This window comes from Citrobacter sp. Ce129, assembly GCF_030334545.1.
GTDB lineage: Bacteria > Pseudomonadota > Gammaproteobacteria > Enterobacterales > Enterobacteriaceae > Citrobacter > Citrobacter europaeus.
On the sequence record NZ_JAOWDS010000065.1, the window covers coordinates 517721 to 633063 of the forward strand.

Sequence of the window (115343 nt, forward strand, 5' to 3'; positions counted from 1 at the left end):
CGCCCCATCCTGACAGGAGAAAACCATGAGTAAAATTGGCATTAACGGTTTTGGTCGTATCGGTCGTCTGGTATTGCGTCGGCTACTGGAAGTCAAAAGCAGCGTGGAGGTTGTCGCCATTAATGACCTCACCTCGCCCAAAATTCTCGCCTATCTGTTAAAACACGATTCAAACTACGGGCCGTTTCCCTGGAGCGTCGACTTTACCGAAGACGCGCTGATTGTCGATGGCAAAAAGATCGCCGTTTACGCGGAGAAAGAGGCCAAAAACATTCCGTGGAAAACCACGGGCGCTGAGATAATCATCGAATGCACCGGTTTTTATACCTCGACAGAAAAAGCCAACGCGCACCTGGATGCTGGGGCCAAAAAAGTACTGATATCCGCCCCTGCCGGCGATATGAAGACGATCGTCTTTAACGTCAACGACGACACTATGGAGGCGAACGATCGGATTATTTCAGTGGCGTCGTGCACCACCAACTGCCTGGCGCCGATGGCGAAAGCGCTGCACGACAGCTTCGGTATTCAGCTTGGCACCATGACCACCATTCACGCCTACACGGGGACACAGTCGCTGGTTGATGGCCCACGCGGGAAAGATCTACGCGCCTCACGCGCGGCGGCGGAGAACATCATTCCCCATACCACCGGAGCCGCCAAAGCTATTGGCCTGGTCATTCCGGCATTGAGCGGAAAATTAAAAGGCCACGCCCAGCGCGTACCGGTGAAAACCGGATCCGTCACCGAGCTGGTATCCGTGTTGGGTAAAAAAGTCACCGCTGAAGAGGTTAACAACGCGCTGAAAAAAGCCACGCAAAATAATGAATCATTTGGTTATACCGACGAAGAAATTGTCTCATCAGATGTCATTGGCTCGCATTTCGGTTCGGTATTTGATGCAACGCAAACCGAAATTACCGAAGTGGGCGATCTGCAACTGGTGAAAACCGTCGCCTGGTATGATAACGAATACGGTTTTGTCACCCAACTTATTCGTACGCTGGATAAGTTCATCAAGATCTAGCTGAATAGTTACACCCGGCTACTCAATTCTGCATTGAGTAGCCGTTATTTAGTCATTAGTATTGTGACGGTTTGCCTTTTCTCTGTCATTATTGTGTTTCGCTACATAAGTAAAAAAAATCCACGCCATAAATACATTCACATCCAAAATGTTAAAATATGTAAATTTGATATTTAATTTTACTTAATTGCTAGTATCGCCCTCCTCAATATATTATGAATTCGGTTTATATATTGATTTCATACATAAACCATTAAGATATCCAGAGATTATCTCAGCGATAACATTTGTTAAGGATTAACAATTGAAAAAGACACTTCTTTTTACTGCGCTATCACTGTGCACAGCATCTGCATTTGCCGCAGATCAGACCGTATTGCAAGTCCAGGGCGTGTTAACAAACTCTGCCTGCACGCCAGAAATTGGCGGTGGAACAACTATCGACTACGGCACAATTCACTTGAGTGCGCTTTCAGCAGTAGACAATAATCAGTTGGGCGCTAAAGAAACCAATCTGGTCATTAACTGCCCGGTGCCAACGCAACTGGGTTTTCAGGTTACCGACGACCGTACTGACAGCGTGGCGGGTATTATGATTGAAAACGCGGCAACGGATGGTGGGGTAATTGGTGCCTCAGATCTCGTGTTTGGCGTAGGTAAAACGACCAACGGCGTCAATATTGGCAACTATAGCATCCGTGCGGCATCGGAAACGGTCACTGCTGACGGAGCCTCCGCAACGCTGCTCGTTCGTTACGGCCATGGGGGCGTTAATACATGGAGAAGCATGATGGCGTCGTTGAGTTACAAAACAACGTTCGCGCATAACGCATATGAATACACCGTTGGCAAGTTTGGTACCATAGAACCACTGGCATTCACCACGGTGACTATACCCCTGGTTACCACGCTAGCGATTCAAAATACAACAACGCTGGCAATTACTGACGATACCAATATGGATGGTCAGGCGACGTTTACCATGTTTTATCTGTAATTACGTTATTTAACTAATTCATCTGAGCATAAATCTTAAATAACGTCTGTATTTTAATGTTAAGGATTAACAAATGAAAAAACTGCTTCTTGCGACGGCACTTTCCCTGTGCGTGACTTCCGCTTTTGCGGCAGACCCGACTGCCGTATTGAAGGTCAAGGGTTTACTGACCAACGCAGCCTGCATGCCCACGCTGAGCAATAGCGGTGTCGTTAACTATGGCACTATTCGCCTGGGATCTCTGTCTGCATCGGATGTCAATCAGTTGGGTCAGAAAGATATTGATCTGACCATTACTTGCGCCTCCGCCACCAAAGTGTCCTGGAATATGGTCGATGACCGCGCGGACACGCGTGCGGATATCACGGTGAATGACGCTACCTTTACCGGCGGCACCTATCTCGGCAGTGCGCAGAGCTACGGCGTAGGGTTAACCGGCGGCAACGTTAAAATTGGCGCTTACACCCTGTTTGTTAAAACCAGCGGCGTCGTTGCTGATACCAACACGGTTGATACGATTTATCAGCAAAATAAAACCGGTGACTGGACGAAAAGCGCTGATGGCGCGACCCAGGGTAGCAACGTACGTGACATCACCGTTGCAACTGCGGGTACCACCGAGCCGCTGGCGTTCCTGAGCGCAACATTCCCGCTGGTCACATCTCTGGCAATTCAGGATACCGCGACCCTCGCAATTACTGACGATACCAACCTCAATGGTCAGGTAACCATCAGCCTGCGTTATCTGTAATTTAGCCTGGCGATCGCACCGAGAGTAAACGGGTCCCGTTTACTCTTTTTTCAGGCATCACGCTAAACATGGAATGTTATTTTTATCAAGGAGATACTATTTATGTTATTCAAAAACACCACGCTCAACACTGTTCTGTCGAGTGCTTTATTAATATCGCAGGCACCGGCCTTCGCGGCTGGCATGGTCCCCGAAACCAGCCTGCTGGTGATCGACGAAGCCACCCACAGCGGAACCATAAATATCAAGAACACGGACGACCATCCGTCACTGCTGTATACCAATGTCATTGATATAAAGGACGATCAGGGGTTAAAACTTATTGTGACGCAACCTGTTGTTCGTCTTGAACCACAACAAACACAGCAACTGCGTTTTATTTTGCAAAGCAATGAACCGCTGGATGTTGAACATTATAAGCGCGTCACATTTGAAGGAATACCGCCGAAAAGCGATGATAACCGGATTAAAATCGGCATCAATATTCGCCAGGATATTCCCGTACTGATTCGCCCGGCCAGGCTTGCGGTTGTTACCGATGCGTGGAAATATCTGGAATGGAGTCAGTCTGGTAAAACAGTCACTTTATCCAACCCCAGTAAATATGTAGTCAGACTGGCGCAAAATGCCGTTTTCTTACCATCAAAAACGACGACTGACATTGGCAAAACACATATTCTGCCGGGCGAGTCCATCACCCTGTCGCTGAATAAAGACACTGGTGGTGATAAACAAGTCAAATTTTTCCCTGCCAGTCGCTATGGAGTAGAAGTTCCAAGTTTTATTGCTGAATTAAACCACAAATAATAAGAGAGTACGACTTTGTATAATAAAAGCCGTCTGGCGCTTTCTATTCAGATAATTATGGCTGGCGCATTTCCTCTGCTGCTGTTTAGTTCAGCCGACCTCTGCGCTCGCGAGGTCACTTTTGACACGGACATAATTAAAAATCGTGGCCTGAGCCAGGATCTTAATCGTTACTTCGCCAAATCCCCACGTTTTTTACCGGGAACACATTCCGTTCAGGTAAAAATAAATAATAAAACGCGCGGCACCGCTGCCGTACGTTTTGGGGAAGACGGCACACTCTGTATTGATAAAGATTTTCTGGACTTTGCCGGGCTGATGCCTGTTCCACTCAAGGCAGATGAACAATGTCATGATATTCGTGATGATTATCCCCAGGCCATTGTTAATGCCCTGCCCGGTGAAAATACGGTAGCGCTTTATCTGCCAGAAACAGCGCTGGATAATTTTGCGGCTGACAGTAAAAACTTTCAGCATGGCGGCACGGCCGGTTTACTGAACTATTCATTATTCAGCACCCGAAATGAATTTCAGGGGGGCGACAGCCGCCAGTATTCCCAGGCAAGCCTGGAAGGCGGCTTTAACGTTGCCGGCTGGGCATTGCGTAGTCGCTATATTCTTGCCGATGATGACGGCACAAAAAGCACTGACAGTATTTATACTTTTGCCGAGCATGTGTTTACCGAACAAAAACAGACTCTCCAGGTCGGCGAAATCAACGCCAACTCCGATGTGCTGAGCGGTGTCTCCGTTACCGGCGTGCAGTTAATGCCCACCAACGGTCTGCTGGGAAGCCGTTCTGGGGTGAATGTCTCAGGTATTGCCAGAAGCGCCCAGGCGCGCGTTGAAGTCCGTCAGAGCGGTCAGCTGATTTACAATACGCTGGTAAACGCAGGCCCCTTCACTCTTGAAGATGTTCCCATCGCGCGTAACAACGTCGCGCTGGACGTGACCGTGTTCGAAACCGATGGCTCCAGCAGCCGTTTTATTGTTCCGGCGTCTGCCGTAAGAACGCAGCAGCTGTCGCGACCACAGGGACTGACGGTATCTGCCGGTCGCGTCCGGGATATTGACGGTGATTATGATAACCCGTGGGTTGTCAGCCTGTCCGACGGGTGGCGAATAATGCAAAACGCCAACTTACTCGCCTCCGGTATGCTGGCTGAAGATTACCAGGCCGCGGGTGTCCGCTCAGAATATATGCTCAATGAGAGCTTCAGCGTCTCCGCAAGCGCCGCCGCGAGCCAGGAGCAATTTGGTGAGGACAGCCACGGGTTTAAAAGCGAGCTGCAAAGCGACCTCAGGCTGACGGAAGGTGTTGGCTTATCGGTGAGTGCCGCCCATTACAACAACGGGTATCGGGAGTTGTCCGATGCGCTGAATGAAGATTATCAGCCATATGATAATATGTACTCGGGAACGCTAAGCTGGGGCTCTTCCCTGGCTGGCGCTTTTAGCGCAGGTTTTAACTATAACCAGAGGGCTGGCGACGCTGAAGACAGCCGCTATTTGTTGCTCTCCTGGGGGAAAACCTTTAAATACGCTTCCGTCACCGTCAACTGGCAGAGCGCTGTCGGGAATGTCGATGACGATCAGGACAACGAATTGCTGTACGTTAACCTCAGCATTCCACTCGGTAGCGGACAAAGCATCAGCACTTACATGCGTAAAGAAGATGACCGCACAACCTACGGCGTACAAAACGCCGGTCAGTTAACGGAAAATACGAATTACTCGATCTCCGCTGATCGGGACGATGAGGACCGGACTAACAGCTTCAATGGCAATCTGAACACTAACCTGCATTATACCCAACTGGGACTTGGTGTGGGTAACAGCAGCGACCATCAGCGCAACTACAACGCTACATTATCAGGCGGCATCGTCGCGCATAAAAATGGGGTGACGTTCTCTCCCTATTCTATCCGGGATACCTTTGCCATTGCCCGGCTAAATGAGCATACAAGCGGCGTTGAAATTGAAACACCGCAAGGCACGATTTGGACTGATTTCTGGGGACAAGCCGTGGTGCCCGGCCTGACCGAATGGCGTAATTCGCGCCTGGAGATTAATGCCAACAAGCTGCCGCAAAGTATGACGCTGGCAAATGGAACCAAATACATTGCTGCTGCACATGCTTCGGTAAGTGAGGTCAGTTTCAAAGTGCTGAACAGCCGTCGCGTGATGCTGCGCGTTAAAAACCCGGACGGTACACCGCTGGCTAAGGGCCTCTCTATTGTTGATGGAAAAGAAAATTACATCGTAACCAGCGTGGATGATGGACATGTATTTCTGACGGATGCAGATCAGCTTGACGCACTGTATGCCATGGATAACAACGATCGCAAACTATGCAAGATTGATTTCACTCTGAATCCAACACGAGATGAACAGGCATTTTATGAAGAAGCCAACGGAGTGTGCCAGTGATGATTCAAACCGCCTTTAGCGCGTCAGTACGATTAACCGCTTTAACTTTGATAACATTGTTGGCGTCATCACTTGCCTATGCCGGTGAGGATGAATGTCAGATTACACTTTCAAGTACTGAAGTTAACTACGCCCGGATCCAGCGTGAGAGCATCGTAAGTTCACAGCAAAACTGGCATAAGCTGGAAGAGCGTGAAGTAAACGTGAATATCTACTGCCCAGAGAAACAGCGCGTGGCCGTACTGTTAAACGGCTCTGCAGGTGAGAAAGGTCGTTTCAAATTTGGCGATCAGGGAGGCGTAGGCGTAAAAGTCGGTAATATGATCGTGGATGGCAAAAGCTACACGGTTGGCAAAACAACCGATCAGGTGAATTTCTCACCTGCAAGCGGTACGACAAATCCTCTTTATATTCACAATAACGAGGCCGTCATCGCCGTTGAAAATAACGAGGTGCCTCTGGGTCAGCAGGTCAGCTTTACGGTAACCTTATTTCCTGTACTGAAGGACAGCGCCTTTAGCAACATATCCGATCAAACGACGCTGGAATCTGACATAACCTGGCGTTTACTCACAAAATCATAAAGCAAATGCGTAAAGCAGTCGTGACCGCCTGTCGTATCACTGCTTTACGCCCTGCCATCTTTTATGATGTTCCTTTGCGGTTGTAAGGAACACATAGCATGAATCTGCCCCATTCAGAATTGACTCAAATGATGGCGCACGCCGTTAGCCTTTCTTCCACGTTTACCCTCTGGCCACAGGGTGAAGCCCCCGGAGCAAAAAACAGCGATGCGGTATTTACGCCTGAACCCCGACATACCGGAACGTCTGATTACGATCGCGCGGTCACCGGCATTCGCGCCCCGGAAATTACCGTTTACGCCCCTGCCAAACCTAACGGCACAGGGATCCTTGTTACTCCTGGCGGCTCTTATCGTCGCGTGGTGATGGATAAAGAAGGCAGCGCACTGGCACCATTCTTTAACGCCCGCGGTTATACCCTGTTTGTGATGACCTACCGCATGCCGGGCGATGGGCACGAAGAAGGCGCCAATGCACCGCTGGCCGATGCCCAACGCGCCATGCGCTACATTCGCGCCAACGCCCATGAATGGAAAATTAACCCTGACCGTATCGGAGTGCTGGGCTTCTCCTCCGGTGGTCACGTAGCCGCCAGTCTGGGAACCCGGTTTGCCGAGTCGGTTTATACGCCAATGGATGACGTAGACGAGCAACCTGCGCGCCCTGCCTTCATGGCGCTGGTGTACCCGGTTGTCACCCTGCGCGAAGACATCGGTCACCCTGGATCTCGTCTGGAGCTGGTTGGCGCTATGCCCGCAAAGGAAGACCTGCAGCGCTATTCTCTTGAAGAACGAGCGGATAACACAACGCCGCCGACGTTCCTGCTACACGCCATTGACGATCCAGCGGTGAAGGTGGAAAACAGCCTGGTCTTCTTTAATGCGCTACGTGAGCTGGGGGTTTCGGTCGAAATGCATCTGTTTGAACGCGGTAAGCACGGATTTGGTATTCGCGATGCGCAGGGGTTACCGCTGGCCATCTGGCCGGAAATGATGATGAACTGGATCGCCACCAAAGTGTGAGAATTGCGCCGGGTGGCGTACAGGCTCACCCGGCGAGAAACTTAGGACTGCAAATACACCACCTGCGTTTGCAGGTATTCGTTCAGACCGTGTTTACCGTCGGCCCCGCCAATCCCGGACTTGCGCCAGCCAGCGTGAAAGCCTTGCATCGCCTCGAAGTTTTCACGGTTAATATAGGTTTCGCCAAACTTCAGCCCTTTAATGGCTTTCATCGCCGTATTCAGATTCTGCGTATAGATCGATGAGGTCAGACCGTAGTCGCTGTCATTAGCCATCGTCAGCGCCTGATCCAGCGTATCAAACGCCACCACCGGCAGCACCGGACCAAACGTCTCCTCGTGCATAATCGCCATCTCCTGGCGCACGTCTAACAGCAACGTCGGCGGGTAGTAATAACCTTTGCCGGCAACGGCCTTACCGCCCAACACCAAACGGGCGCCTTCCTGCACCGCCCGTGCGACTTTCTGATCGACACGCTCCAGCGCAGCGGCATTGATCAGCGGTCCCATCGCGATGTCGTTGCGTTCCGCCGGATTGCCGAACTGTACGGCTTTCATCGCCTCGCCCAGACGATTGACGAACTGATCATAAATACCTTTCTGAACGTACACGCGCTCGGCACAGTTGCACACCTGCCCGGTGTTAATCACCCGTGAGTCGACAATGGCCTTCACCGCCAGCTCGAGATCCGCATCATCCATCACAATCGCCGGAGCTTTACCACCAAGTTCCAGACACACTTTAGTGATATTTTTCGCCGCTGCAGCCATGATTTTCTCCCCCGCGCCGACGCTACCGGTCATGCTCACCATGGCGACCTTCGGGTTTCCGGCCAGCTCCTGACCGACCGTTTCACCGCGCCCCAGGACCAGATTAAATACCCCGCGCGGCAAGCCGATATCATCAACAATTTTGGCAAAGGCGATGGCGTTATTCGGGGTGAATTCACTCGGTTTAATGACAATGGTATTCCCCGTCAGTAATGCGGGAGCCAGTTTGCGGGCAATCAGGAAAAACGGGAAGTTCCACGGCAGAATGCCCGTAGTCACGCCCAAAGCGCGCTTAAACAGCAAGATATTCTCGCCCGGACGATCGCTTTGCAGGATCTCGCCTTCATAGCGACGCGCCCACTCCGCCATGTAATCGATATAGTCGGCGGTAAACGAGACTTCGACGTCTGCCAGTTGCTGTATTTTTCCGCCCTCCGCCACAATCAGCGCGCTGATTTCACTGGCTCGCTGGCGAATACCCGCAGAAATTTTGCGTAACCAGTTCGCCCGTTCAATGGCGGGCAGCGCTTCCCATTGCGGCTGGGCGCGTTCCGCCGCATCGATAGCTTTACGCGCATCTTCGGCGCGGCCATCGGGAATACGCGAGATCACCTCTTCCGTGGCCGGATTGACGACATCAATCCAGGCGTCATCGTGCCAGGTCACAAACTGCCCATCGATATACATAGGATGTTGTACGGGTACTGACATGCGGCTCTCCTGTGATTGAATTGTTTTTAACAAGTAAAACTATTGTTAATTAATATCAATCATGCCTGTCACATTATGGGCTGGAGTGGCTGTTCTGTGAGCGGCTTCATAAAAGCGTCTGGCAAAGTAAGAATAAAGAGAAAAACCAGGTGGGATTTCTGCCCGTTTGCAGCAAAACGCTTACAAACGGGCAGCAGGAATTACAGAGAACGGCTTTCCAGTAAGTCAGTCAGCGCGGTATCATTTTGCAACTGCTGCCAGGCTTGCTCAACGTTCTGAGGAATATCAACATGGGCAATAAAATCGCGGCCGCAAGGCCCGTAGCCGGTGGCATCATCACGCAAGCGCGGAAGCTCACCGGTAATGAGAGAAAGATAGCGATCTACCGACCACAAACCTTCTGCTGCTGGCACAAAATCCACGCCGTCTTGCCGTTGGGCCAGCTCAGGGATGAATCCAGGGAAACTCAGCCAGCGCGGCGCATGCGGCTCATCGCGGGTCACGCGCTGAAACGTTGCCATCGTGCGACGTTGCATAGTCGGATCCTGCACCACAATGACGGTATGAATACTTTCTGTCGCCTGATTCAGTAATGCACAGCTAAATCGGGCATTCTCGCCGCAGTTTGTTGACTGGTCTTCCACCCAAATCTTCTCTCCCGGGATTTGCCAGAACTGATGAGCGATATCAGCAAGGATCGCCGCTTCCGCACGTCCGGTGGTACGAATGATGTTGTAACGAGGATGCTCTGCAATCGCGTCATACAGAAATCGTGTGGAGTGGCCGATACCACCGCTAATCAACAAGGGAACCTGTTGCTCTTTGGCGATCCGGCAGGCGGCGTCGATAGTCGGAATAACCGCATTCCCTGCCAGAATCACGCAATCTGACTGAACGGTGATATTCCCCGTAAAATCATTCTGCGCCAACCATCGCCCTACGGTATTTATAGCCGCGAGGGTGGTTGCGGCAAGTATCGGAAACTGACTCATACTTATAACTCCTGGCGTTTATTCTTTACCGGATACAGATGCCGGATGGCGGCTACGCCTTATCCGGCCTACAGTCCAGCACCGTATTACCCTGTAATCTGCTCCATCGCCTGCAAAATACGTTTATCGGAGATGGGATACGGCGTACCAAGCTGCTGGGCAAAATAGCTGACGCGTAGCTCTTCTATCATCCAGCGGATCTCTTTGACATCGTCATCTTCACGCCGCGCGGGAGGCAGTTTATTGAGCCACTGCTTCCAGGCCTGCTGCACGCTATCTACTTTCAGCATTTGCGCACGGTCACGATGTGGGTCGATAGCCAGTTTCTCCAGGCGTTTTTCGATAGCCTGCAAATAGCGCAACGTATCGCCGAGACGTTTGAAACCATTGCCGGTAACAAATCCACGGTACACCAGCCCGCCCATCTGCGCTTTGATATCCGCAAGCCCCAGCGCCATGGTCATATCCACGCGCCCTTTCAGACGTTTGTTGATATTAAATACCGCGGTCAGGATCTGCTCGACCTGCTTAGCAATATCCACCACCGTATCGTTCAGTTCAGCCCTCACTTTCTCATGCAGCGCGGTGAAGCCTTCTTCGGTCCACACCGGACCGCCGTTGGCGTCAATTAACTGATCCACACCGCAGGAGATACAGTCGTCAATCAAATCCAGCACTTTACCGTACGGGTTAAAGTACAATCCCAGCTTGGCTTTGTTGGGCAGTTTTTCATGCAAATATTTGATCGGTGATGGAATATTCAGCAACAACAGGCGGCGTAAACCACACCACATCGCCTGCTGTTGCTCCAGTGGGTTATCAAACAGTTTGATGGCGACGCTGTCACGCTCATCCACCAGCGCTGGCCACGCTTTGACCTTATAGTTACCGCGTTTTTGTTCGTAACTTTCCGGAAGCTGACCGAAGCTCCAAATGTGCAACCCGCTTTGTTCGATACCGTCATCCGCCACCGCAGACAATGTTTCCTGAACTTTACCCTTCAGCGCATCCTTCAAATCTTGCAGCGAACGCCCTTCCTGCAGCTTCTTATTTTTATCATCCACGACCCGGAAGGTGATTTTCAGGTGATCGGGCACCTGATCCCAGTGCCAGTCTTCACGGTCAACGGTAACGCCGGTCATGCGGCGCAGTTCACGCTCCAGCGCGTCCAGCAGCGGCAGTTCCAGCGGCGTGACGCGACCTAAAAACGCTTCGGCATAGTTCGGCGCAGGCACAAAGTTGCGTCGTACCGGTTTCGGCAGCGACTTAATCAGGGCGATCACCAGTTCGCGGCGTAGCCCCGGAATTTGCCATTCAAAACCGCTTTCGTCGATCTGATTGAGCAGCGGCAGCGGAATATGCACAGTCACACCGTCCGCATCAGCTCCCGGTTCGAACTGATAGCTCAGGCGAAGTTTGAGGTTACCCTGATGCCAGAAGTTCGGGTAATCCAGCTTACTGATTTTTTCCGCGCCCTCTTTGATAAGCATGCTCTTTTCAAAGTTGAGCAGATCCGGCGTTTCACGGCTGACCTTTTTCCACCAGCTGTCAAAGTGACGAGCGGAGACCACATCATGACTGATGCGCTGGTCGTAAAACTCAAATAGCGTCTCATCATCGACCAGAATGTCGCGACGGCGCGATTTGTGCTCTAACTCTTCCACCTCCGCCCGTAGCTTCAGGTTATCGCGGAAAAACGCATGGCGCGTTTGCCAGTCACCTTCCACCAGCGCATGGCGGATGAACAACTCACGCGACAGTGCGGGATCGATCTGGCTGTAGTTCACCTTACGGGCCGCCACAATCGGTAAACCATAGACGGTGACCTTTTCTGTTGCCATCACCGCGCCCTGCGCACGTTCCCAGTGAGGTTCACTGTATGAACGTTTGATCAGATGCTGGGCAACCGGTTCAACCCACTCAGGATCGATGCGTGCGGCAATACGTCCCCACAGGCGACTGGTTTCCACCAGCTCCGCTACCATCGTCCACTTCGGCGGTTTTTTAAATAGACCGGAGCCCGGAAAGATCGAGAAGCGGGCGTTACGCGCACCGGTAAACTCCTGTTTATCGGTATCTTTCATCCCGATATGCGACAGTAAACCGGTCAGCAGCGCGACGTGGATTTCCCGGTATTCAGCTGGTTCGCTGTTAACCGGGATCCCTAACTCTTTCACTACCTGACGCAGCTGGGTGTAAATATCCTGCCATTCACGCACGCGCAGGTAGTTCAGAAAATCAAGTTTGCACTGGCGACGGAACTGGTTTGACGACAGCGCTTTTTGCTGCTCGCCGAGATAGTTCCACAGGTTCACAAATGCGAGGAAATCAGACTCTTTGTCATGGAAACGGCGATGCTTCTCGTCGGAAGCCTGCTGCTTGTCCATCGGACGCTCGCGCGGATCCTGAATAGACAGCGCCGATGTAATGATCATCGCCTCACGCACACAGCCATGTTTTTGCGCTTCCAGCACCATGCGCGCCAGACGCGGATCCACCGGCAGTTGCGACAGCTGACGGCCCAACGGCGTTAACTTATAAGCGGTTGCCTGTTCGTCGGTGGTTATCGCCCCCAGCTCTTCGAGCAGGCGTACGCCGTCCTGAATATTGCGTTTATCCGGTGCCTCAACAAACGGAAACGCCGCGATATCGCCCAACCCCAACGCCGTCATCTGCAAAATAACGGACGCCAGGTTAGTACGTAGGATCTCCGGATCGGTAAACTCAGGGCGAGACAGGAAATCATCTTCGGAATACAGACGAATACAGATCCCTTCCGAAACACGACCGCAGCGGCCTTTACGCTGGTTAGCGGAAGCCTGTGACACCGGTTCTATCGGTAAGCGCTGGACTTTGGTGCGGTAACTGTAACGACTAATACGCGCAGTGCCCGGGTCAATCACATACTTGATGCCCGGTACGGTCAGCGACGTTTCCGCCACGTTGGTCGCCAGCACGATACGGCGACCGCTGTGCGACTGGAACACGCGGTTCTGCTCGCTATTGGAGAGACGCGCATACAGCGGCAGCACTTCGGTGTGGCGTAAATCCAGCTTATTCAGGGCATCGGCGGTGTCGCGGATTTCGCGCTCGCCGCTCATAAAGATCAGAATGTCGCCCTGACTTTCACGGCCTAATTCCTCTACAGCATCAAAAATAGCCTGCAGTTGGTCACGTTCGGTATCATCTGCATCTTCAACAATCGGACGATAGCGAACTTCCACCGGATACGTTCGACCGGAGACTTCGATAATCGGCGCATTATTGAAATGCTTTGAAAAACGCTCCGGGTCGATAGTCGCCGAAGTGATGATAATTTTTAGATCCGGACGGCGCGGCAGAAGCTCTTTCAGATAGCCGAGCAGAAAGTCGATATTCAGGCTGCGTTCATGCGCTTCATCGATGATGATAGTGTCGTACTGCATCAACAGCCGATCCTGCTGGATTTCCGCCAGCAAGATACCGTCCGTCATCAGCTTCACCATCGTGTTGTCGCTGACATGATCGCTAAAACGGACCTTATAGCCGATACAGCCACCCGGCTCGGTTTGCAGTTCTTCCGCAATACGGTTCGCTACCGTACGCGCCGCCAGACGACGCGGTTGGGTATGGCCGATCAGCCCTTTTATCCCGCGTCCGAGCTCCATACAGATTTTGGGTAACTGGGTGGTTTTACCTGACCCGGTCTCACCGGCAACAATCACCACCTGATGGTCGCGAATTGCCTCCAGAATATCCTGTTTTTTCTGGCTGACTGGCAGGTTTTCCGGATAGCTGATGACCGGACGCGCCGCTTCACGCAGCACAACTTTACCGGCTGCGTGATCAATCTCTTTTGCCATCTCCTGGTAAATGGCCTGTTGTGCATCAGGATTTTTAACCTTCTTAACACCGTGCAGGCGACGGGCAAAACGCTGTCTGTCACGCAGCATCAGTGAATCCAGCTGTTGCTGCAACATGTTGAAGGTTAATTTTTGTTGTTCTGTCATAGCGTTAAAAGGCAGTGCTCTGCCGGGTTAAATCTCTTTTAGATGATAGGTATAGAGTACCACATCGGCGCTTTTCATGTGTTGTTCAATAATTTCGAACATAGGATTCGATATATTGCGCTATCACTGCGACAGGATTGTGAATAAAGTGTCAACAAGCAACGGGGCATAACCCCTTCAAACACATAAAAGGAAACACCCATGAGCAAGGTATTAGTTCTGAAATCCAGTATTCTGGCAGGGTACTCTCAGTCTGGTCAGTTGTCTGATTATTTTGTTGAACAGTGGCGTGAAAAGCACTCCGCTGATGAAATCACCGTCCGCGACCTGGCTGCAAATCCTGTTCCGGTACTGGATGGCGAGCTGGTGGGTGCCCTGCGCCCGAGCGATGCGCCGCTGACCCCGCGTCAACAAGAAGCGCTGGCGTTGTCCGACGAACTGATTGCTGAGCTGAAAGCGCATGATGTAATTGTTATCGCCGCGCCGATGTATAACTTCAACATCCCAACGCAGCTGAAAAACTATTTCGACCTGATTGCCCGTGCTGGCGTAACCTTCCGTTATACCGAGAAAGGTCCGGAAGGTCTGGTAACAGGTAAACGCGCAGTAGTACTGACCAGCCGTGGTGGTATCCATAAAGATACCCCGACCGACCTGATCACGCCGTATCTGAACGTATTCCTGGGCTTTATCGGCATCACCGACGTGAACGTCGTCTTTGCGGAAGGCATTGCGTACGGTCCGGAAGTGGCGACCAAAGCGCAGTCCGATGCGAAAGCCGCTATCGACAGCGTCGTCGCTGCCTGATAATTCACCCTCTCACCATCCGGTGGGAGGGTTTCTCCAGTATTTACTTCTTTACCTGCACCCGAATCTGTTTGCCGTGAATGCGATTAATATCACGCCAGATGGTTGCATAATCCCTGCATTTCGCCAGATTCTCTTCCCAGCAATGCAGCAAAAATTGTTCTGGCTCGGCAACATCCCGGCTTAATAGCTTGAATACCCAACGATTCCAGACATACCACTTGAGAAGCCACATGATCTCACTCCGCATCGCGACCGATATAGAACTATATCAGCCTGAATTTGATGCCGTGTGGCAACTATTGCGATGTTGATGAATAATCCAGATGAATGCTACATCAACAGCATCAGCCAGAAAGCCCACAAAATCGCAATCATGTAGAGCGTATGACGAAACTGTTTCAATGCGCCGGACTGCCGTTCAGCCAGCGTTAACGTTTTCAACCGTTCACGTCGCCAGATAAAACACAGCGCACTTCCGGCCTGCTCGTTGTTTTGCGGATTAATCAGCGAAAAATAGCGTTCGTCGAGCCACAGTCGCCAACAGCCAAACCAGACCGCTGCGCACAGCAATGCCATGACGGCGCGCGGTACCCCTGACGAAGCAACAAACAGCACCCATGCCATCGGCGGGAGGGAAAAAAGCAGCATAAAGCGCCAGCTTGCCAGCGTATGCCGCAGCAGAGCATGCTGAAGCACATCACCATTCGTTACATTGTCACTTTCTGTTGCCATTGTCGCAGCATCTCCAGATGTTTTTCTGTCAGTACCACCTGTGGCCGACTCGCCCGAATCTGCGCCACGGCGTGCTCTACCGTCGCCGCATGGCCATAACGCAACAGCCACGCTGCAACCACCATTGCGCTGCGCGACAGCCCTAAGGCACAGTGCACCAGCACCGTTCCCTGTTCCTCACGCAGAGCCTCCAGAGTGCTAACCGCCTGCTGCAGTTCAGCTTCATGCGGGATCACTAAATCCAGCATCGGTACGCAATGATAAGTACGCGAGGACGTCGCCCGCCCACGTGAAAACTCAAAGGTTAAGTCAAGCACCGCCTTTTGCGCAGGTACCGAGCGCGGAAAACTGCCGAGATATACGCCAGCCACAACCTGACTTACTGCCGGTATACGGCGGGTAAACCAGCGCATCGACAGCCACATTCCCGCACGCCACGGCAATGATAGCCAGTAAACCGCGGGAGACAGTCGCCCCTGCGAATCTTTCGCCGTCACCGCCGCGCCGAATCCCGCGTAACCGCAGCCGACCATCAACAAGGCCATCGCTGGCCATAGCAGCCATGGCGTCAGCAACGCTGCAGTAATAAAACATAATGCCGAGCCCAGCAGGTAACGGCGCATCAGCCTCTGACGGGCTGCATCCGGTCTGCACCAGCGCCAGCGGCATTGTTCCGGTACCATCCAGTCAATCAACATTCCTGCCGCCAGCCCGGTAATAATATCGATAAAGTGATGCTGCCAGGTGGTCAGCACCGATACCGCGATCAGTAAAGACCAGCCATCGCACAGTCTGCGCCAGCCGCCGGACAGATGGCGACTGAAATGCCGCCACAGCAGCCAACAAAGAATGATATGCAGCGACGGCGACTGGTTATAAGGCAGATCGAACTGTTCGAGCTGAGCAAACAGCCAACCCGCCGCGCCCGTCACTTCGGGGCGGGTAAAGGTAAACTGTAACGGGAACAGTAAAAAACCGGCGCAAGCAATCAACGATGCCAGTACCAGCCTGAGCACCAACCGACGCTGCTCGAAACGTGTAGTGCAAACAAACAGGGATAACCCGTAAAACAGATCCAGACTCCAGTACGGGATGATGGTCCACGGAATAAAAGGAATGGCAGATTCCCAGGCAAAAACCATGCTACCAACGTTCTGATAATGAGCATCCTGCCAGGCGGTAAACTGATTCACCTTGCCGTAGGTAAGGAAAAAAAATGGCGCCAGCAGCAGTAACCAGCCTACCGCCTGCACCATAACTTTACGCTGTTCAGGATGCACGGCGTACCGCCATAGAAACGGTGAAAATACCCCACTCATCAATCAGTTGGGTACACTTCTCAAAGCCTGCCTCGCGGACCAGCGCGTCCATTTCACCCTGTGTACGCACGCGCATAACCCATGCTTTGCCGTCTTTATGACTGGTCAGCGACCAGGCTATCGTTTTAAGCTGCGGATGCCACGGCTGCCCGGTGTAAATCAATACGCCCCCCGGCGCTATCGCCTCTGCCAGCCCGGCCAGAGAGTTTTTGACCAGCACATTTTCAGGAAAAAGCTCGTACAAACCAGAGACAATCCCCAGACCAGGACGAGGCTCCAGCGCCGCCAGCTGTTCGCGGTTGAAGGCATCGCCTTGCTCAAAACGCGCAATGTCAGCCATGCCTCTGCTGGCGATCATTTCCCGACCTTTATTCACATTCAATTCACTGTAATCACGCAATAAAATTGAACGTACCGCCTTTTCGCCTTCCAGCGCATCAAGCACATAGCGTCCATGTCCGGCAGCAATATCCACCACATGTACCGGCGTGCCCTGCTCATTCAACTGTGCGACAGCCTTACTAATCAGCATCTGCAAATGAATCTTACGCTGGCGGATCCCCTGCCAGCCGACATTGTTCAGGTAGTTCTTGTCGATTAAACGCCCCAGTGCACCGTTGCCCTGCGGCTGGTTGCGATAGACATAATCCAGTGTGCTACCGGAATCAAAACCGGTTTCAAATCCAAGACGCACGCCTGTTGATTGTGTGCCCAGAAGCTTCATTCCGTAGCGCAGGCCACGGTACGCAATATCGTCGAGAGAATACGGCGCGGGTCCCCCGTTGAGCATCCGCCAGGTATCGGCGCCAGGGCTCCAGCGATCTTCGTTGCTGTAATCAAAACGCTGTGGAGGCATAGCGTAGAGCGTAGAAATGAAATCACGCATTTTATCGAACGCCAGGTGCCGGTCTTTTTCGCCCAGCGTGTCGTGGTAAAACCCCGGCAGCACGTGCAGCTCTTTGAGGGGATTTCGCAGACGCTGATAAAAATCAATTTGCGGCTGGCGATGCACAACGAAATCATCGCCGGAGACCAGCAACTGCACAGGCATCGTAATGGCGGCGGCATCGCTGACAATGCGTTCTGCCGTTTTGTAGAGATCCAGCAAGATATTAACCGCAATAGCCCGGGTTATCTGGGTATCGAGGTTAAAGCTCGCCACACGATCGACGTCATGCGTCAGGTATTTACCCTTAACATAAGAGTTAACGAAAAACAGGCCGCGCAGTCGGTGCATTAACGCCAACCCCTGACGAGCAAACGGTACATACAATTTCACTTTAAAGGCCGGTGATGCCAGTACTAATCCGCGAATAGCGGGAGCATAGTCATGTACCCAGGTCGCGGCCAGTACCGCGCCAACGCTTTGCGCCACCACCACCACATCTTCCATGGCGGCATGACTGTCTGCAGCGGCGAAACGCACAAATTCTTCGACATCCTGTACCGAGCGCGCCAGAGAAGGACTATAGCCGCGCTGGCCCGGAGAGTGACCATGACCACGCGCATCCCAGGCATAAAATGCGGTATCCGGCATCGCCAGCTCGTCCACAATATGCTGTAACCGCCCGGAATGTTCGTGTCCGCGATGGAACATGACGATCACTTTAGGCGCTGAGCCAGGGGCAATTGCCGGCCAGTAGCGATAAAACAGTTCGGTATTGTCACTGGTCACAAAATGACGTTCGTCAGGTACGCGTGTATCACTCATGCGAATGTAATCCTTTAGTTTGTTGCTCCAACAGCAACAGTTGCTGTCTGAGTCCGTCCATGAAGAGGGGTTTATCCCCGTGAAAATACAATGCACTGCCTATGTTGACATCAATAAACAACGGCAGCGGGATACGATTCCCTTTCGCCATGACAGATTCGGTACCACGCAGCCAGACGGGAATAATCGGTACCTCCGGTACGCACTGGCTCAGATGCCACAATCCGGATTTCAGCGACGACAGTTTCCCCGGCTCGCCCCGCGTGCCTTCCGGAAAGAGGATCAGGATCTTGCCGTCGCGTAATGCCTGTTCGCACTGCGCCAGCGGATTGGCTTCTCCGCCCTTTCGCGAAATGGGAATAATGTTGAGAATATTTAGCGCAAACCAGGCCATGGCTTTATTACGCAGGAAATAGTCAGCGGCAGCCACCGGATGAACCGACGCCTGACGGCGCAGCGGAAAGAGCGAAAGCAACGCAAAAACATCCATATGGCTATTGTGATTGGCGACAATAATTGCCGGGCCGCGGGTAGGCAAACGCTCCCGGTGCCTGATACGCAGCCCCAGCCACAGCCAAATCACCGGCCAGACGATGCACAGCGTAAACAGGGTTCGCAGAATTGAGTTCAGCATAAGTTAATAGCAAAAGTAGCGAATGAAATGGAAAAACACCGGCGCGGTAAAGATCAGAGAATCCAGTCGGTCAAGGATCCCGCCATGACCTGGCAGCAATGTTCCGCTGTCCTTCACGCCGATATCGCGCTTGATTGCCGACATCACCACATCGCCACAAAAACCACTGATGCCGATAATAAAGCCCGCCAGCAGCGACAACGGAATGCTTAACGGCGTCATCAGCGGCCCAAGCAGCGCCGCCATCAGCGTGGTGGTCGCTACGCCGCCGACCAGTCCCGCCAGCGTCTTATTAGGGCTGACTCTGGGGATCACTTTGATGCGCCCAATCGATTTGCCCCACAGGTACTGCGCAATATCATTGAATTCCGTTAAGCCAACCAGGAACAGCACCAGCAATGCGCCGGTTTGTTGGCCATCATCAGGCAGAACCAGCAAAAACGCGACATGGCTGAAGGCAAAAACGGTGGTCATCAGGCTCCAGTGATGCTGCGAGGCGTAGCGCAAGAAGCCGTGCGTATCGCCCGCAATCACCATCCGCACGGGTAAGAATAAAAAAGCGTAGACCGGAATAAACACCACAAACATGCCGTACCAGTTAATACCGATCAGCCAGTAGTTGACTGGAATAGCAATGAACATCCACAGCAGCGGCATGCGATCGGTCTGACGCGACGGCGCCAGCGTTAAAAATTCCTTTAACGCCATGAAGCTGACCAGCGCGAAAAAGGTCAGCGCCAACCAGTGCGGACTTAAAATCGCCAGAGAAAACAGGACGATGATTATCCACCAGGTGCGTATACGTAATGTCAGTTCCCGCCAGTCTTTATCCGGTCGTCGCCACACCAGTAATCCATTCACCACTGTTGCAACCAGCAGCAGTGCAAAAATGACCGCGAGTGACTTCTCCAGCATCATCATTGCGCCACCTCTTCGCGTAATGCGCTTCTACAGCGGTTAATCACTGTCCATAGCAGCAGGAGAATAGCAACACTCCACAGCACATTGTTCCACTGTACAAGCTGCGGCCACAGAGTCAGCGCCAGACCCCATGCGCCAAATACCAGCGCCCGGTCACTTTTCCCCAGCGGCCCGGCATAGCTGCGAACGCCATTAATCGTTTGTGCCAGAACGCCGCAAAACTCCGTCATTACCGCACAGAACAGCATCACCATAACCAGCAATCCATTACTGTCAGGAAGCATCATAAACGGCAGATAAAGCGCTATATCTGAAAGAATATCCCCGCTCTCGTTCAGAATGGCCCCAAGGCGTGACTGCTGGTGACATTCACGCGCCAGCATACCGTCGAGGGCATTGAGCGCCATTCGAATAAACAGCACTATGGGCAGGAGAACAAAGTATTCAGGCTGGGGGAAAATCACCAGTACGCCGCCGGTCACAAAAGAGAGCGCCATAGCGGCAAGGGTAACGTGATTCGCTGTGACGCCTTTTTTATGTAGCCAGAACATTAATGGGCGCAGAAGTGCCTGGAAGGCGGGCTTGATCTGATAAAGCGTCATCATCACTCCTTGATAATTTACGGTGTTGACTATAGTGGATTAATTAACAGTACCCGCCTATTACTTTTCTTTGGATTAAACAGAAATCAGATTCTATCTACAACTCCGTTGATTATTTTCTCAGCCACTTGCCATTAATACCCTGCACATACTCTCCTGGTTTCGCGCGAGCAACCAGCTTTTGCCCGGCCATTTTCGCCACTTCATCAGGCGGAATGTTGTTGCTCCTGGCCAGTTGCTGATAGCTGGCGCTGCGCGCTTTGTTAATCTCATTCACCAGCGCCTGCGTTTCTGCGTCGGTTTGCAATGCCACCAGATAACCATTAAGCGTTTCGCCCACCCGGCCCTCGGTTCTGGCTTCACTCAGGGTCAATGCCCACACGTTGCCGCTCAAAAAACTCAACGCCACCAGGATCGCTACAAACTGTTTTTTCATTGTGACCTCAGAACAGATCGCTGCGCGATTTTAATAAGCTCTCAACGTCTTTATCGACTTTGATATGGATCTCATGCTCAATTTTGACGTTCATATTAATCGTGATCGGCTCTTTTGGCGCAGCCACTTCGATTCTTGGGGTACACCCGACCAGCAGAGATGAAGCCAGCAGACCCAGCATGGCAGCTATCGTTTTCATTGTTGTTCCTCACATTCCTTGCCTTCCAGGCAATGGGGTTCCGGCAGCGCTGCATTTTGTTCAAGCCATGCCTGTAAATTGTCGCCAAAACGCAAACTACGCCAGAGCGTAAAGACGTTTTCCTCGTGGGTGTAATTCAAATTTACCGTCCCCACTTTGCCATCCACCCGGCTATTACCAGTCACGTTTGCCTGCATGGTTAAAACGCCGAGGTTATCCAGATTTATTTTCGTCCAGGAATGGCTTATTTCCATATAGCGCAGCCAGTTAATGGCCGCACCCGCCGCCATATTATCTTTGACGACGGCATCTGCGGTATCCTTATCAATACGCAGCGTCATCGGCCCCGGGTTGGTTAACCATCCGTCTTTAATGATCCACTTCTCGTTATCCAGCCATAACGGCAACGCGCCGCTGACCGGGCCAGACATGGCGAATTGCTTGGGGTTAACCGCGCTGATAAGCTCACTCGAGGAGATATTCTGCACCCGCAATAATGCAGGATCGTGTTGCGGCATCCGCAGTTGCTGCATGATGACTTTGCCCCCCAACAGTTCGGCGCTGACATCGCTTAACAGTAACGGATTAGCTTCGCTCCAGGGATACGCCCCCTGCAGATCGGCGGCGATATTTTTCACCGTCACCTGATTAACCACTTCCGCAATACGCAGTGAAATAGGCCCACGCGTACCCAACTGCCATGCGCCTTCGCTAAACCGGAAAGGCAGCACAAAATCGACACCATTAATTTGGTTATCGGGCATCCAGGCGCTACCGCCTTTTAATACCCCATGACCACCGGCTTCAAAGCCCTGTTCCGGGGCAGCTGAAAACGCTACCTGCGCATACAGTTCCCCTTCACGTAGCTTCATTTTCCAGTCAGGTGGGATGAGCGGTTGAAAGACGGTGAGCGATTGTTTTGGCCACCAGGCCTGTCCGCGCAGTCGGATCCCGTCCCAACGACCATTTAGCTGTACAGGGCCAATCGCCCCCGCGTGAAGCTGGCCTTTATACTGGAAAATCGTCGGGTCGGTGCCTTCCACACTGAACTTCAGGGTTGACGGTGGTAACACACTTCCCCCGGTGAAAGTGGTGTTCCCTGCGTCCAGCGACAGCGCACCGCTAAACGTCGGTTTGTTGGCATCCCGCCCCCAGACAATGGGTTCGTCCATCACCAGGCGCGGGTTATCCACCTGCATGGTGCCGTATTGCAGATGATCAAACCCGGTGGAGAGATCAAAAAGCTTCAGGGTATTGTCATGCCATTCCCCCTTACCCGCCACGTCCCAACGCGCATGCATCGGCGTAAAGCTGCCTTTGCCCCAATATCGCCACTGCCAGCGACCCGCGTCGGGGAGAAAATCATTTGCCAGACCATCCAGATGCAATTCAAAACCGCCCATCTGGTTTTCATGCGCGCGCAATATAGCCTGCAGACGGCCATCCACGCCGCGTTGCGTTACCTTTACGCCCGCCAAAGGCCAGCGAATTTCGTCAATATCCAGCGAGTCGATCACCCGTCCGCGTGAACGCAGCAGCGCCCCTGGCTCAAAAACAAGTTGCGGGTCGTTCAGGCTGCCAGTCAGTCTGGCGGGTAACCTGGCGTAGAAGATGAGATCGCCCTGTTTCGCCTCGCCGATCAACTGCAACGGCATATCGCTACTATCCACACCCAACTTGCCCGGCCCCAGCGTTAATACGGCGTTTCCTTTACCCGCATCGCCTTGAGTAAGTATGTTCAGACGTCCGCTCACCACGGCATTTTCCAGCCCGGCCCGCCAGTTTTCAACTTTCATGCCCAGCCGTCCGCTTAGCGGAAATCCCTGATAAAGCCAGTTCCAGCGACCGTCGCTAATGGTTAATTGCTGACGGGTTATTTCCCACGGAAGATCAAGCAGCGGATCGGCATTATTTCGCGCCATGACGATCAGTTGTCCGCTGTTTTCTTGCCATTCAAGTTCGGCATCCACAAGCGTTGGCTCCTGCGGCAAGCTCAGAGTAGCAACCGCATGACCGCTCACCGGTAATCCATCGGGAACCAGCGGCATGGTAAATTCACCGACCAGTTTTATCGGCGGCTGCCCTTCAAATGCGGCGATATCCAGCTCATTTACCGTGAGATTTTGCCCATGCAGGCTCCCCTGGAATTTAACCTTTTCACCCTGGTAGCGCAGTTGCTGGCTAGAGGGAGTTAGCGAGAGCGACAGTTTTCCCTGCCATTCCTGCCAGGGAGAGAGAATGACTTTGTCGATGTTAATCCAGGTATTGGGCAGCATAGATTGCCATTCTGCCAACGTTTTGGGCGCTACCGGGGATGATTCTGTCTGCGGCAACCTGGCCAGGCAAGCTGAATCCAGCTCCACAGCCCCGACATTGAGCAACCAACGACTGGGATGGGAAAGATCCGCCTGAGTAATGCGCGCTAGCGGGCAATCATCGACCAGATAGCGGAGTTCCGGAATATGCAGCCCATGCCGTGTCAGCCGTGGACTCTCATCCAGCGCGATGCGCGTGCCAACCGGTAACCAGATGCCGACCAGCGTAGGAACCCACAGGCCAAGCGTCATTACCAGCGTCAGCGGCACGAGAATAAATAATAAGAGGAGTGCCAGAACGGCTTTATATTTACCCTTCATGGGTAGTTAATATCCTGATTTAGCGAAAATTTAAGCCGGTTTAGGCCAGTATTGTGGCATGTTTAACAGGATATGCCCACATTAAGAATAAATTCCCATGAAGTATACGCAGAGTTAATGAATGAAAGAGAACCAGAAAAACATTATTTAATTCAATGAGATAAATTATTATATTATATGGCACGCTGTTACACGTGCCGTCGGGAATAGTAAGATTCAGACTCAATGAGGCCTCAGTTGTCCATCGCTATGTTTAGGTCCTATACGACCTGCTTCGATCAGAATTTCCTCGATAAGTTCTTCGAGGCACTCCCTACCGTGATGATCGCAGACCAGATGTACCTGCCGGGAAATCTCATCAGGTTTCATACCATCGCATAATGCCGCCTTGAGCATTAAGGTGGCCCATCGTTTTGCTTCAGAGTGAGTTAACATGACCCCTCCCGATATTTGCTACCTGTATAAGCGTAGCCTTCCGGATGTGATTCGGCTGGCTTTTTATCTGCGGCGATATCTGGGGGTTGAGTTGGATGGAAAAATATCCGGTTGTTGAAATTGAGTAACCTGCCCACACTAACAACAGATGCGCTGAAATTATTCATTACGCCTATGACTATCAATAACTTTTTAGATTTTGTAAAATAATTTGAATTGGATTAATGTGACCTCAAAATCACTGGAGAAAGTCTTATGAAACTCGCCATCTATAGTACAAAACAGTACGACAAGAAGTATCTGCAGCAGGTTAACGAGGCTTTTGGTTTTGAACTTGAATTCTTTGACTTTCTGTTGACGGAAAAAACAGCGAAGACTGCCCATGGCTGTGAAGCCGTATGCATTTTCGTCAACGACGATGGCAGTCGCCCTGTTCTGGAAGAGCTGAAAAAGCATGGCGTGAAATATATCGCGCTGCGTTGCGCCGGGTTTAATAACGTCGATCTCGACGCGGCAAAAGAGCTGGGTCTGCAGGTCGTACGTGTACCGGCCTATTCACCTGAAGCCGTCGCTGAGCATGCGATTGGCATGATGATGACGCTGAATCGCCGTATTCACCGCGCCTATCAGCGTACCCGTGATGCCAACTTCTCTCTTGAGGGCCTGACCGGCTTTACCATGTATGGCAAAACAGCCGGGGTGATCGGTACCGGTAAAATCGGGATTGCTGCGCTGCGTATCCTGAAAGGTTTTGGTATGCGTCTGCTGGCGTTCGATCCTTACCCGAGCGCTGCTGCGCTGGAGTTAGGCGTTGAATATGTCGATCTTAAAACTCTGTTCGCAGAGTCCGATGTCATCTCCCTGCACTGTCCGTTAACGCCGGAGAATTATCATCTGCTCAATCACGAAGCCTTTGAGCAAATGAAAAATGGCGTGATGGTGATTAACACCAGCCGCGGCGCATTGATCGATTCGCAAGCCGCTATCGATGCGCTGAAAAACCAGAAAATTGGTTCTCTGGGTATGGACGTGTATGAAAACGAACGCGATCTGTTCTTTGAAGATAAATCCAATGACGTGATTCAGGATGATGTGTTCCGTCGTCTGTCGGCCTGTCATAACGTGCTGTTTACCGGTCATCAGGCCTTCCTGACCGCCGAAGCATTGACCAGTATTTCTGAGACTACGCTGCAAAATCTGGCGCAAATCTCCAAAGGCGAAACCTGTCCAAACGCCCTCTTTTAATCCCAGTGCTCCCCTGACTTTAGGGGGGCATTTTCAGACAATCACCGATGATAAAACATTCAGTATCATTATTATATTGAATGTATCCCGTCACAAACGTAGAGAAATTTAATGAAGAAAGTTGTCACGTTGATTGCGCTCAGCATGCTGATGGCTGGCTGTGTGAGCAATGGAAAAGTTTCCGTCAATCGCGATCAGTTGCAGCATCACCGCTTCGTTTTACAGAGCGTGAATGGTAAGGCCGTCACCGTCGCCAATAACCCGCCCGAATTGAGTTTTGGTGAAAACATGACGGTGTCGGGAAAGATGTGTAATCAATTCCACGGTCAGGGCAAACTGTCCGACGGCGAGTTGAAGGTAAAAGATATGGCGATGACCCGCATGATGTGCGCCGATCCACAGCTTAACGCGCTCGACGGGATCGTCAGCGAAATGTTTAAGCAAGGCGCACAGGTTGATCTGACTGCTGACCAGTTAACGCTGGCGACAGCAGAACAAACGCTGACGTATAAACTCGCGGACTTAATGTAAGAAACGCGCTGGCTTAATAGTTGCCACAGCTTCCGGCGGCAAGCGACTGCTCACTACAGCGTTTGCCGTTGGGTAACGCACACATTCCGATAGCTGAACCATCCAGTTGACGGGCAACGGAGAGCGAACCACCAATCATGGCGCAATTAGCTTCTCCAGAACTGGACATTGCAGCCCTCATCCCCGGTGCGACATGCGCGGCGGTTGCCTGCTGAACAGGTTCACTGCTACAAGCCGATAATAATAACGCGGCACACCCTACCCAAAACGCTGCGCGCATCTTACTCCCCTCTGAATATTAACCAAACGACACAGCCATAAATAATAGGCAGCGGAAACACCGCCGTCGAGAGGCAATATACGCATTTATGCGCGTTGTTTACATTTTCTGGCAATTTTTTGCCTGCTCCTTTGATCAAACCATTCATTCTGTTAATTCCAGGGACACAAAAGCGAAAATCTGTCTGAACGGCTTTTGCTAAAATAGAAAGATAATTACAGGACTCGCCGCTGTTACGCGTGTCCCTCTTTTTGCGCAATGTAAGGGTGTCAGTATGATCACAATTGACGGTAATGGTGCGGTTGCTTCAGTCGCATTTCGTACCAGCGAGGTTATCGCCATCTACCCAATTACGCCAAGTTCGACTATGGCTGAACAGGCAGATGCCTGGGCCGGGAACGGGCTTAAAAACGTGTGGGGGGATACTCCTCGCGTCGTGGAAATGCAGTCGGAAGGCGGTGCGATAGCGACCGTTCATGGCGCATTGCAGACCGGTGCGCTCTCTACGTCGTTCACCTCATCGCAGGGCCTGCTGCTGATGATCCCGACGCTGTACAAACTGGCCGGTCAATTGACCCCGTTTGTACTACACGTTGCGGCGCGTACGATAGCCACTCACGCATTATCGATCTTTGGCGATCATTCTGACGTGATGGCGGTGCGCCAGACGGGATGCGCAATGCTGTGTGCCAGCAGCGTCCAGGAAGCACAGGACTTTGCGCTAATTTCGCAAATGGCCACCCTCAAAAGCCGGGTCCCGTTTATTCATTTCTTTGATGGTTTCCGTACTTCGCATGAAATTAATAAAATAGTGCCGCTGGCCGATGACACGATCCTCGGACTGATGCCGCAGGCGGAAATCGATGCTCACCGTGCCCGCGCACTTAATCCTGAGCATCCGGTTATTCGCGGTACGTCTGCGAACCCTGACACCTACTTCCAGTCACGCGAAGCAACTAACCCGTGGTACAACGCGGTTTACGATCACGTCGAGCAGGCAATGAACGACTTCGCCGCTGCGACGGGTCGCCAGTACCAGCCATTTGAATATTACGGCCATCCGCAGGCAGAACGCGTCATTATTCTGATGGGCTCGGCAATTGGCACCAGTGAAGAAGTCGTTGAAGAGCTGCTGGCGCGCGGCGAGAAAGTGGGCGTTCTGAAAGTGCGTCTTTTCCGCCCATTCTCTGCCAAACATTTACTACGCGCCCTGCCGGAAACGGTACGGAGTATTGCCGTCCTGGATCGCACCAAAGAGCCTGGCGCGCAGGCTGAACCGTTGTATCTGGATGTGATGACCGCGCTGGCGGAAGCCTTTAACTGCGGCGAGCGAGAAACGCTACCGCGCGTGATTGGCGGGCGTTATGGCCTTTCCTCCAAAGAGTTTGGCCCGGACTGCGTCATGGCGGTCTTTAATGAGCTGAGTAACGCCAGGCCGAAGCCTCGCTTTACGGTCGGGATCTATGATGATGTCACTAACCTGTCGCTACCGCTGCCAGAAAACACGCTACCCGGTAGCGCTAAGCTCGAAGCGCTGTTTTACGGGCTGGGCAGCGACGGTAGCGTGTCGGCTACCAAAAACAACATCAAGATTATCGGTAACTCTACGCCGTGGTATGCGCAGGGTTATTTCGTCTATGATTCGAAAAAAGCAGGCGGCCTGACGGTTTCTCACCTGCGCGTCAGTGAGCAACCTATTCGCTCAGCATATCTGGTGTCGCAAGCCGATTTTGTTGGCTGTCACCAGTTGCAATTTATCGATAAGTATCAAATGGCCGAGCGCCTGAAACCAGGCGGTATCTTCCTGCTTAATACCCCGTATAACGTGGATGAAGTCTGGTCGCGTTTGCCGCAGGAAGTTCAGGCTGTACTGAATCAAAAGAAAGCCCGTTTCTACGTCATTAATGCCGCCAAAATTGCCCGCGAGTGCGGCCTGGCTGCGCGTATTAACACCGTTATGCAGATGGCGTTCTTCCATCTGACGCAAATCTTACCCGGCGACAGCGCGTTGATCGAATTGCAGGGTGCGATTGCGAAAAGCTACAGCAGTAAAGGACAGGATCTGGTGGAACGTAACTGGCAGGCGCTGGCCCTGGCGCGTGAATCCGTCGCCGAAGTGGCGCTCCAGCCCGTTGATCCGCATAGCGCCAACCGCCCACCGGTGGTTTCTGATGCCGCACCTGATTTCGTGAAAACCGTCACCGCGGCGATGCTCGCCGGTCTCGGCGATGCCCTCCCCGTTTCAGCACTGCCGCCAGACGGCACCTGGCCGATGGGCACCACGCGTTGGGAAAAACGCAATATTGCAGAAGAGATCCCCATCTGGAAAGAAGAGCTGTGTACTCAGTGTAACCACTGCGTTGCCGCCTGCCCGCACTCGGCTATCCGCGCCAAAGTGGTTTCACCAGAAGCGATGGAAAACGCCCCTGCCAGCCTGCATTCTCTGGATGTGAAATCACGCGATATGCGCGGTCAGAAATATGTCCTGCAGGTTGCGCCAGAGGATTGCACCGGCTGTAACCTGTGCGTTGAAGTGTGCCCGGCGAAAGATCGCCAGAACCCGGAGATCAAGGCCATCAATATGATGTCGCGCCTTGAGCATGTTGAAGAGGAAAAAGTTAACTATGACTACTTCCTCAATCTGCCGGAAATCGATCGCACGAAGCTGGAGCGTATTGATATTCGTACCTCGCAGTTGATCACTCCACTGTTTGAATATTCTGGCGCCTGCTCTGGCTGCGGTGAAACGCCGTATATCAAACTGCTCACGCAGTTGTACGGCGACCGCATGCTGATCGCCAATGCGACCGGATGTTCATCAATTTATGGCGGTAACCTGCCCTCAACGCCGTATACCACCGACGCCAATGGTCGCGGACCTGCATGGGCAAACTCACTGTTTGAGGATAACGCCGAGTTTGGTCTGGGCTTCCGTCTGACGGTGGATCAGCATCGTGTGCGCGTCATGCGTTTGCTGGAACAGTTTGCCGATAGCATTCCGGCTGAACTGAATGACGCCCTGCACGCTGAAGCCACGCCAGAGGTACGTCGTGAGCAAGTTGCAGCACTGCGCCAGCACCTGAAGGATGTCGAAGGCGCACAGCAGTTGTTAACCGATGCCGACGCGCTGATCGAGAAATCTATCTGGTTAATTGGCGGTGATGGCTGGGCTTACGATATTGGTTTTGGCGGCCTGGATCACGTCCTGAGCCTGACCGAGAACGTCAATATTCTGGTGCTGGATACTCAGTGTTACTCCAACACAGGTGGGCAAGCGTCGAAAGCCACACCGCTCGGAGCCGTCACTAAATTTGGTGAGCATGGCAAACGCAAGGCTCGCAAAGATCTTGGCGTCAGCATGATGATGTACGGTCACGTGTATGTTGCACAGATTTCTCTGGGCGCTCAGTTGAACCAGACGGTGAAAGCTATTCAGGAAGCGGAAGCCTATCCCGGGCCGTCACTGATTATCGCCTATAGCCCATGCGAGGAGCACGGTTACGATCTCGCACTAAGCCACGATCAGATGCGTCAGCTCACGGCGACCGGATTCTGGCCGCTGTACCGCTTCGATCCACGTCGCGCAGACGAAGGCAAACTGCCGCTGGCGTTGGACTCTCGCCCACCGTCAGACGCCCTGGCCGAGACTTTGCTTAACGAGCAGCGCTTCCGTCGTCTGAATGCTCAACAGCCAGAAGTGGCTGAACAGCTGTGGAAAGACGCCGCCGCCGATCTGCAAAAGCGTTACGACTTCCTGGCCCAACTGGCAGGAAAAGCGGAAAAGAGCGGTACTGAGTAATACGTTTATCTCAGTATTAACCTGGAACCAAAAAAAAAAGCCCGAACAGTCGTTCGGGCTTGTCAATTTATTCGCTGGCTAATTAATAATAGCTATCAATAGGTCAACGAAAAATAAAACGTGACAATAAAGGCATATAACACGCGCAGAATAGCCCAACACAATTCACTTGTATAATTTTTATTTTATATATTTTCACGCAACACATTCATCGCAATTATCACCATTTCCGTAGAATTATTTATTTAAGGTTTTACTTAAGGCGTAACAATTCATATTTATCTCTTTACGGAACTTCTCCTTTAGCATGCTTTTACTCCCTACATGGGTAGTCACAGGTTAATAAAAAAACTAAAGGATTATTTCAATGAACAGAAAAGTACTGGCTCTCGTAATTCCTGCCCTGCTGGCTGCAGGCGCTGCTCACGCGGCTGAAGTTTATAATAAAGACGGCAACAAATTAGATCTCTATGGCAAAGTAGACGGCCTGCGTTATTTCTCTGATGACGCTAACAGCGATGGCGATCAGACTTATGTTCGTGGCGGTTTCAAAGGCGAAACTCAGATTAACGATATGCTCACCGGTTATGGCCAGTGGGAATATCAGGTTAATGCCAACACCACTGAAGGCAACCGTAACAACAACTTTACTCGTCTGGCATTTGCCGGTCTGAAATTCGGCGACTACGGCTCATTCGACTATGGTCGTAACTATGGCGTACTGTACGACGTTGAAGGCTGGACCGATATGCTGCCAGAATTCGGTGGCGACTCTTACACCAAAGCAGATAACTTCATGACCGGCCGTGCGAACGGCGTAGCAACCTACCGTAACACTGACTTCTTCGGTATGGTGAACGGTCTGAACTTTGCACTGCAATATCAGGGCGCGAACGAACAAGCAGGTGATGAACAAGAAGGCACCGGTAACGGTAGTGACCGCAACGTCCAGAACTCTAACGGTGACGGTTTCGGTATCTCCTCTACCTACGATCTGGGTATGGGCGTAAGCTTCGGTGCGGCGTACACCACTTCTGACCGTACTAACGAGCAGACTACTGCTGGCGGTACAGTTGCTGGCGGCGATAAAGCTGACGCATGGACTACTGGTCTGAAATACGACGCCAACAACATCTACCTGGCAACCATGTATTCCGAAACCCGTAACATGACTCCGTATGGTTCAATGGCGAATACTGATCAGGGCGGTGTTGCAAACAAAACCCAGAACTTTGAAGTGACTGCACAGTACCAGTTCGACTTTGGTCTGCGCCCGGCAGTGTCCTTCCTGATGTCTAAAGGTAAGGACCTGACATACAACGGCAACGCTGGTCAGGATAAAGATCTGGTTAAATATGCTGATATCGGCGCTACCTACTACTTCAACAAAAACATGTCCACCTATGTTGATTACAAAATCAACCTGTTGGACGAAGATGATCAGTTCTACAAAGATACTGGCATCTCTACTGATGACGTAGTCGCAGTAGGTCTGGTTTACCAGTTCTAATCCCTCAGCCCGCTGGCAACAGCGGGCTCTCTTTATGTTCTAACAATTCTGTTTTATTCAGATCAAAACATTATATCTGTTGCGCTAAAACACTTCTCTGATAGATGATATCTTGCATTAAGACCTGTAGTAGAGGATACCTGCAATGAATCATCATCCTGTAAAATCATCCCGTATTGCATCCGTCGGCTATGACGAATCCTCCCGTACGCTAGAAATTCGCTTTCACCAATTGGCGACCCTGCAATATCAGCATGTGCCTGCCCGTATTTTTCGTGATTTCCTCAGCGTCGTTTCTAAAGGTCGATTTTACGATGGAGTAATAAAAGGAAAGTTTCCTGAAATTAAAATAAAGTGATGCCAAAATGTGATCGTTGTCATTGTACATAAAGTGCCATTACGCGGTAAGCTTTAGGAGGATGCTTAAACAGGAGGTTTTATGAACAGAACGATTCTTGTACCCATCGATATTTCAGACTCAGAATTAACTCAACGCGTTATCGCCCATGTTGAAGCAGAGGCAAAAATTGACGATGCACAGGTCCATTTTTTGACCGTCATTCCGTCACTGCCCTATTATGCTTCTCTGGGACTGGCCTACTCGGCAGAGTTACCGGCCATGGAGGATCTGAAAGCCGAAGCGAAATCTCAACTGGAAGAGATTATCAAGAAGTTCAATATCCCAACGGACAGAATGCACGTTCATGTTGCAGAAGGTGCACCGAAAGACAAGATTCTGGAGATCGCTAAAAAATTACCGGCTGATATGGTCATTATTGCCTCACACCGACCCGACATCACCACCTACCTGCTGGGTTCTAACGCCGCAGCCGTAGTGCGTCATGCGGAGTGTTCGGTACTGGTAGTTCGCTAATCTGTCTGGCCCGCACATCGCTGCGGGCTTTTTGTTTCGCCCTCATTTTCCCCACGATTCCTGATCGAAGCATACAAGGCCATTTCAGTATCGCTATGTCGTGACATCATTACGCCCTCTCTTGAAACCCGGATAAAAACAGAGTATAAATACTGTATATACATCCAGCAAAAAGAGCGATAAGCAATGTTCGTGGAACTCGTTTATGACAAAAGGAATTTTGATGGACTGCCCGGTGCAAAAGATATCATTCTGGGCGAGTTAACTAAGAGGGTTCACCGGATCTTCCCCGATACTGATGTTCGGGTTAAACCGATGATGACACTGCCGGCGATCAATACTGACGCCAGCAAGCATGAGAAAGAACAGATAAGCCGAACGGTGCAGGAAATGTTTGAAGAGGCTGATATGTGGCTGGTTTCAGATTAAACGCCTTGAACCGTCATATTGCTTAAGTACAATCCGCTGTGACTGGCAATCATTCAATACTCGCACTATCGGATGTTTGCCAGTTGGCCGCAGCCATGCTCTTGCATACGGTATGGTTGCGGCAGTTCACCACACCCTGTGGTTTTGCTTCCAGACACTACACGTTGATGGTTCAGAAATGAATTATCTGGCAGTGAGCGGTTCCACGAATATCTTCAGCGCTTCAATATCCGCCTTCGGTTGATTAATTACTTCCCGCCCGGGGCCACGCACCTTTATTCAATTATGCGGTTCCCTGTTCATTCTGGTCTGGTCACGGAGAGCAAAAACCTTACTACTCTATGAGTAGCATCAGTGCCAGATGGAACGCAGCTGTAAAACGTGCTGGTATTCGTCGCCGTAATCCGTACCATACGCGACATGCTTTTGCCTGCTGGCTGTTATCGGCTAGAGCAAACCCATCATTTATAGCTAATCAGATGGGGCATGAAAACGCGCAAATAGTGTCCGAAGTCTACAGTACATGGATTAAAGAAATGAATGGCGATCGGGTTGCAATGTTGAATAACAAACCAGCCCTGTGATGGAAGTTTGTCCCTTATTATGCCCCTTTGGTTTTTGAGAACGGTAAGAATGCAAGATAATCAACAAGCTACAAAGAAAGAACAATACAACCTGAACAAATTACAAAAACGTCTGCGTCGTAACGTCGGCGAAGCCATTGCCGACTTCAATATGATCGAAGACGGCGATCGCATTATGGTGTGTCTTTCCGGCGGGAAAGACAGCTACACGATGCTGGAGATACTGCGTAATTTGCAGCAAAGCGCCCCGATCAGTTTTTCCTTAGTTGCGGTTAACCTCGATCAGAAACAACCCGGCTTCCCGGAGCACATTCTGCCGGAGTATCTGGAAAATCTGGGCGTTGAATATAAGATTGTCGAAGAAAACACCTACGGGATCGTCAAGGATAAAATCCCTGAAGGTAAAACGACCTGCTCACTCTGCTCTCGCCTGCGTCGCGGCATTCTGTATCGCACGGCAACTGAATTAGGCGCCACCAAAATTGCGCTCGGCCACCATCGCGACGACATCCTGCAAACGCTGTTCTTAAACATGTTCTACGGCGGGAAAATGAAAGGTATGCCACCGAAGTTGATGAGCGATGACGGCAAACATATCGTCATCCGTCCGCTGGCTTACTGCCGTGAGAAAGATATCGAGCGTTTCTCTGAAGCAAAGGGTTTCCCGATTATTCCGTGTAACCTGTGCGGCTCACAGCCTAACCTGCAGCGTCAGGTCATCGCCGATATGCTGCGCGACTGGGATAAACGCTATCCTGGCCGGATTGAAACCATGTTCAGCGCGATGCAGAACGTTGTGCCTTCACATCTGAGCGATATCAATCTGTTCGACTTTAAAGGTATTAAGCACGGTTCAGAGGTTGTTGACGGTGGTGACTTAGCGTTCGATCGTGAAGAGATCCCGCTGCAGCCTGCGGGCTGGCAGCCAGAAGAAGAAGATGCTCAACTGGATGAGCTGCGTCTGAACGTGGTGGAAGTGAAGTAAGCGTCTGTCAGGCCTACAATGCGTACAAACGCCTGTAGGCCTGATAAGCGGAGCGCCATCAGGCGCCCCAACGGGCAGTTATTTCAATAACCGAACCCGGCAAGTCTTGCCTTTAATCTTACCGTTTTGCAATTGCTTCCACGCCTTATGCGCTACAGTCTGGCGAACGGCGACATAGACGTGCGCCGGATGAACGGCAATTTTGCCGATGTCGGCGCCATCCAGACCAATATCGCCGGTCAGCGCGCCGAGAACATCGCCGGGACGCATTTTGGCCTTTTTACCGCCATCAATGCATAACGTCGCCATCTCGGCTTCCAGCGGCAGGATTGAGCCGTTAGCCGGCGCAGGCAGCCAGTTCAGCTTCAGTTGCAGCATTTCAGAAAGAATGTTGGCCCGCTGCGCTTCTTCCGGAGCACAGAAGCTAATCGCCAGACCGCTGTTGCCGGCACGCGCAGTACGTCCGATACGATGGACGTGGACTTCCGGATCCCATGCCAGTTCGAAGTTCACCACCAGCTCAAGTGATTTAATATCCAGACCACGCGCGGCCACATCGGTGGCAACCAGTACGCGCGCACTGCCGTTGGCAAAACGTACCAGCGTCTGATCGCGATCGCGCTGCTCAAGATCGCCATGCAGTGAAAGTGCGCTTTGCCCCGCCGCATTCAGTGCGTCACACACGGCCTGACAATCTTTTTTGGTATTACAAAAAACCACGCAAGAGGCAGGCTGATGCTGACTGAGTAATTTTTGCAGTAGTGGAATTTTTCCGTGGCTGGAGGTTTCGAAAAACTGCTGTTCAATCGCCGGCAGCGCATCAACCGTATCAATTTCGATCGTTAATGGATTTCTCTGCACCCGGCCGCTAATGGCGGCAATAGCTTCCGGCCATGTTGCCGAAAACAGTAGGGTCTGACGAGATGCTGGCGCAAAGCGAATAACATCATCAATCGCATCGCTAAAGCCCATATCCAGCATGCGGTCGGCTTCATCCATAACCAGCGTATTCAGGGCGTCTAAAGAAACCGTGCCTTTTTGCAGGTGGTCGAGTAAACGCCCCGGCGTAGCGACGATGATATGTGGCGCGTGCTGCAGGGAGTCGCGCTGTGCGCCAAAGGGTTGCCCACCGCACAACGTTAAGATCTTGGTGTTTGGCAGAAAACGCGCTAAGCGACGCAGCTCACCCGCAACCTGGTCGGCAAGCTCGCGCGTTGGGCACAGTACCAGCGACTGCGTTTGAAATAGCGCGGCATCGATGTGCTGTAGCAATCCAAGACCAAAAGCCGCCGTTTTGCCACTGCCGGTTTTAGCCTGCACGCGAACATCTTTCCCCGCCAGGATTGCCGGTAACGCAGCAGCCTGAACAGGCGTCATTTCAAGATATCCCAGCTCGTTAAGATTCTCGAGTTGGGCAGCAGGTAAAACATTCAGGGTTGAAAAAGCGGTCACAATTTAATCTCGCGGTAAAAACTCACATTCAGCAGGCGCGTATCCTCGCAGATCTGCGCCCGCGATGCGACAATTTAATCGGCTCTTCATCCGGCGGCGGATCCGGCATGGGCTGCGGACGAGGAATGGGATCGGGAATGGGAACCGGGTCAGTCGGTAGCGAATCAGTGTGCGACGTTGCAATCAGACAGGTCATATACCCCTCCAGTCATTCAGGTTGACTCTTTTAGGGTAGACGCTGATTTCATGCAGGCAAAAAAAAGCCGACTAATCTAAGTCGGCGTCGTACGAATCAATTGTGCTATGCAGTAATTCAAAAAAGGAAGTAAGACAATATGGAGCGCAACGCCCATCGCTTGACGTTGCATTCACCTGCGAGAGAGATACTGCCCCGAATAGGTAGATGGTTTATTGACCTCGCTCAAAAACCAGGACGTTTTCATGCCAGAAAGTCACTAAAAAACGTAGTTGTTACAACCATTTACTACGATGCAACCATAAAGTAACACCACCAATCAGGACCACTAACAGAATACAAAAAAGTGAGAAACCAAACGGCCAGCCACCGCCGGGGATACCGCCGAGGTTAACGCCAAACAGCCCGGTTAAAAATGTACTGGGAAGAAAAACCATTGCCATCAATGACATCGTATACGTTCGGCGAGCCAGAGACTCCTGCATCACCTGTGCAATTTCATCCGCCATAATACCGGTCCGGGCAATACAGGCGTCTATTTCATCCAACCCTCTCCCCAGCCTGTCAGCGATATCCTGCATTCGCCGCCGATGGTCGTCAGTCATCCAGGACAACCGTTCGCTCGCCAGACGAGCATAGACATCGCGCTGCGGCGCCATATAACGGCGCATCACAATGAGCTGTTTACGCAGTAATGCCAGGAAACCACGCGGGGGGATCTGCTGATCCAGCAGGTTATCTTCCAGATCGATAATTTTGTCGTGCAGCTGTTCGATAAATTCGCTGGCATGATCGGTTAGCGCATCACAAACATCCACCAGCCAACCACCACAGTCAGCCGGTCCCGTACCTTCCTGGAGATCGCTGACAACATCATCCAGCGCCAGCACTTTACGCTGGCGTGTTGAGACAATCAGACGTTCATCCATATATAAACGCATCGCCACCAGTTGGTCAGGTCGCTCATCGGTGCTACCATTGATACAGCGCAGTGTAATCAACGTACCTTCCCCAACTCTGCTGACGCGTGGGCGTGTGCTTTCGCCTGCCAGCGCATCACGCACATTATTGGGAAGTAAAGGTGTTGTCGCCAGCCATTGCGCGCTTTCAGGATGAGTATAATTAAGATGTAGCCAACAGGGATGCTGACTGTCGATAACATCATTATCTTCCAGTGGTTTCACCCCACCCCGACCATCCAACAGCCAGGCAAACACGGCATCCGGCACATTAACATCCGTTCCCTTAATGGCTTCCACAGCGCCTCCACAAACATTCAGCTTTTTTCGTTAGTCTAGCCGTCAGAATATGTTAAGCAATATCTCATTGTCCCATTGTGCTGAAATGATTCATAAAAATATCTGATAACAAGCAAAGCGCCGACGAATGCGGCGCTGTTTACGAGATTCCCCAGTTAAGCCTGCTGGCGTCTTTCTGACTCAAGAGCATGACTTAAGCGGAATTTATGCGTTCGCGATTGAAGGTCAATCACCTGATTTTTCAGGATACCTGAGGAATCAGAAAGCTCATCAACCATGATGGCATTACTTTGGGTTACGTTTTCCAGTTCGGCCAGAGCATGGGTGATTCTGATAATCCCTTTCTCCTGCTCCTGCGTGGTGGTTAATATCTCGCTCATCAGTTGGTTTAATTGCCCGGCCCCTCCGACAATATCATGCATATTTTTTTCAGCTTCACGCACAACAGCTGCGCCTTGCTGAACATTTTGATGGGTTTGGGCAATCAGTTGCTTAATATTCTTCGCTGCATCTGCGCTGCGGTGCGCAAGCATTCTTACCTCACCGGCAACCACGGAAAAACCTTTACCATGTTCACCAGCCCTCGCCGCTTCTACAGCAGCATTCAGGGCCAGAATATTTGTCTGGAATGCAATACCATCTATTAGCGTAATAATTTCTGTCATCTGTTGTGCGCATTCGGTGATTGATCGCATATTTGTCGCTACCTGCACCATTAATTCGCCACCCTGACGGGCGCATTGCGTGGCAATTGTTGCCTGGGCGCTGGCTATTTGCGTGTTATCAGCATTATTTCGCGTATTAACCGCTATTTCATCCATGTTGGCAGCTGTCTGCATCAATGCTCCGGATTGCTGTTCTGTTTTCACTGAGAGCTCAGCGCTGCGTTCTGCAAGCTGTTCAGAGAGCGCCATCGCCGTTTGCGAGGATGTTCTGATCTCATTAACGAGTGTTGAGATATTACTTGATAAACTATTGATACCAGGAATTAGTCTACCCGCACAGTTATTGCCAAACTCTGGAATACTGATTGCCAGATTTCCGGACGTCACTTCTTCAATGCTTCTTTTAACCGTATTAATCGGCATGACCAGATATTTCGTCATGTACCACCATAAACACAATATAGAAATAATACTTACCGCATTAGTGCCAATAATGATTTCTGGGGTGGCGGAGAAAATTATTTCAACAAGATTGAGTGCAACCGCCGTAATGATCAGAAATAAAATAATAAAGGTTCTGACGCTAATATCATTTAACATTTTAGTCCTGTACACCAAGAAATAACGTGGATGTTATTTTTATAGCATCTGCAATACAGATTTCCATAGCTCGGTGATGAAAGCTTAACTTTCAATGAGAGCCAGAGATCCTTTTACTTAAGACGATAGATTGCACTGTTTATTTAGAATAACTCAGTACCTTATCCCGCAAACAGAGACGATGATGCCCGCTATCAGATTTTTGTGATGGCGAGCACGTGGCGAGCATAAAACACACAGAATCATAATTTTGATGAATGAATATATTAGTAATGGCCTCTTATTTTCAATATCTGGCCCTTACTTCTAATACTCATTGTAAAAACACAAGAACATACCTGATTTTATCAGGTTAACTGGACAAAACCTGCTAGATTTACCATCACGGCTTTTTTTCGATAGGTAGCAAGATGTTGCACGTGTCGTGGGACCCAGTATTGATTGGGATTTCCTTTGTTGTCGCGTTTATTGCCTCCTTTATAGCCCTCGACAGTGCGGGTAAAGTAGCAATCTCCAGCAGACGTGAATCTACCTTCTGGCGACTCTCTGGCGGCGCTACGCTGGGTATGGGGATCTGGTCGATGCATTTTATCGGTATGCTGGCCATGAAAATGAGTATGCCGATCAATTACCACTTAGCACTCACGGCTTTTTCGTTCTTTATTGCGCTCATATCCGCGACTCTCGCTATCAATATCGCTATTTCAGGTCATACGCTATCAACAAAACGGCTGGTCATTGCCACTGGTATATTGAGCGCTGGCGTTGTCACGATGCACTACGTCGGCATGTACGCCATAATCGAACATGTGGCTATCGCATGGGATCGCTCACTGATTTTGCTCTCGGTGATCATTGCCATCGTTGCGTCTGGCGTCGGCTTATGGCTGGCTTTCCATTTACGCCAAAACACCCGTCGCGCGCTGATTAACCGGCTTATTGCCGCCCTTATTATGGCGCTGGCAATAGCCTCGATGCATTACACCGGTATGGGAGCGGCATCCTTCACCCATTTTGGACATACTGCACACGATGGGCTCAGTACCCTCGAACTCTCTGTCTGGGTCTGCGCTGTCACGCTGATTATTTTGGGGATCATGCTGGTGGTTTCGATGGTGGATTCGCAACTGCGCACCTCCCGACTGGCCGACAATCTGCATCAGTTGAATTGCCAGCTTGAACACCAGGTCCACTTCGACGCGCTGACCGGACTTGCCAATCGAACGCATATAGACACCTGCTTACAGGCCTGCCTGCGGCATTCCAAACTGCATCAACAGCATTTCGCGTTGGTGTTCATCGACCTCGATCGCTTCAAAGTCGTTAACGATACCTGGGGACATCACATCGGCGATCAGTTGCTGATTGCCAGTACACAAAGAATCTATAGTTGCCTTGATGACTCAATGACGCTGGCAAGACTGGGAGGAGATGAATTTATCCTGCTGGTTCCGGACTGCAATCAGCAGGCTATCTCTGCCCTGCTGGCGCGGATTGCCGATGCGATCGGCGACCCTTTTACCTTGTTCGGACATACCATTCGGGTTTCGTTAAGCGCGGGGAGTAGTATTTATCCAGAACATGGTTCAACACTGCATGAGCTAAAAGTGAAGGCCGATATGGCGATGTATCATGTCAAACAGGCGGGCAGAAACGGCTGGGCTATTTATAGTCCCGAGATGGAAGCTATCGCGGATACGCCGCCGACATTTCTTCAGGAACTGTCACAAGCGCTTGAACGCGACCAGTTTGAGCTATGGTATCAGCCTAAATATACTGCCGGAGATCATTCTCTGACCGGTTTTGAAGCGCTATTGCGCTGGCAACATCCGGATCGCGGCATGCTGCTCCCAGCTGAATTTCTTCCTGCATTGGAAGAAACGGGCCTGATTATTCCCGTCGGCAAATGGGTTATCCAGCAGGCGTGCATGCAGTTGCATTACTGGAAATTACAAGGAAATACAGAATGGACGCTTGCCGTTAACCTTTCTCCCGCCCAGTTTGAACAGCATGATATTATTGAGGTTGTGTGTAATGCCCTGGCGCAATATCAACTTTCACCGGCCAGCCTTACGCTGGAACTCACTGAAAGCACCGCGCTAAAAAATTTAAAACGCAGTATTGAAATCCTGAATGCTTTTTCTGCTTTGGGGATCACCGTTTCTATTGATGATTTCGGCACTGGTTATTCAAATATATTGATGTTGAAGTCTCTCCCGGCGCGGGAATTAAAAATCGACAGGATATTTGTCAAAGATATTAGCGAGAACAGCAAAAATACAAAAATTGTGTCTACCATTATTGATATAGCTCACTCCATGAATATGCGCGTAGTAGCTGAAGGAATAGAAACCCAGGAGCAGGAAATACTTCTTACCCAAATGGGGTGTAGCATGCTGCAAGGATTCCTGTTTGCAAAACCGCTGCCAGCGCATAAGATTCATGAACTGCTACAACCAGAAAACAGCATCAAACAAAAGCCAGTCGTACAACCCTTGTCTCACCGACAATCAATAACCTTGTGAGACTGCGATATCTAAAATATTCGCCATTAAATGGGCAGCACAGCAGATAAAGATAACGGGATTATCGATGAGCACAACCGAGCTGAATTCACTGGATTTATTAACCTTTCCGGTGTGGATTGTTTCGCCGCATACCGAAGAGCTGGTCTTCGCTAATAACGCTGCACGGGAGCTAATGCAGGATCTCTGTTTTTCCCCACTGCGTAACGGCCTATTTTCAACACATGCGCAAAATGATTTAACTATGTATCTCAGCGACTTGAGAAATCATCACGGTATTGTAGAAATTCTCACGGTTTATCGCGACGGCGAAAAAAACGCAATGGCCTGTCGCCTGTCGATCAGGACGTTGCCAGATGTGGGTGACGTCATCCTTTTTGAAGGCATTGAGACGCCTGCAGCGCAGGGTTTGAAAGCGAGCCGTTCAGCAACTTATCAACGAAAAAAGCAGGGATTTTATGCGCGTTTTTTCCAGACCAACTCCGCGCCAATGTTACTTATCGATCCGTCCCGCGATGGCCTAATCGTTGATGCGAACCTCAGTGCCCTCAATTTTTATGGATACAGCCATGACGTGATGTGTCAGAAACATACCTGGGAAATCAACATGCTGGGGCGCCACATACTGCCGGTAATGCATGAAATCGCCCACCTGCCCGGCGGCCATAAACCTTTGCATTTTGTTCATAAACTGGCAGACGGCAGCTCGCGTCATGTACAAACCTACGCCGGACCGATTGAAATCTACGGTAATAAACTCATGTTGTGCATCATTCATGACATTACCGAACAAAAACGACTGGAGCAGGAGCTTGAGCGAGCAGCACTGCGTGACGCCTTAACGGGATTACTGAACCGCCGACATTTTTATCAGGTAACAGAGCCCGAACCAACGCATGCGATCTCATTGACGCAGGACTACAGCCTGTTGTTGATCGACACCGATCGTTTTAAAAGCATTAACGATCTCTTCGGCCATTTAAAAGGCGATGAGGTGCTTTGCGCTCTGGCACGCACTCTGGAATCGTGTGCGCGAAAAGACGATCTTATTTTTCGCTGGGGTGGTGAAGAATTTGTGCTGCTTCTGCCGCGAACCTCACTGGAGGCCGCACTCAATCTTGCAGAGGTGATCCGCGCAACGGTCGCCAGGGTGACGCTCCCTGGTCTTCCCCGCTTTACCGTCAGTATTGGCGTTGCGCGGCACGAAACAAACGAAAGTATTGATGAATTATTCAAACGCGTGGACGACGCGTTGTACAAAGCCAAGAACGAAGGCAGGAACAGAGTGCTGGCCGCCTGATGAACCAGGTTGCTCAGCGACTGCGTTTAGCGTGACGCTCCCAGTTTTCCTGTTTTGCCTGCGCGGTTTTACGTAATGCGACATAACATGCCCCGCTGCCGCCGTGATGCGGCAAAGCGGTGCAGTATGCCTGTACGTCATCAAATTCCGTCAGCCAACGCGCCACATAGCTGCGCACAATATTGGCATGGGAGTTATCATCACGCCCCTTGCCGTGTATCACCAGCACGTTACGTAACCCATCTTGCTGCGCCTGCAGTATAAAACTGAATAACATCTGACGGCATGTTTCTACGGGCTGACGGATGAGATTAAGGCTCGCCTGCTGCGGGTATTTTCCGCTTCGCAGTTTGTCAGTCACGCCGTGCTGCAAACCTTCGCGACGAAACTCCAGCGGTTCGCTCAACGGGACAATATCGAGAAACCCCGTCGAGAGAAAGTTATCCAGTTGCAACATATCTATACGCGCTGGAGTGCGGATATTGCGCGTTGGCTGCCAGTGTACATCGGCGCAGCCCTTCAGCGGTTGAACATCCCCCATAGCATCAAGAAACAGCGAAGCATCATCAAGGTTCATGTTTCATCCTCCAGCGAATTACGACGAACGTTATCATAACCGCGCACAATTATACCGACAACGGTTTACGATTATTTCCAGTAATTCATCCGCTTCACTCCGCTGAAAAGATCTACTCACGACATGCCGATCTCCGTTTTTAGGGGTATAGCTGCGACGGTCACTGGCGTGATAATGTGTAACCTCGCCTGAACGCTGTAATGAGAGATATGGATGCTTAACTTACTGGAAGACATCATCGACACGCCGCTGGGCCCGCTGTGGGTTATTTGTGATGAGCAATTTCGCCTGCGCGCGGTGGAATGGGATCAGCACCGCGATCGTATGGAACAATTGCTGGATATTCATTACCGCGCGCAAGGTTATCAGCGCATTGCAAACAAAAACCCCGGCGGATTAAGCGATAAGCTTTCGGAGTATTTTGCCGGGAACCTCAGCATTATTGACACGCTGGAAACGGCAACCGCTGGCACGCCTTTCCAGCGTGAAGTCTGGCAAGCATTACGCACTATCCCCTGTGGGCAGGTCATGCACTATGGTCAGTTGGCCGAACAGTTGGGACGCCCCGGCGCTGCAAGAGCCGTCGGTGCAGCTAATGGCTCCAATCCAGTAAGCATTGTGGTCCCCTGTCATCGTGTCATCGGACGTAACGGCACCATGACCGGATATGCCGGTGGCGTACAACGAAAAGAGTGGTTATTGCGCCACGAAGGTTATTTGCTACTCTAGATTCCAGGCAATTAATGCCTTATTCATCACACTTCCGCATAATGCGACCCCAAATTAAGTGTGGTTAATCAAGTAGATACAAACATTCACTCCAGTTATGCCTGAATTATTCTCTATTGGGAGTAGCTCAGGCTTACGTGCTCACCAAAAAGATGTTAAAATTGACAAATATCAATTACGGCTTGAGCAGACCTATGATCCCGGAAAAGCGAATTATACGGCGCATTCAGTCTGGCGGTTGTGCTATCCATTGCCAGGATTGCAGCATCAGCCAGCTTTGCATCCCGTTCACACTTAACGAGCATGAGCTTGACCAGCTCGATAACATCATCGAGCGCAAAAAGCCTATCCAAAAGGGGCAGACGCTCTTTAAAGCAGGTGATGAGCTTAAATCACTCTATGCTATCCGCTCCGGAACGATTAAAAGCTATACCATTACCGAACAAGGCGATGAGCAGATTACTGGCTTCCATCTGGCGGGCGATCTGGTCGGTTTTGACGCGATTGGCAGCGGACATCACCCGAGCTTTGCCCAGGCGCTGGAAACCTCAATGGTATGCGAAATTCCTTTCGAAACCCTTGATGACCTGTCCGGCAAAATGCCAAATCTGCGTCAGCAGATGATGCGTCTGATGAGTGGCGAAATCAAAGGCGACCAGGACATGATCCTGCTGTTGTCGAAGAAAAATGCAGAAGAGCGCCTGGCGGCCTTTATCTACAATTTGTCTCGTCGCTTTGCCCAGCGTGGATTCTCGCCTCGTGAATTCCGCCTGACCATGACCCGTGGCGACATCGGTAACTACCTCGGTCTGACGGTCGAAACCATCAGCCGCCTGCTGGGTCGTTTCCAGAAAAGCGGTATGCTGGCAGTGAAAGGTAAATACATCACTATTGAGAATAGCGACGCGCTGGCAGTTCTTGCTGGCCACACGCGTAACGTTGCGTAATCTTTCCGCAAGCATCTCTGTTATCCTTCTGTCAAATCGCTAAATTTTCCCGATTTATTGATCTGGCAGGAGGTTATCCCCTGTTTCAATCCACATTATTGGGTTACTCTTTTAATTACAAACTGCAGTGACAGTTGTAAGGAGACCCTGTATGGCTATGTATAAAAATATGCTGGTCGTCATCGACCCGAACCAGGACGATCAACCAGCATTACGGCGAGCTGTTTATTTGCATCAACGGATTGGTGGCAAAATTAAAGCCTTTTTGCCGATCTATGACTTTTCCTACGAGATGACTACCCTGCTGTCGCCCGATGAGCGTACGGCAATGCGTCAGGGGGTCATCAGTCAACGAACAGCATGGATCCGTGAACAAGCGAAATACTATATCGAAGCAGGGATCCCCCTTGAAATTAAAGTGGTATGGCACAACCGTCCCTTTGAAGCCATCATCCAGGAAGTCATTAGCGCTCAACATGACCTGGTCCTCAAGATGGCGCACCAACACGACCGCCTCGAAGCCGTAATTTTCACCCCCACCGACTGGCATTTATTGCGGAAATGCCCAAGTCCGGTATGGATGGTCAAAGACCAGCCGTGGCCTGAAGGTGGCAAAGCGCTGGTTGCGGTTAACCTCGCCAGTGAAGAGCCTTATCACAATGCGCTCAATGAAAAACTGGTCAAAGAAACGATCCAACTGGCAGAACAGGTTAACCATACTGAAGTGCATTTAGTTGGCGCCTATCCTGTTACGCCAATCAACATCGCAATTGAACTGCCTGAATTTGACCCCAGCGTTTATAACGATGCGATCCGTGGACAGCATCTGCTGGCCATGAAGGCGTTACGCCAGAAATTCAGTATCGATGAGAAAGTGACGCACGTTGAAAAAGGATTGCCTGAAGAGGTCATTCCCGATTTAGCCGAGCACTTGCAGGCGGGTATTGTGGTACTGGGGACCGTTGGTCGTACCGGGATTTCTGCCGCGTTTCTTGGTAACACCGCAGAACAGGTTATCGATCATCTACGCTGCGACCTGCTGGTCATCAAGCCGGATGAATATCAGACGCCCGTTGAACTGGACGACGAAGAAGACGATTAACCGCTCAACTCAATGCCGGATGGCGACCTCATCCGGCATAACAAACGTTTAGTGCTGTTCCTCACCGCCGAGGAAATAGATACCCAGCGGGATAGCCAACAGAATCGTAAATACCATACTGTAGACACAAATCATTGCAGATTGAATGGCGTACATTGAAGCGGTCCAGTCGGATAGCGGAATGTCATACTGTTCAATAACGCCACCGATCGTCGCTCGCGTCACGACCGACGCTGCGATAATAAACACCCCAAGCAGGCACAACAGAAACTTCCGTCCCTTCGCTGTCTTCAGCTTAGCCATGATCATAGTACTGTCCTTTTGCAGATGAAAACCTTGTTACTTTGCGCTAACAATACCATGACATCAACTGACTGTCTGCTACATAAACTGCTCACAAAGGTGATGCCTGCGCTATTTCCCGGAAAATAGCGCTAATTGCATTATATATCTCTCCTGATGATTAATGATCTGACCGCCTGAACTGAGTAAAATATTCGATGATGAGGATGTCAGATGATATTTAACTACCACGGAGCTACCTGGAAGAATCATGATCGCTGAACTGTTTATAAATAATGCGTTTAATTTGACGGTAATTCTCAGCAGCTGCGCAGCGCTGGTCCTGATGAGCGTCTGGTATCATCGTGGAGAGCGGCGCTGTAAAGGATTCATATTTCACGCAGCGCAATTTTTTGTCTATGCCATTATCATCGGGACGTTTGGCAGTATTGCTAATAACGTTATCGAAAGCTACAGCCTGAAATTTATCTCCCCCAGCGTGGTCGACTTTATCTGCACCTCGTTGATTGCGCTAATCCTGACTATCAAACTTTTTCTGGTGATTAATCAGTTTGAAAAGACGCAGATCAATAAAGGCAGAGATATCACCAGCGCGAGGATCCTGTCGCGAATTATCAAGATCACCATCATCGTTGCCATCATTTTGCTGTATGGCGAGCATTTCGGCATGAGCTTATCCGGCCTGTTAACCTTTGGCGGCATCGGCGGTATCGCTGTCGGTATGGCGGGCAAAGACATTCTGAGCAACTTTTTCTCAGGAATTATGCTCTATTTTGACAGACCGTTTAGCATCGGCGACTGGATCCGTTCTCCAGACCGCAATATTGAAGGCACGGTTACGGAAATCGGCTGGCGAATGACCAAAATAAACACCTTCGATCATCGTCCGTTGTATGTCCCAAACTCGATTTTCTCCTCCATCAGCGTAGAAAATCCAGGCAGGATGACGAACCGCCGCATCAAAACGGTGATCGGGTTACGATATGAAGATGCCGATAAAGTCGCTGCTGTTGTCGAATCGCTCAGACAAATGCTGCAAAATCATCCGGGAATAGACCAGAAACAAACCCTGCTGGTTTATTTCAATGAATTTGCCGATTCATCGCTGAATATCATGGTGTATTGCTTCACGAAAACCACCGTCTGGAAGGAATGGCTCGCGGTACAGCAAGACGTTTATTTGAAAATTATTTCGATTGTCCAGTCAAACGGCGCCGACTTTGCTTTCCCCAGCCAGACACTGTATATGGATAATCCTGAAGCATCGTCCTCGACACACTAACAAAAGAAAAGACGCGGAAATCCGCGTCTTTATTTGTATTTATTTCAATGAAGCAATATCAATTACAAAGCGGTATTTGACATCGCTTTTCAACATCCGTTGCCAGGCATGGTTAATATCTTGAATATTGATCACTTCAACATCGGCTGTAATACCGTGCTGGCCGCAGAAATCCAGCATCTCCTGGGTTTCAGCAATACCGCCGATAACCGATCCCGCTACAGACCGTCGTCCGAGGATTAACGGTACCGAGTTCACGAAGGGATCCAATGCCCCCAGATAACCCACCAGCACCAGCGTACCGCTTAGCGCCAGCGTTGGAATATACGGATTCAGGTCATGTACATACGGGACAGTATCAATAATCAGATCAAACTGATTCGCTGAGGCTTTCATCTGCTCGCTGTCAGTCGAAAGTACAACATGGCGGGCCCCCAGACGCCGGGCATCGGCTTCTTTACCCGGCGAGCGCGTAAACAGCGTGACTTCAGCACCCAGCGCATTAGCCAGTTTGATCGCCATATGCCCAAGGCCTCCCAGCCCGACAACCGCGACTTTACTCCCCTCCCCAACCTGCCAGTGACGCAGCGGCGACCAGGTGGTGATCCCGGCACATAGCAGCGGTGCGGCACCGCGTAAATCGATCCCTTCAGGAACCTTCACAACAAACTTGTCAGTCACGACAATCTTGTCAGAATAACCGCCGAAAGTGGGTAAACCGTCGTGACGATCGGTATCGTTATACGTCAGCGTGTTGCCTTCTTCGCAATACTGCTCTAATCCCTGTTCACAGGCGCTACAATGTTGACATGAATCGACCATACAGCCGACCCCGGCGAGATCGCCCACTTTAAATTTCGTTACCGACTTACCAACATGTATCACGCGGCCAATGATTTCATGGCCTGGTACCATCGGATATTTAGCGCCACCCCAGTCGTTGTAGGCGTTATGGATATCCGAGTGGCAAACACCGCTGTATAAGATGTCGATAACCACATCATCTTCACGCGGATCGCGACGAACAAAACTGTGTGGGACTAAATCTTCTTTCACCGCCAGCGCGGCATAACCCTTCACGTTCATGACCATGTAGATTTCCTCAGGGATTGGGTATTACCAGAACCAGCATAGTTCAGGGCAACAGGTTGTACTCAGCGTCGCTCACCGGTTCCAGCCACTCATTCGATGCGCCAGGCGCCGGGATTTCAACCGCGATATGGGCAAACCAGCTGTCACGCGCGGCGCCGTGCCAATGTTTCATGCCTGCCGGGATGTGTACGACGTCACCGGTTTTCAGCTCACGCGCCGGTTGACTCCATGCCTGATACCAGCCTCTTCCACCAGTCACCAGCAATATTTGTCCCCCTTGATGATGGATATGCCAGAAGTTACGGCAACCCGGCTCAAATGCTACGTTGCCAATTACCACACCTTCCCTGGAGAGCATGGTCAGATAGCTGTCGCCAGTGAAATACTTCGCATACGCTTCATTTTTCTCCCCTCGCGGAAAGACGCTGTTGCCATCAAATTGGTGATTCATAATCTCCGCATCAGCGCTGGACACGGTATTCAGTTGATTTTGCATTTCGACTCTCCAAAACGGTGGCGGCATGCGCCACCGGATGCTGAAAACTATAAAAATTATAGAGACTCGACAGGCTGGTGATTAGAGGTGGAAAGAAGGACAAACTTATGAATCATACTCATTAATAATAAGCGTACGATTTATCTCCTGGCGCTTGCGTTAAGCTCTACGCCACAATTTCAATCAGGTTACCGTCCGGATCGCGTATTACCGCTTCGTAATAGCCATCACCTGTGGTGCGTGGGCCAGAAACTAATACACCCTGTTCTTTTGCACGCATCGCCATAGCATCAACATTTTCGCTACCGCCAACGGAAATGGCGAGATGCACCCACCCTGAGGTGTTATTGTCCGGAGTATGTTTTGTCAGCCCGGGCTTAGTCATTAACTCAATCGCGATATCTTCACCCATTCTGACAAAATAGGATTCAAATCCAGGATTGGTTTTACTGCAGTATTTTTCGTTGACCCTTGCGTCAAAAAACGTAACCCAGAACTGAGCTTGCTGCTCGAGATCCAATGTCCATAACGCGATATGCGCAACCTTCATAGCTGACCTCTACTTGCTGTAACCAAAAAAATAGGTTCCCCACAGGGATGTTGACATCGCGAACCATAATGCACGATCATGCTTGTTGTTGCTCGATTTTTATTTTCTCTGGAGTGTTTATGCTCGATTACGCAGCGTTCCCGGAACAACGCCAGGCGCTTATCTATCAGATCCTGCAGGAAAACGGCAGAGTCATCTGTTCCGAACTTGCCAGCAGGTTAGGTGTTTCTGAACATACAATCCGCCGTGATCTGCATGAACTGAGTAAAGATGGCGTGTGCAAAAAGGTCTATGGCGGCGCGGTCATTGCACTCCCTGAGTCCGAAGACATCACCGTGCGCAAGAATATTAATGTGGCGAAAAAGAGCAACATCGCGCAGAGATGTGCCCGGTTGGTCAAATCGGGAAGCTGCATTTTTATTGACACCGGCAGTACCAACCTGGCGATGGCAGAAGCCCTGCCCGCCGAGCTGGCGTTAACCGTAGTGACAAACTCACCGGAGATTGCTGCCGCTTTGCTAAAAAAGCCGTTGTTTGAGGTCATTATGCTGGGCGGCGCGGTACAGCGATCTTCGGGAGGGTGTGTGGGCGCCCCGGCCATCTCACAGGTGCAGGGTATTTTATTCGATCAGGGATTTATTGGCGGCTGCGCGATGTCGCCCGAGTCCGGATTAACGGGATTTGATTACGCGGATTGTGAGTTCAAAAAAGCGGTGATCAAGCAGTGTAATGAAACTATCGTCGCGCTGACGGCGGAGAAAATCCCGGCAGTTGCCCGTTATATCGTCACTGAAAGCAGCAATATTGATGTAATTGTCGTCGAGGAAAATATCAGCAAAGAGTATGCCACGGCTTTCCAGGCGCACGACATCCGGATTTATACCGTGTAGCGGCGGCGCTACGTCCCTTTCAATATGGCCGTATGGCTCATCGAAATCTCACTGTGCTGAACGACGCCCCTGGCGTCAGCGCGGTGATTGATGACAGACAATCCAGACGAATTTTTTGCTCATTTTCATGCAGCTCCACCAGCAGAAATTCTTCTTTATCGGCGGTGGTACAGGTTGTCAGCGCTTTGGCATCAAAACATGTGCTATCCGTTAACTCAATGCGCAACAAATAGTGGTACATACAGGCGATTTCCAGGTAATCATGAAGATCGCAATCTATCGGATGATACTTTTCCATTGCTTTCATAACCCCACCTTCGTCACAGCCTTATTTGTTCGGGAAATAGCCAGTACCACTTCCCGAACGAGCGAGCTATTTCAGTGCTTCACAATATACATTGTGCGACTGTATGCGACATCTTCAGGGTTAGTAATCGGATATCCTTTCAACCACGGTTTAATTAAACGTCCGTTGGTATACTGATAAATCGGCGCAATAGGTGCCTGTTCCATCAGAATTTTCTCCGCGGCATTATAATCGACATTGCGCGCTTTCTGCGTATTCTCCAGAGTAGCCTGGGTCAACACTTTGTCGTAAGCAGGATTATTAAAGCGGGAGATATTACCCGTATGGGTCGAGGTTAATAGCGACAGGAATGTAGATGGCTCATTGTAATCACCTACCCAGGAAGCGCGGATCACATCAAAATTACCGGTATTACGGCTATCGATGTAGGTTTTCCACTCCTGGTTTTGCAGTTTTACGTCAACGCCGAGATTTTTCTTCCACATCGACGCGACAGCAATAGCGATCTTCTGATGGTTTTCAGAGGTGTTGTACAGCAGCGTCAGTTTAAGCGGTTTCTGTGGACCATAGCCCGCCGCACGCAGCAGCGTTTTCGCCTGCGCATTCAGTTCTTCCTGACTCATTTGCTCAAACGGTGAAGGTTCCGGCACAAATCCTGCCGTGACATCCGGCGTAAAATGCCATGCGGGCTTTTCACCGGTTCCCAGAACTTTCTCCGCCATCAGACGACGATCGATAGTCATGCTAAGCGCCAGACGCACGCGTGAATCTGCCGTCGGTCCCTTCTGGGTATTGAAGGCATAATAGTAAGTACCAAGCTGCGGCGGGGTGTAAACCTGGCCCGGGATATCCTTCAACAATTTCTGATACATGTTTTTCGGGAAGGACTCGGTAATATCGATATCACCAGCAAGGTAGCGCTTGGTTGCTGCCGATTCCTGGTTAATTGGCAGGAAGGTCACTTTTTGCAGCACCGTTTTGGCGTTGTCCCAATAATGCGTATTCGGCACAACTTCCAGTTTTTCGTTGACGACGCGATCTTTGAGCACATAGGCGCCGTTACCGATCAGGTTGCCCGGTTTGGTCCACTCTTTACCGCTCTCAACGTTAGCTTTTTGTACCGGATAAAACGCGAAACTCGCCGTCAGATTGGCAAACCAGGGCAGCGGTTTATCCAGTTGGACTTTTAATGTACGCGCATCAACCGCGCTAACGCCGAGCTTATCCGGAGAGGCTTTCCCATCGATGATCGCCTGCGCGTTGCTAATTCCCGCCAGCGCAGCAAACCAGGCAAACGGCGACAGCGTTTTCGGATCAACCAGACGCTGCCAGCTATAGACAAAATCCTGGGCCGTTACCGGCGTACCATCGGCCCATTGCGCATTGTCACGCAGCGTAAAGGTCCAGATACGGTTATCGTTGCTTTTCCATTGGGTGGCGACGCCGGGCACAATCTCGCCCTTCTCATTCTGGTTGACCAGCCCTTCAAATAAATCACGAATAACCTGAATTTCAGGAAGCCCGACGGCCTTTGCCGGATCCAGCGACGCAGGTTCGTCTTTGATATGACGCACCAGTTCTTGCTTTTCTGCCAGTACCGTTCCGCTGGGAACATCAGCAGCCCAGGATAATGAAATGCTGCTTACCAACAGCGCACAACAGGTTACTGAAACAGAATGCTGCATAAAATACCCTCAATTCCGGCTACTAAGTGAATGTGTAATTATTTGTATCGCCAGCAGGAAATGCAATTAACTTCCGACAAGAAAGTGATATTACACCTGAAAAGATAAGTGTGTGAAAACGATTTGATTATCCATACATTTTGCACAACACTGCGAGTAATAACCCATGCATTCAGAGATGACTATGACCGTTACCCGCCCCCGTGCCGAGCGCGGCGCATTTCCACCTGGGACCGAACATTACGGACGTTCATTGTTAGGCGCGCCGTTAATCTGGTTTCCCGCATTGGCAGCCGATCGTGAAAGCGGCCTGATACTGGCAGGAACGCACGGCGACGAAAACGCATCGGTCGTCACTCTCTCCTGCGCATTGCGTACGCTTAACCCTTCCTTGCGTCGTCACCATGTGGTGCTGGCCGTTAACCCTGACGGTTGCCAGCTCGGACTACGCGCAAATGCCAACGGCGTGGATCTAAACCGTAACTTTCCCGCCGCAAACTGGAAAGCGGGCGAAACGGTGTATCGCTGGAACAGCAGCGCAGAAGAACGCGATGTGGTGTTGCTGACCGGCGAAAGTCCGGGCTCAGAACCGGAAACCCAGGCGCTATGCCAACTTATTCACCGAATTCATCCGGCGTGGGTAGTCTCTTTTCACGATCCGCTGGCCTGTATTGAAGATCCCAGGCGCAGCGAATTAGGCGCGTGGCTGGCGCAGTCGTTTGAATTGCCCCTCGTTACCAGCGTAGGTTATGAAACGCCCGGCTCTTTTGGAAGCTGGTGCGCAGATCTGAACTTACACTGCATAACCGCCGAATTCCCCCCCATTTCATCAGATGAAGCGAGCGAGAAATACCTGCTGGCCATGTCCAATCTCCTGCGCTGGCACCCTAGAGATGAAGGTGTCCGGTCGTAAAATACAGTGCCGGCTCCGCGTCGCTGGCAAGCCAGGTAGGACCATCAAGATCGGCAAAGCTAACCTGCGGCGTAAGGGGTAACGCCGCGCCGATCGCCCGGGAGGTGCACAGCATACAGCCCAGCATGAGCGCAAATCCCTGCTCGCGAGCTTCATTTGCCAGCGCCAGCGCTTCCGTCAGGCCGCCTGTTTTATCCAGTTTGATATTCACCATTTCATAGCGCCCGTGCAGCGCTTTCAGGCTGCTGCGGGTATGACAGCTTTCATCCGCGCAGATCGGCAGCGGATGCACAAAATTCTCCAGCGCGGCATCGTCCTGCGCCGGCAGCGGCTGCTCCAGCATCGCCACACCTAAATCAGCCAGGAGCTGACAGCGTGCCGCCAGGCCTTCTGCCCGCCAGGATTCATTGGCGTCGACAATAATCGTGGCATCAGGGACCGCGGCACGGATAGCGACCATCCGTTCGCTGATTAATCGCGCATCCAGTTTAACCTTTAATAGTTTCGCGCCATTTTCCCACAACGCAGCCGCGCTCGCCGCCATTTGTTCCGGCGAGCCAATCACCACGGTTTGCGCCGTCGTTACCACTTCCGCCAGCTCACTTCCCACCAATTCCGCCAACGGCTGCTGCTGTTGGCGCGCACTCAGATCCCACAATGCGCAGTCCACGGCATTACGCGCAGCCCCCGCTGGCAGCAGCTTTTGCAGCTCTTCACGGGTCAGTCCGTTTTCCAGTTGTGGCGCAATGCTCATAATTTGCGCCAGCACAGAAGCATCGCTTTCACCGTAGCGCGGGTACGGTGTGCACTCGCCGATACCGGTGACGCCGTTTTCTGTGACTTCAACTACCACCACATGCGCTTCGGTTCTGCTCCCACGGGCGATAACAAAGGGAGTGTGCAGCGGCCAGGCTTCCTCATACACCTTAACTGTTCTCATCTGTTTTCCTTAATGCAGTACCTGAAGCGGATATCCGCAAATAGCGTTTGCCGTGTTAACTACTGATGGCATAAACTAGCCCTGACGTTAACTATATGTAAACAGGAAGATAACCATGTCACAAACCGTTCATTTCCAGGGCAACCCGGTAGCCGTTGCCGGCTCTATTCCTCAGGCTGGAAGCAAAGCTCAGGCTTTTACCCTTGTGGCTAAAGACCTGTCTGACGTTACGCTGGGCCAGTTCGCAGGCAAGCGCAAAGTGCTGAATATTTTCCCAAGCATCGATACCGGCGTTTGTGCGGCATCGGTACGTAAGTTTAACCAACTGGCGACAGAAATCGACAATACCGTCGTACTGTGCATTTCGGCCGACCTGCCATTCGCCCACTCTCGTTTTTGCGGCGCGGAAGGTCTGAGCAACGTTATCACGCTGTCCACCCTGCGCAACGCAGAATTCCTGAAAAACTACGGTGTTGAAATCGCTGAAGGCCCGCTGAAAGGCCTGGCCGCACGTGCCGTGGTCGTTATCGATGAAAATGACAACGTTGTTTTCAGCCAACTGGTCAATGAAATCACCAACGAACCAGACTACACAGCGGCGCTGGACGTACTGAAAGCGTAAGCTGCGTCTGCATACAAAAATGCCTCCGAATGGAGGCATTTTTATTTACGGCATTACTCTTCGCTTTTTTTCTGTTGGCTCAAACCATACTCACGCAATTTGTTGGCAATCGCGGTATGCGAAACGCCGAGGCGCTTGGCCAGTTTGCGCGTACTGGGATAATTCATATAAAGCTGCGTCAGCACTGAGCGTTCAAAGCGGCTGGTAATTTCATCCAGCGACCCTTCCATCACCTCTTCTCCGACCGCAACCGTTGCCGCATCGTAATCCGGCAGTAAAATATCCTGCGGCCGCAGCTCATAACCTTCAAGCTGGGTCAGTGCCCGGTAGATGGCATTTTTAAGCTGACGCACGTTACCCGGCCAGCCGTAACGGGTTAACACCGTGCTGAGGTCAGCGGACAGCTTCGGACGTGGCACGCCCTGCTCATCGGCGAAGCGCGCCACAAACAGTTCGGTAAGCGGCATAATATCCTGCGGGCAATCGCGCAGCGGCGGCAGGTTTAACGTCAGTACATTCAGACGATAATAGAGGTCTTCACGGAAAAGTCCTTTTTGTACCAGCTCAACAAGATTCTTTTGCGTCGCGCAAATCACGCGGACATCAACGTTAACCTCGTGATCTTCTCCCACCCGACGGAACGTGCCGTCATTGAGAAAACGCAGCAATTTGGTCTGCATTCGCGGCGACATTTCGCCAATTTCATCTAACAGAACCGAACCGCCATTCGCCTGCTCAAAGAAGCCTTTTTTGCCTTCCGGTGCATGGCCAAACAGTTCGCTTTCGACCGCATCTTCAGGAATTGACGCGCAGTTGAGCGCCAGATACGGTTTCGACGCACGCGGACTGGCCAGGTGGCATGCATGAGCAAAGAGATCTTTGCCGGTGCCGGTATTACCGGTAATCAGCAGCGGCGCGCTCAGCGTCGCCAGCTTACGCGCCTGTTCCACCACGTGTTTCATTTTGGCGCTGACGGCAATAATCTGGCTAAACGCGCTCAGATCCTGGGTCGTCATATTTTGCAGTTGACGTCCCATCCGCAGGGTGGAACGTAGCATGACAACAGCACCGGTCAGCATCTGCTCCTGATTTTCACCCTGCAAATGGACAGGCGTAATTTCCATCAGGAAGTTCTGGCCGTTAATAACGACATGCTCGCTATGAGAATCCTGTGGATTGCTTTCGAGCCAACGCTGGAAGTTAAACCCGTTGATTAACTGGGCGGCGGTATGATTGCGCATCCGATCCTGAGTGTGCGCGAAAAGCTGACAACTCGCAGGGTTCGCCATCTCGATTTTGCTTTTCATGTCCAGAGAAAGGACCGGTTCTGGCAATGCCTCAAGCAGCGCGCTCAGCGCAAGATGTTCACGCTCGGAGGGCATCCAGGGCACGGTACGCACATCCGTAACCCCTGAGATACGGCGGATTTCAGCCATCAGGCTGCTGAAGTTAGTGAACTCCAGTTCCGCAAAATTGAGGTAAATTCGCCCGATGGGGTCAATCTCGATACCGCGTAAATCAATGCTTCTGAGTACCAATAAATCGAGCAATTCGCGGGTCAGACCAAGTCGGTCTTCACAAAAGACTTCCAAACGCATAGGAACCTTCACCTGGACAAGGGATTATGTGTTAAATGATAAGACAGTATTTCGTTTGCAGGAAGAACTCTGTCAACAAATATTGACAGCTCGTTGGAAAATTGGGCGCCGGGCGTAAAGTTAAACAACTGGCGCCCAATTTTAGTTAACTTTCGCGTGGAGATTTGTTCTTTTGTAAGGTCTCTTTCACCTGACCAATCAATTGACGGCGAAAATCGCCCAGTCGCGGCTTATCGTCATCTATCCACGGCAGCGGTCGGCACAGTTCCATGGCTTTAATGCCCAGTCGCGCCGTTAATAACCCCGCGCCAATGCCCTGTGCGGCACGCGTTGACAAGCGGGCGGCTAAATCCTGCGACATCCAGTCCATTCCTACTTCCCGCACCAGCTCACTGGCCCCGGCAAAAGCGATATTCAGCAGCACCAGTCGGAACAAGCGCAGGCGGCTGTAATAACCAAGTTCAATGCCATAAAGCGATGCAATACGATTGATCAGCCGCAGATTGCGCCAGGCGATAAACGCCATATCCACCAGCGCCAGCGGGCTGACGGCAATCATCAGTGTGGACTCTGCCGCTGAACGGCTAATCTCACGTCGGGCCTGCGCATCCAGCACTGGCTGCACAAGATGGGCATACAGGCTGACCACTTCGCGATCGTTCTGCGTTTCATGAATTGAGGCATACCAGCGCTGTAGCGCCGGATGGGACTGATCGATACCCGCCTGCTGCGCCAGCTTTTCACAAAATGCACGACCTTTTCCGGTTCCATGGCTGTGGAGCAGATCTCGTGCTTCGTCACGCTCGTGCGCGCGCTGGCGCAAGCGCCATAACCGACGCCACTCGGTCGCAACCGATCCAACACCGGCACCGATAATCAATGCGCCAGCGGCACATCCTCCCAGCGCGACCCAGTCCTGAGTCTGCCAGGCGTTCATGGTCCACTGCACGCCCTGCGCGACGACGCTCACGCCAAACAGCGCCAGGCCCCCCATCACCATCTTACGCCACAGACTGCGTTTAGGGCGTAAGGCCGCATCAATGACGGCCTCAGCCTGACCTTCGTCTTCCAGTGGTTCATCCACTTTCGCCGGAGAAAAAGTCTGTGCCTCCGTCTCATTGAACATCTGCTGCGCTTTAAACGCCGCGTTTTGCTCCACCTCCAGCGGACCTGAGAAATCGATACGCGGTTTTAACGGCTCGCTCATCGCAATTTATCTCCTATTAAAAACTCCAGCGCGGCATCAAGACGAATATGCGGTAAGGGTTTATCGACATCCATAACCTGCGGGCGAAACGCCTCAAACTGGAAGCCCTGGCTGTCCCAGAATGCCTGTCCGGGTAAACGCGCGGGTACTTCCCCCGGATAAACGGTTAGCGGTTCGCCATCGCTCAGCCGATTACCACGCAGCGCCGGGATCTTCTCGCCCTTCACATCGATCAAACCGCTGGTGGTTGCCTGTACCGATGCCAGTCCCAGACAATCCATGCTGATACCTTCGAACGCGGCGTTTTGCCAGGCGTCCTGGATCAGCTGCTGCAATAACGACACCATATTGGCGTGCTGATCCACCGTGACGTGATCGGCTTTGGTAGCGGCAAACAGCAGCTTGTCGATCACTGGAGAAAACAGCCGACGAAACAGCGTGCGCTGTCCGTAATGGAAGCTCTGCATCAGTTGGGTGAGCGCCAGACGCATGTCGTTAAACGCCTGTGGCCCGCTGTTGAGCGGTTGCAGGCAGTCGACCAGCACAATCTGGCGGTCAAAGCGCAGGAAGTGATTCTTATAAAATCCCTTCACGACTTTTTCACAGTAATAGTTAAACCTGTCGCGCAGCATGCCCGCGTTGGTGTGTTTGTCTGCCTGGGCCAGCTTCGATTCACCATAAGCATCAACGTCCGGCCACGGGAAGAACTGTAACGCAGGCGCGCCCGCCATATCCCCGGGCAGGACAAAACGGCCCGGCTGAATAAAATGCAGCCCCTGCTGCTTGCACTGATGCAGATACTCCGTCCAGGCGGCAGCGATTTCCGCCAGACGGTTTTCATCAGCAGACGCCAGCGGATCCAGCCCCTGGCATAACTGACGCCATCTTGCCGACCATTCGCCCCGCTGCCCTTGCAATAACCCGGTCATTTGCCGCGACCAGCTCAGATAATCCTGGGCCAGCATCGGTAAATCGAGCAGCCACTCTCCCGGATAATCGACGATCTCCAGGTACAGCGTGGAGGTGTCTTTAAAATGGCGCAATAAAGAGTCATTGGATTTGTAGCGCAGCGCGAGGCGTATTTCACTCACACCGCGCGTAGGCGTCGGCCAGGTCGGCGGTGAGCCATACAACTGCGCCAGTCCCTCATCATAGGTAAAGCGCGGAATGCCAAAATCGCGTTGTGGAACCCGTTTAACGCCGAGCAAACGCTCTTCGCGCACGCAACTGAGCAACGGCAGACGCGCACCGGCATGAATATTGAGTAACTGGTTTACCATCGCGGTGATAAACGCCGTCTTACCGCTGCGGCTAAGTCCGGTGACAGCCAGGCGCAAATGCCGGTCTACGCCGCGATTAACCAGCGAATTGAGTTCATTTTTAAGTCGCTTCATCGCCATCCCGTTTTGCTGAAGGAACCGAAGAAATTATAACAAACAGGAAGTAAAGATAGGGGTCAATTCTTACTTATCAACTACCTGAGCTGTATCAGGCGGCATTATTCTTACCGCCTGCTGCAGAATGAATGCGGGCGGTTTATTTATTCTCTACTTTAGGAAGCGCTATCTGATTGATGCCACCTTCGTTGGTCACCTGCGTGTAGCCCATTTCAGTCAACATATCCTTGGCCTGCCCCGATTGACGCCCGGAGTTGCAGTACAGCTTCACAGTGTCGTTCTTATCAGGAACTTCAGCTGCGATACGCGTCTTCATCTCTTTCAACGGTATGTTGACGGCCCCCTGAATATGCTGCTGTTGGTACTGTTCAGGAATACGAACATCAATCCAGTGTTCGGCTGCAAAAACCGGCATGCCAATGACCAGTGCCAACGCTAATACGCCTTTTTTCAACATAATATCTTCCCGACTGATTGTTGGATTTAACCACCACACTATACGCTTGTTCTTAAGAAAATATTGCGACCACATTATCACCGTCTGCAGGTGCGGACGATTGTTCCTCAGGTGACACATACTGCAGTTAGCCTTTTGATTTTTCTACCCGCATTCCGAGATTGTTGTCATTCGCCAATTAACTCCATAATATGTCCGCCATTGACTCTCGGACGGAGCTTGGGATCTATGTCTCCTACCATTTATGATATTGCACGAGCCGCTGGCGTATCAAAATCCACGGTGTCGCGCGTGCTGAATAAGCAAACCAACATCTCGCCGGAAGCGCTTGAAAAGGTGCTGCGCGCTATTGATGAGTTACAGTATCAGCCTAATAAACTTGCTCGCGCGCTCACCTCTTCCGGGTTTGATGCAATAATGGTGATATCTACCCGTTCAGCAAAAACTACCGCCGGTAATCCGTTTTTCTCTGAAGTACTGCATGCCATTACGGCCAAGGCCGAAGAGGTCGGTTTTGATGTCATATTGCAGACGTCGCGAAGCACCGAAGATGATTTACAAAAATGTGAGAGCAAGATTAAGCAGAAATTGATCAAAGGGATCATTATGCTGAGCTCTCCTGCTGATGAATCATTTTTTGCACGTCTGGATAAATACAACGTCCCGGTTGTGGTTATTGGGAAAGTTGAAGGCGGCTACGCCAATGTCTATTCTGTAGACACAGATAACTATCGCGACAGTATTACTCTGACAAATGCGCTGATTGAAAGTGGGCACCGTAATATAGCCTGTTTGCATGCGCCGCTTGACGTTCATGTTTCTATCGATCGCGTGAACGGTTATAAAGCCAGTCTTCAGGCGCATAACATTAATATGCGCGATGAATGGATTATTGACGGTGGTTATACCCATGAAACAGCCCTGCTCGCTTCACGAAAACTACTGAGTCAACAACCGTTACCCGACGCTGTATTTGCTACCGATAGTTTGAAATTAATGAGTTTATATCGCGTGGCGGCTGAGAAGAATATTACTATTCCGCAGCAGCTTGCCGTCGTAGGCTACAGTAATGAGCTGTTATCGTTTATGCTGACACCGGTTCCTGGCGGAATTGATGTACCTACCCAGCAGTTGGGCGAGCAAAGCTGTAATTTATTATTTAACCTGATCGCAGGCGAGAAAGGATTAAAGAATATCACGGTGAGCACACACATATCGCTGGCCGACTCACTGGTGTAAAAACTGGGGCATTAATGCCCCAGTTTCTTTTAGAATGCGTAGTTCACGCCTATACCAGCATAATGGAATCTGTCACTTTCGCCTTCGTCGTGATCTTCCCACTCATAGGCATACTCCAGCGACATTGATAAACCGTTCTGGAAATCATATGCATACAGTAAACCGAGACGATTGAAGTCATGGCCTTCACGTGCAGGGTCATCCTGCCAGTCCCAGTTTGACCAGCGATCAAGCCCCAGACGGGTATACGGCGTCAGGGTGGTATTGCCGAAAGACAGCGGCAAATATGCACGAATTTCCTGGGTTGAGAATTCACCATTATTGCGCGAATCAGCCAGATTAAAACCGCGTTCGAGGTAATAGTTAACCGTTAAACCCACCGTTTCGTTAAACGTATAATTCAGACCGGTCTCACTTTCAACGCGGCTATCAGAGTAGCCGGTGGTGCTCAAATCATTAACGAACTGATACATCGCCAGCCAACCGCTAAAGCGCAGATCGTCGGTCAGTTTAACATCCCAGTCCGGCTGAACTTTCCAGCGCTGCATATTGGCGGTGTCTTTTCCGGGTTCATTGACATAGTGATAACCGTAATTACGGAAACCACCGGTCAGGCCGAAATTAACATCCTCGCTTTCCAGAAATTGATAGCGGACTTCCAGTTCTGGGCGATCAAACCAGGTTCCACATTTCCCCTCGCTGTAATCAACCGGTCCTTCCTGATAATAGGCCAGCGATATTTTCCACGGCCCATTAGACGCATTAAAATAGACGGACGGCTCAGCCAGTCCATCCATATCTTCGCCCTGACCTTCAACATTTTCTATTTCGTACATAGCACCAATATTAAAGTGCCAGTCATTCTTTTCAGCAGCCTGCGCGCAGGCCATTCCTGCGCTCATAATCAGCGCAGTAGCGGACAGTAGGGTTTTCATTATTATTCCTTGTTAAAATACTCGCAAAAATGCCCCAAGGCTTGGGGGATGATTATCCCCCCGGAATTTTATTGAATAGCCACTTCAGTTTCAGCATCAAAGAAATGGCATTTCGCCATATCAAAATGAATAGTGATGTTCTCTCCTGCGTGATAATCATTCACTGCCCCAGCACGGACCACTAACTCATGCCCCCCAACAATGGTATAAAGCATAAATTCAGCGCCGGTTAATTCTGCAACGCTAATTTTTGCCGATACACTATTTTCATTATTAAGCTGCGGATGTATATCTTCAGGACGAATTCCCAGCGTGACCGCCTGATGTTCATAACCCTGCGCTTTTAATTGTGCTAATTTATTTTCTGGAATCGTTAATTTCAGTGTTTCTGTGACAAACTTATCACCGTCAATCGCGCCACGAATAAAGTTCATAGCCGGTGAGCCAATAAATCCGGCGACAAACATATTTGCCGGGTGGTTATAAACCGTTTTCGGTGCACCAACTTGCTGAACAATGCCATCCTTCATAATCACAATACGCGTCGCCATCGTCATGGCTTCGGTTTGATCGTGGGTAACATATATCATGGTGGTATTGAGTTTCTGATGCAGTTTGCTGATTTCTGCCCGCATCTGTACGCGAAGTTTGGCATCGAGATTCGATAAGGGTTCATCCATCAGGAAGACCCCTGCCTCACGAACAATCGCACGCCCCAGCGCCACACGTTGACGCTGTCCACCGGATAACGCGCAGGTTTACGCTGCAGATAATCGCGCAGGCCAAGGATTTGCGCCGCCCAGTTGACACGCTCTTCAATCACGGCAGGGGCAATTTTCTGCATTTTCAGGCCAAACGCCATGTTGTCATAGACTGTCATGTGCGGGTACAACGCGTAGTTCTGAAAAACCATCGCAATGTTGCGCGATTTCGCCGGCACATCGTTCATCCGTTTACCGTCAATCAGCAGATCTCCGCCACTGATCTCCTCCAGACCGGCGATCATGCGCAACGTAGTAGACTTCCCGCAGCCGGAAGGTCCAACAAAAACAATAAACTCTTTGTCTTCGATTTCCAGATTGAAGTCTTTAACGACGTGTACCTGGTTGTCGTAAATTTTTTGAATGTGTTGCAACGAAAGCTGTGCCATGTTGAATCCTTTACTTGTCGTGTTGCCAGAAAGCCGATAAGCACGGCCACGTCAGAAATTCGGTTGCAGGAAGCTGCAAGCCTGCCCCATTCAGCCCTGTACCGATGCCGACAGAAAGCATGCCGCAGGCGTTGATTGCATCAATTCCCGCTTGTGCATCTTCTATGCCAATACACTGCTGCGGGTCAACGCCAAGGCCCGAACACGCGGCCAGGAATATTTCGGGATCTGGTTTCGAGCGGGAAATCAGCGCCGCATCTGCACAGAAATCAAAATAAGAGCTAAGATCAAGCGCTTGTAAAATCGCTGGGGCATTGAGGGACACAGAGGCCAGCCCTACTGGAATTCGCTCTTCCCGCAGCGTCATCAGCAGCTCACGTATTCCCGGCAATACCGAGTTCACCGTCAACTGGCGCAAAGAATGGACATACAGTCTGTTTTTTCTCTCGGCCAATTGTACGCAGGCCTCAGCAGAAAACGCCCCCGCCTTCCCACCATGGCGCAAAATACGCTGTAGCGATTCGCTGCGACTAATCCCTTTCAGGCTGTCATTAAATGCTTCGTCAATCGCAACCCCGATTTCAGCGGCTACCTGCCGCCAGGCGAGAAAATGCAGATGCGCAGTGTCGGTAATCACGCCATCTAAATCAAAAATGATGGCCTGTGGTTTGAGTATCATTCATCGCCCCTTTTTGTGGTAGCGGTCCCATAGCTGGGCGAAATAATGGCGTCATTACTGATTACGGCCTCCCCCTGCACGGAGATTTTTTCGCCATTGACCCAAAGGAAAATTTGCTCAGCACTGCGAATACGGATTTCGGCAGCGTTGATAGTTATCTGCATAGCGGAACCCTGCCAGCGCAGCGGAAAAGACAGCATTTGCCAGTGAGCAGGTAATGCAGGCGCAAGATGTAACTCTCCATGGCGAACGTTCACACCAGCAAATCCCTGAATTGCGCCCAGCCAGATGGCCCCCGTCGCCGCGGCATGAATTCCGTCATCACAACTATGTGGATCATCCCCAAGATCGATAAGCGATCCTTCGCGCCAGAACCGATACCCCTGAGCCGAATCACCGCAACGTGCAGCCACAATCCCATGGATCGCCTTACTCAAAGACGAGTCGTGTATTGTGCGCGGCTCGTAAAAACGCAGGTTAGCCAGACAGGTTTGCGGGCTAAACTGCTCCGGCAACATGTAGGTCAGCATCACTACATCGGCCTGTTTAAGAATTTGCATCTCATTGACTTCTGCACGGGAGTAATCGAGCAAAACGGTCTGCTTGCCCGCTTTGGCTTTGTACTGCGACAGGTCGATAACCGGTTTGTTCAGGAAGGTATCATCCTGAGGAAGCACGCCATCGGGCTGAACTTCCGGTCGCCAGAGATGCTGTAAAAAATGCTCTGCGCGATGAATAAACGTGTCATCGCCGCAGCCCAACCGACGGGCAAAACACAGCGCCTGCTCTACGTTGTACCAGGCCATGTAGTTGGTGAACGCATTGTTGTTCACGTGCTCAGTGTATTCATCCGGGCCAATCACATCGTGGATCTCTAAACGACCGTTGACCATGATCGCTCTGCTTATCCAGAACTTTGCCGTTTCCAGCAGCAGCGTTATACCTTCACGGGACATAAAGTTCATATCCCCGGTGGCATGCCAGTAATTGATTACCGCCCAGGCAACATCCGCCACGAGGTGATGTTCAGCCTGTGCGGAGGCCACTTTTTGCCGCAGCCCGGTACGGATGTTGATCGCCGCGAATTCAGGCGTTTCCTCATCACCGCTGCGAGCGCTTTCCCACGGGAAAAGCGCGCCCTGCCAACCGTTACGGCGGGCTTTCTCACGCGCGCCCGGCAAATTATGCCAGCGATAACGCAGTAGACTTCTCGCGGTTTTCGGTTCGGTAAACAGGTGAAACGGTAACAAAAAGACTTCAGTATCCCAGAAGATGTGCCCTTTATACCCTTCGCCCGTCAGACCTTTGGCCGCAATACTGCTGCGCTCATCGTGGTCTGGGGTCATCACACGCAGATGATAGAGTGCATAGTCCAGCGCCCGCTGATCGCTGATATCCGTGCTGGTAACCTGAACGCGACGAGTTTGCCACCAGGCATGCCAGTTGGCGCTCGACTCAGCCAGCAGTGCGTCATATCCTTGTTGCGCGCATGCTTCCAGGTTACGCAGTGACTGGCGTCCCCAGGTCTCCAGCGACAGGTTACGTTCGCTCGCCCAGTCTACCCAGCTCATTTTCGTCAGCGTGACGCGCTGCCCGGCTTGCGCATGTACGCTGTTGTGTTGTAACAACCGGCGCTCTTTCGCGGTGAAACAACGCTGCGCCGCGCCATCTACATCACAATATGTCGTGATAGCGATGTCATTACGATTGTCCTGGGTGGTGTAAATCCCTTGCATAAGATGCTGACCAAAGACCCGGACCTGCGTTTCGTCCAGATGCTGGCGACCATGATTAGTGATCGTGGCATCAATACCGGTCGAGATACCAATGTTGGCATCGGCATCCAGTGGCGTTACGACAACTTCCATAGCAAACAGCGGCAGTTTATGTGCCGAGACAAATCGCCTGCTCTCAATGGCAAAACGCGCCCCGTCAGACGCACGCCAGGTAAGCGTACGGCGTAATTCTCCGCTGGCAATATCCAGTTCACGATGCCAGCTTTCAATCACACCGCTGCTGAGTGTGAAAATCTCACCATTGAGTGAAATCTCGACGCCCACCACATCAGGCAGATTAACCAGTTCATTAATTTCGCCTTTCCCTGCCCGGTGATACAGTCCTGCAAGGTACATGCCGCGAGTTTGTAAGGTGTAGGCTTCCTCGTGGCTGGCGCGAATGCCCATATAACCGTTGCCGGTCGTCATGAGGGACGCATATTTATTCAGGCTGTGTGGGCAAAAAGCCGGTTCAGTTAGCATTACTGGCTTCGTCATAAGTCTACGTAGGTCCCTGTTTCAGCCGATTGATACAGTGCGGCAACCAATTGTTGAATAACGACGCCTTGTTCTGCGTCAGCAATAGTGACAGGCTCACCCTGGACATGATTCACGAAAGCGTCCATGCTGCGATAATGACGGTTGTCATCAGCCATTTCGCGCGCAAGCAGCACGTCAAGCGCACCATCGCGGTCGGTGTAGACCTGGGCCGGGAATAACGTTGCCCCCGCCAAATCGCCGCAGAAATTAACGTTCATAATCGATTGTTCCGGGATATTCAGCGCGAAAGAGGTTTCCAGGCGCAGGATACCGCCGTTATGAAATTCAATCGTGCCGAACAGGGAATCCTCCACGGTATACGTCGCGGGATCCCATTTCCCAAACTGGCCGCTGTTTTTACGCGTGCCAATGCGTTGATAGCTGTGCGCGTTAACGCGCTTTACCGCCGGGAACCCCAACACATACATGGCGGCATCCAGCATATGAATACCAAGATCAATTAACGGCCCGCCGCCCTGCAGTTCTTTGTTGGTAAACACCCCCCAGCCGGGCACGCCGCAGCGGCGCAAAGCACGGACATTGGTGACATAAATTTCACCCAGCACACCGGCCATAACCTGCTCACGAAGCAGTTGCGTATCCAGTGCGAAACGATGATGAAAATCATAAGCCAGTACTTTTCCCATCCGACGCGCCGTTTGACACATTTCCAGCGCCTCGTCTGGCGTCATCGCCGGAGGTTTCTCGCACATCACATGGCACCCAGCGTTCAATGCCAACATGGTGTGTTCATAATGAAAACGATTGGGCGAGCAAATACTGACGATATCTGGCTTAGCCTCACGTAACATCGTTTGAGGATCGTCCCAAACCTGCGGATTACCGTATTTTTCTGCAAACAGCCGCGCCTGTGACAGGCGGCTGTCGCAGACAGCCACCAGTTCCAGATCGTTACGGGTGCAGTAGTACGAAGCATGAACTTTATCCGCCACCTGCCCGGCGCCGATAATGGCGACGCGTAGCGGGGAGCTTGTCAGTGCACTTTTCACGGAAATCCTCTTAGCAGGTACGCAGCCAGGCCAGTGACTGACGGTACGCTTCCGGCAGATTCTCTGCCCGTACGCGCCCTTCGTACACGACGTAACCCTGATAATTATCTTCACGCAACTGGTCAAACAGCGCAGCGAAATCCAGCGTACCGCTCCCCGGCTGATAACGATGATTATCCGCAATATGGACGTGACCCAGCAGATCGCGGTTGTCGTGCAGCGCCTGTGCCATATCGTCTTCTTCGATATTCATATGGTAAAAATCACCAATGATTTGCACATGCTTCAGGTTGTTTTCCACGATATAGCGACGGGCATCCGCCAGGGTGTTGATCATATGATCCTGATAGCGATTGAGCGGCTCCAGATACACCACCGTCCCCGTACGCTCGGCAACTTTATCAAGATAGATCAATGAATCACTGACGGCCTTACGATCGCCTTCCAGGCTACGCGGGGACGTCATCGGCGGTAAGCGGAAGGTAAACATGCCCCATGCCGCGGGTACAATGATGCCTTGCCCACCGACTTCGGCCAGCGCTTCGAGAATGCGGGTAATCTGCTGTAAACCGTTCAAACGACGCTCTTCGATAAAATCACCGATCCAGCCGTCATATCCGCCGCAGGCGGTCGTGACGGGCAGCCCCGTTTCTTTGATTGCCGCTTTTACTTCTGCAAGATTATTGATCAGCAATTTGCCGTCAATTTCAAAACCATCAAACCCCATTTCTTTGATATAACGGAATTTTTCAAGAATGTTTTCCGGGAAAAAAGCCTGGTTCTGTGTTCCGATTTTCATTTTCTGCATTCCTTAATTAAAACGTCACGCCCATTTTGATGCTCTTTTCCGGATGTCGGTCCACATACTGCATATAGCTTTCCGGGCTGCTGGCAAAAGTTACTACCGGGTCAATAAGTTCTTCACAGTTCAGATAACCGTTCATCAACAGCTCCCAGCAGGTCTCCTCAATACGCTTGCGGCTCCAGCGCGGATAATCTGGATTTGGTTCACTGCAGGCGCGGGAGAAGACAATTTTGGCGTTGTTGAAGTGCGCTTCACGCCCAAGGTTGAACCCTTCGGCAAAAGGTTTCGCGAAAGCGACATAGGAGATGGTTCCACCATAGGCCAGACCACGTAGCGCCGATTGCAACGCATCCGCATAGCCGCTGGTTTCGATGATCACATCCGCGCCCTGCTTGCCGGTCAGCTTCTTAATTTCCATTCCCACATCGGTGCCCAGAGGATTCAGACAGAAATCCGCGCCGTGGCGACGTGCGATATCGCAGCGATGAGCAATCGGATCCACGCCAATAACCACCGAGGCTCCCGCTTTCTTAGCTAACTGGACGGCAATCTGACCAATCGCACCTAAACCCACGATGACTACGAAGTCGCCGACACGCACATTGGCGTCGCGCACACCGCTCATGGCAAATTGTGCCGGGTCATAGCAAACGGCATTTTTCCACGAACTGCCTTCCGGCATTTTGCGTAATTTATAGTTGTTCACCGCATTAAAAATAACCGTTTCAGCCAGAGGACCGTAGCCGCAAACTGAATCGCCAACGGCGTATTCGGTCACATCGCTGCCACACTCAACAATATCGCCTACCACCATGTTGCCAAGCTGGAATTTGCCGAATTCAATCCCGCGCGGCGCCCCTTCCGGACGCGGCATGAACATTTGCCATTCGCCGTTAAAATCTTCGTCAATAAACGGGCTGGCCGCGCGAAAATCGACGACTTCCGTGCCATGTTTCGGCGCACCAAAGCGAACGCGTACTTTAACTTCATTGGCGGATACCGCTCTGTCTTCATATTCCACCAACGCCGCAACGCGCGGTTCTGTGGCAACTAACTTCTTCATTTACAACTCCTTAATTAAACTGGCCGCTTAGCCTTTCACGCCGCCTGCGGTCAAACCACTTTTAATAAAACGTTCGGAAAGCGCATACATAATGACAACCGGCAATGCAGTGACTAACGATGCAGCCATCATGCGTCCCCAGATGTAGTCAGGCGTACTGAACAGCGCGTTCAGACCGACCGGTAAGGTAAAATTGCTGGCGCTGGAAAGGAAAATCGAGGCAAACAGATAGTCATTCCACGCCACCATAAAGCAGTACACAAAGACCGAAACCAGACCAGACATCGCCAACGGAACGGTAATGCGAAAGATGATCTGCAGACGATTCAACCCATCCATCATCGCGGCTTCTTCTATCTCATCCGGAATAGTGTCGAAGTAGCTTTTCAGCATGAACACCGCGGTCGGCAGCGTCTGGGTGACCATGGTGATAATCAACGCCATTTCGGTGTCATAAATACCGAGCGCCGTGATGATTTTGAAAAGCGGTACCACCAGCAGGATCCCTGAAAACATGTACACCGTATAAAAGCTGGCATTGATGGTCATTCGTCCCTTAAAACGCAGGCGGGAAAGCGCATATGCCCCGAGCACGCCCAGAAATACCGCCACCACCGATGACGTGACCGATACCACCAGGCTATTACGGAAGTAGTCAACAAACGGGAAAATCATCGGGTTGAAGATGTCGATGTAATGTTCCAGCGTCCATTGCTGCGGTAACAGCGTCGGATGCAGCGAGATCGCCTCTTTTGCGCTTTTGAATGAGGTCATCAGCATCACAAAAAATGGAAATAGCGTGATGCCCAGAAAGACAATTAATCCACAGTAAAAGCCAATGCGGCCAAGCGTGCGCTTATTTGTTGCCATTGAGGTTCACCCGTTTTCTGGTCAGCAGGATTACAGCGAAAATGATGACGAAGAGGACGACAGAGATCGCGGCCGCTTTGCCTAAGTCATTAAATGCAAACGCCGTTTTATAGAGATAGACCCCGAGAATATCGACTTTAGTGGTCAATAGATAAACACCGGCGAACATGTAGAACATCCAGATCGTACGTAGCGTGACCACGGTCGCCAGCACGGGCATAATCGCCGGCAGCGTGACGATACGAAACCGTTGCCAGGCATTCGCGCCGTCCATTTCTGCCGCCTCATACAACGATTTATCAATAGTCTGTAAAATCGCCAGAAACGAGATAAAGGCGTATGGGAAATAGCGCCAGATGGCGAACAGCACGACCAGCGCGAAGCTGCTGCCGGGATTGTCGAACCACAGCGGCGCCTGATCGTAGAGATGCAACAGATCCACGCCAAGGTAGTTCACAATGCCGTAGCCGTTGTTGAACATGTATTTCCAGGCAAACACCAGCGAAATTGATGGCGTTACGTAAGAGAGGATGACCAGTGAGCGCGCCGTTTTCCGCAGACGAAACTCACGGTTAAAAAACATTGCCACTCCCAGCCCCAGTACCGTGCTCCCTGCCACAACCAGCGCGGTATACCAGACCGTCATCCATAGCGAATGCCAGAATCCAGGATCGGATAAGATTCGGATATAGTTGCTCAGCCCGACAAACGTAGACTCAATTTGCGGATTAAGCGGCAGACGCATAAAGCTGATTTCGATATTAGATATCATCGGCCACGCCACTAAACCGCCCAATAACAGTAAGCTGGGCGCCAGCAGGAGCATGGCAAATGGCATATCAGATCGACCTGAAAAGAACTTATTCATCACGGCTTTCCATTTCCCCATTAGCGCTGTTCAACGAGGTCATCCAGTTTTGTCTGGCTGGCCTTGATAGTCGATGAAAGGTCAGCTTTCCCTACCGTGACGTTGTGCACCATGGTACTCACAACACCCGATCCGGTTACGTCGCCCATGCGGGTAAAGTTCTTATCACCTACAGCGCCAAAGACCTGAATATTCGGCAGTTCGGCAATCAGTTGATCGGGTAATTCACCCAGCGCTTTGATAACGGCGTTATCTTTCCACGTCGGCGTATTCACCACCGCTTTGTTGACCGGCAGCGCAGCCCCTGGCGACATCATGACCCAATCCGCAATGTTGTCGGCCTGCTCCATGAAGGTGACAAATTTCTCTGCGGCTTCTGTCTCTTCGGTTTTTTGACCAGCAGTAATGGTTAGCGACGTCAGCATGCCGTAAACCGCGGAATTTTTTTCCGTCGGTACCATAAAGCCAACATTTTTAGGATCGCCCTCTTTGATCACCGCCGGGAGGATATAGGTGGAATAAATCGCCATTGGCGCCGTGCCGTTCATGAAAGCGTCTTTGACTTCCATGATGTCGTTAGAGCCCGGCATGGTGTTCATGGCAAGTTGGCGGTAATACTGCAGCGCCTGCGCCATCTCAGGGGTGTCGAGCGTAATCTTTCCCTGCGCATCAAAAACGTTGGCCTGGTTAGAGAGCGCGAACTGAGAGAATGACTGTTCGGTCAAAACGCTTTCTGCCGTGGGCAGCGCAATACCGTATTTCTTACTGCCAGGATTGTTGAGCTTCTGGGCCACGTTCAGCAATTGCTGCCAGTCTTTTGGTTCTTCCAGTCCAGCTTTTGCCAGCACATCTTTGCGATACCAGATCCCACCAATCCAGGCGCTGACCGGAACCCCGGTCCATGCACTACCATCTTCAGTGCGCACAATACGCAGGACGCCATCATAAAAAGTCCCTTCACCGACGCCGTTGATGACCTGCGCCACCGCTTTACGATCGATAAGGGATTCTTTATCCATAACTTTCGCGTAGTCATGGCTGGTTTCAATGACTTCAGGCAGTGAACCGCTGCGCGCCAGGGTAATGACCTTGGTGTTGTAAGCATCTTCTTCCACAGGAACCTGTTTGACGCTGATGCCCGGATTTTCTTTTTCAAAACGCTCAATCAGTTTTGCAATAACTGCTTGCCGCTCCTGCTCGACAGAAGAGTGCATAAATTCAATCGCGACAGAGGATTTTTTATCATCCTTACACCCAGAAACCAGGGCGCAGGAAACCAGTGCTGAAATCAGCACAATTTTAGCTTTAAGCATGAAATGTTCCTTTTTATTACTTAACCCACATGACCTGCCAGGCGTACAACGTTAATTCTTTACCTGAAATAGTTTCACCGCTAATCAAATCAAATCCATTTTCAATATCAATGCAAATGGTTTGCGTATGACCGCTGACATTAAATAGCCCAATAATTTCCTCGCCTGTTTCCGCCGTACGTTTAATTTGCATGACAGCTGGTGTAACATTGCAAATTTGAAAATTACTATCAGGGTGGAATGCTTTATTATTACGACGTATTACAATGAGTCGGGATAACTCATGATAAATAGCGTTACGCAAACTGGTTTCATCTGCCAGCTCCGTTTCTATTTGTCTTATCTGATATTTTTTGCGGTTGATCGCACGGTTATAACCTAACGTCTCAACACCTTTATAGTCATTGCGTGATCCAAGGATGCTTTGAATGTAAACCGCCGGCACACCAGGAAAACTCAGCAAAATGGCATGTGCGAGAATAAAGCGAGAAAACCGCTCAGCATCGCTACAATTTCCTGGCGTTAGCGCATCCATATATGTCACGTTAATTTCATACGGACTGCGAGTACCATCAGGATTATTTTTCCAGTTAACCAGCGCGCCTTCCTGTTGTAATTCTGTCACCAGACGCATGATCTCGTCTTCAGGCAACAAACCGCGCAATGGATTGAGACCAATACCGTCATGCGATGCGAGAAAATTAAACCAGGTGGTCTCGCCAGACGGCAGTTCCAGTGATTGCGCCCACTGGCACAATGTCGACGTGTCCTGGCGTTGTACCGCATGCAGCACCAGCGGCGGCAGCGAGAACTGGTACACCATATGCGCTTCATCACGGCCATTACCATAGTAAGACACGTTATCCTTATGTGGGACGTTCGTTTCGGTAATAATCGCTGTGCCAGGCGCCGCACAGTCAGCAATAGCGCGGAATAGTTTGATAAGCTGATGCGTTTTTTCCAGATGAATACAGCTCGTTCCTGGCTCTTTCCACATAAAGCCAACTGCATCCAGGCGGACATAATCTGCGCCCTGCTCAAGATAGCTCAATAGCACATCGACCATCGCCAGTAGTACTACCGGGTTGGCATAATTGAGATCGACCTGGTCGTCGCTGAACGTCGTCCATAAATGGCGTACGGTGTTATCTTTTAGCGTAAACGGCGTCAGTAACGGTAATGCGCGTGGACGTGTGACGTTGCTCAGGTCCGTATCAGGATCCATTGCAATAAAGAAATTTTCATAACCGTCAAGCTGTTGTAAATAATTATTAAACCACTCGCTTTTAGCTGACATATGGTTACAAACAAAATCAAACATCAGTCGACTGGATTCACCTAATTCCTTAATATCATTCCAGTCACCCGTTTCTTCGGCAACCTGATGGTAATTAATCACGGAAAACCCATCATCCGATGACCACGGATAAAACGGCAGCAGATGCACATGAGAAAATGTCGTCTTAAGCCATTCATTATAAAATTGATTAAATGTAGGCAGCGGTTTTTTACCAGCCCCGTGGAATTGATCGGCGTAGGTAATAAGAACGACATCGCCCTCATCCCAATGCGCTTTACGGATCTTTTTAATTAATCCCTGTGACTTCTCTAAACGTGCAAGCAGCGCTTCATAGTGGCATGAAGTAAATGTATCACCATAAACTTCTGTCAGACATTTTTGGATTTTTTGGTTCACCTTCAATTCTCGTGGTAGCGGTCCCATGAATCAAGAGACTACTCTGCGTAAAATAGGCTGTCAATCAGCTGAGGTGGTCTGGAGGGGGGTAAAAAAAGAATTTTGGCAGCCAAAAAATCGTATTTGTGAGCTGCCGCAAATTAACTGAGGGAATGTTGATTAATTGTTGCTTGCTTTTGCTGATTCAGATATCAGGTTTGATTACCAGAATAGCGTTTCGACAATTTTGCTGCAGCCCGACTCAACACCGGCTCCAGAACCAACGCCAGCAGCATTTTTAGCGGGCGTCGGGCGACGGATTTCACCGCCCACCCTGCTACCCCTGCCGGGCCGTAGCGAAGCGCCGTCAAAAGCACCAGCTTACCTGCTATTTTAAAGCCCGGCTTAACCCTTTGCCCGGCACGTTGCCAGCGATTGTTCATGTCTAACCTCACAATTGGCGGAAACGACTACGTAATGAAAAAGTATCAGACGTCACATAACGTTCCATTTCACGCAAACGCTTTTCACTTGCTGCCAGCTCGCGATCGACGGCATCCAACAGCTCGCCGCTAGATGGCTGTTGCTCGCCACAGACCACATTGTCCGGCATCGGGTCTAACACAAACGTCAGCACGATGTAGGCGACGAAGGTGAAAAAGGCCAGGCCAAAAAAGACTGACAACACCACCAGGATCCGTACCAGCTTCACAGGTACATCGAGATAATGCGCAATACCTGCGCAAACCCCCTTCACCATGCCCTGCTGCGGAATACGCCACAGTTTTTTGTTCAGGTTAACGCCTCCCATTAGCGGTCCCTCCAGTTTGGATGTTCAGCATCAAGGATGTCTTCCAGCGCCTGAATGCGCTCGCGCATCCGCTGTGCGTCATCGTTGAGTTCGACCAGACGTTGCTGTTCACTTTGCGACAGTTCGCCACGACTGGAACGGTTGCTGTAATGCAGCCAGAGCCAAATCGGTAAAACGAACAACACAAAGATGGTTAACGGGATAGCCAGAAATAGCGCGCTCATGAGTACTCCTTACAGGTGATGAGCGGCGGCGCGTTCGGGCGCCGCCAGATGTTATTATTGCTTGTCTTGCTGCATTTTGGCTTTAAGTTGCGCCAGCTGCTCGCTGATTTCATCATCTGCTTTCAGGTCAGCAAATTGCTGATCCAGAGACTTTTGTTTACCGAAGTTATGGCTTTCAGCCTCAGCTTCCATATGATCGATACGACGCTCGAAAGATTCAAAGCGCGCCATCGCTTCATCCAGTTTACCGCTGTCCAGTTGACGACGAACATCACGCGAAGAACTCGCTGCCTGATGACGCAGCATCAGCGCCTGCTGACGAGCCCGGGTTTCACTGAGTTTATTTTCCAGCTCACCAATCTCTTTTTTCATACGCGCCAGCGTATCGTCAACCAGCGTCACCTCATGCTCCAGAGAAGCAATCAGGTCAGTCAGTTTCTGTTTTTCGATTAACGCAGAACGCGCCAAATCTTCTTTCTCTTTACGCAGCGCCAGCTCGGCTTTTTCTTGCCACTCTGCCTGTTGCGCGCTGGCCTGTTCAATACGGCGAGATAATTGTTTCTTTTCTGCCAGAGCGCGTGCGGAATTTGAGCGCACCTCAACCAGCGTATCTTCCATTTCCTGGATCATTAACCGCACCAGCTTCTGCGGATCTTCAGCCTTTTCCAGCAACGCATTAATGTTGGCGTTCACGATGTCGGCAAAACGAGAAAAAATACCCATAATGTAATCCTCACTTACTGTTCTGATATCGGGCTATGCCCTGCTGATTTCGTAATGCACTTGGCGTGCCAACTTTTTATCTCATTGATTTTAATAATTATATCTAATTTTACCTGTCGAGATAATTAGGGTAAATTGGTGAATAACACTAACAAATGGTGAATTTCATCATGGCAGAATACAAAGATAATCTTCTGGGTGAAGCAAACAGCTTTATTGAAGTGCTGGAGCAGGTTTCTCATCTGGCGCCACTGGATAAACCTGTGCTGGTTATCGGTGAGCGAGGTACAGGGAAAGAGCTTATTGCCAACCGCTTGCACTACCTCTCTACGCGTTGGCAAGGCCCGTTTATTTCACTTAACTGCGCGGCGCTCAACGAGAACTTACTCGATTCCGAACTGTTTGGTCACGAAGCGGGTGCCTTTACCGGCGCGCAAAAACGCCACCCTGGACGTTTCGAACGCGCCGATGGCGGCACGCTGTTTCTTGACGAGCTGGCGACTGCCCCCATGCTGGTGCAGGAAAAACTGTTGCGCGTCATTGAGTATGGCGAGCTGGAGCGCGTTGGCGGCAGCCAGCCATTGCAGGTTAACGTACGCCTGGTTTGTGCGACTAATGCCGACCTGCCACGTATGGTCAACGAAGGCACTTTCCGCGCAGACCTGCTGGATCGTCTGGCCTTTGACGTAGTGCAACTTCCCCCGTTACGCGAGCGTCAAAGTGACATCATGTTAATGGCCGAACACTTTGCCATTCAGATGTGTCGCGAGATCGGGTTACCGCTGTTCCCGGGTTTTACCGCCGAGGCCAGGGAGACCCTCCTCCACTACCGTTGGCCGGGCAATATTCGTGAACTAAAAAACGTCGTGGAGCGTTCCGTATACCGGCACGGTACCAGCGATTACCCGCTGGATGAGATAATCATCGACCCCTTCCGTCGCCACGTTGCGCAGCCGCAGGTTGAGGAAACAACGCTGGCATCTGCAGCATTACCGCTGGATTTGCGTGAATTCCAGCAGCAACAAGAGAAAGACTTTTTACAAACCAGCTTGCAGCAAGCGAAATTTAATCAGAAAAAGGCCGCTGAACTACTGGGTCTGACTTACCATCAGCTTCGTGCCTTGCTGAAGAAACACCAGATTTAGGACACTTTCGCCGACGTTATACTGGAAGATTTGACGCATAGCGTTAAAACAGATTACCATGATGAAACCACTGTATAAAAAAACAGGCATATCATTATGAGTCTGGCACTAGTTAGCGAAAAAATTGACAGAAACCGCTTCACCGGGGAAAAAGTTGAAAACAGTACTTTTTTTAACTGTGATTTTTCAGGGGCCGATCTTAGCGGCACTGAATTTATCGGCTGTCAGTTTTATGATCGCGAAAGCCAGAAAGGGTGTAATTTTAGTCGCGCAATGCTGAAAGATGCCATTTTTAAAAGTTGCGATTTATCCATGGCGGATTTTCGCAACGTCAGTGCTCTGGGAATTGAAATTCGCCACTGCCGCGCGCAGGGTTCAGATTTTCGCGGCGCGAGTTTTATGAACATGATCACCACGCGGACCTGGTTTTGCAGCGCATACATCACGAATACCAATCTAAGCTACGCCAACTTTTCGAAGGTTGTCCTGGAAAAGTGCGAGCTGTGGGAAAATCGCTGGATGGGAACTCAGGTAGCGGGTGCAACGTTCAGTGGATCAGATCTCTCGGGCGGTGAATTTTCAGCGTTCGACTGGCGGGCCGCAAACTTCACGCACTGTGATTTGACCAATTCAGAACTGGGTGATTTAGATATTCGGGGTGTAGATTTACAAGGCGTCAAATTGGATAGCTATCAGGCAGCGTTGCTGATGGAGCGGCTTGGCATCGCGGTGATTGGTTAACATTCTTGGAGCGGTAAGTACCGCTCCCGCCCTTATACAATAGTGTCCGTCCTTGCCTTAAAAGTCACTTTCGACGTACAGAGCATAAACGTTAGAGGGTTCCGGTCCCCCCATCAGAACACCAGACCTGACCAGACGTATAGCTGTTCTCCTGAGCGGCCAGGGTGACATAAAGCGGCGCGATTTCCACCGGTTGTCCAGGACGTCCCAGCGGCGCATTTGCCCCAAATTTCTCCACCTTTTCCTGCGGTTGACCGCCACAACACTGCAGCACCGTCCAGTATGGACCCGGCGCGACGGCATTAACACGTATCCCTTTCGGGGCCAGCTGTTTCGCCAGCGATTTAGTAAATGCCACGATAGCTGCTTTAGTCTGAGCATAATCAAGCAAGATTTCACTTGGCTCATAAGCCTGTACCGAGGAGGTATTAATTATCACGCTGTCTGGTGAAAGATGGGGGATGGCCGCTTTGGTGATCCAAAACATAGCGTAGACATTGGTCTTAAATGTTGCGTCGAAATCTTCTGTGGTGAGTTCCTCAATTGACTCACAAAATTGCTGACGACCCGCATTATTGACGAGGATATCCAACCCTCCCAGTCCTTTAACCGCCTGTGTTACCAGATGACCGCAAAAAGCCTCATCACGAATATCTCCGGGGATGGCCAAAACATTTCTGCCTGCTTTATTTATCAGGTCGACCACTTCACACGCATCGTCTTCTTCTTCAGGTAAATAGTTGATCGCAACATCAGCGCCTTCACGAGCATAGGCAATAGCAACAGCACGACCAATCCCTGAATCCCCACCGGTAATTAATACCTTGCGCCCATTCAGGCGACCGCTTCCCTGATAGCTGTCTTCTCCATGGTCGGGACGCGGTTGCATTTTCCCCGCCAGCCCTGGAAAGGGCTGCTGCTGCTGTTGAAAAGGCGGCGCCGGAAAACGCGCAGAATTGGTTTTATTGATGGTCTTTTTTTCCTTGTTTAAGCCAGCCATGCAATTACCTCTCTTTATTTATCACAAAGACTAATAAGCGTAGACCAAAATGAATGGCATGACCGATATTACACAGCTGTACTTAATTTTCTCGGAATATTACCCCCCTACTTCCCCCTACCGCTACGCTTATATCCCCACCAACGTTAGATTTAATTTAAACAATGTCATTTGAGACTTTTCCAGTTCGCAGTATTAATAAATGGCAACCACACTTAACATCTCAACCCAGGCAAAAGGGAGAACGTATGAAATTATCCATAACGCCATTATTATGTTGTTTTTTATTGTCGCCAGCGCTTGCTGATGATAACGGCGGGTTGAAAAATGATACAGCTCCACCGCCAGCCCACGCTCTGGATGAAGGTTATCGTGGGACCGAAGATGCAAGAATCATGACTGTCGAACAGGCCAAAACGATGCATGACGGTGCGACCATTTCTCTACGAGGTAATCTCATCGAGGATCAAGGCGGAGACAAATTTATCTTTCGTGATAAAACCGGCAGTATCCAGACTTTAATTCCACACGCGGTTTTCGATGGCCGAACGGTTAAACCCGATCACATGATCAGTATTAACGGTAGCCTCGATGCGAAAATGCAACCACCAGTGGTTCGCGTAAATAAGATACAGAAGTAACGCAATAACCGGGAAGGAAGCCACTCTTCCCGGTCGATTTTCTTTATTCCTACGATTTTGCTAATGCTCACTTCTGCCCGTCATGGTCATTTCCTCCCCTCTTTTCCCTCACGTTTTTCTGTCTGCCAGCGAATCACGCGTTTAAGCGAGTCAGATGGGTCATGAAAATGCTAAGATAGTTAACAGAGTAGATTCAAAGTGGATAGCGGGTATGAATGTTGAACATGTCGCGATGTTGAATTCGCGGTTATCACCCTTGCTGCCCCCAAACACAAACGGTAATGGCAAATGTCATTAAGTATTAGTAAGATAGCCTCTTTATTTATAATCCTTTAAAATTATGCGCCTGGTTTTATCATCTCTGATCGTGATGGCTGGATTTCTGAGTGGTCAGGCTGCTGCCGCGCCTGAACAGGCTTCGCACGCTGATATTCGTGACAGCGGCTTTGTCTATTGCGTCAGCGGGCAGGTCAATACGTTCAATCCGCAAAAAGCGAGCAGCGGCCTCATCGTCGACACGCTGGCGGCCCAATTGTATGACCGACTGCTTGATGTCGACCCGTACACCTATCGACTGGTGCCTGAGCTGGCCGAAAGCTGGGAGGTGCTGGATAACGGCGCAACCTACCGCTTCCACCTGCGTCGTGACGTCCAGTTTCAGAAGACTGCCTGGTTTACCCCCACCCGTAAACTGAATGCGGACGACGTGGTGTTTACCTTCGAGCGCATCTTTGATCGCCAGCATCCGTGGCATAATGTGAACGGCAGTAGTTTCCCCTACTTCGACAGTTTACAGTTCGCCGATAATGTCCAAAGCGTACGCAAGCTGGACAATAACACCGTTGAATTTCGCTTAACCCAGCCCGATGCCTCCTTTATGTGGCACCTTGCCACGCACTATGCTTCAGTGATGTCAGCGGAATATGCGGCTAACCTTGCAAAACAGGATCGCCAGGAACTGCTCGACAGACAACCCGTTGGCACGGGCCCGTACCAGCTTTCGGAGAATCGCGCCGGCCAATATATTCGACTGCAGCGCCATGAAAAATTCTGGCGTGGTACTCCGCTGATGCCGCAGGTGGTTGTGGATCTTGGCTCCGGCGGCACCGGACGCTTATCGAAACTCCTGACCGGCGAGTGCGACGTTCTGGCCTGGCCTGCCGCCAGCCAGCTCAGCATTTTGCGTGATGACCCACGCCTGCGTCTGACACTGCGTCCAGGGATGAACATCGCGTATCTGGCATTCAACACCAATAAACCGCCGCTGGATAACCCTGCCGTGCGGCATGCGCTGGCGCTGGCCATTAATAACCAACGACTGATGCAGTCCATCTACTACGGGACGGCGGAAACCGCAGCATCTATTTTGCCTCGCGCCTCGTGGGCTTATGACAACGAAGCTAAAATTACAGAGTACAACCCGGCAAAATCGCGCGAACAGTTAAAAGCGCTGGGGCTGGAGAATCTGACCTTGCAGCTTTGGGTTCCCACCAGCTCACAGGCCTGGAACCCAAGTCCGCTGAAAACCGCCGAGCTGATTCAGGCAGATATGGCTCAGGTGGGTGTGAAAGTGAAAATCATTCCGGTAGAAGGTCGATTTCAGGAGGCGCGATTAATGGATATGAACCATGATCTGACGTTATCCGGCTGGGCGACGGACAGTAACGATCCTGACAGTTTTTTCCGACCGTTGCTAAGCTGTGCCGCCATCAACTCGCAAACCAACTTCGCCCACTGGTGTAATCCGGAATTTGACAGCGTTCTGCGCAAAGCCCTCTCGTCGCAGCAGCTCTCATCGCGAATTGATGCCTATGACGAAGCGCAAAATATTCTCGCGAAAGAGTTACCAATCCTGCCGCTGGCCTCTTCACTGCGACTGCAGGCTTACCGCTACGATATCAAAGGGCTGGTGCTCAGTCCGTTCGGTAATGCCTCTTTTGCCGGGGTTTCCAGGGAAAAGAAAGATGAGGTGAAAAAACCATGATTATCTTCACCTTGCGCCGTTTTTTATTGCTGCTGATCACCCTGTTCTTTCTGACCTTTATTGGATTCAGTCTGAGCTACTTCACACCTCATGCGCCGTTACAGGGCGCATCACTGTGGAACGCCTGGGTATTCTGGTTCAATGGCCTCATCCACTGGGATTTCGGCGTCTCCAGTATTAATGGCCAATTGATTTCAGAACAGTTGAAGGAGGTGTTCCCGGCGACGATGGAACTGTGCATTCTGGCCTTTGGTTTTGCGCTGATGGTCGGGATCCCCGTTGGTATGTTGGCAGGCATCACGCGGAACAAATGGCAGGACCGCTGCATCAGCGCATTAGCGCTAATGGGTTTTTCGATTCCGGTTTTTTGGCTGGCGCTGTTGCTGACATTGCTCTTCTCACTGACCCTCGGCTGGCTTCCCGTGTCGGGCCGTTTTGATCTGCTCTACGAAGTAAAACCCGTTACCGGTTTTGCCATTATTGATGCGTGGATCTCCGACTCGCCCTGGCGCGATGAAATGCTGGTCAGCGCAATCCGGCACATGGTGCTCCCGGTGTTGACGCTTTCCGTCGCCCCTACCACCGAAGTTATTCGCCTGATGCGTATCAGCACCATCGAGGTCTTTGATCAAAACTACATCAAAGCGGCCGCCACGCGTGGTCTGTCACGCTTAACAATTCTGCGCCGTCACGTCCTGCACAACGCCCTCCCGCCGGTGATCCCGCGCCTGGGTTTACAGTTTTCCACCATGCTGACGCTGGCGATGATCACCGAGATGGTCTTTAGCTGGCCTGGCCTTGGCCGTTGGCTGATTAACGCGATTCGCCAGCAGGATTACGCGGCGATTTCGGCGGGCGTTATGGTGATTGGCTCACTGGTTATCATCGTCAACGTCATCTCTGATATTTTGGGTGCTATGGCTAACCCTCTGAAACATAAGGAATGGTATGCCTTACGATAGCGTCTACAGCGAAAAGCGCCCACCGGGTACGCTGCGCACCGCATGGCGTAATTTTTACGGCGATGCGACGGCGATGATTGGCCTGTATGGTTGCGCGGGATTAGCGATTCTGTGTGTTTTTGGCGGTTGGTTTGCCCCTTATGGCATCGACCAGCAGTTTCTCGGTTATCAGCTTTTACCGCCGTCATGGTCGCGCTATGGCGAAGTCTCATTTTTCCTCGGAACTGACGATCTGGGGCGTGACGTGTTAAGCCGCCTGCTCAGCGGTGCGGCCCCGACCGTTGGCGGCGCGTTTGTCGTCACCCTCGCCGCTACCCTGTGTGGTCTGTTGCTGGGCGTGGTTGCCGGTGCGACGCACGGTTTGCGCTCCGCGGTGCTGAACCACATTCTGGACACTCTGCTCTCGATCCCTTCGCTACTGCTGGCGATTATTGTGGTGGCCTTTGCGGGGCCGCATCTGACCCACGCGATGTTTGCCGTCTGGCTGGCGCTGCTGCCGCGCATGGTACGCTCCGTCTACAGCATGGTGCATGACGAGCTGGAAAAAGAGTACGTTATTGCCGCTCGTCTGGACGGCGCAACCACACTCAATATTCTGTGGTTCGCCGTTCTGCCCAATATTACCGCCGGGCTTATCACCGAAATTACCCGTGCGCTGTCGATGGCGATTCTGGACATTGCCGCGCTGGGTTTTCTCGACCTTGGCGCACAGTTGCCGTCACCAGAATGGGGAGCCATGCTGGGCGACGCGCTGGAGCTGATTTATGTCGCGCCGTGGACGGTGATGCTGCCAGGTGCAGCGATTATGATAAGCGTGCTGCTGGTTAACCTGCTGGGTGATGGCGTGCGCCGCGCAATTATTGCGGGGGTGGAATAATGCCATTACTGGATATCCGTAACCTGACCATTGAATTCAGGACCGGCGACGAGTGGGTAAAGGCGGTTGACCGCGTCAGCATGACCCTCAATGAAGGTGAAATCCGCGGGTTGGTCGGCGAGTCCGGGTCCGGAAAAAGCCTGATCGCCAAGGCCATTTGCGGCGTTGCTAAAGATAACTGGCGCGTAACCGCAGACCGTATGCGCTTTGATGATATCGATCTGCTGCGCCTTTCAGCTCGTGAACGACGCAAGCTGGTCGGTCATAACGTTTCTATGATCTTTCAGGAACCGCAATCGTGTCTCGACCCCTCCGAGCGCATCGGACGTCAGCTAATGCAAAATATTCCGGCATGGACCTACAAGGGCCGCTGGTGGCAGCGCATTGGCTGGCGCAAACGCCGCGCGATTGAACTCCTGCACCGCGTCGGGATAAAAGATCATAAAGATGCCATGCGCAGCTTCCCGTACGAACTCACCGACGGCGAATGCCAGAAGGTGATGATCGCTATCGCCCTGGCTAATCAGCCACGCTTGCTGATTGCCGACGAACCGACGAACGCGATGGAACCCACCACTCAGGCGCAAATTTTCCGCCTGCTGACCCGGCTAAATCAAAACAGCAACACCACCATTTTGCTGATAAGCCATGACCTGCAAATGCTCAGCCAGTGGGCAGACAAAGTTAACGTGATGTACTGCGGGCAAACGGTGGAAACTGCGCCCAGTAAGGACCTGGTGACGATTCCGCATCATCCTTACACTCAGGCGTTGATTCGCGCCATTCCTGATTTTGGTAGCGCAATGCCGCACAAAAGCCGCCTGAATACCATGCCAGGAGCAATTCCATTGCTGGAACAATTACCTATCGGCTGTCGTCTGGGGCCGCGCTGCCCTTATGCTCAGCGCGAATGTATCGAAACCCCAAGACTGACCGGAGCAAAGAATCATCTCTACGCCTGTCATTTCCCGCTGAATATGGAGAGAGAGTGAGATGGTAGAAACCCTGCTCGAAGTTCGTAATCTGAGCAAAACCTTTCGCTACCGGACGGGCTTATTTCGCCGTCAGACCGTTGAAGCCGTTAAGCCCCTGAGCTTTACCCTGCGCGAGCGTCAGACGCTCGCCGTGATAGGCGAAAATGGTTCTGGTAAGTCTACTCTGGCGAAGATGCTGGCCGGTATGATTGAGCCCACCAGCGGTGAGGTACTGATTGACGATCACCCGTTAAAATATGGCGATTACTCATTCCGTAGTCAGCGTATCAGGATGATTTTCCAGGATCCGTCAACGTCACTTAACCCGCGGCAGCGTATCTCACAGATCCTCGATTTCCCGCTACGTCTTAACACCGACCTCGAGCCGGAACAGCGTCGCAAGCAGATCGTCGAGACCATGCGTATGGTGGGTCTGCTGCCTGACCATGTGAGTTATTACCCGCATATGCTGGCCCCGGGACAAAAACAGCGTCTGGGCCTTGCTCGAGCGCTCATTTTACGACCCAAAGTAATTATCGCCGACGAGGCTCTGGCCTCTCTCGACATGTCGATGCGTTCGCAGCTCATCAATCTGATGCTGGAATTGCAGGAAAAACAGGGTATTTCATATATTTATGTGACCCAGCACATTGGCATGATGAAGCATATCAGCGATCAGGTATTAGTCATGCACCAGGGGGAAGTGGTTGAACGTGGCAGCACAGCAGATGTTCTGGCCTCGCCGCTGCATGAGCTTACCCGTCGCCTGATTGCAGGCCATTTCGGCGAAGCGCTTACCGCTGACGCGTGGCGTAAAGATCGCTAGCAGATGCAGCCCTCCTTCAGCGGAGGGCAATTTTGCAATCAGTGGCAAACGCTGGGTAAGAGCAGTGTATCTACCTCGCTAAAAGCAACCGAAGGGAAAAGGGTTCCCTGCATCACCCAAACACCCGCAGCGCCTGCCTCGTCGATAAGACGTGCTGTTTCCACGCCCTCCACTGCAATACGGTCGCAATATTCACGAATGTTTTTCATTAGCACCGGGAACATTGGTTTTTCAACCTGCTCCAGGAAGAAACCACGATCCAGCTTCACAACGTCAAAACGACCGCACACCAGCGGACTGGCACCAATGCTGCCGGAACCCAGATCGCCCAGCCATAATGCGTTTGGGCCGTCGCGAAGTGAATTAATCAGTAGATTATTCAGACACACGGTATTCGTCAGAAAACGTTCTGAAAGTTCCAGTGCAACAAATGGCATTGCATGTAATGCCGATTTGACGATCGGGTCTCCAATCGCCAGTAGCGCCATTTCATCAATAAGGTTCAGAGTACAGAAAAGGTTGTGGCTTTCAAACCAGTCACGTTTTTCGGCAATTAATCGAATTTGCTCGAGCATGAAATGACGTTTTTGTTCGCTATTCCACGCTGAAATGATGAACACCGGATGTAACGGAGAAACCGTATCTGAAGCAAACCGGGCGCTCATCTCAACTCCCAGTAACGTATCAGTTGTGTCTCTCATCGGTTCCGCGATGAAATGATAGTGCATAAGACCACTCCAATTGATCATAACTTCATGATAATGCACTTTTAATCACAATCAATCAATAATATCGATCAATGTATCAATATCGATCGATAAAAACAATATATCATAAAGAACTGAATCTGGTCATATTTTTTGTTTTAAGAAAGTTCCTACCTTGCTATGTTTATAAACATAAGCTAGCAGTTAATAATACCATTGAGATGCCTTTAAAGCCTTGTATTTTCTCCATCCTTCCGCGCTTGTATAATCCTCATATGTCATGGGTAGTGATTGTCACTGCGGGCTGATTACTCTTCTACAAGGAACAAAGAGTGGGATATAATTGCAGCCCCATTTCGGGCAAGCTTGAAATTGTGATCATAACTCATTGATTGCTAAAAATAAGCAATGACCATAAGGATTAAAACTATGGGTTTCCTTTCCGGTAAGCGTATTCTGGTAACGGGTCTTGCCAGCAAACTTTCTATCGCCTGGGGTATCGCTCAGGCAATGCATCGCGAAGGCGCTGAACTGGCTTTCACATACCAGAACGACAAACTAAAAGTCCGCGTGGAAGAATTTGCAGCTCAACTGGGTTCCAGCATCGTACTGCAGTGTGATGTGGCGGAAGACGCCAGCATTGATGCAATGTTTTCGGAACTAAGCAAAGCCTGGCCGAAATTCGATGGTTTCGTTCACTCAATTGGATTCGCGCCCGCTGACCAACTGGATGGCGACTACGTGAATGCAGTCACCCGCGAAGGCTTCAAAATTGCTCATGACATCAGCGCTTACAGCTTTGTAGCGATGGCAAAGGCCTGCCGTTCCATGCTGAATCCAGGCTCTGCGCTGCTGACGCTATCCTATTTAGGCGCTGAGCGCGCCATCCCTAACTACAATGTGATGGGCCTGGCGAAAGCCTCTCTGGAAGCGAACGTTCGCTACATGGCTAATGCGATGGGTCCTGAAGGCGTGCGTGTGAACGCTATTTCCGCAGGTCCTATCCGGACACTTGCCGCTTCCGGCATTAAAGATTTCCGTAAAATGCTGGCGCATTGTGAAGCGGTTACGCCGATTCGACGCACTGTAACCATTGAAGATGTGGGTAACTCCGCGGCATTCCTGTGCTCCGATCTCGCTGCCGGCATCTCTGGTGAAGTCGTTCACGTCGATGGTGGCTTCAGCATCGCGGCTATGAACGAGCTGGAACTGAAATAATCGTAAGTCCCCAATGGGCGGAATTAACCCGCCCATGACTCTTCTCTACCCGCCGCCATATATGCTTTTCTGATATTTATTATCACGTAACAATCTTTCATCCCCTCTTCTGCTTACGTCAGGATATTGCAGCGCAAACGATCCGGCGTAGTGGTATGACGACGTGTCCGGGTCGCCACTTTTTAGACCAAGGACCGCCCATGGAACAACGCCGAATTGAAGGCAAAAGCCACTGGTATCATGAGACGCAATCCAGCACGTATCCGCAAGATGTTTTGCCGCTGGTGCCGGAAGCCGCTCATGTCGACGACAGCTTTTTACTGGATCTGGCGATACCTGATGACGCCCTTTTGCCTTTTCAAACCTGGTTAACTCCTGCCCGTAAACTTGCCCAGATCCTCTTCCCGGCTCATGTAAACCAGGATCAGATGCACACATTCAGCGCCTATGATCGGATGAGTACAGCCTTAACTGTCGCTCAGGTGTATGGCGTCCAGCGATTATGTAATCACTATGCCGCACGTTTAACACCGCTTCCTGGGCCGGACTCCTCACGGGAGAGTAACCATCGACTGGCGCAAATCACCCAATATGCGCGTCAACTTGCCAGCTCTCCTGCCGTGATAGGTGCACGCGATCGCCAGCATCTGGATGCTGTCGGGCTGACCACCAGCGATACCATTTTGATGAATCAAATTATCGGATTCGTCGGTTTTCAGGCCCGTATCGTAGCCCTGTTTCAGGCCTGGTCCGGACATCCGGTACGCCGAATTCCGGGACTGGATATACAGCAATTCGCTCACGCTGCGCCATTTAATGCAACAAACACAACCTGGCACGCTGCGCCATTCCCGATAGAAAAACATCCTGGTCTTGATGAGGCGGCGACCAGACGTTATCCCAATGAACTGCAAGCTCTGGCGCCATTACTGATTCATTCACCGGTCATTTTGGATTTACTTGCGACGCTTATTTCCAGTATCCGGCGCAGCGCTGTACCGGCGCGGGCATTTTCTCTGACGGCGCTAATGACGTCACGGATTAACGGCAGCGTGGCCTGCTTTAATGAACATACTCACACAGCAAATGAATTAGCCGAGGTCATCGCCCTGCTTCGCCTGGATGAGCGTGAATTACAGCGTTGGGAACAACGACATCCGGTTGAGCGCGTCACCCTGCAGGCGGTACAATGGCTAACCCGAGCGCCTGACCGCTTTAGCGCCGCGCTGTTAACTCCCTTGTTCGATCAGGACATCTCCTCTGAACAAGCGATTAACCTGCTGGCCTGGAGCGGATTGTGCGGATGGTTGAATCGCTTGAAAATCGCGCTGGGCGAGACTTGTTAACCGATCCACTTACTGAAAGAGCGCTTGCCGCAACTGATAGAATCGCGTAAAACTGTCAGCCGCTCTTTTAGCCACGAAAATAGACAATTATGCTTCAGGACAACCCGCTGCTAGCGCAGCTTAAACAGCAACTGCATTCCCAGACGCCACGTGCTGAAGGGGTGGTAAAAGCCACGGAAAAAGGCTTTGGCTTCCTGGAAGTCGATGCACAAAAAAGCTATTTCATTCCGCCCCCGCAGATGAAAAAAGTCATGCATGGCGACCGTATAGTAGCGGTTATCCATACAGAAAAAGATCGTGAATCTGCCGAGCCGGAAGAACTGATCGAACCCTTCCTGACGCGCTTCGTGGGTAAAGTTCAGGGCAAAAATGACCGCCTGGCGATTGTGCCAGATCATCCGTTACTGAAAGATGCTATCCCTTGCCGTGCCGCCCGCGGCGTCGAGCATGAATTTAAAGAAGGTGATTGGGCCGTAGCTGAAATGCGCCGCCACCCGCTGAAAGGCGATCGCACCTTCTATGCCGAGTTAACCCAATTTATCACGTTTGCTGATGACCACTTTGTTCCGTGGTGGGTCACGCTGGCACGCCATAATCTCGAAAAGGAAGCACCGGACGGTGTGGCAACTGAGATGCTGGATGAAGGTCTGATTCGTGAGGACTTAACCGCCCTCAACTTTGTCACCATCGACAGCGCCAGTACCGAAGATATGGACGATGCGCTGTATGCTGAAGAACTGGCCGACGGCAAACTGCAATTAACAGTCGCCATTGCCGATCCTACCGCCTGGATTGCAGAAGGCAGCAAACTGGATAAAACGGCAAAAATTCGCGCGTTTACTAACTATCTGCCGGGATTCAATATCCCGATGCTGCCACGTGAACTGTCTGACGATTTGTGCTCTCTGCGTGCAAACGTTGAGCGTCCGGTTCTGGCATGTCGGATGACCATCACCGCGGATGGCGCGATTGAAGACAACATCACGTTCTTCGCAGCAACGATTGAGTCGAAAGCGAAGCTGGTCTACGACAACGTCTCCGACTGGCTGGAAGGCGCAGGCGACTGGCAGCCTGAAAACGACGCGATTGCTGAACAAATCCGCCTGCTGCACCGTATTTGCCTGAGTCGTGGTGAGTGGCGTCATAATCATGCACTGGTGTTTAAAGATCGCCCGGATTACCGTTTCGTTCTGGGTGAAAAAGGCGAAGTGCTGGACATCGTCGCAGAGCCACGCCGCATCGCAAACCGTATCGTGGAAGAATCCATGATTGCGGCGAACATTTGTGCCGCCCGCGTGCTTCGCGACAAGCTGGGCTTCGGTATTTATAACGTCCATATGGGATTTGACCCCGCTAACGCCGACGCTCTGGCCGCGCTGTTGAAAACCCATGGTATGCACGTGGATGCCGAAGAGGTCCTGACGCTGGAAGGTTTCTGCAAACTGCGCCGCGAACTGGATGCGCAGCCTTCTGGTTTCCTCGACAGTCGAATTCGCCGCTTCCAGTCTTACGCTGAAATAAGTATCGAGCCAGGTCCGCACTTTGGGCTGGGTCTGGAGGCTTATGCCACCTGGACATCTCCTATTCGTAAGTATGGCGATATGATCAACCACCGCCTGCTTAAGGCCGTCATCAAAGGTGAAAACATCGCCCGCCCTCAGGATGATACCACCGTGCAAATGGCGGAACGTCGTCGCCTGAACCGGATGGCTGAGCGTGATGTTGGTGACTGGTTATACGCCCGTTTCCTGAGCGACAAAGCCGGGACCGATACCCGCTTTGCCGCCGAGATCATTGACGTCAGCCGTGGCGGCATGCGTGTGCGTTTAATTGATAATGGCGCTGTTGCATTTATTCCTGCCCCGTTCCTGCACGCCGTTCGTGACGAACTGGTATGCAGCCAGGAAAGCGGCACTGTACAAATTAAAGGTGAAGTGGTTTACAAAGTCACGGATGTGATTGACGTAACTATCGCCGAAGTGCGGATGGAAACCCGCAGCGTTATCGCACGTCCCGCCATGTAAAATGTCGTAATCCAGCGACCTTTCTCATTTTGTGAAAGGTCGTTTTCTTTTTTCCGCCCAAATTCCCACCAGGCACTACACTTCTTTCAATCGGTCAAAATTATTTTTTTACTATTTTCAGTTCCGTTTGCTTTGCTTTTTACGGATTCTGGATTACACATAAATATATAAAAAAAACAATACGTTCAGCCATAATCACCCTGAATGAATCATGGCTACCCTTACTTTTGAGGCTCTATGCGCTTTAAACGGGATAGTACACATCATGAAAGACGTCCGGGAGCTGGTTACGTTGTATAGCTATGTGGGCACTCATAACCCCTACTGGCGTTTGTCAGAGGATTGCAACATCCTGCATTTCTCTATCGACGAAACGTCAGGCGCCGATCAGACCATCGAGTTATCACCTGAACAAGCCGATCGCATTCGCGAGATGACGGTGATTACGTCAAGTCTGTTAATGACGTTGCCCATTGAAGATGATGACATACCAGTGCATCTGGTCGGTCGAAAAATCAATAAACGCGAATGGGCCGGAAGCGCATCCGCCTGGGATGACACCCCTTCCGTCGCCCGCGACCTGGCTCACGGGCTCTCTTTTGCCGAACAGGTCGTTTCTGAAGCCAATTCCGTTATTGTCATTCTTGACCGGATGGGCAACATTCAGCGGTTTAATCGCCTGTGTGAAGAGTACACTGGCTTCAAAGAACGTGAAGTTATTGGCCAAAGTGTATTCACATTATTTATGAGTCGACGTGAGGCTGCGGCTTCACGGCGCAATATCGAGGTCTTTTTCCGCGAAGGTAATTCGTATGAGGTTGAGCGCTGGGTGAAAACCTGCAAAGGCCAGCGTCTGTTTCTGTTTCGCAATAAATTTGTGCATAACGGTAGCGGCAAGAACGAAATATTTCTGATCTGTTCCGGGACCGATATCACTGAAGAACGCCGCGCGCAGGAGCGACTACGGGTGTTGGCAAATACCGACTCCATCACAGGCTTACCTAACCGCAACGCAATTCATGAACTGATCGGCAATGCGATTGAGAACGCAGGCGATACGCAGGTCGGGATTGTGTACCTCGATCTGGATAACTTCAAAAAGGTAAACGATGCCTACGGGCATATGTTTGGCGATCAATTATTACAAAGCGTATCGCTGGCAATCCTCAGTTGTCTCGACGACAACCAGATACTGGCGCGGTTTGGCGGCGATGAATTCATTGTCCTGGCCACCGAAACATCCCAGGGCACACTGGAAGCTACCGCATCACGCATTCTGACGCGCCTGCGCCAGCCATTTCGCATCGGCCTGATTGAAATCTATACCGGATGCTCTATTGGTATTTCCCTCGCACCTCAGCATGGTCAGGACTGCGAGAGCGTCATTCGTAATGCGGATACAGCCATGTACACCGCAAAAGAAGGCGGTCGCGGACAGTTTTGTGTTTTCTCTCCGGAAATGAATCAGCGCGTATTTGAATATCTGTGGCTGGATACCAATCTGCGTAAGGCGCTGGAAAACGATCAGTTGGTTATCCATTATCAGCCAAAGATAACCTGGCGCGGTGAAGTGCGTAGTCTGGAGGCGCTGGTACGCTGGCAGTCCCCGGAACGTGGCCTCATTCCCCCACTGGAGTTTATCTCCTACGCCGAAGAATCGGGGCTCATCGTCCCGCTGGGTCGTTGGGTTATTCTCGACGTAGTGCGCCAGGTCGCGAAATGGCGCGCCAAGGGCATAAACCTGCGCGTAGCGGTAAACGTTTCTGCCCGCCAGCTCGCCGACCAGACGCTTTTTACCGCACTGAAGCAGGTACTTCAGGAACTCAACTTTGAGTATTGCCCCATCGATGTTGAATTAACGGAAAGCAGCCTGATTGAAAATGAACAACTGGCGTTGTCCGTTATTCAGCAATTTAGCCAGTTGGGAGCGCAAATCCATTTGGATGATTTTGGTACCGGTTATTCGTCGCTGTCGCAACTGGCCCGCTTCCCGCTGGATGCAATTAAACTGGATCAGACATTTGTCCGAGATGTACACAAGCAATCCATTTCACAGTCGCTGGTGCGAGCCATTGTTGCAGTAGCACAGGCGCTAAACCTGCAGGTGATTGCTGAAGGCGTGGAAAGCGCGAAAGAGGATGCGTTTCTGACCAAAAATGGCGTCAATGAGCGTCAGGGGTTTTTATTCGCTAAACCAATGCCAGCAGCCGCATTTGAACGTTGGTATCGCCGACATCTGAGTAAAAAATTGCGTTAATGTAGAGAAATTATACGTAGTGAATAGCCATAAATGGACATTACATGGAGATCTTATCTGCATGTAATCACAGAATATATAATATTCTCCAATCGTTCAGGTTAATACTATTTTTCCCTTCTCTTTTGCCATGAAATTCTGCATCATGAAATTCAAACTCTATTGCCATTAGGATGATGACCATGTCTGATATCGACGCTCAGCGTCTGGCCGAACGTATTGATACCGTGCTGGATATCCTCGTTGCAGGTGATTACCACTCAGCCATCCATAACCTTGAAATTCTGAAGGCTGAACTGTTAAACACTGTCAAAGAAGATACCGAATCTTTGGCGAAAAAGCCTAAGGCTCCGTGGGAGATCTGATGACATCGCACTTTTGATGTCGCTGCTATCAGCAAACTGCGGATAATGCAGTTTCCGTTTAATTTCCGATACGATATCGCTATAAAATTAATACTATGAATTCCCGACAACAATCTATTTTGCAGATGGTGACCGACAAAGGTCAGATGAGCGTCGCCGATCTGGCAAAACTCACCGGCGTATCAGAAGTGACGATCCGACAGGATCTGAACACGCTGGAAAAACAGAGTTATTTACGCCGAGCGCACGGCTTTGCTGTTTCATTGAACAGCGATGATGTTGAAACACGCATGATGACCAATTTCACCCTGAAGCGTGAGCTGGCTGAATTCGCCGCATCGCTGGTAAGCCCAGGCGAGTCCGTGTTCATTGAAAACGGCAGCAGCAATGCGCTTCTGGCCAGAACATTGGCTGAGCAAAAGGATGTCACCATTATCACTGTGAGCAGCTACATTGCCCATCTGCTGAAAGAAACCTCCTGCGAGGTAATTCTTCTCGGTGGAATTTACCAGAAAAAAAGCGAGAGTATGGTCGGCCCTTTAACTCGCCAGTTTATCCAGCAGGTACACTTCAGCAAGGCCTTTATCGGCATTGATGGCTGGCAAGCAGACACCGGCTTTACCGGACGCGACATGATGCGTTCTGACGTGGTTAACGCGGTGCTGGAAAAAGGCGCAGAAGTCATTGTGCTAACCGATAGCTCAAAATTCGAAGCCATCCACCCTTACACGTTGGGTCCGTTAGAGCGATTCAGCCGTGTAGTAACGGACTCCAGACTCAGTGCCAGCGTGCAAATGCAGCTCGAGCATTCAGGATTGACCGTCAATATCATTGATGCCCACGCATAAAATCTTCAGCAGATGATTTGTCAGCAGGCAAATCATCTCCTCTCTGAGAGTTATCTGACAGTCCAATTAAGACTTTTTACCTGTCGTTAACAGGATAAAGTCGTAAAATTAATGTTAGCGATATAACAGGAACGAACATCCAACTTCAGGATAGTGTTTGTAATGCCTTCGCTACACGGTTTCACGGAAATATCTTCTATAGTCTTAATTTAGCGCTATTCTTAAAGAACACTGGATTCCGTGAATCAATAATTCAGGAGAAAGTATTATGTTAGTAACGAGCAAAAAAATGACCGCCGCCATTCTGGCAATTACTCTGGCAATGTCTCTGAGTGCCTGCTCTAACTGGTCCAAACGAGACCGTAACACCGCTATCGGCGCTGGTGCGGGTGCAGTGGGTGGTGCAGTCCTGACTGATGGCAGCGCGCTGGGTACGCTGGGTGGTGCTGCAGTAGGTGGTATAATTGGCCACCAGGTGGGTAAATAATCTACGGTTGAACGGCTCGATATAATAATACGTTTACTTTTTCAGGTCTGTATTATTAAAAAGCCACGGATTTTTTCCGTGGCTTTTTTTATTAACCGCCTGCCAGTTTAACCTTCATTCCTTTGGCTTCCAGCAACGATTTAATCAGGTCGCGTTTGTCACCCTGTATTTCAATCACACCGTCTTTTACCGCCCCACCGCACCCACACTTTTTCTTCAGTTCAGCGGCTAATTTGGTCAGTTCGGCATCGTCTTGATCAAGACCGGTAATCAGACACACGCCCTTACCTTTGCGGCCACTGGTCTGGCGCTGGATACGCACAATGCCATCGCCTTTTGGACGCTCAGGCGCCGTTTTCGGTTCATCAATACGCCCGGAGTCGGTTGAATAGACCAGACGAGAGTTTGAGTCATTCATTTACGCACCTCGTCAGGGAGGCGTTGATCATCTTCAGCGTCTGCGCGGGATCCGCAGACTGCGTGACCGGACGACCAATCACCATGTAATCCACACCGGCTAACTGCGCCTGCTCCGGCGTCATAATACGACGCTGATCGCCCGCCTCGCTACCTTCCGGACGAATCCCTGGCGTCACCAGCTTAAATGCCTGACCAAACGCCTGCTTGAATCGCACCGCTTCCTGCGCTGAACACACTACCCCGTCCAGACCACAATTTTGAGTTAAGCGCGCCAGTCTCTCAGCATGCTCTGCAGGTGACAACGTCACGCCAAGATCGGCGAGGTCGCTGGCTTCCATACTGGTCAGAACCGTTACCGCAATCAGCAGCGGCGCGTCCTTGCCAAAAGGGAGTAAGGCTTCACGGGCTGCGGTCATCATACGTGCCCCGCCAGAGGCATGAACGTTAACCATCCACACACCAAGATCGGCTGCGGCTGCAACGGCATGCGCGGTGGTATTGGGAATATCATGAAATTTCAAATCAAGAAAGACATCAAAGCCACGCTGTTGTAAATCGCGAACCATCTGAGGTCCAAAAAGCGTGAACATCTCTTTGCCCACTTTCAAACGGCAATCACGAGGATCAATTCTGTCGACAAAAGCTAATGCTTTATCACGATTGGAATAATCGAGAGCGACAACGACAGGAGAATCAGTAACAGCACGAGAAGAAGATGAAGCAGTAAACGTCATGACCAGACCTTCTTGAGGATGGGCGCCTCCGGCGGCGCGAAATGGGTAAACGGCGTGCATTCTACCTGCGGTAATAGAAAATTAACAGGCGCGATTACATTTCTGCCAGGCGAAACTGGCAGCGGAGGTGAAGGATGGATCTATTAAATATAACTAGTATGTTGTAACTAAAGTGAGGTTTTTTTAAAAATTACAGCCCATCAAGTCCGCGAATGGGCTTAATGCTTGACCATGAACGGCAAGATGGGCAATGCCAGTACAGCGTATACGCGGTAAAACCACACTTCTGGCAGCGGTAGCGCGGCTTGCTGCGTACCTGCTCCCCGACCATATCGCGCAGAACCATCAGGCTTTCTTTGGCACGCCCTTCTTCTGCTTCGTTGAGATGGTAATCCATCAGTTTGTGGAACACGCGCATCGTAGGATGGCGTTGCAACTGCCGAGTGATATAAACCTGAGCTGTCTCAGCACCCTCACGCGCTTCAAGAATATCAGCCAGCATCAGTTCGGCGGCGGCGCCAGTATTCTCCTCAACGGCCCGACGCAAAAACTCCACCCACTCATCGTTTTTCCCCAGATGCTGGTAGCAGCTTTGCAGCATTTCCAGCGTTTCACTGACCAGTTCTTTATCCTGGGAAATCACCCGCTGTAGGCTTTCAACTGCCTTTGCGTAATCACCTTTCTCCATATACACGCGCCCCATCATGATGGATACCCGCGCACTGTTTTTATCTGCCGCTGCGCCTTTTTTCAACAGCGTCATGGCGCGATCCAAATCGTCGCTACCCATTTGCTGTAGGGCCAGTTCGCAATAGAAGTGGGCTATCTCATTACGCTGCTTGTCTTTACCAAGCTTCACCAGACGCTCCGCGACATCAATGGCTTTTTGCCATTCGCTGGTGGCCTGATAAATTTGCAACAGCTGCTGTAATGCGCCGACGCGAAAATCAGTTTCATCGGTCAGCTGATTGAACATGTCTTCAGCGCGGTCATACAAACCCGCGGCCATGTAGTCGCGTCCCAGTTGTTGCACGGCCAGTAAACGCTGCTCGTAGGTCAGCGAGGCACTTTCCATTAGCGTTTGATGGATGCGGATTGCGCGATCGACTTCACCGCGAGAGCGAAACAGGTTTCCGAGGGTGAGATGAGCCTCAACGGTGCCTGTGTCCTCTTTTAGCATATCAAGGAACAGATCCACCGCTTTGTCTTGTTGGTTGCTCAGGAGGAAGTTAACCCCGGCGACATAGTCACGGGAAAGACGGTTAGCTTCATCCTGCTTGTTTTGTTGCGCACTTCTGCGACCCATATACCACCCATAGGCAGCGGCTACAGGTAAAAGCAGAAACAACAACTCCAACATAAATAATTATTCCTTCACAACCGACGAATCGGCAGAAACCGCAACGTCGGTCGCAGGCGCAAGCTGGTTTTCCAGTCGTTTGATTTTACGTTCGGCGCGCGCAAGAGACACACGAACCTTCAGCCAGAAAAGGCCGCAAATTAACCAACCAATCGCAAAACCTGCGGCAAACAATACAGCAAGCAGCGTAGAGATACGATACTCACCCTGAGCCAGCAGGTAATTAAACGTAACCTGTTGATCGTTTTGCGCGCCTAATGTCACCGAAATAACAAAAATCGCCAACACCAGTAAGAAAATGAGTAAATATTTCACATTACTTCCCGTTATGTGGTTTGAGCGAATAAATCGTGTCCAACTTACCGCGTTGAGCCCTTTAAATTACCATTTTCACAACGAGTGCGAAACGGAAAAGCGCTTTCCACTTTCTGATTTAAGGGCAAAATTTGAAAAATCAATCATCGCTAGCTTTCTTGTTCTCGCTGCGCAATTTCTTTTTTCTCCTGTACTGGCGGTGTTAATGGCCCGCATACCCGCTGCGCAAGCCACGTCGCCAACGTCACCAGCAGCCACGAAATCAGCGTTGCCACCACCAAATCACGGGGCCAGTGCATGCCTAACAGCAAGCGGCTACCCATAACGCCGGTGGCCCAGGTCAGCAAAAACACAATTGTCAGCGTACGTCTGCGCGGCCATAACAATCCTACTGCCAGTAAAGCCCAACTGGCGGCAAACATCGTATGCCCGGATGGAAAAGCGAACCCCGTTTCTTTTTGCCAGTGCTTGCGTAAAAACGTTGGAATATCCTGCTGTTCTGCCAATTGTTCTTTGACTAAGTGCCCACGATCTTTACGTTTTAAAGTGTAGAACTCATCAACCGAAATATTGTGCGTTTTTTCCAGCCACATGACAAAAGGTCGCGGCTCTTGCACCCTGTCTTTGACCCAGGACTTCACGCCCTGCCCGACTAAAATCGCTGCCGCCAGAATAGCAAACAACATCACTGCGGCTTTCAGACGAAAGCGCAGGCACCACAGAAACCATGCGCAGAGAACAACATGAGTGATAATTCCCCACGGCTGCGTCACCGTTTCCGTTACCCAGTACAAGGACTTTAACCACCAGACATTGTGTCCCGGCTGCCAGCTCCAGCCAGATACCCATACGGCAACCGGCATGATAAGTAGTAGTCCAGCCCCAACTGCGGTGCGCTTTGCAATAGAAAGCATTGCCTCTCCTTTCGTCGATAAGTCTCACAATCATAACTGAAAATTGCGCATGCCGGGAAAATTGACAATTTTGTGCCATTCCAAAAGCGAATCCTTGGTCGCGATTAGGTGAACGTCGTTGCCTTATGGCAAAATAGTGTAATACAGAACAGAAGCCGACAGGCGAAGGCACGACGAGTGCCAGCATAATCTGGAGAATTACATGCAGCTTAAACGTGTGGCAGAAGCCAAACTGCCAACCCCCTGGGGTGATTTCCTGATGGTGGGATTTGAAGAACTGGCAACCGGACACGATCATGTCGCATTGGTTTTTGGCGATATTACAGGCCAAACGCCTGTCCTGGCGCGCGTCCACTCGGAATGTCTGACTGGCGATGCGCTGTTTAGCCTGCGTTGCGATTGCGGTTTCCAGCTCGAAGCGGCCCTCACCCATATTGCTGAAGAAGGGCGAGGGATACTGCTTTATCACCGTCAGGAAGGACGTAACATCGGCCTGCTCAACAAAATCCGCGCTTACGCGTTGCAGGACCAGGGTTATGATACCGTTGAAGCTAATCATCAATTGGGATTTGCGGCAGACGAGCGCGATTTCACGCTGTGTGCGGATATGTTCAAGCTGCTGGGTGTGGATGAAGTTCGTTTGCTGACCAATAATCCGAAGAAAGTAGAAATCCTGACCGAAGCGGGAATCAATATTGTTGAACGTGTGCCGTTGATTGTGGGCCGTAACCCAAACAATGAACATTACCTGGACACCAAAGCCGCCAAGATGGGACATTTGCTGAGCAAATAAGCATTGCCAGTACTGGTAAAAAAGCCTGCTCTCGCAGGCTTTTTGCATTTTAATTCAACATATTACGAATCACGTAATGCAGAATACCATCGTTTTGATAGTACGTTAGCTCCGTTGCGGTATCAATACGACAGCGGCATAGTATCACCTCTTTACGCCCATCCGGGCGTACCATACTCACCTGGACTGTCGCCCCCGGCTTAATGTTTTGTAAGTCCGTGATATCGATCGCTTCCTCACCGGTTAATCCCAGCGTTTTACGCGTGACGCCCTGCGGGAATTCCAGCGGTAAAATCCCCATACCAATCAGGTTAGAGCGGTGAATACGCTCAAAAGACTCAGCGATAACTACGCGAACCCCTAGCAAGCGCGGGCCTTTCGCCGCCCAGTCGCGGCTGGAACCGGAGCCATACTCTTTCCCGGCAATAACTGCCAGAGGTACGTTCTCCTGCTGATATTGCATGGCCGCATCATAGATAGCCACCACTTCAGTTCCCGGCAAATGACGCGTCATGCCGCCTTCCACGCCGGGCACCATCTCATTGCGAATACGAATATTGGCAAAAGTACCACGCATCATCACTTCATGATTCCCGCGTCGTGAACCGTAGGAGTTAAAATCTTTACGTTCAACGCCGTGACTTTGCAGATAACGCCCCGCCGGGCTGTCCGGTTTAATACTGCCGGCAGGAGAAATGTGGTCGGTGGTGACGGAATCCCCGAGCATTGCCAGAATACGCGCGCCGTGAATGTCCTGAACCGGGTCCGGCGTAGCCTGCATACCATCGAAGAATGGGGACAAGCGGATATAGGTCGAGTCAGACTGCCAGCCATAAGTATCAGCCCGATCAACCTGGATTGCTTTCCATTCTGGCGTGCCTTCAAACACTTCAGCATACTCTTTATGGAACATGGCGGTAGAGACCTGCTCTACGGCACGGGCTATTTCCTGGGCTGTCGGCCAGATATCTTTCAGATAAACGGGATCGCCTTTTCTGTCATGGCCTAACGGATCTTTCGTCAGGTTGATATTCATATTTCCCGCCAGCGCGTAAGCCACCACTAGCGGCGGAGACGCCAACCAGTTAGTTTTCACCAGCGGATGGATACGACCTTCGAAGTTACGGTTGCCGGAAAGTACCGCCCCTACCGTCAGATCGCCTTTTTTGATGGCGGTCTCGATAGGATCGGGTAAAGGCCCAGAGTTACCTATACAGGTGGTACAGCCATAACCTACAAGATTGAATCCCAGCTCATCAAGGTACGGTGTGAACCCGGCCTGTGCCAGATAATCAGAGACCACCTTCGATCCAGGCGCCAGCGAGGCTTTTACCCACGGCTGACGTTTCAGACCCAGCGTCACTGCTTTTTTCGCCAGTAGCCCCGCCGCCATCAGTACGCTTGGGTTGGAGGTGTTGGTACAGGAAGTGATAGCGGCTATCACCACCGCACCGTCCGGCAGCTTATACTGCTGGCCGCTCATGGTGTAGTCCACGGGCTGACGGTCTTTCAGCGAGCTATTCACCTCAAGTTCATTACTGGCCGAAAAAGCTTTCGGTACATCAGCCAGCGCCACCCGATCCTGCGGGCGCTTTGGTCCGGCAAGACTTGCCTCCACGCTGCCCATATCCAGCTCCAGCGAACTGGTAAATACGGGTTCATCGCCGGCGTTACGCCACATGCCCTGCGCTTTGGCGTAGGCGCTGACCAGCTCAACCTGCTCCTCACTTCGCCCACTCAGACGCATGTATTCGAGGGTGATGTCATCGATCGGGAAGAAACCGCAGGTTGCGCCGTATTCCGGCGACATATTCGCAATGGTTGCCCGGTCGGCCAGCGGTAAGGTGTCCAGCCCATCACCGTAGAATTCAACAAATTTACCGACCACGCCGTGCTTACGCAGCATCTGGGTGACGGTCAGAACCAGGTCAGTCGCGGTGATACCTTCCCGCAGCTTGCCCACCAGTTTAAAGCCCACAACATCGGGGATAAGCATTGAGACGGGTTGACCCAGCATTGCCGCTTCGGCTTCAATGCCTCCAACGCCCCAGCCCAGTACACCGAGACCATTAATCATCGTCGTATGAGAATCGGTACCGACCAGCGTATCGGGATAAGCCACCCACTCACCGTCCTGTAACTCGCTCCAGACGGCTTTGCCCAGGTATTCAAGGTTAACCTGATGGCAAATCCCCGTCCCCGGCGGCACAACGCTGAAGCGACTAAATGCCTGCTGTCCCCATTTCAGGAACACATAACGCTCATGGTTACGTTCCATTTCCAGACGAACGTTTTCTTCGAAAGCATCATCATCACCGAAACGATCCACCGTTACCGAGTGGTCAATGACCAGATCCACTGGCGAAAGCGGATTCACTTTTGCCGTATCCCCACCCAGACGTTTCACCGCTTCGCGCATGGCGGCCAGATCGACCACCGCCGGCACGCCGGTAAAATCCTGCATCAAAACGCGAGCAGGTCGATAGGCAATTTCACGATCGGCATGGGCGGTTTTCAGCCAATGCGCGAGCGCATGAATATCTTCTTCAGTAACAGAATTTCCGTCCTGCCAACGAAGCAGGTTTTCCAGCAAAACTTTTAGCGACTTAGGTAGGCGGGTGATATCACCCAGTGATTTCGCGGCCAGCGGCAGACTGTAGTAACGGTAGGTTTTATCTTTAACCTGCAATGTGTCCTTACTGGCTTCTCGTAGGGTCGACGACATAGCTCCTCCTTAAATGACAGGGTTGGATCCCCTGATTTTCTTCAGGGTTAGTATTAAAGATAACACAAACAAAATGTAACGCTTTGATAACAACTCAAATTGATAAAAGTGGCAGGTGAAGTCAATGGCGAGAGAAAGGTTAAAGCAATGAAAATTTAAACGGTGAATGTGTAACAGACAACGGCCACTCGATAATACGCGGATTAGCGTGGCTGATGGCGCTTGTTCGGAATTAATTAGTAGAGATACAAGACGGTGGGCTAATAATAGTAATAAAAAACATATCAATTATTGTTTCTGTTCATCATCATCAGCAAACAGATCGATAAAGGCCCGCTGTTCAGGAGAGAGTTTCCAGGTCACAGGAATATTCGGCTTATTCTCTGCGTCGCGTTGACTCTCATGTTCACGAGAGTCAGGAGATGGCGTTGCGGTGGAGCGTTGTTCCGGTGTGGACATCACCTACCCCCACACATTCCAGGCCACGAGCGCGACAATGATCCAGAATATCGCAGAGCCAAGAAACACAGCGAACCAGGCTTTACGTTTCATTGCGGGATCCCGGCGTGCTGGCTGGTTTCCTGAAGGCATCGCTAACCTCATACTATCGAAATCACTTATCATTTAGGCACCAAACAATTGGTACAATTAATCATCAGATAGGAGGAATCCTAATTAAAAAGGTGAAAAAAAGCCAGATAATTTTCGTGCTCGACCTGATAAATAAATTAATAGTTTGATCGGTTATAAATATTTGTGAAGGATTTTTGGCGCGCTTAGTAATTTGAAACTACTTTAGTGAGACTTCACCATAAACAATATACGGTTAATATAGAGATGAAAAATAATGAATAGTTCAGATTCTGTCGTCGGTATCGCTTTATGTTTAAGGATACCGACGAGGTTACAGTCGTTATTATTTCTCAGGTAATTTAATATCTTTAAACATGGCTTCAATATCGTCGTTGGAACGCAGCGCCACCGCCGTATCTACCACATCACGCGTCAGATGCGGTGCGAAACGTTGAATAAAATCATACATGTAACTGCGTAAAAAGGTGCTGCGACGAAAACCAATTTTGGTGGTGCTATGGCTGAAAATGTCATGCGCATCAACGCGAACCAGGTCAGGGTCGGACACAGGATCAACCGCCATACTGGCAATGACCCCCACGCCGAGACCCAAACGGACATAGGTCTTGATGACATCGGCATCGGTCGCGGTAAAAACAATGCGCGGCTCCAGTCCGGCACGATTGAACGCGGTGTCCAGCTCCGAACGTCCGGTAAATCCAAAGGTGTAGGTCACCAGCGGATACTGTGCCAGTTCCTCAATAGATACGGAAGATTTGCCCGCCAACGGATGGTCCGGCGTAACGACAATCGAACGGTTCCAGTGGTAGCAAGGCAGCATCACCAGGTCGTCATACAGGTGCAAAGCTTCCGTCGCGATAGCAAAATCTGCATTCCCTTTCGAGACGGCTTCGGCGATTTGCGTCGGCGATCCTTGATGCATATGCAATGAGACGCGAGGATAACGTTCAATAAAGCCTTTAATCACGTTTGGCAGCGCGTAACGCGCCTGAGTGTGAGTAGTAGCGATATACAATGAGCCTTTGTCCGGCCAGGTATGTTCGCCAGCTACGGACTTAATGGCCTCGACCTTGGACAAAACTTCGCGCGCAATACGAATAACTTCCTGTCCCGCTGGCGTAACCTGGGTCAGGTGCTTACCGCTACGGGCAAAAATCTGGATGCCAAGCTCATCTTCCAGCATGCGAACTTGCTTACTGATACCTGGCTGGGAGGTATAAAGCCCTTCCGCGGTTGAGGAGACATTAAGGTTGTGGTTCACCACCTCAACAATGTAGCGAAGCTGCTGTAATTTCATGTTAAGCCATCCCGATTTGCGCCATCAAATCATCGTTTCAGAGCAGGCTCGTTGGCGCTGCTAATACGATTTAATAATAAAAAGTGTGTTAACTATAACCACTATATCATTTCTATGTGAGCTGTATAGTGATGAAAAAAAATAATACGCCAGAAACAAAAAGGGCCGCTTACGCGACCCTTTGAGGAGAAATTCAGCCAGAATGCTGTTATTTCTTTCCTTCTACCCATTTGCCATCAACGAAGAACGCGGACCAGCCGGTAGCCTTACCGTCTTTCTCAGCGGCAACATATTGCTGCTTAGTTTTACGGCTGAAACGAACCATGGACTTGTTGCCGTCCGGATCGGTCTGCGGCGCATCTGCCAGATAGCGCAGTTTTTCCGGCAGACGATCGCGGAAACGGTACAACTCTTCCACTAACGGCGCACGGGTCTCACGTGATTTCGGGAACGTATTTGCCGCCAGGAAGATACCCGCAGCACCATCACGTAACACGAAATACGCGTCAGATTTTTCACACGGCAGTTCTGGCAACGGAACCGGATCCTCTTTCGGCGGAGCGACTTCACCGTTACGCAGGATCTTACGGGTATTTTTGCACTCGTCGTTGGTACACGCCATGTACTTACCGAAACGTCCCATTTTCAGGTGCATTTCAGAGCCACATTTCTCGCACTCAACGATAGGACCGTCATAACCCTTGATACGGAATTCACCCTCTTCGATCTCATAGCCGTCGCAGGTAGGGTTATTACCACATACATGCAGCTTGCGCTTAGGATCGATAAGGTAGCTGTCCATCGCCGTGCCGCACTTCTGGCAGCGTCGTTTGGCGCGCAGCGCGTTCGTTTCCGCATCGTCGCCTTCCAGCACGTTCAGCACTTCGTTTTCCGGCACCAGGTTAATGGTGGTTTTGCAACGCTCTTTTGGGGAAAGCGCGTAGCCGGAACAACCAAGGAAAACGCCGGTACTGGCGGTACGAATACCCATCTTGCGTCCGCAGGTTGGGCAATCAATGCTGGTCAGCACCATCTGGTTCGGACGCATACCGCCTTCTTCAGGGTCTTTCTCGGCTTTATCCAGTTGCTGAGTAAAATCAGTGAAGAAGTTGTCGAGTACGCCCTTCCATTCGGCTTCGTGATTTGCCACCTGGTCGAGACTGTCTTCCATCTGCGCGGTAAAATCATAGTTCATCAGTTCGCGGAAGTTTTCTTCCAGACGATCGGTGACGATTTCACCCATTTTTTCAGCATAGAAACGACGGTTCTCAACGCGAACATAACCGCGATCCTGAATCGTAGAGATGATCGACGCATACGTGGATGGGCGACCAATGCCACGTTTTTCCAGCTCTTTAACCAGCGAAGCTTCGCTGAAGCGCGCAGGCGGTTTGGTAAAGTGTTGCGCTGGCGTCAGTTCGATAAGCGTCAACGTATCGCCTTTATCTACCGCCGGTAAAATGCGATCTTCATCGCCCTTACGCAGCGCAGGCATTACTTTGGTCCAGCCATCGAAGCGCAGAATACGGCCACGCGCCTTCAGACGGAAATCACCCGCGCCCACGGTCAGCGTGGTGGAGTCATATTTGGCTGGCGTCATCTGACAGGCAACAAACTGGCGCCAGATCAGCTGATACAGTTTCTGCGCATCGGCTTCCATATCTTTCAGCGATTCCGCCTGTACGGCGACATCAGAAGGACGGATAGCTTCGTGCGCTTCCTGCGAATTTTCTTTGCTGGCGTACTGGTTCGCGCTCTCCGGCAGATACTTTTTGCCAAAATTATCGCCGATGTACTCGCGAACCATGTTCACCGCATCCTGACTCAGGTTGGTTGAGTCAGTACGCATATACGTGATGTAGCCCGCTTCATACAAGCGCTGCGCCATCATCATAGTTTTCTTCACGCCGAAGCCCAGACGCGTGCTGGCAGCCTGCTGTAGCGTGGAGGTGATGAACGGCGCGCCCGGCTTGCTGCTGGTCGGCTTATCTTCACGTTCCAGGACGCTGTAGCGCGCTTTTTCCAACAAGCTAACGGCGGCAAGCGTTTGTTCCCGGTTGACCGGGCGGAACGGTTTGTCATTCTGATGCGTTACCTGAAGCGGTAACGCGTCGCCGCCTGGCGTAGTCGTGCTGGCATCAATCTCCCAGAACTCTTCTGGAACGAATGCTTTGATTTCGCGTTCACGCTCAACCACCAGACGCACAGCAACCGACTGTACGCGGCCAGCGGAAAGACCGCGCGCAATTTTTTTCCACAGCAACGGCGACACCATATAGCCCACAACACGGTCCATAAAGCGGCGCGCCTGTTGCGCATTCACACGGTCGATATTCAGTTCGCCCGGTTTTTCAAACGCCTGACGAATAGCGTTTTTGGTAATTTCGTTAAACACCACGCGGCTGTAGCGGGTGTCATCGCCGCCGATCACTTCCCGCAGGTGCCACGCAATGGCTTCCCCTTCGCGGTCAAGGTCGGTTGCGAGATAGATGTGGTCTGCTTTTTCAGCCAGTTGCTTCAGTTCAGAAACAACTTTTTCTTTACCGGGCAGCACTTCATAGCGCGCGTCCCAGTTGTGCCACGGGTCAACACCCATACGGTTGACGAGAGCGCCACGTTCATCCTTTTTGGGCTTTTTAGCCGTTTTGGTGGAGGTTGAGTCGGCGCTCTTTTTAGTTGCTGAGCCACTGGTCGGCAAATCACGGATATGACCGACGCTGGATTTCACCACGTAGTCATTACCCAGATACTTGTTGATCGTTTTGGCTTTTGCCGGGGACTCAACGATGACAAGAGCTTTACCCATATTCACCTTTACCTAATTTGATTCTTCCAGAATGCGTCGCACGTTGATTCACCTTCCACTGGCGACGAGACATCGATATGGTCTCTGCGTCGGCGGATATCAACCCCTTAAACTGATTCGCGCTTGTAATGTAACTCTCATGTTACTGAGTTAACAGGCTTTTTTTCTCACAAACGCTATAGCACGACGGAGTATTGGTCGAATGTCAAGCAAATCTGTTGCCAGATTGACGAAAGCGTCACACTGTACCTGATAAAATGCGTTACGCAACTTTATTAGCATGCAAAAACAAATCTCGCCAGTTGCAATCCCCTCCTAAAGCCTTCATTTAAGTCAGGGAATATTTGCCCACAAGCCGGGCTCGGCGTAGACTAATGTCCTTGTTTAAGGAGTAAATAATGCAAAAAGACACTCAACCCATCGATCGCGAAACACTGCTGATTGAAGCCAACAAAATCATTCGTGAGCATGAGGACACGCTGGCGGGGATTGTCGCCACCGGCGTTACGCAGCGAAATGGCGTGCTGGTTTTCAGCGGAGATTACTTTTTAGACGAGCAAGGGCTACCAACGGCCAAAAGTACGGCGGTGTTTAATATGTTTAAACACCTGGCGCATGTACTTTCTGAAAAGTATCACTTGATCGATTAACGCGAGAAATGATTTGCCGGATGACGATGTTCGCGCCATCCGGCAATGTCAATTTACATCAGCGGCTTTTGACCCCGCTGCCACCAGCGCAGCAGTAAACGATCGGCGCTCTCGGCCGCACTGCCGGTAAAACGGTCCATCAGTTTTTTACGCTGCAGATAACGTACGTTAAACACTTCGCGACCTTCCATCAGGCTGAGAATCACCTCATCGCTGGTATTAATCTCATCCACCAGCCCGTTTGCCAGCGCCTGTTGCCCAAACCAGTGCTCCCCGGTGGCTACCTGCTCAATGTCCAGAGTCGGACGCATGCGCTGCACAAAATCTTTAAACAGGTGATGCGTTTCGTTCAGGTCTTCGCGGAATTTCTGCCGCCCTTCTTCCGTGTTCTCGCCAAGCAGCGTCAGCGTACGCTTATACTGTCCGGCCGTGTGCAGTTCGATATCAATGTCTTTCCCTTTCAGGAAGCGGTTAAAGTTCGGGATCTGTGCCACGACGCCAATAGAGCCGACGATGGCAAACGGCGCAGAGACAATTTTATCCGCCACGCAGGCCATCATATATCCGCCGCTCGCAGCGACTTTATCCACCGTGACGGTCAGTGGGATCTGCTTATCGCGCAGGCGTTGTAACTGCGACGCGGCCAGGCCATAGCCGTGTACCACACCGCCCGGGCTTTCCAGACGAACCACTACCTGATCCTGAGGTTTAACGACCGCCAGCACCGCCGTCACCTCTTCGCGTAATGCGCTAACCTCATGGGCATCCATACTGCCTTTAAAATCAAGTACCCATACACGCGGTTTATCAGATGACGTGCTGTCTCCCTGTTTTGCTTTAGCTTTGGCAGCCTTAGCCTCTTGCTTATGTTTCTTTTTCTGCGCCTTATGCCAGAACTTTTGTTGATGCCCATCCAATAGGGCCAGCGACAGGTCTTCTTTCATCTCTTTATATTGATCGCTGAGATTAATAACCCGCAATTCCCCACGCTGACGTTTGCGTTGTGTCGCGTTGACGATCAGCATAACTATCACCGCAATAGCCACCACGACAGTGACAATTTTTGCCAAAAACAGCCCATATTCAGACAACAATTCCACGAGACCCACCTTGGTTAAACAACGCTACTTTCGCTCAGTGTACAACAGCCTTGTTAACCCGTCTTGTTTCATCCACCCCGCAAGGAATCAGCAAAAAGCATGACAAAGCGTTCATTTTGCGGTGTTATTGCCTTTGGCTGATTGAAAAAGAACAGGGTTTAAGGCATAAAGCCCAAAAGTTATCGCGAACGAGATGGCCAGGCGTCGCCGAGGAGTAGCCGTGCATTATCAACCTAAACAAGACCTTCTACAGGACCGTATTATTCTGGTCACCGGTGCCAGCGACGGCATCGGACGTGAGGCCGCACAAACTTATGCGCGTTACGGCGCGACCGTTATTCTGCTAGGGCGTAATGAAGAAAAGCTGCGTCAGGTTGCCCGCACCATTGCCGATGAAAACGGTACGCAACCACACTGGTTCACGCTGGATCTGCTCACCTGTACTTCTGATGAATGCCACCAGCTCGCTCAGCGTATTGCCGCGCATTTCCCGCGTCTGGATGGCGTACTGCATAATGCTGGTCTGCTCGGCGATATTTGCCCGATGAGTGAGCAAAACCCGCAGGTCTGGCAGGACGTGATGCAGGTAAACGTCAACGCCACCTTTATGCTAACCCAGGCATTGTTGCCGTTGTTGCTCAAATCCGATGCCGGATCGCTGGTCTTTACTTCTTCAAGCGTTGGCCGCCAGGGGCGCGCCAACTGGGGAGCGTATGCTACCTCCAAATTTGCTACCGAAGGAATGATGCAGGTTCTGGCAGATGAATATCAGAACCGTCACCTGCGCGTAAACTGTATCAATCCAGGCGGTACACGTACTGGTATGCGAGCCAGCGCGTTCCCGACGGAAGATCCGAACAAATTGAAAACCCCCGCCGATATTATGCCGCTCTACCTGTGGCTGATGGGCGATGACAGCCGCCGTAAAACCGGTATGACTTTCGATGCCCAACCGGGCCGTAAACCAGGAATTGCCCAATGAGTGAAGAACGCTATCAGCAGCGCCAGCAGCGCGTAAAAGACCGGGTTGACGCCCGTGTTGCCGCAGCGAAGGATGAGCGCGGGATTATTATTGTGTTCACCGGAAATGGTAAGGGTAAAACCACCGCTGCGTTTGGTACCGCCACGCGTGCGGTAGGCCACGGTAAAAAAGTCGGTGTGGTGCAATTTATTAAGGGTACGTGGCCAAACGGCGAACGAAACTTACTCGAACCCCACGGCGTAGAGTTTCAGGTTATGGCGACAGGATTTACCTGGGAAACGCAAAATCGCGAGTCCGACACCGCAGCCTGTATGGCCGTGTGGGAACACGGCAAGCGGATGCTGGCCGACGCTGAACTTGATATGGTGATACTGGACGAGCTGACCTATATGGTGGCATACGACTACCTGCCGCTTGAAGAGGTCATCAATGCCCTAAACGCGCGCCCTGCCCATCAAACGGTCATTATCACCGGTCGTGGATGCCATCGCGATATTCTGGAGTTAGCGGATACGGTCAGCGAACTACGCCCGGTCAAGCACGCGTTTGAAGCGGGTGTGAAAGCCCAAATAGGAATAGATTATTGAGTGTAGGCCGGATAAGGGTTTGCACCACATCCGGCTCCACGCTAACGCCTGATGGCGCTTTGCTTATCAGGCCTGGTCATGATTAACCGTTGTTGCTACGACCGCCCGGACGACGGCTGCTGCCGACCTGTGAATGGCGCTTCACCGCACGACGGATCTGATTCGCCTTCATACGGCGACGATCTTTCTCGACGGCAACTTTAGAGGTCGTTTCCGGCTTCAGTTCTACCAGCTCACGCAGATAGTTGGTCTGGGCAAGATCAAGCTCCGTCCAGCCGCCACGCGGCAGGCCTTTCGGCAGCGGGATATCACCGTAACGGACACGGATAAGACGACTTACCTGCACACCCACGGCTTCCCACAGGCGACGGACCTCACGGTTACGCCCTTCGGTCAACGTAACGTTGTACCACTGGTTGATCCCTTCACCACCGCTGAACTTGATCGTTTTAAATGCCGCAGGACCATCTTCCAGCTGCACGCCACGGCTCAGATCGCGCAGTTTTGCATCATCAACCTGACCAAACACACGTACCGCATATTCACGTTCAACTTCGCGGCTTGGGTGCATCAGACGGTTAGCCAGTTCACCATCGGTGGTAAAGAGCAGTAAACCACAGGTATTCACGTCCAGACGCCCTACGGCAATCCAGCGCGCATCGCGCAGTTTTGGCAGACGATCAAACACGGTTGGACGACCTTCCGGGTCGTTACGGGTACACAGTTCACCTTCGGGCTTGTAATAGGCCAGAACGCGGCAGATTTGCTCCGCAGACTCTTTAACCGAAATCAGATGACCGTCGATACGGATTTTCAGACCCGGAGTGACTTCAACGCGATCGCCGAGCGTGGCAATTTTGCCATCAACGCTCACGCGACCCGCGGCAATTATGGATTCAATTTCACGGCGAGAACCGTGGCCAGCGCGCGCCAGCACTTTTTGTAACTTTTCGCTCATAGAGCTTCCTTTAGATGTCGCCTTCACAGGCGTCGAACAGGAGAATCAACGGCGCCAGTCAGCGCCATTTTAAGGCCGCGTAGTATAGCGGTTCGCGTCCTTATAAGAAAGGTTTAACGTCGCCGACGCCTTCACGCAACACGACCGGAGAATCGTCGGTTAAATCGATGACCGTGGTCGGCTGCTGGCCGAGATATCCGCCGTGGATAATTAAATCCACCTGTTTCTCCAGGCGATCTTTAATTTCTTCCGGATCTGACTCGGTAAATTCGCTGCCCGGCAGCATCAGCGACGTAGAGAGCATTGGCTCGCCCAGCGCTTCCAGCAACGCCAGCGCAATGGGATTCGAGGGTACACGCAGGCCGATGGTCTTACGTTTTTCCTGCAACAGTCGACGTGGCACTTCTTTCGTCCCTTTCAGGATGAAGGTGTAGTTGCCCGGCGTGTTGTTTTTAATTAAACGAAAGGCCACGTTGTCGACAAACGAATAGGTCGACAGTTCAGACAAGTCACGGCACATCAGCGTAAAGTTGTGCCCGTCCGGCAGGTGACGAATGCGACAAATGCGCTCCATCGCGCCTTTATCTTCAATTTTGCAGCCCAACGCATAGCCGGAATCGGTTGGATAGACGATCACCCCACCTTTACGCACGATTTCAACGGCCTGATTGATCAGTCGCTGTTGTGGGTTTTCGGGATGAATATAAAAAAACTGGCTCATACTTTCCTCTCTGTGGTCTCGGGCTGTTCCCAGAGTTGCCAGACGCCTTCTACGCCTGCGGGCAACCAGAGTTTACGCCCCAGCTCAATCCATGGACAGGGTAGATGAAAATCAGACCCTTGCGATGCCCACAGTTGATGCGAACGCGCAAGCGTCGCCAGATGGGTGCGTTCATTGGGAGACTGCTGGCACTGTGCCACTTCCATCGCGTCGCCGCGATGTTCAGCAAAATGCGCAACCAGTCTTTTCAGCCACTTAGCGCTAAGATCGTACCGCCCAGGATGAGCCAGAACTGCCTTACCGCCAGAATGATGAATGACATCAATAGCTTGTTCTATTGTACACCACTGTGGCGGAACGTAACCGGTTTTCCCACGGGCAAGATATTTTTTAAAGACATCCGCCATGGTTGTGGCTTTTCCGCATTCCACCAGAAAACGCGCAAAATGGCCCCGGGTAACCGCCCCGCCATCAGCAAGACGTAACGCCCCTTCCCACGCCCCGGGAATATGCGCTTTATCGAGCCGTTCGGCAATCAGGCGTGCGCGCTGCTGACGACGTTCCGTTTGTTGCGCCAGAAAATCGCGCATCATTGGATGGGCGATATCAATGTTCAGACCCACTATATGGATCTCATGATTTTCCCAGACCGTTGATATTTCGACGCCGGGGATCAAATTTAACGCTAAACCCGAACGTGAAATTTCTTCTCTTGCCGCCGCAATACCCGCCGTGGTGTCATGATCGGTGATCGCCAGTGTACCGACTCGCATCTCTACCGCACGGTGTACTAAGGCTTCTGGCGTTAATCGTCCATCGGAGGCTGTAGTATGACTGTGCAGGTCATAAATCACTGCGTAATTCGTGTCGCTCAAGGCGGCTCCCGTTTCAATAAATGTCTTAACACGCCCATCATAGCGGTTTCGACAAATATACTGAAATCAGGTGTTGACTTTATTCCATCGAACTAGTTAACTAGTACGCAAGTTCACATGAAGAAGGTATCTGAGATGAAAGCAACATTTTTTCTGCACGGTTGGTGGCGCACTTCCTGATTTCGGGCAGTGTCTTACGTCTGCAATATGCAACCAGATACCCGGCCCGCCAAATGAGCGGGCTTTTTTTTGAACAAAATTAATGAGAATAACGATGCAAACTCAAAAACCGACACTCGAACTGCTAGCCTGCGATGCCGCCTACCGTGAAAATCCAACGGCGCTGTTTCACCAGGTGTGTGGCGCACGCCCGGCCACGCTGCTGCTGGAATCTGCCGATATCGACAGCAAAGACGATCTGAAAAGCCTGCTGCTGGTCGACAGCGCATTACGCATTACCGCTCTCGGTGACACTGTCACTATTCAGGCATTATCCGCAAACGGCGCATCGCTGTTGCCCCTGTTGGATGCCGCTCTGCCAGCTGGCGTTGAGAACGAACAACAACCAAATGGCCGTCATCTGCGATTCCCTGCCGTCAGCCCGCTGCTTGATGAAGACGCTCGCTTATGCTCCCTTTCCGTATTTGATGCTTTCCGTTTATTGCAGGAGCTGGTTAATGTTCCTGTGCAAGAACGTGAAGCCATGTTCTTCGGCGGTCTGTTTTCCTACGACCTGGTTGCCGGTTTTGAAGAGTTACCACAACTTGAAGCGGGCAACCGTTGCCCTGACTACTGCTTCTATCTGGCTGAAACGCTAATGGTGATCGACCACCAGAAGAAAAGTACCCGCATTCAGGCCAGCGTATTTACCCCTGACGATGTAGAAAAACAGCGACTCAACGCCCGACTGGCGCAGTTGAGCCAGCAGCTTACCGAGCCTGCGCCGCAACTGCCCGTCACTGAAGTCCCGCAGATGCGCTGTGAATGCAATCAGAGCGATGAAGAATTTGGCGCCGTGGTGCGTGGGATGCAAAAAGCCATTCGCGCGGGCGAAATTTTCCAGGTTGTTCCGTCCCGCCGTTTCTCGCTGCCCTGCCCGTCACCGCTGGCTGCCTACTATGTCCTGAAGAAAAGTAACCCCAGCCCGTACATGTTTTTCATGCAGGACCACGATTTCACGCTGTTTGGCGCCTCCCCGGAAAGCTCACTGAAATACGATGCCACCAGTCGCCAGATTGAAATCTACCCGATTGCCGGAACCCGCCCACGCGGTCGTCGTGCAGACGGTTCGCTTGACCGCGATCTCGACAGCCGTATTGAGCTGGAGATGCGTACCGACCATAAAGAGCTTTCCGAGCACCTGATGCTGGTTGACCTTGCGCGTAACGACCTGGCGCGCATTTGTACGCCGGGCAGCCGCTACGTTGCAGACCTCACCAAAGTGGATCGGTACTCCTTCGTGATGCACCTGGTTTCCCGGGTTGTTGGCGAGCTGCGTAGCGATCTGGATGTGCTGCATGCTTACCGTGCCTGCATGAACATGGGCACGCTTAGCGGCGCGCCGAAGGTTCGCGCCATGCAGCTTATCGCCGAAGCCGAAGGTCGCCGCCGCGGCAGCTATGGCGGCGCGGTAGGTTACTTCACGGCCCATGGCGATCTGGACACCTGTATTGTGATTCGTTCTGCTCTCGTGGAAGACGGTATTGCCACCGTGCAGGCCGGTGCCGGGATTGTGCTGGATTCTGTTCCACAGTCTGAAGCCGATGAGACCCGTAATAAAGCACGAGCGGTTCTGCGTGCTATCGCCACCGCGCACCACGCACAGGAGACTTTCTAATGGCTGACATTCTGCTGCTCGATAATATCGACTCTTTTACTTATAACCTGGCAGATCAGCTGCGCACTAACGGTCACAACGTGGTGATTTACCGCAACCATATTCCGGCCCAGACGTTAATTGACCGCTTAGCAACCATGAAAAACCCGGTGCTGATGCTCTCTCCGGGTCCTGGTGCGCCAAGCGAAGCCGGCTGCATGCCGGAGCTGTTAACCCGCCTGCGCGGCAAACTGCCAATTATCGGCATTTGTCTGGGGCATCAGGCGATTGTTGAAGCCTATGGTGGTTATGTCGGTCAGGCTGGCGAAATCCTGCACGGCAAAGCGTCCAGCATTGAACACGACGGCCAGGCAATGTTCGCCGGTCTGGCAAATCCGCTGCCGGTGGCGCGTTACCATTCGCTGGTTGGCAGTAATGTGCCCGCCGGATTGACCATCAACGCCCACTTTAACGGCATGGTGATGGCGGTGCGTCACGACACCGATCGCGTCTGCGGCTTCCAGTTCCATCCGGAATCCATTCTGACTACCCAGGGCGCGCGTCTGCTGGAGCAAACGCTGGCCTGGGCGCAACAGAAGCTCGAACAGACCAATACGCTGCAACCCATTCTGGAGAAACTGTATCAGGCTCAGACGCTGTCTCAGCAGGAAAGCCACCAGCTGTTTTCTGCTGTGGTACGCGGTGAACTGAAGCCGGAACAACTGGCTGCAGCACTGGTGAGCATGAAAATCCGTGGTGAACACCCGAATGAAATTGCCGGTGCGGCAACCGCGCTACTGGAAAACGCCGCTCCGTTCCCGCGTCCTGATTATCTGTTTGCCGATATTGTCGGTACCGGCGGCGACGGCAGCAACAGTATCAATATTTCTACCGCCAGCGCGTTTGTTGCGGCGGCTTGCGGATTGAAAGTCGCCAAACACGGCAACCGCAGCGTATCCAGCAAATCGGGTTCTTCGGATCTGTTAGCGGCATTTGGTATCAATCTGGATATGAACGCCGATAAATCCCGTCAGGCGCTTGACGACCTCGGGGTGTGCTTCCTGTTTGCGCCGAAATATCACACCGGATTTCGCCATGCCATGCCGGTACGCCAACAGTTGAAAACCCGCACGCTCTTTAACGTGCTCGGCCCACTGATTAACCCGGCGCATCCGCCGCTGGCGCTGATCGGCGTATACAGCCCGGAACTGGTGCTGCCGATTGCCGAAACGCTGCGCGTATTGGGATATCAGCGGGCAGCCGTAGTGCACAGTGGCGGCATGGATGAGGTTTCATTGCATGCGCCGACCATTGTGGCAGAGCTGCACGATGGCGAAATCAAGAGTTATCAACTGACGGCGGAAGACTTTGGCCTGACGCCATACCACCAGGAACAGCTGGCTGGCGGCACGCCGGAAGAAAACCGTGACATTCTTAGTCGCTTGTTACAAGGTAAAGGTGAAGCCGCTCATGAAGCTGCTGTTGCCGCAAATGTCGCCATGTTAATGCGCCTGCACGGTGAAGAAGATTTAAAAGCCAATGCGCAAACCGTGATTAATGTACTGCGCAGCGGTGCGGCCTATGACCGCGTCACTGCACTGGCAGCAAGAGGGTAAATGATGCAAACCGTTTTAGCGAAAATTGTCGCAGACAAGGCGATTTGGGTAGAAGCCCGCAAACAGCAACAACCGCTGGCCAGCTTTCAGAATGATGTTCAACCCAGCTCTCGCGATTTCTACGATGCGCTGCAGGGTGCGCGCACCGCCTTTAT

109 protein-coding genes, 2 pseudogenes and 1 other annotated feature (1 of these 112 cut by a window edge) are annotated in these 115343 nt (G+C 51.3%); of the genes and pseudogenes, 50 read left to right on the forward strand and 61 right to left on the reverse strand.

All coding sequences use genetic code 11. The annotated features are described in order from the left end of the window. Window positions 1-25 precede the first annotated feature (25 nt). From gap to OGV77_RS16380, 7 genes are all read left to right on the forward strand, one after another. Complete coding sequence (gap, locus tag OGV77_RS16350; protein WP_047411076.1) at window positions 26-1027, forward strand: type I glyceraldehyde-3-phosphate dehydrogenase; 1002 nt, start codon at window positions 26-28, stop codon at window positions 1025-1027. A gap of 304 nt (window positions 1028-1331) precedes the next feature. Continuing rightward, a complete protein-coding gene (locus OGV77_RS16355) occupies window positions 1332-2024 on the forward strand; it encodes a DUF1120 domain-containing protein (RefSeq protein ID WP_080625224.1) in 693 nt (230 codons plus the stop codon). Between the two features lie 73 nt (window positions 2025-2097). Then, window positions 2098-2775, forward strand: a complete 678-nt coding sequence (locus OGV77_RS16360) for a DUF1120 domain-containing protein (protein ID WP_087050524.1) — start codon at window positions 2098-2100, stop codon at window positions 2773-2775. A gap of 102 nt (window positions 2776-2877) precedes the next feature. Then, window positions 2878-3582: a fimbria/pilus chaperone family protein gene (locus tag OGV77_RS16365; protein ID WP_080625226.1), complete on the forward strand. Its 705-nt coding sequence runs from the start codon at window positions 2878-2880 to the stop codon at window positions 3580-3582. Window positions 3583-3639: 57 nt separating this feature from the next. After that, the gene (locus tag OGV77_RS16370) at window positions 3640-6012 is read left to right on the forward strand and encodes a fimbrial biogenesis usher protein (protein ID WP_051642763.1); all 2373 of its coding nucleotides are present in this window, start codon (window positions 3640-3642) and stop codon (window positions 6010-6012) included. After that, window positions 6012-6596: a DUF1120 domain-containing protein gene (locus OGV77_RS16375; RefSeq protein WP_087050523.1), complete on the forward strand. Its 585-nt coding sequence runs from the start codon at window positions 6012-6014 to the stop codon at window positions 6594-6596. The genes OGV77_RS16370 and OGV77_RS16375 overlap by 1 nt, the downstream gene beginning before the upstream one ends. Window positions 6597-6694: 98 nt before the next feature. Then, complete coding sequence (locus OGV77_RS16380) at window positions 6695-7618, forward strand: alpha/beta hydrolase (protein WP_087050522.1); 924 nt, start codon at window positions 6695-6697, stop codon at window positions 7616-7618. 41 nt (window positions 7619-7659) lie between these two features. Here OGV77_RS16380 and aldA read toward each other — a convergent pair whose 3' ends face one another. The 3 genes from aldA to hrpA all read right to left on the reverse strand — a co-directional run bounded on the left by aldA (window position 7660) and on the right by hrpA (window position 14080). Next, entirely contained in the window at window positions 7660-9099 is a 1440-nt protein-coding gene (gene aldA, locus OGV77_RS16385; RefSeq protein WP_087050521.1) for an aldehyde dehydrogenase, read from the reverse strand. 200 nt (window positions 9100-9299) lie between these two features. Next, window positions 9300-10097, reverse strand: coding sequence for a YdcF family protein (locus OGV77_RS16390; protein ID WP_170928007.1), 798 nt, complete (start codon window positions 10095-10097; stop codon window positions 9300-9302). Between the two features lie 80 nt (window positions 10098-10177). Beyond that, complete coding sequence (hrpA, locus tag OGV77_RS16395; RefSeq protein ID WP_080625229.1) at window positions 10178-14080, reverse strand: ATP-dependent RNA helicase HrpA; 3903 nt, start codon at window positions 14078-14080, stop codon at window positions 10178-10180. Window positions 14081-14281: 201 nt separating this feature from the next. On the opposite strand from hrpA, the gene azoR reads away from it, so the two are divergent. Next, on the forward strand, window positions 14282-14887 hold the full coding sequence (gene azoR / locus OGV77_RS16400; protein WP_043016220.1) for an FMN-dependent NADH-azoreductase: 606 nt from the start codon (window positions 14282-14284) through the stop codon (window positions 14885-14887). A gap of 43 nt (window positions 14888-14930) precedes the next feature. Here azoR and OGV77_RS16405 read toward each other — a convergent pair whose 3' ends face one another. From OGV77_RS16405 to OGV77_RS16450, 10 genes are all read right to left on the reverse strand, one after another. Then, window positions 14931-15122, reverse strand: coding sequence for a hypothetical protein (locus OGV77_RS16405; RefSeq protein ID WP_003020344.1), 192 nt, complete (start codon window positions 15120-15122; stop codon window positions 14931-14933). 98 nt (window positions 15123-15220) lie between these two features. Further along, window positions 15221-15622: a hypothetical protein gene (locus tag OGV77_RS16410; protein ID WP_075146217.1), complete on the reverse strand. Its 402-nt coding sequence runs from the start codon at window positions 15620-15622 to the stop codon at window positions 15221-15223. Further along, complete coding sequence (locus OGV77_RS16415) at window positions 15598-16902, reverse strand: phosphatase PAP2/dual specificity phosphatase family protein (RefSeq protein ID WP_087050520.1); 1305 nt, start codon at window positions 16900-16902, stop codon at window positions 15598-15600. Before OGV77_RS16415 ends, OGV77_RS16410 begins: the two co-directional genes overlap by 25 nt. Beyond that, entirely contained in the window at window positions 16892-18652 is a 1761-nt protein-coding gene (locus tag OGV77_RS16420) for a bifunctional alpha/beta hydrolase/class I SAM-dependent methyltransferase (RefSeq protein ID WP_087050519.1), read from the reverse strand. Before OGV77_RS16420 ends, OGV77_RS16415 begins: the two co-directional genes overlap by 11 nt. After that, entirely contained in the window at window positions 18645-19286 is a 642-nt protein-coding gene (locus OGV77_RS16425) for a lysophospholipid acyltransferase family protein (protein ID WP_087050518.1), read from the reverse strand. The genes OGV77_RS16420 and OGV77_RS16425 overlap by 8 nt, the downstream gene beginning before the upstream one ends. A gap of 3 nt (window positions 19287-19289) precedes the next feature. Continuing rightward, a complete protein-coding gene (locus OGV77_RS16430; protein WP_075146221.1) occupies window positions 19290-20207 on the reverse strand; it encodes a phosphatidate cytidylyltransferase in 918 nt (305 codons plus the stop codon). Continuing rightward, a complete protein-coding gene (locus tag OGV77_RS16435) occupies window positions 20204-20809 on the reverse strand; it encodes a CDP-alcohol phosphatidyltransferase family protein (RefSeq protein WP_087050517.1) in 606 nt (201 codons plus the stop codon). The genes OGV77_RS16430 and OGV77_RS16435 overlap by 4 nt, the downstream gene beginning before the upstream one ends. 112 nt (window positions 20810-20921) lie before the next feature. Beyond that, window positions 20922-21245 (reverse strand): YdbL family probable chaperone protein, encoded by a 324-nt coding sequence (locus OGV77_RS16440; RefSeq protein WP_047411030.1) that lies wholly within the window; start codon window positions 21243-21245, stop codon window positions 20922-20924. A 7-nt stretch (window positions 21246-21252) separates the two neighbouring features. Further along, on the reverse strand, window positions 21253-21444 hold the full coding sequence (locus OGV77_RS16445; RefSeq protein ID WP_003020350.1) for a YnbE family lipoprotein: 192 nt from the start codon (window positions 21442-21444) through the stop codon (window positions 21253-21255). Next, window positions 21441-24080, reverse strand: coding sequence for a YdbH family protein (locus OGV77_RS16450; protein ID WP_286502887.1), 2640 nt, complete (start codon window positions 24078-24080; stop codon window positions 21441-21443). Before OGV77_RS16450 ends, OGV77_RS16445 begins: the two co-directional genes overlap by 4 nt. A gap of 690 nt (window positions 24081-24770) precedes the next feature. On the opposite strand from OGV77_RS16450, the gene OGV77_RS16455 reads away from it, so the two are divergent. Both OGV77_RS16455 and hslJ read left to right on the forward strand, forming a co-directional pair. Next, on the forward strand, window positions 24771-25760 hold the full coding sequence (locus tag OGV77_RS16455) for a 2-hydroxyacid dehydrogenase (protein ID WP_003833196.1): 990 nt from the start codon (window positions 24771-24773) through the stop codon (window positions 25758-25760). Window positions 25761-25871: 111 nt separating this feature from the next. Beyond that, window positions 25872-26291: a heat shock protein HslJ gene (hslJ, locus tag OGV77_RS16460; protein WP_047411022.1), complete on the forward strand. Its 420-nt coding sequence runs from the start codon at window positions 25872-25874 to the stop codon at window positions 26289-26291. Window positions 26292-26304: 13 nt separating this feature from the next. On the opposite strand, the gene OGV77_RS16465 is transcribed toward hslJ, so the two are convergent. Further along, complete coding sequence (locus tag OGV77_RS16465) at window positions 26305-26571, reverse strand: putative hemolysin (RefSeq protein ID WP_045442854.1); 267 nt, start codon at window positions 26569-26571, stop codon at window positions 26305-26307. Between the two features lie 274 nt (window positions 26572-26845). On the opposite strand from OGV77_RS16465, the gene nifJ reads away from it, so the two are divergent. The 7 genes and pseudogenes from nifJ (at window position 26846) to ttcA (ending at window position 34752) form a co-directional block, all read left to right on the forward strand. After that, window positions 26846-30370, forward strand: a complete 3525-nt coding sequence (gene nifJ / locus OGV77_RS16470) for a pyruvate:ferredoxin (flavodoxin) oxidoreductase (RefSeq protein ID WP_087050515.1) — start codon at window positions 26846-26848, stop codon at window positions 30368-30370. 367 nt (window positions 30371-30737) lie between these two features. Beyond that, window positions 30738-31880, forward strand: coding sequence for a porin OmpC (ompC, locus tag OGV77_RS16475; RefSeq protein ID WP_087050514.1), 1143 nt, complete (start codon window positions 30738-30740; stop codon window positions 31878-31880). Window positions 31881-32025: 145 nt separating this feature from the next. After that, entirely contained in the window at window positions 32026-32238 is a 213-nt protein-coding gene (locus tag OGV77_RS16480; protein WP_043016208.1) for a KTSC domain-containing protein, read from the forward strand. A gap of 81 nt (window positions 32239-32319) precedes the next feature. Then, entirely contained in the window at window positions 32320-32754 is a 435-nt protein-coding gene (gene uspF, locus OGV77_RS16485; protein WP_043016207.1) for a universal stress protein UspF, read from the forward strand. Between the two features lie 186 nt (window positions 32755-32940). Continuing rightward, window positions 32941-33183: a DinI family protein gene (locus OGV77_RS16490; protein WP_087050513.1), complete on the forward strand. Its 243-nt coding sequence runs from the start codon at window positions 32941-32943 to the stop codon at window positions 33181-33183. A gap of 314 nt (window positions 33184-33497) precedes the next feature. Next, window positions 33498-33767: pseudogene (locus OGV77_RS16495) on the forward strand (tyrosine-type recombinase/integrase); the annotation flags it as partial. A 49-nt stretch (window positions 33768-33816) separates the two neighbouring features. Next, window positions 33817-34752, forward strand: coding sequence for a tRNA 2-thiocytidine(32) synthetase TtcA (gene ttcA, locus OGV77_RS16500; protein WP_075146227.1), 936 nt, complete (start codon window positions 33817-33819; stop codon window positions 34750-34752). Between the two features lie 78 nt (window positions 34753-34830). On the opposite strand, the gene dbpA is transcribed toward ttcA, so the two are convergent. The 4 genes from dbpA to OGV77_RS16520 all read right to left on the reverse strand — a co-directional run bounded on the left by dbpA (window position 34831) and on the right by OGV77_RS16520 (window position 38924). Continuing rightward, window positions 34831-36204, reverse strand: coding sequence for an ATP-dependent RNA helicase DbpA (gene dbpA, locus OGV77_RS16505; protein ID WP_043016204.1), 1374 nt, complete (start codon window positions 36202-36204; stop codon window positions 34831-34833). A gap of 28 nt (window positions 36205-36232) precedes the next feature. Next, window positions 36233-36400: a proline-rich small protein YnaL gene (gene ynaL, locus OGV77_RS16510; protein WP_087050510.1), complete on the reverse strand. Its 168-nt coding sequence runs from the start codon at window positions 36398-36400 to the stop codon at window positions 36233-36235. Between the two features lie 275 nt (window positions 36401-36675). Continuing rightward, entirely contained in the window at window positions 36676-37659 is a 984-nt protein-coding gene (zntB, locus tag OGV77_RS16515) for a zinc transporter ZntB (protein ID WP_043016203.1), read from the reverse strand. Between the two features lie 155 nt (window positions 37660-37814). Beyond that, window positions 37815-38924, reverse strand: a complete 1110-nt coding sequence (locus OGV77_RS16520) for a methyl-accepting chemotaxis protein (protein ID WP_087050509.1) — start codon at window positions 38922-38924, stop codon at window positions 37815-37817. A 410-nt stretch (window positions 38925-39334) separates the two neighbouring features. Here OGV77_RS16520 and OGV77_RS16525 point away from each other — a divergent pair, with 410 nt between their 5' ends. Next, a complete protein-coding gene (locus OGV77_RS16525) occupies window positions 39335-41449 on the forward strand; it encodes a putative bifunctional diguanylate cyclase/phosphodiesterase (RefSeq protein WP_087050508.1) in 2115 nt (704 codons plus the stop codon). Window positions 41450-41516: 67 nt separating this feature from the next. Next, window positions 41517-42749, forward strand: a complete 1233-nt coding sequence (locus tag OGV77_RS16530) for a GGDEF domain-containing protein (RefSeq protein WP_080625237.1) — start codon at window positions 41517-41519, stop codon at window positions 42747-42749. Window positions 42750-42762: 13 nt separating this feature from the next. Here the strand turns inward: OGV77_RS16530 and smrA are convergent, their stop codons facing one another. Next, window positions 42763-43326, reverse strand: a complete 564-nt coding sequence (gene smrA, locus OGV77_RS16535; RefSeq protein WP_043016199.1) for a DNA endonuclease SmrA — start codon at window positions 43324-43326, stop codon at window positions 42763-42765. A gap of 213 nt (window positions 43327-43539) precedes the next feature. Between smrA and ogt the strand changes: the two genes are divergently transcribed. The 3 genes from ogt (at window position 43540) to uspE (ending at window position 46104) form a co-directional block, all read left to right on the forward strand. Continuing rightward, window positions 43540-44055 (forward strand): methylated-DNA--[protein]-cysteine S-methyltransferase, encoded by a 516-nt coding sequence (gene ogt, locus OGV77_RS16540; RefSeq protein ID WP_047411005.1) that lies wholly within the window; start codon window positions 43540-43542, stop codon window positions 44053-44055. 194 nt (window positions 44056-44249) lie between these two features. Continuing rightward, on the forward strand, window positions 44250-45002 hold the full coding sequence (gene fnr / locus OGV77_RS16545; RefSeq protein WP_003020397.1) for a fumarate/nitrate reduction transcriptional regulator Fnr: 753 nt from the start codon (window positions 44250-44252) through the stop codon (window positions 45000-45002). A gap of 151 nt (window positions 45003-45153) precedes the next feature. Continuing rightward, window positions 45154-46104, forward strand: a complete 951-nt coding sequence (gene uspE, locus OGV77_RS16550) for a universal stress protein UspE (RefSeq protein ID WP_043016197.1) — start codon at window positions 45154-45156, stop codon at window positions 46102-46104. A gap of 48 nt (window positions 46105-46152) precedes the next feature. Here the strand turns inward: uspE and OGV77_RS16555 are convergent, their stop codons facing one another. Then, window positions 46153-46413, reverse strand: a complete 261-nt coding sequence (locus OGV77_RS16555) for a DUF2534 family protein (RefSeq protein ID WP_003020403.1) — start codon at window positions 46411-46413, stop codon at window positions 46153-46155. 244 nt (window positions 46414-46657) lie between these two features. Between OGV77_RS16555 and OGV77_RS16560 the strand changes: the two genes are divergently transcribed. Further along, a complete protein-coding gene (locus OGV77_RS16560) occupies window positions 46658-47689 on the forward strand; it encodes a mechanosensitive ion channel family protein (protein WP_087050507.1) in 1032 nt (343 codons plus the stop codon). 39 nt (window positions 47690-47728) lie between these two features. Here the strand turns inward: OGV77_RS16560 and OGV77_RS16565 are convergent, their stop codons facing one another. From OGV77_RS16565 to OGV77_RS16575, 3 genes are all read right to left on the reverse strand, one after another. Next, entirely contained in the window at window positions 47729-48781 is a 1053-nt protein-coding gene (locus OGV77_RS16565) for an NAD(P)-dependent alcohol dehydrogenase (RefSeq protein WP_080625238.1), read from the reverse strand. Between the two features lie 43 nt (window positions 48782-48824). Beyond that, entirely contained in the window at window positions 48825-49232 is a 408-nt protein-coding gene (locus tag OGV77_RS16570) for a cupin domain-containing protein (RefSeq protein ID WP_170928006.1), read from the reverse strand. A gap of 211 nt (window positions 49233-49443) precedes the next feature. Beyond that, window positions 49444-49827, reverse strand: coding sequence for a VOC family protein (locus OGV77_RS16575; RefSeq protein ID WP_087050505.1), 384 nt, complete (start codon window positions 49825-49827; stop codon window positions 49444-49446). Window positions 49828-49946: 119 nt separating this feature from the next. Here OGV77_RS16575 and OGV77_RS16580 point away from each other — a divergent pair, with 119 nt between their 5' ends. Then, entirely contained in the window at window positions 49947-50717 is a 771-nt protein-coding gene (locus OGV77_RS16580) for a DeoR/GlpR family DNA-binding transcription regulator (RefSeq protein WP_087050504.1), read from the forward strand. Between the two features lie 37 nt (window positions 50718-50754). Here OGV77_RS16580 and OGV77_RS16585 read toward each other — a convergent pair whose 3' ends face one another. Both OGV77_RS16585 and mppA read right to left on the reverse strand, forming a co-directional pair. After that, complete coding sequence (locus OGV77_RS16585; protein WP_075146233.1) at window positions 50755-51024, reverse strand: Rho-binding antiterminator; 270 nt, start codon at window positions 51022-51024, stop codon at window positions 50755-50757. 71 nt (window positions 51025-51095) lie between these two features. Next, window positions 51096-52709 (reverse strand): murein tripeptide ABC transporter substrate-binding protein MppA, encoded by a 1614-nt coding sequence (mppA, locus tag OGV77_RS16590; protein ID WP_043016190.1) that lies wholly within the window; start codon window positions 52707-52709, stop codon window positions 51096-51098. Window positions 52710-52893: 184 nt separating this feature from the next. On the opposite strand from mppA, the gene mpaA reads away from it, so the two are divergent. Continuing rightward, window positions 52894-53622 (forward strand): murein tripeptide amidase MpaA, encoded by a 729-nt coding sequence (mpaA, locus tag OGV77_RS16595; RefSeq protein ID WP_043016189.1) that lies wholly within the window; start codon window positions 52894-52896, stop codon window positions 53620-53622. On the opposite strand, the gene ycjG is transcribed toward mpaA, so the two are convergent. Further along, complete coding sequence (gene ycjG / locus OGV77_RS16600; RefSeq protein ID WP_087050503.1) at window positions 53597-54562, reverse strand: L-Ala-D/L-Glu epimerase; 966 nt, start codon at window positions 54560-54562, stop codon at window positions 53597-53599. The genes mpaA and ycjG overlap by 26 nt on opposite strands. 115 nt (window positions 54563-54677) lie before the next feature. Between ycjG and tpx the strand changes: the two genes are divergently transcribed. Further along, window positions 54678-55184, forward strand: coding sequence for a thiol peroxidase (gene tpx, locus OGV77_RS16605; RefSeq protein WP_003020437.1), 507 nt, complete (start codon window positions 54678-54680; stop codon window positions 55182-55184). Between the two features lie 53 nt (window positions 55185-55237). On the opposite strand, the gene tyrR is transcribed toward tpx, so the two are convergent. The 4 genes from tyrR to pspE form a co-directional block, all read right to left on the reverse strand. Then, window positions 55238-56782, reverse strand: a complete 1545-nt coding sequence (gene tyrR, locus OGV77_RS16610; RefSeq protein WP_043016187.1) for a transcriptional regulator TyrR — start codon at window positions 56780-56782, stop codon at window positions 55238-55240. Between the two features lie 145 nt (window positions 56783-56927). Next, the gene (locus OGV77_RS16615; RefSeq protein ID WP_087050502.1) at window positions 56928-57989 is read right to left on the reverse strand and encodes a YcjF family protein; all 1062 of its coding nucleotides are present in this window, start codon (window positions 57987-57989) and stop codon (window positions 56928-56930) included. Continuing rightward, window positions 57986-59383, reverse strand: coding sequence for a YcjX family GTP-binding protein (locus OGV77_RS16620; RefSeq protein ID WP_047413472.1), 1398 nt, complete (start codon window positions 59381-59383; stop codon window positions 57986-57988). The genes OGV77_RS16615 and OGV77_RS16620 overlap by 4 nt, the downstream gene beginning before the upstream one ends. 142 nt (window positions 59384-59525) lie before the next feature. Then, a complete protein-coding gene (gene pspE / locus OGV77_RS16625) occupies window positions 59526-59843 on the reverse strand; it encodes a thiosulfate sulfurtransferase PspE (protein WP_087050501.1) in 318 nt (105 codons plus the stop codon). Between the two features lie 228 nt (window positions 59844-60071). Between pspE and OGV77_RS16630 the strand changes: the two genes are divergently transcribed. Further along, window positions 60072-61082, forward strand: coding sequence for a LacI family DNA-binding transcriptional regulator (locus OGV77_RS16630; protein ID WP_087050500.1), 1011 nt, complete (start codon window positions 60072-60074; stop codon window positions 61080-61082). A gap of 29 nt (window positions 61083-61111) precedes the next feature. Here the strand turns inward: OGV77_RS16630 and OGV77_RS16635 are convergent, their stop codons facing one another. From OGV77_RS16635 to pspA, 15 genes and pseudogenes are all read right to left on the reverse strand, one after another. Beyond that, on the reverse strand, window positions 61112-62017 hold the full coding sequence (locus OGV77_RS16635; protein WP_286502890.1) for an OmpG family monomeric porin: 906 nt from the start codon (window positions 62015-62017) through the stop codon (window positions 61112-61114). 68 nt (window positions 62018-62085) lie between these two features. Beyond that, window positions 62086-63167 (reverse strand): annotated as a pseudogene (locus tag OGV77_RS16640) (ABC transporter ATP-binding protein). Window positions 63168-63177: 10 nt separating this feature from the next. After that, a complete protein-coding gene (pgmB, locus tag OGV77_RS16645) occupies window positions 63178-63846 on the reverse strand; it encodes a beta-phosphoglucomutase (protein ID WP_047410965.1) in 669 nt (222 codons plus the stop codon). Then, window positions 63843-66119 carry a glycoside hydrolase family 65 protein gene (locus OGV77_RS16650; protein ID WP_141110887.1) on the reverse strand — a complete coding sequence of 759 codons (2277 nt, stop codon included), beginning with the start codon at window positions 66117-66119 and terminating at the stop codon, window positions 63843-63845. Before OGV77_RS16650 ends, pgmB begins: the two co-directional genes overlap by 4 nt. Continuing rightward, a complete protein-coding gene (gene ycjS, locus OGV77_RS16655; protein ID WP_043016179.1) occupies window positions 66116-67171 on the reverse strand; it encodes a D-glucoside 3-dehydrogenase in 1056 nt (351 codons plus the stop codon). Before ycjS ends, OGV77_RS16650 begins: the two co-directional genes overlap by 4 nt. Window positions 67172-67181: 10 nt before the next feature. Then, window positions 67182-67970: a 3-dehydro-D-guloside 4-epimerase gene (ycjR, locus tag OGV77_RS16660; protein WP_087050499.1), complete on the reverse strand. Its 789-nt coding sequence runs from the start codon at window positions 67968-67970 to the stop codon at window positions 67182-67184. A 16-nt stretch (window positions 67971-67986) separates the two neighbouring features. After that, the gene (gene ycjQ / locus OGV77_RS16665; RefSeq protein ID WP_087050498.1) at window positions 67987-69039 is read right to left on the reverse strand and encodes a D-guloside 3-dehydrogenase; all 1053 of its coding nucleotides are present in this window, start codon (window positions 69037-69039) and stop codon (window positions 67987-67989) included. A 27-nt stretch (window positions 69040-69066) separates the two neighbouring features. Beyond that, on the reverse strand, window positions 69067-69909 hold the full coding sequence (locus tag OGV77_RS16670; RefSeq protein ID WP_003020474.1) for a carbohydrate ABC transporter permease: 843 nt from the start codon (window positions 69907-69909) through the stop codon (window positions 69067-69069). After that, window positions 69896-70777: a carbohydrate ABC transporter permease gene (locus tag OGV77_RS16675; RefSeq protein ID WP_286502891.1), complete on the reverse strand. Its 882-nt coding sequence runs from the start codon at window positions 70775-70777 to the stop codon at window positions 69896-69898. Before OGV77_RS16675 ends, OGV77_RS16670 begins: the two co-directional genes overlap by 14 nt. Window positions 70778-70797: 20 nt before the next feature. Continuing rightward, entirely contained in the window at window positions 70798-72090 is a 1293-nt protein-coding gene (locus OGV77_RS16680; protein WP_047410938.1) for an ABC transporter substrate-binding protein, read from the reverse strand. Between the two features lie 16 nt (window positions 72091-72106). After that, window positions 72107-73813 carry a sugar phosphorylase gene (locus OGV77_RS16685; RefSeq protein WP_087050497.1) on the reverse strand — a complete coding sequence of 569 codons (1707 nt, stop codon included), beginning with the start codon at window positions 73811-73813 and terminating at the stop codon, window positions 72107-72109. A 164-nt stretch (window positions 73814-73977) separates the two neighbouring features. Next, entirely contained in the window at window positions 73978-74208 is a 231-nt protein-coding gene (gene pspD, locus OGV77_RS16690; RefSeq protein ID WP_047410921.1) for a phage shock protein PspD, read from the reverse strand. Between the two features lie 8 nt (window positions 74209-74216). Continuing rightward, complete coding sequence (gene pspC / locus OGV77_RS16695; protein WP_043016173.1) at window positions 74217-74576, reverse strand: envelope stress response membrane protein PspC; 360 nt, start codon at window positions 74574-74576, stop codon at window positions 74217-74219. Continuing rightward, on the reverse strand, window positions 74576-74800 hold the full coding sequence (pspB, locus tag OGV77_RS16700; RefSeq protein WP_003020509.1) for an envelope stress response membrane protein PspB: 225 nt from the start codon (window positions 74798-74800) through the stop codon (window positions 74576-74578). Before pspB ends, pspC begins: the two co-directional genes overlap by 1 nt. 54 nt (window positions 74801-74854) lie before the next feature. Next, complete coding sequence (gene pspA / locus OGV77_RS16705) at window positions 74855-75523, reverse strand: phage shock protein PspA (protein ID WP_043016172.1); 669 nt, start codon at window positions 75521-75523, stop codon at window positions 74855-74857. Between the two features lie 155 nt (window positions 75524-75678). On the opposite strand from pspA, the gene pspF reads away from it, so the two are divergent. Both pspF and OGV77_RS16715 read left to right on the forward strand, forming a co-directional pair. Next, complete coding sequence (gene pspF, locus OGV77_RS16710) at window positions 75679-76668, forward strand: phage shock protein operon transcriptional activator (protein WP_170927998.1); 990 nt, start codon at window positions 75679-75681, stop codon at window positions 76666-76668. 96 nt (window positions 76669-76764) lie between these two features. After that, window positions 76765-77409: a QnrB family quinolone resistance pentapeptide repeat protein gene (locus tag OGV77_RS16715; RefSeq protein ID WP_141110886.1), complete on the forward strand. Its 645-nt coding sequence runs from the start codon at window positions 76765-76767 to the stop codon at window positions 77407-77409. A gap of 91 nt (window positions 77410-77500) precedes the next feature. On the opposite strand, the gene OGV77_RS16720 is transcribed toward OGV77_RS16715, so the two are convergent. Then, on the reverse strand, window positions 77501-78409 hold the full coding sequence (locus tag OGV77_RS16720) for an SDR family oxidoreductase (RefSeq protein WP_043016170.1): 909 nt from the start codon (window positions 78407-78409) through the stop codon (window positions 77501-77503). 248 nt (window positions 78410-78657) lie between these two features. Between OGV77_RS16720 and OGV77_RS16725 the strand changes: the two genes are divergently transcribed. From OGV77_RS16725 to sapF, 6 genes are all read left to right on the forward strand, one after another. After that, a complete protein-coding gene (locus OGV77_RS16725) occupies window positions 78658-79050 on the forward strand; it encodes a YdeI family stress tolerance OB fold protein (RefSeq protein WP_043016169.1) in 393 nt (130 codons plus the stop codon). 340 nt (window positions 79051-79390) lie between these two features. Continuing rightward, on the forward strand, window positions 79391-81034 hold the full coding sequence (gene sapA, locus OGV77_RS16730) for an ABC transporter substrate-binding protein SapA (protein ID WP_047410878.1): 1644 nt from the start codon (window positions 79391-79393) through the stop codon (window positions 81032-81034). Continuing rightward, the gene (sapB, locus tag OGV77_RS16735; protein ID WP_043016167.1) at window positions 81031-81996 is read left to right on the forward strand and encodes a peptide ABC transporter permease SapB; all 966 of its coding nucleotides are present in this window, start codon (window positions 81031-81033) and stop codon (window positions 81994-81996) included. The genes sapA and sapB overlap by 4 nt, the downstream gene beginning before the upstream one ends. Continuing rightward, entirely contained in the window at window positions 81983-82873 is an 891-nt protein-coding gene (gene sapC / locus OGV77_RS16740; protein WP_043016166.1) for a peptide ABC transporter permease SapC, read from the forward strand. Before sapB ends, sapC begins: the two co-directional genes overlap by 14 nt. Further along, a complete protein-coding gene (sapD, locus tag OGV77_RS16745) occupies window positions 82873-83865 on the forward strand; it encodes a peptide ABC transporter ATP-binding protein SapD (RefSeq protein WP_043016165.1) in 993 nt (330 codons plus the stop codon). The genes sapC and sapD overlap by 1 nt, the downstream gene beginning before the upstream one ends. 1 nt (window position 83866) lies before the next feature. Then, window positions 83867-84673 carry a peptide ABC transporter ATP-binding protein SapF gene (gene sapF / locus OGV77_RS16750; RefSeq protein WP_043016164.1) on the forward strand — a complete coding sequence of 269 codons (807 nt, stop codon included), beginning with the start codon at window positions 83867-83869 and terminating at the stop codon, window positions 84671-84673. A 38-nt stretch (window positions 84674-84711) separates the two neighbouring features. On the opposite strand, the gene OGV77_RS16755 is transcribed toward sapF, so the two are convergent. Then, entirely contained in the window at window positions 84712-85401 is a 690-nt protein-coding gene (locus OGV77_RS16755; protein WP_087050494.1) for an EAL domain-containing protein, read from the reverse strand. A 408-nt stretch (window positions 85402-85809) separates the two neighbouring features. Between OGV77_RS16755 and fabI the strand changes: the two genes are divergently transcribed. The 7 genes from fabI (at window position 85810) to osmB (ending at window position 93925) form a co-directional block, all read left to right on the forward strand. Further along, window positions 85810-86598: an enoyl-ACP reductase FabI gene (gene fabI / locus OGV77_RS16760; protein WP_043016162.1), complete on the forward strand. Its 789-nt coding sequence runs from the start codon at window positions 85810-85812 to the stop codon at window positions 86596-86598. 200 nt (window positions 86599-86798) lie between these two features. Beyond that, complete coding sequence (locus tag OGV77_RS16765) at window positions 86799-87944, forward strand: CMD domain-containing protein (RefSeq protein WP_087050493.1); 1146 nt, start codon at window positions 86799-86801, stop codon at window positions 87942-87944. Between the two features lie 89 nt (window positions 87945-88033). Further along, entirely contained in the window at window positions 88034-89968 is a 1935-nt protein-coding gene (locus OGV77_RS16770) for an exoribonuclease II (RefSeq protein WP_080625247.1), read from the forward strand. Between the two features lie 265 nt (window positions 89969-90233). After that, on the forward strand, window positions 90234-92225 hold the full coding sequence (pdeR, locus tag OGV77_RS16775; RefSeq protein ID WP_087050492.1) for a cyclic di-GMP phosphodiesterase: 1992 nt from the start codon (window positions 90234-90236) through the stop codon (window positions 92223-92225). A gap of 182 nt (window positions 92226-92407) precedes the next feature. Beyond that, window positions 92408-92590, forward strand: coding sequence for a YciZ family protein (locus tag OGV77_RS16780; RefSeq protein WP_047410865.1), 183 nt, complete (start codon window positions 92408-92410; stop codon window positions 92588-92590). Between the two features lie 95 nt (window positions 92591-92685). Then, entirely contained in the window at window positions 92686-93438 is a 753-nt protein-coding gene (gene yciT, locus OGV77_RS16785; protein WP_043016157.1) for a DNA-binding transcriptional regulator YciT, read from the forward strand. Between the two features lie 268 nt (window positions 93439-93706). Further along, window positions 93707-93925: an osmotically-inducible lipoprotein OsmB gene (gene osmB / locus OGV77_RS16790; RefSeq protein ID WP_043016156.1), complete on the forward strand. Its 219-nt coding sequence runs from the start codon at window positions 93707-93709 to the stop codon at window positions 93923-93925. 91 nt (window positions 93926-94016) lie between these two features. Here the strand turns inward: osmB and yciH are convergent, their stop codons facing one another. From yciH to pgpB, 5 genes are all read right to left on the reverse strand, one after another. Beyond that, window positions 94017-94343, reverse strand: a complete 327-nt coding sequence (gene yciH / locus OGV77_RS16795) for a stress response translation initiation inhibitor YciH (protein ID WP_043016155.1) — start codon at window positions 94341-94343, stop codon at window positions 94017-94019. After that, window positions 94336-95079 (reverse strand): orotidine-5'-phosphate decarboxylase, encoded by a 744-nt coding sequence (gene pyrF / locus OGV77_RS16800; RefSeq protein WP_141110885.1) that lies wholly within the window; start codon window positions 95077-95079, stop codon window positions 94336-94338. The genes yciH and pyrF overlap by 8 nt, the downstream gene beginning before the upstream one ends. Window positions 95080-95269: 190 nt before the next feature. Next, complete coding sequence (lapB, locus tag OGV77_RS16805; protein WP_043016153.1) at window positions 95270-96439, reverse strand: lipopolysaccharide assembly protein LapB; 1170 nt, start codon at window positions 96437-96439, stop codon at window positions 95270-95272. A 6-nt stretch (window positions 96440-96445) separates the two neighbouring features. Then, window positions 96446-96754 (reverse strand): LapA family protein, encoded by a 309-nt coding sequence (locus OGV77_RS16810; protein ID WP_006684318.1) that lies wholly within the window; start codon window positions 96752-96754, stop codon window positions 96446-96448. Between the two features lie 149 nt (window positions 96755-96903). Further along, window positions 96904-97668: a phosphatidylglycerophosphatase B gene (gene pgpB, locus OGV77_RS16815; RefSeq protein WP_087050490.1), complete on the reverse strand. Its 765-nt coding sequence runs from the start codon at window positions 97666-97668 to the stop codon at window positions 96904-96906. 202 nt (window positions 97669-97870) lie between these two features. Here pgpB and ribA point away from each other — a divergent pair, with 202 nt between their 5' ends. After that, a complete protein-coding gene (ribA, locus tag OGV77_RS16820; protein WP_043016151.1) occupies window positions 97871-98461 on the forward strand; it encodes a GTP cyclohydrolase II in 591 nt (196 codons plus the stop codon). Between the two features lie 49 nt (window positions 98462-98510). Here ribA and acnA read toward each other — a convergent pair whose 3' ends face one another. The 5 genes from acnA to topA all read right to left on the reverse strand — a co-directional run bounded on the left by acnA (window position 98511) and on the right by topA (window position 105883). Then, a complete protein-coding gene (gene acnA / locus OGV77_RS16825; RefSeq protein WP_087050489.1) occupies window positions 98511-101186 on the reverse strand; it encodes an aconitate hydratase AcnA in 2676 nt (891 codons plus the stop codon). A 288-nt stretch (window positions 101187-101474) separates the two neighbouring features. After that, the gene (locus tag OGV77_RS16830) at window positions 101475-101645 is read right to left on the reverse strand and encodes a YciX family protein (protein ID WP_167373449.1); all 171 of its coding nucleotides are present in this window, start codon (window positions 101643-101645) and stop codon (window positions 101475-101477) included. A gap of 3 nt (window positions 101646-101648) precedes the next feature. Continuing rightward, window positions 101649-101810: a YmiA family putative membrane protein gene (locus OGV77_RS16835; protein WP_008784933.1), complete on the reverse strand. Its 162-nt coding sequence runs from the start codon at window positions 101808-101810 to the stop codon at window positions 101649-101651. A 292-nt stretch (window positions 101811-102102) separates the two neighbouring features. Then, a complete protein-coding gene (gene cysB, locus OGV77_RS16840; RefSeq protein ID WP_043016149.1) occupies window positions 102103-103077 on the reverse strand; it encodes an HTH-type transcriptional regulator CysB in 975 nt (324 codons plus the stop codon). 208 nt (window positions 103078-103285) lie between these two features. Beyond that, entirely contained in the window at window positions 103286-105883 is a 2598-nt protein-coding gene (gene topA / locus OGV77_RS16845) for a type I DNA topoisomerase (RefSeq protein ID WP_043016148.1), read from the reverse strand. Window positions 105884-106281: 398 nt separating this feature from the next. On the opposite strand from topA, the gene OGV77_RS16850 reads away from it, so the two are divergent. Further along, window positions 106282-106533: a YciN family protein gene (locus OGV77_RS16850; RefSeq protein WP_087050488.1), complete on the forward strand. Its 252-nt coding sequence runs from the start codon at window positions 106282-106284 to the stop codon at window positions 106531-106533. Window positions 106534-106586: 53 nt separating this feature from the next. Here the strand turns inward: OGV77_RS16850 and sohB are convergent, their stop codons facing one another. Then, a complete protein-coding gene (sohB, locus tag OGV77_RS16855; protein WP_043016146.1) occupies window positions 106587-107633 on the reverse strand; it encodes a protease SohB in 1047 nt (348 codons plus the stop codon). A 220-nt stretch (window positions 107634-107853) separates the two neighbouring features. Here sohB and OGV77_RS16860 point away from each other — a divergent pair, with 220 nt between their 5' ends. Then, on the forward strand, window positions 107854-108615 hold the full coding sequence (locus tag OGV77_RS16860; protein WP_043016145.1) for a YciK family oxidoreductase: 762 nt from the start codon (window positions 107854-107856) through the stop codon (window positions 108613-108615). Beyond that, window positions 108612-109202 (forward strand): cob(I)yrinic acid a,c-diamide adenosyltransferase, encoded by a 591-nt coding sequence (gene cobO, locus OGV77_RS16865; protein WP_043016144.1) that lies wholly within the window; start codon window positions 108612-108614, stop codon window positions 109200-109202. Before OGV77_RS16860 ends, cobO begins: the two co-directional genes overlap by 4 nt. A gap of 82 nt (window positions 109203-109284) precedes the next feature. On the opposite strand, the gene rluB is transcribed toward cobO, so the two are convergent. The 3 genes from rluB to rnm form a co-directional block, all read right to left on the reverse strand. Continuing rightward, window positions 109285-110160, reverse strand: a complete 876-nt coding sequence (rluB, locus tag OGV77_RS16870; RefSeq protein WP_003020625.1) for a 23S rRNA pseudouridine(2605) synthase RluB — start codon at window positions 110158-110160, stop codon at window positions 109285-109287. A gap of 100 nt (window positions 110161-110260) precedes the next feature. Next, window positions 110261-110881 carry an L-threonylcarbamoyladenylate synthase gene (locus OGV77_RS16875; protein WP_003020628.1) on the reverse strand — a complete coding sequence of 207 codons (621 nt, stop codon included), beginning with the start codon at window positions 110879-110881 and terminating at the stop codon, window positions 110261-110263. Continuing rightward, window positions 110878-111756 (reverse strand): RNase RNM, encoded by an 879-nt coding sequence (rnm, locus tag OGV77_RS16880; protein WP_043016143.1) that lies wholly within the window; start codon window positions 111754-111756, stop codon window positions 110878-110880. The genes OGV77_RS16875 and rnm overlap by 4 nt, the downstream gene beginning before the upstream one ends. Window positions 111757-111891: 135 nt before the next feature. Between rnm and trpL the strand changes: the two genes are divergently transcribed. The 4 genes from trpL to trpCF all read left to right on the forward strand — a co-directional run. Continuing rightward, window positions 111892-111936 carry a trp operon leader peptide gene (gene trpL, locus OGV77_RS16885; protein WP_191229385.1) on the forward strand — a complete coding sequence of 15 codons (45 nt, stop codon included), beginning with the start codon at window positions 111892-111894 and terminating at the stop codon, window positions 111934-111936. Continuing rightward, window positions 111913-112007 (forward strand) — a sequence feature (Trp leader region). (Overlaps the previous gene by 24 nt.) A 23-nt stretch (window positions 112008-112030) precedes the next feature. Beyond that, complete coding sequence (locus tag OGV77_RS16890) at window positions 112031-113593, forward strand: anthranilate synthase component 1 (RefSeq protein ID WP_087050486.1); 1563 nt, start codon at window positions 112031-112033, stop codon at window positions 113591-113593. Beyond that, on the forward strand, window positions 113593-115188 hold the full coding sequence (gene trpD / locus OGV77_RS16895) for a bifunctional anthranilate synthase glutamate amidotransferase component TrpG/anthranilate phosphoribosyltransferase TrpD (protein ID WP_003020639.1): 1596 nt from the start codon (window positions 113593-113595) through the stop codon (window positions 115186-115188). The genes OGV77_RS16890 and trpD overlap by 1 nt, the downstream gene beginning before the upstream one ends. Before the next feature lie 3 nt (window positions 115189-115191). Continuing rightward, window positions 115192-115343: the 5' portion of a bifunctional indole-3-glycerol-phosphate synthase TrpC/phosphoribosylanthranilate isomerase TrpF gene (gene trpCF, locus OGV77_RS16900; protein WP_080626317.1), read on the forward strand. The gene runs 1207 nt beyond the window's last position; only the first 152 of its 1359 coding nucleotides appear in the window; it begins with the start codon at window positions 115192-115194; its stop codon lies beyond the right edge, outside the window.

What these genes read in the sequence shown, in the direction of transcription:
- gap (WP_047411076.1), top strand. Translation starts at nt 26, where the DNA reads ATGAGTAAAATTGGCATTAACGGTTTTGGTCGTATCGGTCGTCTGGTA.
- OGV77_RS16360 (WP_087050524.1), top strand. Translation starts at nt 2,098, where the DNA reads ATGAAAAAACTGCTTCTTGCGACGGCACTTTCCCTGTGCGTGACTTCC.
- OGV77_RS16365 (WP_080625226.1), top strand. Translation starts at nt 2,878, where the DNA reads ATGTTATTCAAAAACACCACGCTCAACACTGTTCTGTCGAGTGCTTTA.
- OGV77_RS16370 (WP_051642763.1), top strand. Translation starts at nt 3,640, where the DNA reads ATGGCTGGCGCATTTCCTCTGCTGCTGTTTAGTTCAGCCGACCTCTGC.
- OGV77_RS16375 (WP_087050523.1), top strand. Translation starts at nt 6,012, where the DNA reads ATGATTCAAACCGCCTTTAGCGCGTCAGTACGATTAACCGCTTTAACT.
- OGV77_RS16380 (WP_087050522.1), top strand. Translation starts at nt 6,695, where the DNA reads ATGAATCTGCCCCATTCAGAATTGACTCAAATGATGGCGCACGCCGTT.
- aldA (WP_087050521.1), bottom strand. Translation starts at nt 9,099, where the DNA reads ATGTCAGTACCCGTACAACATCCTATGTATATCGATGGGCAGTTTGTG.
- hrpA (WP_080625229.1), bottom strand. Translation starts at nt 14,080, where the DNA reads ATGACAGAACAACAAAAATTAACCTTCAACATGTTGCAGCAACAGCTG.
- azoR (WP_043016220.1), top strand. Translation starts at nt 14,282, where the DNA reads ATGAGCAAGGTATTAGTTCTGAAATCCAGTATTCTGGCAGGGTACTCT.
- OGV77_RS16405 (WP_003020344.1), bottom strand. Translation starts at nt 15,122, where the DNA reads ATGTGGCTTCTCAAGTGGTATGTCTGGAATCGTTGGGTATTCAAGCTA.
- OGV77_RS16410 (WP_075146217.1), bottom strand. Translation starts at nt 15,622, where the DNA reads ATGGCAACAGAAAGTGACAATGTAACGAATGGTGATGTGCTTCAGCAT.
- OGV77_RS16420 (WP_087050519.1), bottom strand. Translation starts at nt 18,652, where the DNA reads ATGAGTGATACACGCGTACCTGACGAACGTCATTTTGTGACCAGTGAC.
- OGV77_RS16425 (WP_087050518.1), bottom strand. Translation starts at nt 19,286, where the DNA reads ATGCTGAACTCAATTCTGCGAACCCTGTTTACGCTGTGCATCGTCTGG.
- OGV77_RS16430 (WP_075146221.1), bottom strand. Translation starts at nt 20,207, where the DNA reads ATGATGATGCTGGAGAAGTCACTCGCGGTCATTTTTGCACTGCTGCTG.
- OGV77_RS16435 (WP_087050517.1), bottom strand. Translation starts at nt 20,809, where the DNA reads ATGACGCTTTATCAGATCAAGCCCGCCTTCCAGGCACTTCTGCGCCCA.
- OGV77_RS16440 (WP_047411030.1), bottom strand. Translation starts at nt 21,245, where the DNA reads ATGAAAAAACAGTTTGTAGCGATCCTGGTGGCGTTGAGTTTTTTGAGC.
- OGV77_RS16445 (WP_003020350.1), bottom strand. Translation starts at nt 21,444, where the DNA reads ATGAAAACGATAGCTGCCATGCTGGGTCTGCTGGCTTCATCTCTGCTG.
- OGV77_RS16450 (WP_286502887.1), bottom strand. Translation starts at nt 24,080, where the DNA reads ATGAAGGGTAAATATAAAGCCGTTCTGGCACTCCTCTTATTATTTATT.
- OGV77_RS16455 (WP_003833196.1), top strand. Translation starts at nt 24,771, where the DNA reads ATGAAACTCGCCATCTATAGTACAAAACAGTACGACAAGAAGTATCTG.
- hslJ (WP_047411022.1), top strand. Translation starts at nt 25,872, where the DNA reads ATGAAGAAAGTTGTCACGTTGATTGCGCTCAGCATGCTGATGGCTGGC.
- OGV77_RS16465 (WP_045442854.1), bottom strand. Translation starts at nt 26,571, where the DNA reads ATGCGCGCAGCGTTTTGGGTAGGGTGTGCCGCGTTATTATTATCGGCT.
- nifJ (WP_087050515.1), top strand. Translation starts at nt 26,846, where the DNA reads ATGATCACAATTGACGGTAATGGTGCGGTTGCTTCAGTCGCATTTCGT.
- ompC (WP_087050514.1), top strand. Translation starts at nt 30,738, where the DNA reads ATGAACAGAAAAGTACTGGCTCTCGTAATTCCTGCCCTGCTGGCTGCA.
- OGV77_RS16480 (WP_043016208.1), top strand. Translation starts at nt 32,026, where the DNA reads ATGAATCATCATCCTGTAAAATCATCCCGTATTGCATCCGTCGGCTAT.
- uspF (WP_043016207.1), top strand. Translation starts at nt 32,320, where the DNA reads ATGAACAGAACGATTCTTGTACCCATCGATATTTCAGACTCAGAATTA.
- OGV77_RS16490 (WP_087050513.1), top strand. Translation starts at nt 32,941, where the DNA reads ATGTTCGTGGAACTCGTTTATGACAAAAGGAATTTTGATGGACTGCCC.
- ttcA (WP_075146227.1), top strand. Translation starts at nt 33,817, where the DNA reads ATGCAAGATAATCAACAAGCTACAAAGAAAGAACAATACAACCTGAAC.
- ynaL (WP_087050510.1), bottom strand. Translation starts at nt 36,400, where the DNA reads ATGACCTGTCTGATTGCAACGTCGCACACTGATTCGCTACCGACTGAC.
- OGV77_RS16520 (WP_087050509.1), bottom strand. Translation starts at nt 38,924, where the DNA reads ATGTTAAATGATATTAGCGTCAGAACCTTTATTATTTTATTTCTGATC.
- OGV77_RS16525 (WP_087050508.1), top strand. Translation starts at nt 39,335, where the DNA reads ATGTTGCACGTGTCGTGGGACCCAGTATTGATTGGGATTTCCTTTGTT.
- OGV77_RS16530 (WP_080625237.1), top strand. Translation starts at nt 41,517, where the DNA reads ATGAGCACAACCGAGCTGAATTCACTGGATTTATTAACCTTTCCGGTG.
- smrA (WP_043016199.1), bottom strand. Translation starts at nt 43,326, where the DNA reads ATGAACCTTGATGATGCTTCGCTGTTTCTTGATGCTATGGGGGATGTT.
- ogt (WP_047411005.1), top strand. Translation starts at nt 43,540, where the DNA reads ATGCTTAACTTACTGGAAGACATCATCGACACGCCGCTGGGCCCGCTG.
- fnr (WP_003020397.1), top strand. Translation starts at nt 44,250, where the DNA reads ATGATCCCGGAAAAGCGAATTATACGGCGCATTCAGTCTGGCGGTTGT.
- uspE (WP_043016197.1), top strand. Translation starts at nt 45,154, where the DNA reads ATGGCTATGTATAAAAATATGCTGGTCGTCATCGACCCGAACCAGGAC.
- OGV77_RS16555 (WP_003020403.1), bottom strand. Translation starts at nt 46,413, where the DNA reads ATGATCATGGCTAAGCTGAAGACAGCGAAGGGACGGAAGTTTCTGTTG.
- OGV77_RS16560 (WP_087050507.1), top strand. Translation starts at nt 46,658, where the DNA reads ATGATCGCTGAACTGTTTATAAATAATGCGTTTAATTTGACGGTAATT.
- OGV77_RS16565 (WP_080625238.1), bottom strand. Translation starts at nt 48,781, where the DNA reads ATGGTCATGAACGTGAAGGGTTATGCCGCGCTGGCGGTGAAAGAAGAT.
- OGV77_RS16570 (WP_170928006.1), bottom strand. Translation starts at nt 49,232, where the DNA reads ATGAATCACCAATTTGATGGCAACAGCGTCTTTCCGCGAGGGGAGAAA.
- OGV77_RS16575 (WP_087050505.1), bottom strand. Translation starts at nt 49,827, where the DNA reads ATGAAGGTTGCGCATATCGCGTTATGGACATTGGATCTCGAGCAGCAA.
- OGV77_RS16580 (WP_087050504.1), top strand. Translation starts at nt 49,947, where the DNA reads ATGCTCGATTACGCAGCGTTCCCGGAACAACGCCAGGCGCTTATCTAT.
- OGV77_RS16585 (WP_075146233.1), bottom strand. Translation starts at nt 51,024, where the DNA reads ATGAAAGCAATGGAAAAGTATCATCCGATAGATTGCGATCTTCATGAT.
- mppA (WP_043016190.1), bottom strand. Translation starts at nt 52,709, where the DNA reads ATGCAGCATTCTGTTTCAGTAACCTGTTGTGCGCTGTTGGTAAGCAGC.
- mpaA (WP_043016189.1), top strand. Translation starts at nt 52,894, where the DNA reads ATGACCGTTACCCGCCCCCGTGCCGAGCGCGGCGCATTTCCACCTGGG.
- ycjG (WP_087050503.1), bottom strand. Translation starts at nt 54,562, where the DNA reads ATGAGAACAGTTAAGGTGTATGAGGAAGCCTGGCCGCTGCACACTCCC.
- tpx (WP_003020437.1), top strand. Translation starts at nt 54,678, where the DNA reads ATGTCACAAACCGTTCATTTCCAGGGCAACCCGGTAGCCGTTGCCGGC.
- tyrR (WP_043016187.1), bottom strand. Translation starts at nt 56,782, where the DNA reads ATGCGTTTGGAAGTCTTTTGTGAAGACCGACTTGGTCTGACCCGCGAA.
- OGV77_RS16615 (WP_087050502.1), bottom strand. Translation starts at nt 57,989, where the DNA reads ATGAGCGAGCCGTTAAAACCGCGTATCGATTTCTCAGGTCCGCTGGAG.
- OGV77_RS16620 (WP_047413472.1), bottom strand. Translation starts at nt 59,383, where the DNA reads ATGAAGCGACTTAAAAATGAACTCAATTCGCTGGTTAATCGCGGCGTA.
- pspE (WP_087050501.1), bottom strand. Translation starts at nt 59,843, where the DNA reads ATGTTGAAAAAAGGCGTATTAGCGTTGGCACTGGTCATTGGCATGCCG.
- OGV77_RS16630 (WP_087050500.1), top strand. Translation starts at nt 60,072, where the DNA reads ATGTCTCCTACCATTTATGATATTGCACGAGCCGCTGGCGTATCAAAA.
- OGV77_RS16635 (WP_286502890.1), bottom strand. Translation starts at nt 62,017, where the DNA reads ATGAAAACCCTACTGTCCGCTACTGCGCTGATTATGAGCGCAGGAATG.
- pgmB (WP_047410965.1), bottom strand. Translation starts at nt 63,846, where the DNA reads ATGATACTCAAACCACAGGCCATCATTTTTGATTTAGATGGCGTGATT.
- OGV77_RS16650 (WP_141110887.1), bottom strand. Translation starts at nt 66,119, where the DNA reads ATGACGAAGCCAGTAATGCTAACTGAACCGGCTTTTTGCCCACACAGC.
- ycjR (WP_087050499.1), bottom strand. Translation starts at nt 67,970, where the DNA reads ATGAAAATCGGAACACAGAACCAGGCTTTTTTCCCGGAAAACATTCTT.
- ycjQ (WP_087050498.1), bottom strand. Translation starts at nt 69,039, where the DNA reads ATGAAGAAGTTAGTTGCCACAGAACCGCGCGTTGCGGCGTTGGTGGAA.
- OGV77_RS16670 (WP_003020474.1), bottom strand. Translation starts at nt 69,909, where the DNA reads ATGGCAACAAATAAGCGCACGCTTGGCCGCATTGGCTTTTACTGTGGA.
- OGV77_RS16675 (WP_286502891.1), bottom strand. Translation starts at nt 70,777, where the DNA reads ATGAATAAGTTCTTTTCAGGTCGATCTGATATGCCATTTGCCATGCTC.
- OGV77_RS16680 (WP_047410938.1), bottom strand. Translation starts at nt 72,090, where the DNA reads ATGCTTAAAGCTAAAATTGTGCTGATTTCAGCACTGGTTTCCTGCGCC.
- OGV77_RS16685 (WP_087050497.1), bottom strand. Translation starts at nt 73,813, where the DNA reads ATGGGACCGCTACCACGAGAATTGAAGGTGAACCAAAAAATCCAAAAA.
- pspD (WP_047410921.1), bottom strand. Translation starts at nt 74,208, where the DNA reads ATGAACAATCGCTGGCAACGTGCCGGGCAAAGGGTTAAGCCGGGCTTT.
- pspC (WP_043016173.1), bottom strand. Translation starts at nt 74,576, where the DNA reads ATGGGAGGCGTTAACCTGAACAAAAAACTGTGGCGTATTCCGCAGCAG.
- pspB (WP_003020509.1), bottom strand. Translation starts at nt 74,800, where the DNA reads ATGAGCGCGCTATTTCTGGCTATCCCGTTAACCATCTTTGTGTTGTTC.
- pspA (WP_043016172.1), bottom strand. Translation starts at nt 75,523, where the DNA reads ATGGGTATTTTTTCTCGTTTTGCCGACATCGTGAACGCCAACATTAAT.
- pspF (WP_170927998.1), top strand. Translation starts at nt 75,679, where the DNA reads ATGGTGAATTTCATCATGGCAGAATACAAAGATAATCTTCTGGGTGAA.
- OGV77_RS16715 (WP_141110886.1), top strand. Translation starts at nt 76,765, where the DNA reads ATGAGTCTGGCACTAGTTAGCGAAAAAATTGACAGAAACCGCTTCACC.
- OGV77_RS16720 (WP_043016170.1), bottom strand. Translation starts at nt 78,409, where the DNA reads ATGGCTGGCTTAAACAAGGAAAAAAAGACCATCAATAAAACCAATTCT.
- OGV77_RS16725 (WP_043016169.1), top strand. Translation starts at nt 78,658, where the DNA reads ATGAAATTATCCATAACGCCATTATTATGTTGTTTTTTATTGTCGCCA.
- sapA (WP_047410878.1), top strand. Translation starts at nt 79,391, where the DNA reads ATGCGCCTGGTTTTATCATCTCTGATCGTGATGGCTGGATTTCTGAGT.
- sapB (WP_043016167.1), top strand. Translation starts at nt 81,031, where the DNA reads ATGATTATCTTCACCTTGCGCCGTTTTTTATTGCTGCTGATCACCCTG.
- sapC (WP_043016166.1), top strand. Translation starts at nt 81,983, where the DNA reads ATGCCTTACGATAGCGTCTACAGCGAAAAGCGCCCACCGGGTACGCTG.
- sapD (WP_043016165.1), top strand. Translation starts at nt 82,873, where the DNA reads ATGCCATTACTGGATATCCGTAACCTGACCATTGAATTCAGGACCGGC.
- sapF (WP_043016164.1), top strand. Translation starts at nt 83,867, where the DNA reads ATGGTAGAAACCCTGCTCGAAGTTCGTAATCTGAGCAAAACCTTTCGC.
- OGV77_RS16755 (WP_087050494.1), bottom strand. Translation starts at nt 85,401, where the DNA reads ATGCACTATCATTTCATCGCGGAACCGATGAGAGACACAACTGATACG.
- fabI (WP_043016162.1), top strand. Translation starts at nt 85,810, where the DNA reads ATGGGTTTCCTTTCCGGTAAGCGTATTCTGGTAACGGGTCTTGCCAGC.
- OGV77_RS16765 (WP_087050493.1), top strand. Translation starts at nt 86,799, where the DNA reads ATGGAACAACGCCGAATTGAAGGCAAAAGCCACTGGTATCATGAGACG.
- OGV77_RS16770 (WP_080625247.1), top strand. Translation starts at nt 88,034, where the DNA reads ATGCTTCAGGACAACCCGCTGCTAGCGCAGCTTAAACAGCAACTGCAT.
- pdeR (WP_087050492.1), top strand. Translation starts at nt 90,234, where the DNA reads ATGAAAGACGTCCGGGAGCTGGTTACGTTGTATAGCTATGTGGGCACT.
- OGV77_RS16780 (WP_047410865.1), top strand. Translation starts at nt 92,408, where the DNA reads ATGTCTGATATCGACGCTCAGCGTCTGGCCGAACGTATTGATACCGTG.
- yciT (WP_043016157.1), top strand. Translation starts at nt 92,686, where the DNA reads ATGAATTCCCGACAACAATCTATTTTGCAGATGGTGACCGACAAAGGT.
- osmB (WP_043016156.1), top strand. Translation starts at nt 93,707, where the DNA reads ATGTTAGTAACGAGCAAAAAAATGACCGCCGCCATTCTGGCAATTACT.
- yciH (WP_043016155.1), bottom strand. Translation starts at nt 94,343, where the DNA reads ATGAATGACTCAAACTCTCGTCTGGTCTATTCAACCGACTCCGGGCGT.
- pyrF (WP_141110885.1), bottom strand. Translation starts at nt 95,079, where the DNA reads ATGACGTTTACTGCTTCATCTTCTTCTCGTGCTGTTACTGATTCTCCT.
- lapB (WP_043016153.1), bottom strand. Translation starts at nt 96,439, where the DNA reads ATGTTGGAGTTGTTGTTTCTGCTTTTACCTGTAGCCGCTGCCTATGGG.
- pgpB (WP_087050490.1), bottom strand. Translation starts at nt 97,668, where the DNA reads ATGCTTTCTATTGCAAAGCGCACCGCAGTTGGGGCTGGACTACTACTT.
- ribA (WP_043016151.1), top strand. Translation starts at nt 97,871, where the DNA reads ATGCAGCTTAAACGTGTGGCAGAAGCCAAACTGCCAACCCCCTGGGGT.
- acnA (WP_087050489.1), bottom strand. Translation starts at nt 101,186, where the DNA reads ATGTCGTCGACCCTACGAGAAGCCAGTAAGGACACATTGCAGGTTAAA.
- OGV77_RS16830 (WP_167373449.1), bottom strand. Translation starts at nt 101,645, where the DNA reads ATGTCCACACCGGAACAACGCTCCACCGCAACGCCATCTCCTGACTCT.
- OGV77_RS16835 (WP_008784933.1), bottom strand. Translation starts at nt 101,810, where the DNA reads ATGATAAGTGATTTCGATAGTATGAGGTTAGCGATGCCTTCAGGAAAC.
- cysB (WP_043016149.1), bottom strand. Translation starts at nt 103,077, where the DNA reads ATGAAATTACAGCAGCTTCGCTACATTGTTGAGGTGGTGAACCACAAC.
- topA (WP_043016148.1), bottom strand. Translation starts at nt 105,883, where the DNA reads ATGGGTAAAGCTCTTGTCATCGTTGAGTCCCCGGCAAAAGCCAAAACG.
- OGV77_RS16850 (WP_087050488.1), top strand. Translation starts at nt 106,282, where the DNA reads ATGCAAAAAGACACTCAACCCATCGATCGCGAAACACTGCTGATTGAA.
- cobO (WP_043016144.1), top strand. Translation starts at nt 108,612, where the DNA reads ATGAGTGAAGAACGCTATCAGCAGCGCCAGCAGCGCGTAAAAGACCGG.
- rluB (WP_003020625.1), bottom strand. Translation starts at nt 110,160, where the DNA reads ATGAGCGAAAAGTTACAAAAAGTGCTGGCGCGCGCTGGCCACGGTTCT.
- OGV77_RS16875 (WP_003020628.1), bottom strand. Translation starts at nt 110,881, where the DNA reads ATGAGCCAGTTTTTTTATATTCATCCCGAAAACCCACAACAGCGACTG.
- OGV77_RS16890 (WP_087050486.1), top strand. Translation starts at nt 112,031, where the DNA reads ATGCAAACTCAAAAACCGACACTCGAACTGCTAGCCTGCGATGCCGCC.
- trpD (WP_003020639.1), top strand. Translation starts at nt 113,593, where the DNA reads ATGGCTGACATTCTGCTGCTCGATAATATCGACTCTTTTACTTATAAC.